The 115,343-nt window shown below is 51.5% G+C and carries 105 protein-coding genes and 6 tRNA genes (2 of these 111 cut by a window edge); 49 read left to right on the top strand and 62 right to left on the bottom strand.

Annotated elements, in window-relative coordinates:
- The 7 genes from rnc to rpoE form a co-directional block, all read right to left on the bottom strand.
- Positions 1-542: the 5' portion of a ribonuclease III gene (rnc, locus tag KU854_RS07860; RefSeq protein WP_218357886.1), read on the bottom strand. Its footprint begins 133 nt before the window's first position; only the first 542 of its 675 coding nucleotides appear in the window; the start codon lies at positions 540-542; its stop codon lies beyond the left edge, outside the window.
- An 11-nt stretch (positions 543-553) separates the two neighbouring features.
- Entirely contained in the window at positions 554-1,453 is a 900-nt protein-coding gene (gene lepB / locus KU854_RS07865; protein ID WP_054779884.1) for a signal peptidase I, read from the bottom strand.
- Between the two features lie 59 nt (positions 1,454-1,512).
- Entirely contained in the window at positions 1,513-3,309 is a 1,797-nt protein-coding gene (lepA, locus tag KU854_RS07870) for a translation elongation factor 4 (protein WP_218357888.1), read from the bottom strand.
- A gap of 75 nt (positions 3,310-3,384) precedes the next feature.
- Positions 3,385-3,879 carry a SoxR reducing system RseC family protein gene (locus KU854_RS07875; protein WP_218357890.1) on the bottom strand — a complete coding sequence of 165 codons (495 nt, stop codon included), beginning with the start codon at positions 3,877-3,879 and terminating at the stop codon, positions 3,385-3,387.
- Entirely contained in the window at positions 3,876-4,847 is a 972-nt protein-coding gene (rseB, locus tag KU854_RS07880) for a sigma-E factor regulatory protein RseB (RefSeq protein ID WP_218357892.1), read from the bottom strand. The genes KU854_RS07875 and rseB overlap by 4 nt, the downstream gene beginning before the upstream one ends.
- Complete coding sequence (locus KU854_RS07885) at positions 4,847-5,473, bottom strand: RseA family anti-sigma factor (protein WP_218357894.1); 627 nt, start codon at positions 5,471-5,473, stop codon at positions 4,847-4,849. The genes rseB and KU854_RS07885 overlap by 1 nt, the downstream gene beginning before the upstream one ends.
- A 30-nt stretch (positions 5,474-5,503) precedes the next feature.
- A complete protein-coding gene (gene rpoE / locus KU854_RS07890; protein ID WP_218357896.1) occupies positions 5,504-6,082 on the bottom strand; it encodes an RNA polymerase sigma factor RpoE in 579 nt (192 codons plus the stop codon).
- A 434-nt stretch (positions 6,083-6,516) separates the two neighbouring features.
- Between rpoE and nadB the strand changes: the two genes are divergently transcribed.
- On the top strand, positions 6,517-8,133 hold the full coding sequence (gene nadB / locus KU854_RS07895) for an L-aspartate oxidase (RefSeq protein ID WP_218357897.1): 1,617 nt from the start codon (positions 6,517-6,519) through the stop codon (positions 8,131-8,133).
- A 69-nt stretch (positions 8,134-8,202) separates the two neighbouring features.
- Here the strand turns inward: nadB and KU854_RS07900 are convergent, their stop codons facing one another.
- The 3 genes from KU854_RS07900 to KU854_RS07910 form a co-directional block, all read right to left on the bottom strand.
- Positions 8,203-10,011 carry a methyl-accepting chemotaxis protein gene (locus tag KU854_RS07900; RefSeq protein WP_218357899.1) on the bottom strand — a complete coding sequence of 603 codons (1,809 nt, stop codon included), beginning with the start codon at positions 10,009-10,011 and terminating at the stop codon, positions 8,203-8,205.
- Positions 10,012-10,189: 178 nt separating this feature from the next.
- The gene (locus tag KU854_RS25145; protein WP_218357900.1) at positions 10,190-10,600 is read right to left on the bottom strand and encodes a protein YgfX; all 411 of its coding nucleotides are present in this window, start codon (positions 10,598-10,600) and stop codon (positions 10,190-10,192) included.
- Complete coding sequence (locus tag KU854_RS07910) at positions 10,569-10,829, bottom strand: FAD assembly factor SdhE (RefSeq protein WP_218357902.1); 261 nt, start codon at positions 10,827-10,829, stop codon at positions 10,569-10,571. The genes KU854_RS25145 and KU854_RS07910 overlap by 32 nt, the downstream gene beginning before the upstream one ends.
- A 183-nt stretch (positions 10,830-11,012) precedes the next feature.
- On the opposite strand from KU854_RS07910, the gene ygfZ reads away from it, so the two are divergent.
- The 4 genes from ygfZ (at position 11,013) to KU854_RS07930 (ending at position 13,805) form a co-directional block, all read left to right on the top strand.
- The gene (ygfZ, locus tag KU854_RS07915; protein ID WP_218357904.1) at positions 11,013-11,993 is read left to right on the top strand and encodes a tRNA-modifying protein YgfZ; all 981 of its coding nucleotides are present in this window, start codon (positions 11,013-11,015) and stop codon (positions 11,991-11,993) included.
- Positions 11,986-12,474 carry an aminoacyl-tRNA deacylase gene (locus tag KU854_RS07920; RefSeq protein WP_218357906.1) on the top strand — a complete coding sequence of 163 codons (489 nt, stop codon included), beginning with the start codon at positions 11,986-11,988 and terminating at the stop codon, positions 12,472-12,474. Before ygfZ ends, KU854_RS07920 begins: the two co-directional genes overlap by 8 nt.
- Complete coding sequence (locus tag KU854_RS07925; protein WP_218357908.1) at positions 12,471-13,406, top strand: LysR family transcriptional regulator; 936 nt, start codon at positions 12,471-12,473, stop codon at positions 13,404-13,406. The genes KU854_RS07920 and KU854_RS07925 overlap by 4 nt, the downstream gene beginning before the upstream one ends.
- A gap of 195 nt (positions 13,407-13,601) precedes the next feature.
- Positions 13,602-13,805, top strand: a complete 204-nt coding sequence (locus KU854_RS07930) for a DUF1107 family protein (RefSeq protein WP_054779879.1) — start codon at positions 13,602-13,604, stop codon at positions 13,803-13,805.
- Between the two features lie 76 nt (positions 13,806-13,881).
- On the opposite strand, the gene KU854_RS07935 is transcribed toward KU854_RS07930, so the two are convergent.
- The 7 genes from KU854_RS07935 to tkt form a co-directional block, all read right to left on the bottom strand.
- The gene (locus tag KU854_RS07935) at positions 13,882-14,148 is read right to left on the bottom strand and encodes a glycine cleavage system protein H (RefSeq protein WP_218357909.1); all 267 of its coding nucleotides are present in this window, start codon (positions 14,146-14,148) and stop codon (positions 13,882-13,884) included.
- A gap of 256 nt (positions 14,149-14,404) precedes the next feature.
- A complete protein-coding gene (gene mscS / locus KU854_RS07940; RefSeq protein WP_218357910.1) occupies positions 14,405-15,238 on the bottom strand; it encodes a small-conductance mechanosensitive channel MscS in 834 nt (277 codons plus the stop codon).
- Between the two features lie 243 nt (positions 15,239-15,481).
- A complete protein-coding gene (gene mscS / locus KU854_RS07945) occupies positions 15,482-16,387 on the bottom strand; it encodes a small-conductance mechanosensitive channel MscS (protein WP_218357911.1) in 906 nt (301 codons plus the stop codon).
- 171 nt (positions 16,388-16,558) lie between these two features.
- Positions 16,559-17,635 carry a class II fructose-bisphosphate aldolase gene (gene fbaA / locus KU854_RS07950; protein WP_054779875.1) on the bottom strand — a complete coding sequence of 359 codons (1,077 nt, stop codon included), beginning with the start codon at positions 17,633-17,635 and terminating at the stop codon, positions 16,559-16,561.
- Between the two features lie 225 nt (positions 17,636-17,860).
- A complete protein-coding gene (locus KU854_RS07955; protein WP_054779874.1) occupies positions 17,861-19,024 on the bottom strand; it encodes a phosphoglycerate kinase in 1,164 nt (387 codons plus the stop codon).
- A gap of 70 nt (positions 19,025-19,094) precedes the next feature.
- A complete protein-coding gene (gene epd / locus KU854_RS07960; RefSeq protein WP_218357912.1) occupies positions 19,095-20,123 on the bottom strand; it encodes an erythrose-4-phosphate dehydrogenase in 1,029 nt (342 codons plus the stop codon).
- 177 nt (positions 20,124-20,300) lie between these two features.
- Complete coding sequence (tkt, locus tag KU854_RS07965) at positions 20,301-22,298, bottom strand: transketolase (RefSeq protein ID WP_218357913.1); 1,998 nt, start codon at positions 22,296-22,298, stop codon at positions 20,301-20,303.
- Between the two features lie 353 nt (positions 22,299-22,651).
- Here tkt and metK point away from each other — a divergent pair, with 353 nt between their 5' ends.
- From metK to ruvX, 10 genes are all read left to right on the top strand, one after another.
- Positions 22,652-23,806 carry a methionine adenosyltransferase gene (metK, locus tag KU854_RS07970; protein ID WP_218357914.1) on the top strand — a complete coding sequence of 385 codons (1,155 nt, stop codon included), beginning with the start codon at positions 22,652-22,654 and terminating at the stop codon, positions 23,804-23,806.
- A gap of 294 nt (positions 23,807-24,100) precedes the next feature.
- A complete protein-coding gene (locus KU854_RS07975; protein ID WP_218357915.1) occupies positions 24,101-26,062 on the top strand; it encodes an oxidoreductase in 1,962 nt (653 codons plus the stop codon).
- 11 nt (positions 26,063-26,073) lie between these two features.
- The gene (locus KU854_RS07980; RefSeq protein WP_218357916.1) at positions 26,074-26,871 is read left to right on the top strand and encodes a metal-dependent hydrolase; all 798 of its coding nucleotides are present in this window, start codon (positions 26,074-26,076) and stop codon (positions 26,869-26,871) included.
- Positions 26,837-27,709 (top strand): SDR family NAD(P)-dependent oxidoreductase, encoded by an 873-nt coding sequence (locus KU854_RS07985; RefSeq protein ID WP_218357917.1) that lies wholly within the window; start codon positions 26,837-26,839, stop codon positions 27,707-27,709. Before KU854_RS07980 ends, KU854_RS07985 begins: the two co-directional genes overlap by 35 nt.
- Positions 27,710-27,746: 37 nt before the next feature.
- Entirely contained in the window at positions 27,747-28,190 is a 444-nt protein-coding gene (locus KU854_RS07990; protein WP_418885847.1) for a SprT family zinc-dependent metalloprotease, read from the top strand.
- A 148-nt stretch (positions 28,191-28,338) separates the two neighbouring features.
- Positions 28,339-29,031, top strand: coding sequence for a deoxyribonuclease I (gene endA, locus KU854_RS07995; RefSeq protein WP_418885848.1), 693 nt, complete (start codon positions 28,339-28,341; stop codon positions 29,029-29,031).
- Between the two features lie 84 nt (positions 29,032-29,115).
- The gene (gene rsmE / locus KU854_RS08000; protein WP_054780568.1) at positions 29,116-29,847 is read left to right on the top strand and encodes a 16S rRNA (uracil(1498)-N(3))-methyltransferase; all 732 of its coding nucleotides are present in this window, start codon (positions 29,116-29,118) and stop codon (positions 29,845-29,847) included.
- A gap of 13 nt (positions 29,848-29,860) precedes the next feature.
- Positions 29,861-30,808, top strand: coding sequence for a glutathione synthase (gene gshB, locus KU854_RS08005; RefSeq protein WP_218357922.1), 948 nt, complete (start codon positions 29,861-29,863; stop codon positions 30,806-30,808).
- 95 nt (positions 30,809-30,903) lie between these two features.
- Entirely contained in the window at positions 30,904-31,470 is a 567-nt protein-coding gene (locus KU854_RS08010; protein ID WP_218357923.1) for a YqgE/AlgH family protein, read from the top strand.
- Between the two features lie 9 nt (positions 31,471-31,479).
- A complete protein-coding gene (ruvX, locus tag KU854_RS08015; protein WP_218357924.1) occupies positions 31,480-31,911 on the top strand; it encodes a Holliday junction resolvase RuvX in 432 nt (143 codons plus the stop codon).
- Between the two features lie 18 nt (positions 31,912-31,929).
- Here ruvX and KU854_RS08020 read toward each other — a convergent pair whose 3' ends face one another.
- The 3 genes from KU854_RS08020 to KU854_RS08030 all read right to left on the bottom strand — a co-directional run bounded on the left by KU854_RS08020 (position 31,930) and on the right by KU854_RS08030 (position 34,903).
- Positions 31,930-32,685 carry an EAL domain-containing protein gene (locus KU854_RS08020; RefSeq protein WP_255555473.1) on the bottom strand — a complete coding sequence of 252 codons (756 nt, stop codon included), beginning with the start codon at positions 32,683-32,685 and terminating at the stop codon, positions 31,930-31,932.
- Between the two features lie 65 nt (positions 32,686-32,750).
- On the bottom strand, positions 32,751-33,863 hold the full coding sequence (locus tag KU854_RS08025; RefSeq protein ID WP_218358143.1) for a PilT/PilU family type 4a pilus ATPase: 1,113 nt from the start codon (positions 33,861-33,863) through the stop codon (positions 32,751-32,753).
- A 2-nt stretch (positions 33,864-33,865) separates the two neighbouring features.
- Positions 33,866-34,903, bottom strand: coding sequence for a type IV pilus twitching motility protein PilT (locus KU854_RS08030; protein WP_054780567.1), 1,038 nt, complete (start codon positions 34,901-34,903; stop codon positions 33,866-33,868).
- Positions 34,904-34,929: 26 nt separating this feature from the next.
- On the opposite strand from KU854_RS08030, the gene KU854_RS08035 reads away from it, so the two are divergent.
- From KU854_RS08035 to KU854_RS08070, 8 genes are all read left to right on the top strand, one after another.
- Entirely contained in the window at positions 34,930-35,634 is a 705-nt protein-coding gene (locus KU854_RS08035; RefSeq protein ID WP_054780566.1) for a YggS family pyridoxal phosphate-dependent enzyme, read from the top strand.
- Between the two features lie 54 nt (positions 35,635-35,688).
- The gene (gene proC, locus KU854_RS08040; RefSeq protein WP_218357925.1) at positions 35,689-36,507 is read left to right on the top strand and encodes a pyrroline-5-carboxylate reductase; all 819 of its coding nucleotides are present in this window, start codon (positions 35,689-35,691) and stop codon (positions 36,505-36,507) included.
- 9 nt (positions 36,508-36,516) lie between these two features.
- Entirely contained in the window at positions 36,517-37,083 is a 567-nt protein-coding gene (locus KU854_RS08045) for a YggT family protein (RefSeq protein WP_218357926.1), read from the top strand.
- Positions 37,084-37,087: 4 nt separating this feature from the next.
- On the top strand, positions 37,088-37,393 hold the full coding sequence (gene yggU, locus KU854_RS08050; protein ID WP_218357928.1) for a DUF167 family protein YggU: 306 nt from the start codon (positions 37,088-37,090) through the stop codon (positions 37,391-37,393).
- 56 nt (positions 37,394-37,449) lie between these two features.
- Positions 37,450-37,884: a DUF4426 domain-containing protein gene (locus tag KU854_RS08055; RefSeq protein ID WP_218357929.1), complete on the top strand. Its 435-nt coding sequence runs from the start codon at positions 37,450-37,452 to the stop codon at positions 37,882-37,884.
- Between the two features lie 90 nt (positions 37,885-37,974).
- Positions 37,975-38,571 carry an XTP/dITP diphosphatase gene (locus KU854_RS08060; RefSeq protein WP_054780564.1) on the top strand — a complete coding sequence of 199 codons (597 nt, stop codon included), beginning with the start codon at positions 37,975-37,977 and terminating at the stop codon, positions 38,569-38,571.
- 6 nt (positions 38,572-38,577) lie between these two features.
- Positions 38,578-39,729, top strand: coding sequence for a radical SAM family heme chaperone HemW (gene hemW, locus KU854_RS08065; protein ID WP_218357930.1), 1,152 nt, complete (start codon positions 38,578-38,580; stop codon positions 39,727-39,729).
- A 53-nt stretch (positions 39,730-39,782) separates the two neighbouring features.
- Positions 39,783-41,741 (top strand): DUF3857 domain-containing protein, encoded by a 1,959-nt coding sequence (locus KU854_RS08070; RefSeq protein ID WP_218357931.1) that lies wholly within the window; start codon positions 39,783-39,785, stop codon positions 41,739-41,741.
- A gap of 72 nt (positions 41,742-41,813) precedes the next feature.
- Here the strand turns inward: KU854_RS08070 and KU854_RS08075 are convergent, their stop codons facing one another.
- The 3 genes from KU854_RS08075 to trmB all read right to left on the bottom strand — a co-directional run bounded on the left by KU854_RS08075 (position 41,814) and on the right by trmB (position 44,355).
- Positions 41,814-42,581, bottom strand: coding sequence for a DUF2884 family protein (locus KU854_RS08075; protein WP_218357932.1), 768 nt, complete (start codon positions 42,579-42,581; stop codon positions 41,814-41,816).
- A gap of 62 nt (positions 42,582-42,643) precedes the next feature.
- Positions 42,644-43,564: a glutaminase B gene (gene glsB, locus KU854_RS08080; protein ID WP_218357933.1), complete on the bottom strand. Its 921-nt coding sequence runs from the start codon at positions 43,562-43,564 to the stop codon at positions 42,644-42,646.
- Between the two features lie 74 nt (positions 43,565-43,638).
- A complete protein-coding gene (gene trmB / locus KU854_RS08085) occupies positions 43,639-44,355 on the bottom strand; it encodes a tRNA (guanosine(46)-N7)-methyltransferase TrmB (protein ID WP_054780561.1) in 717 nt (238 codons plus the stop codon).
- Positions 44,356-44,535: 180 nt separating this feature from the next.
- Between trmB and mutY the strand changes: the two genes are divergently transcribed.
- From mutY to KU854_RS08120, 7 genes are all read left to right on the top strand, one after another.
- Entirely contained in the window at positions 44,536-45,618 is a 1,083-nt protein-coding gene (gene mutY / locus KU854_RS08090) for an A/G-specific adenine glycosylase (RefSeq protein ID WP_218357935.1), read from the top strand.
- Positions 45,619-45,628: 10 nt separating this feature from the next.
- Positions 45,629-45,901 (top strand): oxidative damage protection protein, encoded by a 273-nt coding sequence (locus KU854_RS08095; RefSeq protein WP_054780560.1) that lies wholly within the window; start codon positions 45,629-45,631, stop codon positions 45,899-45,901.
- A 156-nt stretch (positions 45,902-46,057) separates the two neighbouring features.
- On the top strand, positions 46,058-47,134 hold the full coding sequence (mltC, locus tag KU854_RS08100) for a membrane-bound lytic murein transglycosylase MltC (RefSeq protein ID WP_255555474.1): 1,077 nt from the start codon (positions 46,058-46,060) through the stop codon (positions 47,132-47,134).
- 137 nt (positions 47,135-47,271) lie between these two features.
- A tRNA-Phe gene (locus tag KU854_RS08105) sits at positions 47,272-47,347 on the top strand.
- 71 nt (positions 47,348-47,418) lie between these two features.
- Positions 47,419-47,494 (top strand) — tRNA-Thr (locus KU854_RS08110).
- A gap of 34 nt (positions 47,495-47,528) precedes the next feature.
- Positions 47,529-47,604, top strand: a tRNA-Phe gene (locus KU854_RS08115).
- A 133-nt stretch (positions 47,605-47,737) separates the two neighbouring features.
- Positions 47,738-47,813, top strand: a tRNA-Asn gene (locus KU854_RS08120).
- Positions 47,814-48,203: 390 nt separating this feature from the next.
- Here the strand turns inward: KU854_RS08120 and KU854_RS08125 are convergent.
- From KU854_RS08125 to KU854_RS08180, 12 genes are read right to left on the bottom strand one after another with little or no spacing between them, the layout of a single operon-like run.
- On the bottom strand, positions 48,204-49,895 hold the full coding sequence (locus KU854_RS08125) for an ATP-binding SpoIIE family protein phosphatase (RefSeq protein WP_218357937.1): 1,692 nt from the start codon (positions 49,893-49,895) through the stop codon (positions 48,204-48,206).
- Between the two features lie 19 nt (positions 49,896-49,914).
- The gene (locus KU854_RS08130) at positions 49,915-50,214 is read right to left on the bottom strand and encodes an STAS domain-containing protein (RefSeq protein ID WP_218357938.1); all 300 of its coding nucleotides are present in this window, start codon (positions 50,212-50,214) and stop codon (positions 49,915-49,917) included.
- Between the two features lie 8 nt (positions 50,215-50,222).
- A complete protein-coding gene (locus tag KU854_RS08135) occupies positions 50,223-51,389 on the bottom strand; it encodes a methyl-accepting chemotaxis protein (protein ID WP_218357939.1) in 1,167 nt (388 codons plus the stop codon).
- Complete coding sequence (locus tag KU854_RS08140) at positions 51,382-52,425, bottom strand: protein-glutamate methylesterase/protein-glutamine glutaminase (protein ID WP_218357940.1); 1,044 nt, start codon at positions 52,423-52,425, stop codon at positions 51,382-51,384. Before KU854_RS08140 ends, KU854_RS08135 begins: the two co-directional genes overlap by 8 nt.
- On the bottom strand, positions 52,425-53,066 hold the full coding sequence (locus KU854_RS08145) for a chemotaxis protein CheD (protein ID WP_054779443.1): 642 nt from the start codon (positions 53,064-53,066) through the stop codon (positions 52,425-52,427). Before KU854_RS08145 ends, KU854_RS08140 begins: the two co-directional genes overlap by 1 nt.
- A 44-nt stretch (positions 53,067-53,110) precedes the next feature.
- Positions 53,111-53,962 carry a CheR family methyltransferase gene (locus KU854_RS08150; protein WP_218357942.1) on the bottom strand — a complete coding sequence of 284 codons (852 nt, stop codon included), beginning with the start codon at positions 53,960-53,962 and terminating at the stop codon, positions 53,111-53,113.
- A gap of 2 nt (positions 53,963-53,964) precedes the next feature.
- Entirely contained in the window at positions 53,965-56,358 is a 2,394-nt protein-coding gene (gene aer2 / locus KU854_RS08155; protein ID WP_218357944.1) for an aerotaxis transducer Aer2, read from the bottom strand.
- Positions 56,359-56,363: 5 nt separating this feature from the next.
- On the bottom strand, positions 56,364-56,837 hold the full coding sequence (locus KU854_RS08160; RefSeq protein WP_218357945.1) for a chemotaxis protein CheW: 474 nt from the start codon (positions 56,835-56,837) through the stop codon (positions 56,364-56,366).
- A 9-nt stretch (positions 56,838-56,846) separates the two neighbouring features.
- Complete coding sequence (locus KU854_RS08165) at positions 56,847-57,353, bottom strand: chemotaxis protein CheW (RefSeq protein WP_054779436.1); 507 nt, start codon at positions 57,351-57,353, stop codon at positions 56,847-56,849.
- A 9-nt stretch (positions 57,354-57,362) separates the two neighbouring features.
- Positions 57,363-59,447 (bottom strand): chemotaxis protein CheA, encoded by a 2,085-nt coding sequence (locus KU854_RS08170; RefSeq protein WP_218357946.1) that lies wholly within the window; start codon positions 59,445-59,447, stop codon positions 57,363-57,365.
- Positions 59,448-59,468: 21 nt separating this feature from the next.
- Positions 59,469-59,828, bottom strand: a complete 360-nt coding sequence (locus KU854_RS08175; RefSeq protein ID WP_054779435.1) for a response regulator — start codon at positions 59,826-59,828, stop codon at positions 59,469-59,471.
- 31 nt (positions 59,829-59,859) lie between these two features.
- A complete protein-coding gene (locus tag KU854_RS08180) occupies positions 59,860-60,234 on the bottom strand; it encodes an STAS domain-containing protein (RefSeq protein WP_336245234.1) in 375 nt (124 codons plus the stop codon).
- A 259-nt stretch (positions 60,235-60,493) separates the two neighbouring features.
- Here KU854_RS08180 and KU854_RS08185 point away from each other — a divergent pair.
- Both KU854_RS08185 and KU854_RS08190 read left to right on the top strand, forming a co-directional pair.
- Positions 60,494-60,569: transfer RNA gene (locus tag KU854_RS08185), tRNA-Phe, on the top strand.
- 46 nt (positions 60,570-60,615) lie between these two features.
- Positions 60,616-60,691, top strand: a tRNA-Thr gene (locus tag KU854_RS08190).
- Positions 60,692-60,834: 143 nt separating this feature from the next.
- Here KU854_RS08190 and KU854_RS08195 read toward each other — a convergent pair.
- The 6 genes from KU854_RS08195 to KU854_RS08220 form a co-directional block, all read right to left on the bottom strand.
- Positions 60,835-61,785 (bottom strand): sugar-binding transcriptional regulator, encoded by a 951-nt coding sequence (locus KU854_RS08195; RefSeq protein WP_218357948.1) that lies wholly within the window; start codon positions 61,783-61,785, stop codon positions 60,835-60,837.
- Between the two features lie 32 nt (positions 61,786-61,817).
- Positions 61,818-62,615, bottom strand: coding sequence for an SDR family NAD(P)-dependent oxidoreductase (locus tag KU854_RS08200; protein WP_218357949.1), 798 nt, complete (start codon positions 62,613-62,615; stop codon positions 61,818-61,820).
- A 59-nt stretch (positions 62,616-62,674) separates the two neighbouring features.
- The gene (locus KU854_RS08205; RefSeq protein ID WP_218357950.1) at positions 62,675-64,180 is read right to left on the bottom strand and encodes a sugar ABC transporter ATP-binding protein; all 1,506 of its coding nucleotides are present in this window, start codon (positions 64,178-64,180) and stop codon (positions 62,675-62,677) included.
- A 21-nt stretch (positions 64,181-64,201) separates the two neighbouring features.
- Positions 64,202-65,134 (bottom strand): sugar ABC transporter substrate-binding protein, encoded by a 933-nt coding sequence (locus tag KU854_RS08210; RefSeq protein WP_218357952.1) that lies wholly within the window; start codon positions 65,132-65,134, stop codon positions 64,202-64,204.
- 58 nt (positions 65,135-65,192) lie between these two features.
- Positions 65,193-66,179, bottom strand: a complete 987-nt coding sequence (locus KU854_RS08215; protein ID WP_218357953.1) for an ABC transporter permease — start codon at positions 66,177-66,179, stop codon at positions 65,193-65,195.
- Between the two features lie 89 nt (positions 66,180-66,268).
- On the bottom strand, positions 66,269-67,087 hold the full coding sequence (locus tag KU854_RS08220) for a GolD/DthD family dehydrogenase (RefSeq protein WP_218357954.1): 819 nt from the start codon (positions 67,085-67,087) through the stop codon (positions 66,269-66,271).
- A 287-nt stretch (positions 67,088-67,374) separates the two neighbouring features.
- Here KU854_RS08220 and KU854_RS08225 point away from each other — a divergent pair, with 287 nt between their 5' ends.
- From KU854_RS08225 to KU854_RS08235, 3 genes are read left to right on the top strand one after another with little or no spacing between them, the layout of a single operon-like run.
- Complete coding sequence (locus KU854_RS08225; RefSeq protein WP_218357955.1) at positions 67,375-68,205, top strand: transketolase; 831 nt, start codon at positions 67,375-67,377, stop codon at positions 68,203-68,205.
- 3 nt (positions 68,206-68,208) lie between these two features.
- Entirely contained in the window at positions 68,209-69,153 is a 945-nt protein-coding gene (locus KU854_RS08230; RefSeq protein ID WP_218357957.1) for a transketolase family protein, read from the top strand.
- A 23-nt stretch (positions 69,154-69,176) separates the two neighbouring features.
- On the top strand, positions 69,177-70,652 hold the full coding sequence (locus tag KU854_RS08235; protein WP_218357958.1) for an FGGY family carbohydrate kinase: 1,476 nt from the start codon (positions 69,177-69,179) through the stop codon (positions 70,650-70,652).
- A gap of 226 nt (positions 70,653-70,878) precedes the next feature.
- Here the strand turns inward: KU854_RS08235 and mrcB are convergent, their stop codons facing one another.
- Together mrcB and hrpB are read right to left on the bottom strand one after the other, a co-directional pair.
- Positions 70,879-73,215 (bottom strand): penicillin-binding protein 1B, encoded by a 2,337-nt coding sequence (gene mrcB, locus KU854_RS08240; RefSeq protein ID WP_218357959.1) that lies wholly within the window; start codon positions 73,213-73,215, stop codon positions 70,879-70,881.
- An 11-nt stretch (positions 73,216-73,226) separates the two neighbouring features.
- On the bottom strand, positions 73,227-75,683 hold the full coding sequence (gene hrpB / locus KU854_RS08245; protein ID WP_218357960.1) for an ATP-dependent helicase HrpB: 2,457 nt from the start codon (positions 75,681-75,683) through the stop codon (positions 73,227-73,229).
- Positions 75,684-75,762: 79 nt separating this feature from the next.
- Here hrpB and thpR point away from each other — a divergent pair, with 79 nt between their 5' ends.
- The 8 genes from thpR to panC all read left to right on the top strand — a co-directional run bounded on the left by thpR (position 75,763) and on the right by panC (position 82,251).
- Positions 75,763-76,299, top strand: coding sequence for an RNA 2',3'-cyclic phosphodiesterase (gene thpR / locus KU854_RS08250; protein WP_218357962.1), 537 nt, complete (start codon positions 75,763-75,765; stop codon positions 76,297-76,299).
- Positions 76,300-76,317: 18 nt separating this feature from the next.
- Positions 76,318-77,028, top strand: coding sequence for a DNA/RNA nuclease SfsA (gene sfsA / locus KU854_RS08255; RefSeq protein WP_218357964.1), 711 nt, complete (start codon positions 76,318-76,320; stop codon positions 77,026-77,028).
- 131 nt (positions 77,029-77,159) lie between these two features.
- Positions 77,160-77,609, top strand: coding sequence for an RNA polymerase-binding protein DksA (gene dksA / locus KU854_RS08260; RefSeq protein ID WP_218357966.1), 450 nt, complete (start codon positions 77,160-77,162; stop codon positions 77,607-77,609).
- Between the two features lie 82 nt (positions 77,610-77,691).
- Positions 77,692-78,564, top strand: coding sequence for a tRNA glutamyl-Q(34) synthetase GluQRS (gluQRS, locus tag KU854_RS08265; protein ID WP_218357968.1), 873 nt, complete (start codon positions 77,692-77,694; stop codon positions 78,562-78,564).
- 68 nt (positions 78,565-78,632) lie between these two features.
- Entirely contained in the window at positions 78,633-80,030 is a 1,398-nt protein-coding gene (gene pcnB, locus KU854_RS08270) for a polynucleotide adenylyltransferase PcnB (RefSeq protein ID WP_218358144.1), read from the top strand.
- On the top strand, positions 80,027-80,509 hold the full coding sequence (gene folK / locus KU854_RS08275) for a 2-amino-4-hydroxy-6-hydroxymethyldihydropteridine diphosphokinase (RefSeq protein ID WP_218357969.1): 483 nt from the start codon (positions 80,027-80,029) through the stop codon (positions 80,507-80,509). The genes pcnB and folK overlap by 4 nt, the downstream gene beginning before the upstream one ends.
- A gap of 52 nt (positions 80,510-80,561) precedes the next feature.
- A complete protein-coding gene (panB, locus tag KU854_RS08280) occupies positions 80,562-81,356 on the top strand; it encodes a 3-methyl-2-oxobutanoate hydroxymethyltransferase (protein WP_218357970.1) in 795 nt (264 codons plus the stop codon).
- Between the two features lie 13 nt (positions 81,357-81,369).
- Entirely contained in the window at positions 81,370-82,251 is an 882-nt protein-coding gene (gene panC / locus KU854_RS08285; protein WP_218357972.1) for a pantoate--beta-alanine ligase, read from the top strand.
- 60 nt (positions 82,252-82,311) lie between these two features.
- Here the strand turns inward: panC and KU854_RS08290 are convergent, their stop codons facing one another.
- Genes KU854_RS08290 through KU854_RS08300 form a run of 3 tightly spaced genes read right to left on the bottom strand, consistent with a single transcriptional unit; the run spans position 82,312 to position 85,672 of the window.
- Complete coding sequence (locus tag KU854_RS08290; protein ID WP_218357973.1) at positions 82,312-83,082, bottom strand: ABC transporter permease; 771 nt, start codon at positions 83,080-83,082, stop codon at positions 82,312-82,314.
- Positions 83,079-84,002, bottom strand: coding sequence for an ABC transporter ATP-binding protein (locus tag KU854_RS08295; RefSeq protein ID WP_218357974.1), 924 nt, complete (start codon positions 84,000-84,002; stop codon positions 83,079-83,081). The genes KU854_RS08290 and KU854_RS08295 overlap by 4 nt, the downstream gene beginning before the upstream one ends.
- Before the next feature lie 17 nt (positions 84,003-84,019).
- Positions 84,020-85,672, bottom strand: coding sequence for a SulP family inorganic anion transporter (locus KU854_RS08300; RefSeq protein WP_218357975.1), 1,653 nt, complete (start codon positions 85,670-85,672; stop codon positions 84,020-84,022).
- 205 nt (positions 85,673-85,877) lie between these two features.
- On the opposite strand from KU854_RS08300, the gene can reads away from it, so the two are divergent.
- Positions 85,878-86,525, top strand: a complete 648-nt coding sequence (gene can / locus KU854_RS08305) for a carbonate dehydratase (protein ID WP_054779428.1) — start codon at positions 85,878-85,880, stop codon at positions 86,523-86,525.
- Positions 86,526-86,588: 63 nt separating this feature from the next.
- Here can and hpt read toward each other — a convergent pair whose 3' ends face one another.
- Positions 86,589-87,122 carry a hypoxanthine phosphoribosyltransferase gene (hpt, locus tag KU854_RS08310; RefSeq protein WP_218357976.1) on the bottom strand — a complete coding sequence of 178 codons (534 nt, stop codon included), beginning with the start codon at positions 87,120-87,122 and terminating at the stop codon, positions 86,589-86,591.
- A 242-nt stretch (positions 87,123-87,364) separates the two neighbouring features.
- On the opposite strand from hpt, the gene KU854_RS08315 reads away from it, so the two are divergent.
- Positions 87,365-87,970, top strand: coding sequence for a TetR/AcrR family transcriptional regulator (locus tag KU854_RS08315; protein ID WP_218357977.1), 606 nt, complete (start codon positions 87,365-87,367; stop codon positions 87,968-87,970).
- Between the two features lie 59 nt (positions 87,971-88,029).
- Here KU854_RS08315 and KU854_RS08320 read toward each other — a convergent pair whose 3' ends face one another.
- The 6 genes from KU854_RS08320 to KU854_RS08345 form a co-directional block, all read right to left on the bottom strand.
- Complete coding sequence (locus tag KU854_RS08320) at positions 88,030-89,058, bottom strand: ABC transporter ATP-binding protein (protein WP_218357978.1); 1,029 nt, start codon at positions 89,056-89,058, stop codon at positions 88,030-88,032.
- Entirely contained in the window at positions 89,055-90,686 is a 1,632-nt protein-coding gene (locus KU854_RS08325) for an ABC transporter permease (RefSeq protein WP_218357980.1), read from the bottom strand. Before KU854_RS08325 ends, KU854_RS08320 begins: the two co-directional genes overlap by 4 nt.
- A gap of 75 nt (positions 90,687-90,761) precedes the next feature.
- The gene (locus KU854_RS08330) at positions 90,762-91,778 is read right to left on the bottom strand and encodes a Fe(3+) ABC transporter substrate-binding protein (RefSeq protein ID WP_218357982.1); all 1,017 of its coding nucleotides are present in this window, start codon (positions 91,776-91,778) and stop codon (positions 90,762-90,764) included.
- 160 nt (positions 91,779-91,938) lie between these two features.
- Positions 91,939-93,168, bottom strand: coding sequence for an ammonium transporter (locus KU854_RS08335; RefSeq protein WP_218357984.1), 1,230 nt, complete (start codon positions 93,166-93,168; stop codon positions 91,939-91,941).
- A 20-nt stretch (positions 93,169-93,188) separates the two neighbouring features.
- Positions 93,189-93,527, bottom strand: a complete 339-nt coding sequence (glnK, locus tag KU854_RS08340) for a P-II family nitrogen regulator (protein WP_054779425.1) — start codon at positions 93,525-93,527, stop codon at positions 93,189-93,191.
- Positions 93,528-93,805: 278 nt separating this feature from the next.
- Positions 93,806-94,183 (bottom strand): YacL family protein, encoded by a 378-nt coding sequence (locus KU854_RS08345; protein WP_054779424.1) that lies wholly within the window; start codon positions 94,181-94,183, stop codon positions 93,806-93,808.
- Between the two features lie 93 nt (positions 94,184-94,276).
- Between KU854_RS08345 and KU854_RS08350 the strand changes: the two genes are divergently transcribed.
- The 3 genes from KU854_RS08350 (at position 94,277) to KU854_RS08360 (ending at position 97,975) form a co-directional block, all read left to right on the top strand.
- Positions 94,277-95,428: a sugar diacid recognition domain-containing protein gene (locus tag KU854_RS08350; RefSeq protein WP_218357986.1), complete on the top strand. Its 1,152-nt coding sequence runs from the start codon at positions 94,277-94,279 to the stop codon at positions 95,426-95,428.
- Between the two features lie 124 nt (positions 95,429-95,552).
- Complete coding sequence (locus KU854_RS08355) at positions 95,553-96,818, top strand: GntP family permease (protein WP_218357988.1); 1,266 nt, start codon at positions 95,553-95,555, stop codon at positions 96,816-96,818.
- A gap of 11 nt (positions 96,819-96,829) precedes the next feature.
- Positions 96,830-97,975 carry a glycerate kinase gene (locus tag KU854_RS08360; RefSeq protein ID WP_218357990.1) on the top strand — a complete coding sequence of 382 codons (1,146 nt, stop codon included), beginning with the start codon at positions 96,830-96,832 and terminating at the stop codon, positions 97,973-97,975.
- Between the two features lie 114 nt (positions 97,976-98,089).
- Here KU854_RS08360 and acnB read toward each other — a convergent pair whose 3' ends face one another.
- Together acnB and KU854_RS08370 are read right to left on the bottom strand one after the other, a co-directional pair.
- The gene (gene acnB, locus KU854_RS08365) at positions 98,090-100,687 is read right to left on the bottom strand and encodes a bifunctional aconitate hydratase 2/2-methylisocitrate dehydratase (protein ID WP_218357992.1); all 2,598 of its coding nucleotides are present in this window, start codon (positions 100,685-100,687) and stop codon (positions 98,090-98,092) included.
- A gap of 229 nt (positions 100,688-100,916) precedes the next feature.
- Entirely contained in the window at positions 100,917-103,187 is a 2,271-nt protein-coding gene (locus KU854_RS08370; protein ID WP_218357994.1) for a patatin-like phospholipase family protein, read from the bottom strand.
- Positions 103,188-103,267: 80 nt separating this feature from the next.
- Between KU854_RS08370 and KU854_RS08375 the strand changes: the two genes are divergently transcribed.
- The gene (locus KU854_RS08375; RefSeq protein ID WP_218357996.1) at positions 103,268-105,181 is read left to right on the top strand and encodes a methyl-accepting chemotaxis protein; all 1,914 of its coding nucleotides are present in this window, start codon (positions 103,268-103,270) and stop codon (positions 105,179-105,181) included.
- Between the two features lie 63 nt (positions 105,182-105,244).
- On the opposite strand, the gene KU854_RS08380 is transcribed toward KU854_RS08375, so the two are convergent.
- The 7 genes from KU854_RS08380 to KU854_RS08410 form a co-directional block, all read right to left on the bottom strand.
- A complete protein-coding gene (locus KU854_RS08380) occupies positions 105,245-106,888 on the bottom strand; it encodes a methyl-accepting chemotaxis protein (RefSeq protein ID WP_218357998.1) in 1,644 nt (547 codons plus the stop codon).
- A 362-nt stretch (positions 106,889-107,250) separates the two neighbouring features.
- Positions 107,251-108,681, bottom strand: coding sequence for a dihydrolipoyl dehydrogenase (gene lpdA, locus KU854_RS08385; RefSeq protein WP_218357999.1), 1,431 nt, complete (start codon positions 108,679-108,681; stop codon positions 107,251-107,253).
- A gap of 207 nt (positions 108,682-108,888) precedes the next feature.
- Positions 108,889-110,808 carry a pyruvate dehydrogenase complex dihydrolipoyllysine-residue acetyltransferase gene (aceF, locus tag KU854_RS08390; protein ID WP_218358000.1) on the bottom strand — a complete coding sequence of 640 codons (1,920 nt, stop codon included), beginning with the start codon at positions 110,806-110,808 and terminating at the stop codon, positions 108,889-108,891.
- A 13-nt stretch (positions 110,809-110,821) separates the two neighbouring features.
- Complete coding sequence (gene aceE, locus KU854_RS08395) at positions 110,822-113,488, bottom strand: pyruvate dehydrogenase (acetyl-transferring), homodimeric type (protein ID WP_218358001.1); 2,667 nt, start codon at positions 113,486-113,488, stop codon at positions 110,822-110,824.
- Positions 113,489-113,584: 96 nt separating this feature from the next.
- On the bottom strand, positions 113,585-114,358 hold the full coding sequence (pdhR, locus tag KU854_RS08400) for a pyruvate dehydrogenase complex transcriptional repressor PdhR (protein ID WP_054779421.1): 774 nt from the start codon (positions 114,356-114,358) through the stop codon (positions 113,585-113,587).
- Between the two features lie 310 nt (positions 114,359-114,668).
- Positions 114,669-115,214 (bottom strand): 1,6-anhydro-N-acetylmuramyl-L-alanine amidase AmpD, encoded by a 546-nt coding sequence (gene ampD / locus KU854_RS08405; RefSeq protein WP_336245235.1) that lies wholly within the window; start codon positions 115,212-115,214, stop codon positions 114,669-114,671.
- 86 nt (positions 115,215-115,300) lie between these two features.
- On the bottom strand, positions 115,301-115,343 hold the 3' end of the coding sequence (locus KU854_RS08410; protein ID WP_218358002.1) for a GGDEF domain-containing protein. Its footprint extends 1,262 nt past the window's final position; only the last 43 of its 1,305 coding nucleotides appear in the window; its start codon lies beyond the right edge, outside the window — the gene reads right to left on this strand; the stop codon is at positions 115,301-115,303.

Below are 115,343 nucleotides of genomic sequence, written 5' to 3' on the forward strand. Positions count from 1 at the left end.
TCACCCTGTACCTTAGTTACATTATAGGCAGGCAGCGGCTTACGGCGTCCTTGCAGGAATTCCTGCAACCGTGTCTTTGGATCTTTTTGGTTGGCACCCGGCTGGATAGTTTCCAGACGCTCTTTGTACCAGCCCAAGATGATTCCACGGACCGTTTCCAGATCGCTGTCGAGGTAGATAGCGCCGATGATCGCCTCTACGGCGTCAGCCAGGATCGAATCACGGCGGAAACCGCCACTTTTCAGCTCACCCGGCCCCAGTTGCAGTACGTCGCCCAGTTCGAACTCGCGGCCCAGTTCGGCCAGCGTGTTACCACGAACCAGCGTTGCACGCATGCGGCTCATATCCCCTTCATCAACGCTCGGGAAACGATGGTAGAGGTCGTCAGCAACAACGAAACTCAAAATAGAATCGCCCAGAAACTCCAAACGCTCATTGTGGTTTCCACTGGCGCTTCGGTGTGTCAGGGCGAGACTGAGAAACGCCGTATCGCTAAATTGATAGCCGATACGACGTTGTAGTTTATTTATAGGTGTTGTCATGTCGTTCCAAGTTAATCAATGCCGCCGATGCGGTTGAACCGCACGCCGACAGGTACCCAAGACGGCAGGAAGCTGTCGCCTTGTTCATCAAATTCAAAACTGATCCAGATACCGACTGCTTTACCTACCAGATTGGCTTCTGGGACAAAGCCCCAGAAGCGGCTGTCTTTACTGTTGTCACGGTTGTCACCCATCACAAAGTACTGGCCTTCCGGCACCACCCACTCACCCAGACCTGGGGTTGGGTAGTACTGGCTGGTCTGATTCGGCAGATAAGGGTTCACCAGGATCTGGTGTGGGTGCTGACCCAACTCTTCCTGCGCCTGAATCAATTCCACGCCGCGCTGATAGAAATCGCTCTTATGAACGTCATCCACCGGCACCAGCTCACAGGTTTCTTCGCCTTTTTTCTGGATGCACAGACGCTTGTCTTCGCTGTAGCGAACCGTGTCACCCGGCAGGCCAATCACACGCTTGATAAAGTCGACGCTCGGTTGTGGTGGGTATTTAAACACCACCACATCACCGCGCTCAGGTTCACCGGTTTCCACCAATTGAGTGCGGAAAACCGGATCCTTCAACCCGTAGGCAAACTTCTCTACCAGGATAAAGTCGCCCACCAGCAGGGTCGGCATCATGGAACCAGACGGGATCTGGAATGGCTCGTAAATAAACGAGCGCAGCACCAGCACAAGGCCAATCACAGGGAACACAGACGCTGAAGTTTCTACCCAGCTTGGCTGCGGGGCGACTTGCGCCACCTGCTCAGCACTCAGCTCGCCGCTGTCCAAATTGAGCACTTCTGCCGCCTTTTGCTGGCGACGCGGCGCCCACTTGAACTTATCCAGTGCCCAGATAATCCCGGTAAACAGGGTGACGAGCACCAGAATCAGCGAGAAAGTATTAGCCATTGTGTTCCCCTAAACCTCTATCCCTTTTTATTACTTAACCTAGCGTCAACACGCGTAGATTATTTATCTTTACCTACGTGCAGAATCGCCAGGAACGCTTCCTGAGGCAGTTCGACGTTACCGATCTGCTTCATACGTTTCTTACCTTCTTTCTGTTTCTGCAGCAGTTTCTTCTTACGGCTCACGTCACCACCGTAACATTTCGCCGTTACGTTCTTACGCAACTGCTTCACGGTTGAGCGCGCAATAATATGTGTGCCGATAGCTGCCTGAATAGCGATGTCGAATTGCTGACGAGGAATAAACTCTTTCATCTTCTCAACCAGATCACGGCCACGTGATTGCGCCTGATCTTTGTGGGTGATGATAGCCAGTGCATCCACGTTGTCACCGTTCAGCAGAACGTCTACACGCACCATGTTCGACGCTTCGTAGCGCTGGAAGTTGTAATCCAGTGATGCATAACCGCGTGACGTTGACTTCAGGCGGTCGAAGAAGTCCAGAACCACTTCTGCCATAGGAATGTCGTAAGTCAGCGCAACCTGATTGCCGTGGTAAACCATGTCTACCTGCATACCGCGTTTTTCTACACACAGGGTGATCACGTTACCCAGGTACTCTGCCGGTACCAGGATATTACAGCGTGCAATCGGCTCACCCATGATGTCGATGTCGTTAACGGCCGGCAGTTTCGCTGGGCTGTCCACGTACAGGGTGTCACCGTTAGTTTTCTTCACTTCGTACACTACGGTTGGTGCCGTGGTGATCAGGTCCAGATCGTATTCACGCTCCAGACGCTCCTGGATGATCTCCATGTGCAGCATGCCAAGGAAACCACAACGGAAGCCAAAGCCCAGTGCCGCAGAGTTCTCTGGTTCATAGAACAGAGACGCATCGTTCAAGCTCAGTTTGCCCAACGCATCACGGAAGTTTTCGTAGTCGTCAGACGATACAGGGAACAGACCCGCGTATACCTGAGGCTTCACTTTCTTAAAGCCTGGCAGTGGTTTCTCTGCGCCATGTTTTGCCAGCGTCAGGGTATCGCCCACTGGCGCGCCCAGGATGTCTTTAATACCACAAACAACCCAGCCCACCTCGCCGGTACGCAGACCTTGGGTGTCGGTTTGTTTTGGCGTGAAGATACCGATGCGGTCAACGCCCCACACCTGACCGGTGCTCATTACCTTGATCTTGTCGCCCTTCTTCAGTTCACCGTTTTTAATGCGAACCAGAGAAACAACGCCCAGGTAGTTATCGAACCAGGAGTCAATGATCAGCGCTTGAAGCGGCGCTTCTGGATCGCCTTCCGGTGCCGGGATGTTCTTAACGATATCTTCCAGAACCAAGTCTACGCCCACACCGGTTTTCGCCGAACAGCGGGTTGCTTCAGTCGCATCAATACCGACGATGTCTTCAATTTCTTCTGCAACGCGATCCGGATCTGCCGCTGGCAGGTCGATCTTGTTCAGAATTGGCACCACTTCCAGGTCCATTTCAATCGCGGTGTAGCAGTTTGCCAGTGTTTGCGCTTCTACGCCCTGACCTGCATCCACCACCAGCAAAGCACCCTCACACGCTGCCAGAGAACGTGATACTTCGTACGAGAAGTCAACGTGTCCCGGGGTGTCGATGAAGTTCAGTTGATAGGTTTCCCCATCGTTCGCTTTGTAATTCAGCGTCACACTCTGTGCTTTGATGGTGATACCACGTTCGCGTTCCAGATCCATGGAGTCCAGAACCTGCGCTGCCATTTCACGGTCAGTAAGGCCGCCACACACCTGGATCAGGCGGTCTGACAGGGTCGACTTACCGTGGTCAATGTGGGCAATAATCGAAAAGTTACGAATGTGCTTCATAAATGGTGTGACTAACTCGTTAGTGAAAATTAGAGATCGTACGATCAAGTGGCGGGATTCTACCGAAATTAATGGCTAGTCGCTATCCTCAGTTGCGGCATTTATCACCGCAATATCGCTGGCCGGCGCGCCAAGTATGCGAAGAAGTTTAGGGGCAATGCCTGCATCCTGCTCCATTTTTTGCGAGATCCGTCGTGCTACAAGGCCGCCAACCACCCCGGCCAGCAGCGCGGTTAATATAATAACACCCTCACCGGCTGACATCAGGGATGCCAAAAACTGTCCCAGCAGCGCGCCACCCATGGCAAACAGCAGTGGCAAGATATAAACCACCACTGCAGATTTCACGATAGTGCGCTCTTCCAGACCTATTTCTATCAAGGTGCCGGCGGCAACGTTTTTGTTCGTCGGGACACGAATGTCGAGCACTTTACCGGGAAGGGCATTGCTGACTACGCCGGTACCACAGTGGCTTTTGGAGGCACAGTTGCCACAACTGGTTTTCTGCTGGCAGCGAACGGTCAGAAACCCCTTTCCACTGCCAGTCACTTCAGCCAATGCAGTGATCATGGCGCAGCATCACCGGTTTTAACCGGTGCGGTAATACGCACGGATTCAGCCACTTTCTTCGCGGTATCAGGTGGAATATCACCTACCACTGTGATTTCTGCATTGCCGGAAACATGGCTGTGCAGCGTCCGGCGCCCTTTACGCACTAGCTGTTCACGAACTGAAAGGTCATCAGCTTGTGACAGATACACAGAGAAACTGAACAAGCCATCGCTGAACATCTGGCTTTCGACTGGGCGCTCAGTGATCATCAGGCGGTGGCGGTTGCTATAAATGGGTGTGAAGCCTTCCGGCATGGACGTTACTTTCCAGCCAAGGCCGGAGTCTTCTTGTTTCGGCAACTGCACCACGGGCGGCAATTCAACCGTCGCCAGCTGACGCATCAATTCTTCTACCTGTGGCGACTCCACCAGCGACAGTGCGCGGTATTGCTCAATCGGATCGCCATCGCGGTCTAACAGATCGGCACGGACCAGCAGCTTGGTTTTCTGATCAATCCACAGTACATAGGCGTATCGTGCACCGTCTTTGGGTGACACACGCACCACTTCACAAGGCAACCCGGCTTCGCGGGCACGTCCGAGTGAAACAAAGTCGTACATGGTGGCAAGGTGGTCAATATCTGCCTGCATGATAGTTGGCAGCGGCGCAACCATCTGGGTGCTTTGGATAGTGAAAGGATCGATACCTGGCTCGAAGTAGCTCACCTCATCCCCGCGGCGAATGGCTTCACGCAGCGGACCACTGAGGTAGGCAAAATGGCCAAAGGACTCGCCATCCACCGTTGCATGACGATAACGCAACGGCTCAATGCTGTTTTTGCGGACCAGAATGTAGGAAAGCTCGTAGTTCAGTTGTTCGGTTGCCTGGTCCATCTGATGCAGCAATGCCTCGGCGGGATTTTCCTCCACCGAGGCATTGGCAAGCAGACTGACCAGTGACAAAGCACCGATCAGAAGATGTTTCATCAATCTTTTACGCTCGTTTCTGCAGGTAACTCATTGTTGTGATTCATTTCATCAGCATTAAGTCGTAACTGCAACTCGTAGTCCTGGAACATCGCGTTCACGCGACGGCGTTGCTCCATCAACTCAGCTTCATTCGGGGTGTTTGTTTTCAGCGATTCACGGCTGAGGCTTACCGGCTCTGCTGAGCCCGACAGCGGAATAGTCTGTAGCACTGGAGGCTGGGAAGCTGCCAATGCAGGATCGCTCTGCTCGCCACCATTGTATTGCTGGACACCAACGATCACTGCCAGTGAAACCGCAGCCGCCATACCAACCTGTGTCAATTGTTGCAACCAGACTGGCATGCTCCTTCTCGCCGTTTGTGGCGTAGGCTGAGCCTCCTGCATAGGTACCACGTTTGGCGCAGGCGTCACGCTGTGCGCCGGTTCATTCTCCAGCGCGGCTGCGACACTTGCCGCAATATCCCAGCTTGGATTTTGGGGCGCATCGCCTCGCATTACATCACGGGTGACAGCAAAGCTCTTCCATGCTTGCTGTGCGGACAGATCACTCTCCAGCTCATCAAGTAGCCGTGGATCTATCTCATCACCATCAAATAATGCAGAAAGGTTTTCTTTTTCAGCCATTTATTTCACCGTTATAAACAGGTAACACTGTTAAGGGTTCATCAAAGGACGAACACGCTTGTCTACCGCTTCCCTGGCACGAAAGATACGCGAACGCACCGTTCCAACCGGGCAGTCCATCACTTCTGCGATCTCTTCATAACTCAAGCCATCGATCTCACGCAGGGTGATTGCCGTTTTCAAATCATCAGGCAATGCCTCGATAGTGTTGAAAACGACCTCTTTCAACTGTTCTGACAACATTAGGTTCTCAGGGTTCGATATTTCTTTCAGCGCACCGCCATTTTCGTAATTTTCCGCTTCTTCTGCGTCAATATCACTGGAAGGCGGGCGGCGTCCCTGTGCAACCAGATAGTTCTTCGCCGTATTCACGGCAATGCGGTACAACCAGGTGTAAAACGCACTCTCGCCACGAAAACCGGGCAAAGCACGGTACGCTTTGATAAACGCTTCCTGGGCCACATCCGGCACGTCACCACTGTTGCTGACGTAGCGGGAAATCAGGTTGCAAACCTTATTTTGATACTTCACTACCAGCAGGTTAAAAGCCTGCTTGTCGCCATTTTGTACGCGTTCTATTAAGGCTTGATCAGTTAACTGCTCGCTCATTCGAGCGCCTTCTCCTTATTATTGATACCTTCCTGCTGAGTCTGCCCTGCCATATTCTGTGCAAGGTCAGCGTCTTGTCAGCAGTCGGTATTTCTTTTCGCTCGTCGCCACTGTTGTTGCCGGGCTTGCCACACGATTGCAAGCACTGATTGAGTGAGCAAAGTGTATGAGTAGATTGTGAAAAGAAAGTTCCCCTAACGGTACGGAATCGTCAATAGTTCCGATCCCGCTCGCAAAGTCTAACAGAATGCATGACCACACCCCATCAAGCAATCACTGCGTTGCGTCGCAACCTGGTGGTACTGATTGCTATCAGCAACGTTCTCCGACCTGCCACATTAGTGTAAACTCACTGACATCAATCGAACTCGTTGTTTCAGATGACAGGGAAACCGTTACCGGGCCGTCATGTGAGAGAAAGGAATACGCAACCAATGAGCAATCATCAAGAACACGTGTGTGATGTACTGGTGATCGGCAGCGGCGCTGCTGGCCTGTCACTGGCGTTGCATCTTGCCCCGACCCAGAAAGTCATGGTGCTGAGCAAAGGACCGAGCAGCGAAGGGGCAACCTACTACGCACAGGGTGGTATCGCCGCCGTTTTCGACGAAAGTGACTCTATTGAGTCCCACGTGGAAGACACCCTGATCGCCGGTGACGGCATTTGTGATGAAGACGTCGTGAGCTTTATCGCAGAAAACGCCAAAGAGTGTGTGCAGTGGCTGATTGACGGCGGCGTCCCGTTTGACCGCGAAGAAGACAGCGGTGATGCCGAACCGAAATTCCACCTGACCCGCGAAGGTGGCCATAGCCATCGCCGAATCCTACATGCTGCCGATGCAACTGGCGCCGCTGTGCAGACATCGCTTCAGGATAACGTGATGCAGCATCCGAACATCACGGTGCTGGAACGCCACAACGCCCTTGACCTTATCACACGTAAGAAAATTGGCATTTCTGGCGCTAACCGGGTATTGGGCGCCTATATCTGGAACCGCAACCTTGAGGCCGTGGAAACCGTGCGCGCCAAATTTGTGGTACTGGCCACTGGTGGTGCATCGAAAGTTTACCAGTACACCTCCAACCCGGATGTTTCCTCCGGAGACGGCATCGCCATGGCGTGGCGTGCAGGTTGCCGTGTTGCCAACCTCGAGTTCAACCAGTTCCACCCGACCTGTCTGTTCCATCCTGAAGCACGAAACTTTCTGCTAACCGAAGCCCTGCGCGGTGAAGGCGCTTTCCTGCGCCGTCCGGACGGCAGCCGCTTTATGCCGGACTTTGACGAGCGGGCAGAGCTTGCCCCACGTGATGTGGTCGCCCGCGCGATCGACTATGAAATGAAGCGCCTTGGCGCCGATTGCATGTACATCGACATCAGCCACAAAGATCCGGAATTCGTCACCAAGCATTTCCCGACCATTTATGAAAAACTGCTGGAATTCGGTTTCGACCTGACCAAGCAGCCTGTGCCTATCGTGCCTGCCGCCCATTACACCTGTGGTGGCGTAATGGTCGACAAGAACGGGCAAACGGATCTGGAAGGGCTGTATGCCATTGGTGAAGTGAGTTACACCGGTCTTCACGGCGCAAACCGCATGGCATCAAACTCCCTGTTGGAGTGCGTGGTGTATGCCTGGGCAGCCGCCATGCATATTGGAGAGAAAGCCTCACTGGCAGAAGTACCGCCAAGCCTTCCCCACTGGGATGAGAGCCAGGTGAGTCATTCTGATGAAGAGGTAGTTATTCAGCACAACTGGCACGAGTTGCGCCTATTTATGTGGGACTATGTCGGTATTGTACGCTCGACCAAACGCCTTGAGCGCGCCCTGCGCCGCATCGAATTGCTCAAGCAGGAAACCCACGAGTATTACAGCAATTTCCGCGTGTCTAACAACCTGCTGGAACTGCGTAACCTGTTGCAAGTCGCCGAACTCATGGTGCGCTGCGCCATGGCGCGCAAAGAAAGCCGGGGCCTGCACTATACACTCGACTACCCGGAAAAAGCACAGGACAGCGGCCCGACCATTCTGGTTCCCGACTTCCCTTGTTAAACCCTACATTTGGGAAAAACCTACCGGTACAAAAAAGCCCTCTTGCGAGGGCTTTTTGCTGCCTGGCGATCAGGCGCGGAAATCGGCAATCGCCACTTCCAGTTCCCGGCTCTGCTCAGTCACCCGAGCAGCCGCCTTGGCGTTCTCGCTGGTCGATGCGGTATTCACCGCTGTGATCTGCTGAATCGAATGCACATTCTGGCTCACTTCACGCGCCATCATGCTCTGCTCTTCAACCGCCGCCGCGATCTGGTTGCTCATGTCCATGATTTGCTGCATATCGATCATGATGTTATCGAGCTCGGACGCTGCTTCACCCACGTAATTCACCGACTGCTCGCTGTCGTGCTGGCAAAGGTTAATACGCTCTACTGCGTTGTTGGTCTGGGACTGCAGCGAGGCAATCATGGAGGCAATTTCATCGGTCGACTTATGGGTGCGGGTTGCCAGTGAACGGACCTCATCGGCGACAACCGCAAAACCTCGACCCTGCTCCCCGGCACGCGCCGCTTCAATCGCTGCGTTCAGTGCCAGTAGGTTGGTCTGCTCAGAAATGTCTTTAATCACATCCACCACAGAGCCGATTTGCTGTGACAGCGACACCAGACTGTGAATGTCAGAAACCGCACTGCCCAGGCCGTCAGACAGCGCAACGATTGCCTCGCGGGTTTCCTGCACGGTGTGGTTACCTTTCTGCGCACGGCTCAAGCTCTGGCCCGCATTCGCTGCCGCGGTTTCCGTGTTCACCGCAATCTCGCGGATAGTCAGTTCCATCTGGCTGACGGAGTTGGCAGCCAGCTCGGCTTCTTCGTGCTGTCGGTTCAGCGCGGACTCCGCGTCTTTACTGCGCATCTGTACATCAGACGCCGTGGAGTTCAAAGCAGTGATTGATGTCTTCACGCCAGCAATCAATGTTTGGCAATGCTCCAACACCGCATTGAAATCCTGCGCCACCAAGGTCAGCTCATCATTTCCTTCTGCGTCAGCCCGCAGGGTCAGGTCACGCTCATTGGCGACCTGGGCCATGGTTGCCGTCAAGGTGCTGAGTCGGCGTTGGATAAAGCGGTTAATCCAGATGCTCGCCACGATGAGCAAGCAGGAAATCACCATAAGGATCACCACTGCACCCACGACAAGATTGCGCTCTGCACGCTCCAATTCAGTGGCCAGTTGCGCGCGCATTTCATCAAAGTCAGCTTCCACCTGGTGGGTCTGGGCGCGGATTTGTCCCAGCAAGCCCGACTGGTGATCCAGCCCTACTTCACGGCTAAGGCGCATGTAGCGTTCAACCAGTGACTTTTGTCGATCCAGCTCAGCCAAATTGGTCTGCGCCCTTACCTCACCCCAGGCTCTGTTAAATTCAACAAGACGGGTTTCACTGGTGTCCACCATCAACAGGCGGCTCAAGGTGACCAGATGGGCGACTTCTTTGTCCAACGGGTTGTTATCCAGCAGCTGTTGATTGGCAGCGCTTAACTCACCACGGATACCTGAGTGGCGATCCAACCCCAGGGTTTCGTAGCCATTTGCCAATCTGTTAAAACCGTCGCGGTATTCCATCATGGCGCGGGACACTGCACTTACCTGAGGCAACTCGATGTCCAGGCGTTTTGCGTCATGATTCAGTATTTTCAAATCCGATTCGAATGCTGCGACGTTTTTACCAAAGCTGGTGACATATTTATCACTGAGACGGGCCAGAAAATCTTTTTCATTGCGGCGCAGGTTCAGCAACCGTACTTCCAGCTCAGCAATCAAAGCCTGTTTGGTTTTCAAATCAACCAAACGATCTGATGCTTGCCAGCTGATGGATGCAAAAAGAATAAGAGAGACGGCCGAAAAGGCAGTCAGGGCGTAGAGTTTGGTTCTGATCTTCAATTTGTAGGTCCCATTAAACAGCGCGGGTTCGGGCAAGGCCAAAGTACAGCGGATAACGTATTTAATCATTATCGGCCGGATGAATCATTTATTTAGATCAGTTATCCACTAAATTAAATTACTTACATAGAAAATAAATTTATTAAAACTAAAAATAGCAGATATATATATTTTTAATTCATCGTTCAATAGCGAGACAAACACGGCTGAAGTGACGGAATGCCCTGTCCGGAACCGCATCACAAACCAGAGGAAGCCTTCTCACACCGGACGGTGCTTTGAGTTCAAGGATGATGAGGTAACGGCTGAAAAACAGGACTCTGGACACCTTATAAGGCACCCCATCAATCCGGCATTCCCCATTTATATGGATAAAGAACTCACCACAGAATTGCGTGAGTATTGAAAAGCGCTGTTGCCACTCACGGCAAAGAAGGCAAATCAGGAAAAAACGAAACTCTAGGGGGAGATGGGTGGCGACAAACAGCATTACTGCGACAGCCGCATACAGGAGGGTTAAAACAGCGCCCAGTAAACGTGAGCGCTGAAGGAAAGAATTAGCGGAGTTTGCTGCGGTTGTGCGCGACAATTTTATCCGTCATTGCCGCCAGTGCAGGATTTTCACTGCGGCCATGCCCCATCATCCAGGTAAACAGATCCGGATCATCACACTCAAGCAGCGCGACGAAGTCATGTTTTTCCTGCTCCGACAGTGAATCGAAGCACTCTTCAAAAAACGGCATGATAATTACGTCCAGTTCCAGCATACCGCGACGGCACGCCCATCTGATCCGCGCTTTGTCTTCTGCGCCCAGCATGTTTACCTCTAAATTACGCCATAAATAACTGGCACAAATAGTATCAGTGGGGTGAAAGCCTTGCTATCGCTCACCGGTTGAATCTTGCAACCCTGTGATCTGACCCCATATCAACAGCATATTGCTGACTTTGTGCCGCCTTCACATTACCATAAGAACCCTGATTTCTAAGCGAGAGACACCATGACAAACTGGTACCAAACACACGATTTTAATCGCCTTTCTTTGTCTTCGGACAGCACGCTGCCAGCCCTGTCCGTGATCGCACTGGATAACCTTGCGCTGGTGACAGCTGTCGGTCAGGACACGGTGCCATACCTGCAAGGCCAACTCACCTGCGATCTGGTATCGCTTGAGAAAACCCGCTCAACCCTGGCAGCCCATTGTGATGCCAAAGGTAAAGTGTGGTCCGCTATCCGCCTGTTTCACCATAATGATGGCGTTGCCTATGTACAGCCTGCTTCCGTGGCGGAAAAACAACTGACCGAGATAAAAAAATACGCGGTGTTCTCCAAAATCACCTTTACCCAGTCAGAGCAGGTTTTACTGGGTGTTGCCGGTGAGAAAGCCGACAACGCCGTGCAGTCTCGCTACATCGGTGATGGCGATGTCCGTGCGACACAAACTGGCACCGCCGTGCGTATTGAAGCCAACCGCTGGTTGCTGGCAATGGATGCGACAGAGGCTGACGCCCTTATTGCAGATCTTGGCGAGCGTGCGACCCTTTGCGATAACAGTGTCTGGCAGATGCTTGAACTTCGCGCTGCCATCCCGGCGGTTGAGCTGGTGAACACCAACGAATTTATCCCACAGGCCCTGAACCTGCAGGCGCTTGATGGTATCAGCTTTAAAAAAGGCTGCTATACCGGCCAGGAAACCGTGGCTCGCGCCAAATACCGTGGCATCAACAAACGTGCGACCTATCTGCTGCAAGGTGAAGCGGAACAGGCACCAAAAGCAGGCGATGTGTTTGACCGCAGCGTCGGTGATAACTGGCGCATGGGCGGCACAGTGCTGAGTGGCTACCGTTTTGATGACGGCCAGGCGCTGGCGCTGGTGGTACTGCCAAACAACCTGGAAGAAGATAGCCAGTTCCGTCTGGCCGATACCGAAGCGCTTTGGCACAAAGTTGACCTGCCATACAGTCTGGAAGACGATGCCTGAGTTAAACACCCCGATCATTGCGATGCTCCGTGACGCGGGCATCGCCTACCGTATACTGCCGCACCAAAATGCCGTCACGACGGTCATCGAGGCGGCAGCAGAGCGTGGTGTAGAGCCAGACCAACTGGTCAAATCCATGTTGCTGCGCGACATGGGCGGTCAACTGGCGCTGGCGTGTGTACCGGGCACTGAATCGGTCGACCCAAAAAAGGTACGCGCAGCACTGGGCTGTCGTCGGATGACCTGTGTCGACAGTCAGCATGTACAGAGCATTACCGGGTACTCACCCGGCATGGTAACGCCACTGTCAGTCATGGGAATGGTCCCCATCCTGTTTGACCCCAGCCTTGGTGATTTTGACTTTATCAACATCAGCAGCGGTTCACCGATGGCGGGCGTTGAGCTTCGCTATCAGGATTTGGTGGCTTTCTGCCAGCCGAGCGTGGTGGATATTCGGCGCGATGGGGAGTCAAAGGCGTGAAGCCAGTTAACTGGCGCGGCGTAGATCTTAACCTTTTGGTGGCCTTTGACGCCCTGATGGAAACCCGCAGCGTCACCCGCGCGGCAGAAAAGCTCTCTATTGGCCAGTCGGCCATGAGCCACAACCTGTCGCGCCTCCGTACCCTTCTTGACGATCCCTTGTTTCACCGCCAGGGCAATGAAATGCAGCCTACTGCACGCGCCTTTGAACTGGATCCCGTGATAGGCCAGTTACTGGACACTATTGCCATGGAGGTGCTGACGCCGGTTACCTTCGACCCGCAACAGTATGACGGCCCGGTGCGTATTGGTTTGACCGATTATGCCGAGCTGGTTTTCGCCCCTGTGCTGTTTGACGTATTTCGCGAGCAGGCACCGCAGTGCCAGTTAAGCTGCCGTCCGGTCGACAGGATCAACTACCGTGAAGCACTGAAAAACGATCATGTCGATGTCGTGTTGGGCGCGGTGGAGACCGAAGACCCGCTGTTTCTGATGGAAGATCTCTACACTGAACGTCACGTCTGCCTGTTTGACCCCGCCTCCACTGGACTGAAAGCACCCCTGACACTCGACGATTACACGCACACCCCTCATGCATTGGTCACCGTGGACGGTCAGCTGAGCAGCCCGGTGGATGCCACGCTTAAAGCGCTGGACTGCGACCGTCAGGTGGTGATGGGTTCGCAACGTTTTCTCACCGTCCGTCACCTTTTATCCGGCCGCAACCTACTGTGTACCGTTGCGGAACTGATGGCCAAACTGGATATGTTTAATGACCATCTCGCCATCAGCCCTACCCCGATAACGGTGAGCAATTTCGTTATCCGCCAGATCTGGCACAAGAAAAATGCCACCAGTGCAAAAAACCTTTGGATCCGACAGACCATTGACCGGACTGTGCGCCAGCAAGTGCAAGATTTACGTGCCAGATAATGGCCATAACTGCCTTATTTTCTGGATTGTGACAAACGCCAAAGTCATGCCCTTGCATCGCAGAAAATTCGGTTAAGTGTCTTGCATGTCACACTGCAGTCATACCTGCATCGCTATAATCGCGCCCGCCAAAACCGGAACAGGTTTCCGGTTTACGGAGTTGGCTAGATAACAAAATTAAAAAAGGAATTGCGAATGCGGATGTTTAATCGTTATGTCCCGACACTCATTGCGAAGCACGTTTACCGACTCTTCAGTGGACGCCTTCACATTGACGGCAAGGGGGATTTCGAATTTCATCAGGGAATGGTGCAGGCGCAATCAGATGCAGATATCGAACATTACCGCACGGTCAAAGAGATTAACTCCGAGATCCGCAAGCTTAAAGATATGCACTGATGATTCGGGGTCGGTTGACCCTAATACTTCGCTTGGCAAAAAACACCGCGTAGACCGCGGTGTTTTTTTATGCCGATTACTCTTCTTCTTCGTCGAGCGTGTCCTGATAAGCTTCCGCATCCAGCAGCTCATCCAGCTCATCTGCATCCTTGATACGGATCTGGAACAGCCAGCCATCACCGGCGTCAACTGTGTCACCCACCTCCGGCAGGTCAACAAACACCATGTCGCCCAGCATAGCCTGAGCGTGGTCAGAAATACCGACGGTATACACATTGTCACCTTCAGGCCTCACCCATTCATGGGAGGTGGTGAATTTCAGCTCAGATGGGATATTGCTCATAAATCAGGTTCCTTCTCAATACATGCAGCCGACGCACAAAGAACATTTAGGGGTGCGCATTACATCCGTAAGGCAAATTAGGAAAGCCTTTGCGACTTCGCAAGTAAAATCACCCCACAAGAAGCAATTGTTTTAACTCGATCATGCCTTTCCGTTAAGCCCAATATTTCAGCGAATTTATGGCCGGTTTTTTTCCATACAAACAAAAACGCCAACGACACTTTCAGCATCGTTGGCGCTTGGATAAGACGGGGAGTTAACCGTCTACTTTGTTCAGATGCACATCCATTTGTGGGAATGGGATCTCGATGCCTTCGCTGTCCAGCGCCTCTTTAATGGCCTGCAACAAGTCAAAGTAAACCGCCCAGTAATCCGCGGTACGCACCCACGGGCGAACCACCAGATTGACTGACGAATCCGCCAACGCTACCACACCAATGGTTGGTGCCGGAGTAGTGAGCAGACGCGTTTCTTTTTCCAAAACACCTGCCAGCACTTCTTTGGTCTTTTTCAGATCGGCTTTGTAGGAAACACCGATAACAAAATCAATACGACGGGTATCGTGACGGGAGTAGTTGGTGATTGGGCTTGAGATGATCGCACCGTTTGGTACGACAACCATTTTATTGTCCGGCGTTTTCAGGACGGTAGAGAAGATCTGGATGGAGTCCACAGATCCTGCTACACCCGCCACCTCTACATAGTCACCCGATTTAAACGGACGGAAGGCAACAATCAGCACGCCGGCTGCGAAGTTAGAAAGCGAACCTTGCAACGCAAGGCCAACTGCCAAACCGGCCGCACCAATAACCGCCACTACAGAAGCGGTTTGTACGCCAAGGCGTCCCAACGCTGCAATGAGCACGATAACGAACAAAAGATAGCGAACAAAAGTATGAATAAAATCAACAACGGCGTTGTCGAGTTGCTTCTTGCGCAGCACTTTCGCTACGCCATTGGCGATAGCTTTGACCACCCAGTTACCGATGATCAGAATAAGAAGCGCGGAGATGACATTAACTGCGTATTGAAGCAGCAAATCCTGGTTTCCATTAAACCAGTTCAAGGCTTCATTGGTTGCATTTTCCATTTGCGATGTCCTTGGAGTTGAGACTTAGAATTAATCTTCCTGAGATTTGACAGCTTACATCTCTTTGGTTGGGCTTATCCACTCAGAGAAAAATCAGAGCAGAGTTTACAGTTTAAGCGGCAAAAAAAAGTGTCTCAAATATAAAACGCAAATACTCTTCTCACTTTCAGTAGGTCGCGCGCAGACATAAAAAAACCCTGCCTTTCGACAGGGTTTCACGCTTAACCTTGAGAAGTCTGGCGTTTACGCTACCTGCTTGTTCTCTTCAGCAACCACTGCTTTGGCAACAGCACTATGGTAGTGAACATCCATTTGTGGGAATGGGATCTCAATTCCTTCCTGATCCAGTCCTTCTTTGATCGCTTGCATCAGGTCGAAATAGGCTGGCCAGTAGTCTTCAGTTTTCACCCAAGGACGAACCACAAAGTTGACCGATGAGTCTGCCAGCGCAAGTACACCTACTGTCGGCTCTGGATCTGGCAGCACGCGCGCATCGGCTTTTACGATGCGGGTCAGTACTTCTTTCGTCTTTTGCAGATCAGACTTGTAAGACACGCCAATCACAAAGTCGATACGACGGGTGTCGTGACGTGAGAAGTTGGTGATTGGGCTTGAAATAACCGTGCCGTTTGGTACGACAACCATCTTGTTGTCTGTGGTTTTCAGGACGGTTGAGAAGATCTGGATAGATTCAACCAGACCTGCCACGCCTGCCACTTCAACATAGTCACCAGATTTGAACGGACGGAAGGTCACGATCAGCACGCCCGCGGCAAAGTTAGACAGTGAGCCTTGCAGTGCCAGACCAATCGCCAGACCCGCCGCACCAATCACCGCAACGATAGATGCCGTTTCAACGCCCACACGACCCAGTGCTGCAATCAGCACAATGGCAAACATCACATAGCGAACCATGTTCTCGATAAAATCGACCACGGTCTGATCCAGGTTGCGCTTTTTCAGCACAACCGCCACAGATCCCGCCACTTTCTTCACCAGCCAATTACCCACCAGCAAGATCACAAGGGCAGTCACGATGTTGACTGAATATTGAATCATCAGTTCCTGGTTGGAGGACAGCCAGGTCATTGCTTTACTGGCAGTGCTTTCAACCGCTGCTACAGCCTCGACAGCATTTTGTTCGATCATCTACTTCTCTCTTTCAAAAACACCGAACCACCTCAAGAGACTCAATCACCCACAGGCAATTTTTCTTGAAGTGGCTCAGACATGAAATGGCCAAATCGCGCCATAAAAAAACCCGCTAAATTTAGCGGGTTTCGTCACGTTTTTTAACTGATTTTTCAGCAGAAGCTGAAATTACAGTACGTCGATCGCGTTAAGATCTTTGAACGCTTGCTCAAGACGCGCAACCATAGACTCTTGACCAGCACGCAGCCATACGCGTGGATCGTAGTATTTCTTGTTAGGCGCTGCTTCACCGGTAGGGTTACCGATTTGGCCTTGCAGGAAGTCGTGGTTCTTCGCTTCGTACTGACGGATACCATCCCAAGTCGCCCACTGAGTGTCAGTGTCGATGTTCATCTTGATTACGCCGTAAGAGATAGACTCTTTGATTTCTGCTTCGCTTGAACCAGAACCGCCGTGGAATACGAAGTTCAGTGCGTTAGACGCGATACCGAATTTCTCAGCACAGTATGCTTGAGAGTCACGCAGAATGGTTGGAGTCAGTACAACGTTACCTGCTTGGTAAACACCGTGTACGTTACCGAAAGATGCTGCGATAGTGAAACGGTGGCTGATTGGGCTCAGTTTCTCGTAAGCGTATGCAACGTCTTCTGGAGAAGTGTACAGCTCAGAAGAGTCCATGTCAGAATTGTCAACGCCGTCTTCTTCACCGCCAGTACAGCCCAGTTCGAATTCCAGAGTCATGCCCATCTTTTCCATGCGCGCCAGGTACTTCGCACAGATTTCGATGTTTTCTTCCAGAGACTCTTCAGACAGGTCGATCATGTGAGAAGAGAACAGTGGCTTACCAGTTTGCGCGAAGTACTCTTCACCCGCGTCCAGCAGACCGTCGATCCATGGCAGCAGTTTCATTGCAGCGTGGTCAGTGTGCAGGATTACTGGCACACCGTAAGCTTCAGCGATAGCGTGAACGTATTTCGCACCCGCGATTGCGCCTTTGATTTGTGCTTCCTGACCTTCCAGTTTCAGACCTTTACCAGCGAAGAAAGCTGCACCGCCGTTAGAGAACTGAACCACTACTGGAGCTTTAACTTTAGCAGCAGCTTCCAGAACAGCGTTGATAGAGTCAGTGTTTACCACGTTTACCGCTGGCAGAGCGAAGTTGTGCTCTTTAGCAATTTCAAACACTTTCTGAACGTCGTCACCAGAGATAACGCCAGGTTTTACGAAATCAAAAACTTTAGACATAACAATAGTCCTATTTACTCTGTTGTCTTGAGTGAAATCCTATTCAAGCTGGCTGCATAACCGGCCAACTCAAAGCAATTCGGCAAACGTTTGCGAACAGTGCTGCGCATTGTACCCAAACGTGAAACCAAACACATTATTTTTGTATCTGGTTTTTTCGGCTCACTCCTAGATTTTCTCAGGCAGTGGCCATAAAAAACGGGGGCAAAAACCCCCGTCTAACAATTACGCTTTTGCGCGAGTTTCCAGCATTTCTACTGCAGGCAGTACTTTACCTTCAACGAACTCAAGGAATGCGCCGCCACCGGTAGAGATGTAAGAAACGTCAGCTTTGATACCGAACTTGTCGATAGCTGCCAGCGTGTCACCACCACCTGCAACAGAGAAGCCTTCAGAAGCTGCAATCGCTTCAGAGATACCTTTAGTACCTGCTTCGAAGTTCTTGAATTCGAATACGCCAACTGGGCCGTTCCACAGGATGGTTTTCGCACCCTTCAGGATTTCTGCCAGCGCAGCAGTAGAGTCAGGACCCAGGTCGAAGATCATGTCGTCGTCCTGAACTTCAGAAACGTGTTTGATTTCCGCTTCTGCGTTTTCGTCGAATGCTTTTGCACATGCAACGTCAGTCGCTACTGGAATCGCACACTCTTCCATCAGTTTCTTCGCAGTATCAACCAGGTCAGCTTCGTACAGAGACTTACCAACGTTGTGGCCTGCAGCCGCGATGAAGGTGTTTGCGATACCACCGCCAACAACCAGTTGGTCAGCGATTTTTGACAGAGACTCAAGAACAGTCAGTTTGGTAGAAACTTTAGAACCACCAACGATTGCAACCATTGGGCGCGCTGGATTGTCCATTGCTTTGCCCAGTGCTTCCAGTTCGTTCGCCAGCAGAGGACCTGCACATGCGATTGGTGCAAACACACCCACACCGTAGGTAGATGCTTGTGCGCGGTGCGCAGTACCGAATGCGTCCATAACAAACACGTCACACAGTGCAGCGTATTTCTTAGACAGCTCGTCTTCGTTTTTCTTTTCGCCTTTGTTGAAACGAACGTTTTCCAGAACAACCAGCTCACCTGCGTTCAGCTCCAGGCCGTCCAGGTAGTCTTTTGCCAGTTTAACGTCACAATCCAGTGCGTCGTTCAGGTAGTTCACAACAGGCTGCAGAGAGAATTCTTCAGCGTACTCGCCTTCTGTCGGACGACCCAGGTGAGAAGTAACCATCACTTTCGCGCCAGCTTCCAGGCAGTGTTTGATGGTTGGCAGAGACGCCAGAATACGCGCGTCAGAAGTCACTTTACCGTCTTTTACTGGTACGTTCAGATCGGCACGGATAAATACGCGTTTGCCAGCCAGATCCAGATCGGTCATTTTGATTACAGACATTTTCGTCCTCTCTCTAAGTTGCAAAAATCAAAAAATTTGCTTTGGCTTTAATTACTTCAAAGCCCGTGACTCAAGCCTTCGAGTCACCAGAAACAGTTGCCATGGCCAACGCTGTATCCAGCATGCGGTTGGCAAATCCCCACTCGTTGTCACACCACACCAGCATCTTCACCAGATTGTGGTTACTGACCCGGGTCTGTGAGCCATCGACAATGGCACTGTGGGGATCATGGTTAAAGTCAATCGAGACAAGCGGTGCCTCGGTATAGTCGACAATGCCGCTCAATGTACACCGAGCTGCCTCCTCGAGTGATTGATTTACGTCATTAACTTTCACTTTTGTGTTAACTGTGACACTCAAATCCATTGCAGTGACGTTAATTGTTGGAACTCTAACCGAAATCGCCTCAAATTTGTCAGAAAATTTCGGAAAGATTCTTCCAATTCCCAAATGTAATTTGGTGTCAACAGGAATAATTGACTGACTCGCTGCGCGAGTGCGTCTCAAATCTGAGTGATAGGCGTCAATCACCTGCTGGTCATTCATGGAAGAGTGAATGGTTGTGATGGTACCCGACTCAATCCCGAACTGTTCATCCAGCACCTTAATCACAGGTACGATGCAGTTGGTGGTACAGGAACCATTGGACACAATGCGGTCGGAAGGTTTGAGGGTCTCTTCGTTCACACCAAAGATAATGGTGTTATCGAGGTCATTACTGCCAGGGTGGGAAAAGAGTACTTTTTTGGCACCGGCATCAAGATGCGCCTGACCGTGTTCACGGCTGCCAAACACACCCGTGCAATCCAGTACGATATCAACGTCCAAATCGCGCCACGGCAACAGGTTGATATCACTAAGATGAAGGATGCGGATCTTGTCGTCGCCAACAAACAGGTTTTCCTGGCTGTTGGTGACTTTCTTGAAAAAGCGCCCGTGGCTGGAATCGTATTGCAGCAGATGCGCCATGGCATCAGGTTCTGCTAACTCATTGACCGCAACCACTTCTATCTGGTCACGCTTGTCACTTTCATACAGCGCACGGAGCACACTGCGGCCGATGCGGCCAAATCCGTTGATTGCGACGCGTAGTGCCATATCCCTGCCGTCAAACCTTGAACGTTATGAAGAAATGCGGCGGACAGTCTATCTCAAGCACGTGAATTTCGCACGTGGAATGTGACCCCGCTCCCGCACGAATTTGTGAACGAGACAAATGCCGTACCAAAAAGAAAACCCGCCGGATGGCGGGTTTTGTATTTGAAGCTGTTTGGCTTATGCCAGCAGTTCTTTCGCTGTTTCAACCACGTTTTCAGTGGTGAAGCCGAACATCTTGAACAGCTGGTCAGCAGGCGCTGATTCACCAAAGGTGGTCATGCCGATGATGCGGCCATCAAAGCCAACATACTTGTACCAGAAGTCTGCAATGCCCGCTTCGATAGCGATACGTGCTGTCACGTCTGATGGCAGAACCGCTTCACGGTACGCGGCATCTTGCTTGTCGAAGGTGTCAGTCGATGGGATAGACACCACGCGAACCGCTTTACCTTCTGCAGTCAGTTGTGCTGCTGCTTCTACCGCCAGTTCAACTTCTGAACCGGTGGCGATCAGGATAAGCTCTGGCTTGCCTGCGCAATCTTTCAGGATGTAACCACCCTTGGCGATGTCAGCCACTTGCTCAGCGGTACGATCTTGTTGTGCCAGGTTCTGACGCGAGAAAATCAGCGACGTTGGGCCGTCTTTGCGCTCAATCGCCAGTTTCCAAGCAACTGCAGATTCAACCTGGTCACATGGACGCCATGTGCTCATGTTTGGTGTCAGACGCAATGACGCGATTTGCTCAACCGGCTGGTGCGTCGGGCCGTCTTCACCCAGACCGATAGAGTCGTGAGTGTAAACCTGAATGTTCTGCACTTTCATCAGTGCTGCCATACGCATCGCGTTACGTGCATATTCCATGAACATCAGGAAGGTCGCACCGTATGGGACGAAACCACCGTGCAGGGCGATACCGTTGATGATCGCGGTCATACCGAACTCGCGCACACCGTAGTGGATGTAGTTGCCAGATGCATCTTCACCGGTCAGGGCTTTTGAGCCAGACCACATGGTCAGGTTTGAAGGTGCCAGGTCAGCTGAGCCACCCATGAATTCAGGCAGCATCTTACCGAACGCTTCCAGCGCGTTTTGTGATGCTTTACGTGACGCAATGTTCGCTGGGTTGGCTTGCAGATCAGCGATGATTTGGTTCGCTTTCTCTTCCCACTCAGCTGGCAGCTCGCCGTTTACGCGACGTTTGAATTCTGCAGCCAGCTCAGGGTGTGCAGCTTCGTACGCAGCCAGTTTCTCGTTCCACGCGGCTTCTTTTTCAGCACCCGCAGCCTTGGCATCCCATGCGCTGTAAACGTCAGCAGGGATTTCAAATGCAGGGTGTTCCCAACCCAGGAATTCACGCGCTGCTTTGATTTCGTCTGCGCCCAGTGGTGCGCCGTGACAGTCGTGTGAGCCCGCTTTGTTTGGTGAGCCGAAACCGATGATGGTTTTGGTACAAATCAGGGTAGGACGGCCTGTTTCTGCTTTCGCCGCTTCAATCGCTGCGTTGATTGCTTCCGCGTCGTGACCGTCTACTGCCGGGATAACATGCCAGCCGTAAGATTCGAAACGCTTCGGCGTGTCGTCGGTGAACCAGCCTTCAACGTGACCGTCGATAGAGATGCCGTTGTCATCCCAGAATGCGATCAGTTTGCCCAGACCCAGGGTACCTGCCAATGAACATGCTTCGTGGGAGATACCTTCCATCAGACAGCCATCGCCCAGGAACACGTAAGTGTTGTGGTCAACGATATCGTGGCCGTCGCGGTTGAACTGTGCAGCCAGTGCTTTTTCCGCAATCGCCATACCCACTGCGTTGGTGATGCCCTGACCCAGAGGACCGGTCGTGGTCTCTACGCCTGGTGCATAGCCGTACTCAGGGTGACCCGGGGTTTTAGAATGCAGCTGACGGAAGTTTTTCAGATCGTCGATAGACAGATCGTAACCGGTCAGGTGCAGCAGGGAGTAAATCAGCATAGAGCCGTGACCGTTAGACAGCACGAAGCGGTCGCGGTCTGCCCACGCAGGGTTCTGCGGGTTGTGGTTCATATGGTCGCGCCACAGCACTTCGGCGATGTCCGCCATGCCCATTGGGGCACCTGGGTGACCAGAGTTAGCTTGTTGTACACCGTCCATGCTGAGTGCACGGATCGCGTTGGCTAAAACCTTGCGAGAAGACATGTCTGCTCCTGAGATCGATAGACGTTTTGAGTTATAGGCAATCCGGCACAATACTATTAATGAGACAGCCAGATTGCTGAATGAGGCGGGCGGGTATTGTCGCAAGACTCCGGCGGCTCTGCAAACGTTTTACTTGGCTGATTTTAAGGGGATCTGTCCATTTTTCCCCCTAACGTGCTGCATCTGTTTGTAAAGCTTGAAAGCCAGACGCAAACGTTTCCGGAGAAAGTCGGACAAACTGTACGGTTGATTTATGCAATTCCCCACGTAGAATAGACGTCCAGATGGAAAAGCATCTACACATTTAAACGTACATACGTATCAACCCAATTACACAATGCTAGGGATAAGACATGGCAAAGCACCTGTTTACTTCTGAATCAGTATCAGAAGGTCATCCAGATAAAATTGCAGATCAAATTTCAGACGCAGTTCTTGACGCCATTCTGAAGCAAGATCCAAAAGCACGCGTAGCGTGTGAAACTTACGTAAAAACCGGCATGGTAATGGTAGGTGGTGAAATCACTACCTCCGCGTGGGTTGATATTGAAGAGCTGACACGCCAAACCGTTCGTGAAATCGGCTATGTGCACTCAGACATGGGTTTCGACGCTGACTCTTGTGCGGTTCTGAACACCATCGGTAAGCAATCGCCAGACATCAACCAAGGCGTTGATAAAGCTGATCCTAAAGAGCAGGGCGCTGGCGACCAGGGCATCATGTTCGGTTACGCATGTAACGAAACCGAAGTGCTGATGCCTGCACCAATCACTTACGCACACCGTCTGATGCAGCGTCAGGCTGAAGTTCGTAAGAACGGCACCCTTCCTTGGCTACGTCCGGATGCAAAATCTCAGGTGACCTTCCAGTACGATCAAGGCAAGATTGTGGGCATTGATGCGGTAGTACTGTCTACCCAGCATTGCGACACCATCTCTACGTCTGATCTGCGTGAAGCGGTAATGGAAGAAATCATCAAGCCTGTTCTGCCTTCAGAGTGGCTGAACAAGGATACCAACTACTTCATCAACCCAACCGGCCGTTTTGTGATCGGCGGCCCAATGGGTGACTGTGGTCTGACTGGCCGTAAGATTATCGTAGATACCTACGGCGGCGCAGCGCGTCACGGTGGTGGTGCATTCTCTGGTAAAGATCCATCGAAAGTTGACCGCTCTGCGGCATACGCAGCTCGTTACGTGGCAAAGAACATTGTTGCTGCGGGCTTGGCAGACCGCTGTGAGATCCAACTGTCTTACGCTATCGGCGTCGCAGATCCAACGTCTATCATGGTAGAAACCTTCGGTACCGAGAAAGTGTCTCACGACATCATTATCGAAGCGGTTCGCCAGCACTTTGACCTGCGCCCATACGGTCTGCAAGAAATGCTGAACCTGCTGCAACCTATCTACCAGAAGACCGCAGCATACGGTCACTTCGGTCGCGAAGAATTCCCTTGGGAAAAAACCGACAAAGTGGCGGCACTGCGCGATTTCGCTAACATCAAATAAGCGAACGGATAGAATGCGTTTTAAACAAAGGAGCCTTAAGGCTCCTTTGTTGATCTTGCTTCCAATCCTTGCCCTCTTATTTTCGTTTACTCCAATCTCATCGAAGTTTGACTCCACACTTCTTCTTAAATAACAGCGCTATACCCTCCCCCTGCAGTGCATCCAATAACTAATACACAAGCCCTATTCTAATTGGCGATAACATAGTCCCTAGTTGTCCAGCTTTCTGTATGAGTCAGGCAGTAGGAGCTCAGCCACAGATAAGCGCATCGTCAAAGATTAAGGAAGGATCCTATGACGGAGCTGCTTGAACGCCCCTTGTCATTGCCATGCGGTTTAATACTGAAAAACCGACTGATTAAAACAGCCACTGCCGAAGGTTTATCCGACACTGATGGTCGCCCAACTGCGCCGCTGCTGCGCCTTTACCGTCAATGGTCGACGAGTGGTACTGCTGCAATAATAACCGGCAATATCCATGTTGACAGAAACCACCGTGAACAGTGGCGATCACTGGTGATTGAGAGCCATTCTCAGACCGGTCGTTTCCAGCGTCTGACTCACACCGTACAACAGCATGGCTGTGCTCTATTTGCCCAACTCAACCATGGTGGCCCGCAAACCCCCAACGATATCCATCATCATCCCTTTGCGCCAAGTGAGTATGCGCCGCCCTGGTATTTTCTTGACTACAACCCCTCACAAGCCATGAATGAGAACGACATTGAGGATGTTATTGACCGATTCGTCTCAGCTGCTTGCTTTTGTGAGGCCTCGGGGTTTTCCGGCGTACAGATACATGCAGCACATGGTTATTTACTGAGTGCCTTTCTTTCTCCTGCAACGAACCTGCGCAACGATCAATGGGGGGGCAGCGCGCAAAACCGAGCAAGACTACTTATACGCATCTTGCGCAACATCAAAGCCCTGACAAGCTCGACCTTTGCTGTAGGCATCAAACTCAACTGCCGGGATTTCATCAAAGGGGGAACCTCCCCAAAAGTTTGCGCCCAAACCGTTTCTCTGCTCTGTGAAGCCGGCGCAGACTTTATTGAAATCAGTGGTGGCAGCTACCTCAACATGGCCATGTCGGGTCAAAATAATCGTTCTCAGGGCGCATACTTTTCCCAATACCTGCCACTCATCCGACAACATTGCTCCGTACCCTTGATGCTCACTGGCGGCATTCGCGATATGGATACCATCAATCAGCTTCTGTCCCAACAAGGAGCAGATCTGATTGGCATGGCAAGGCCTTTCTGCCTGCTGGATAGCCCATTGGAGGCACTCAAATCCGGCTTGGTGCTTCCTGGACACCCTCCTTTCTCCACAAGGACGCTGGGGTATACATGTCGGAAACTCATACCTTCACTCAATACGCTGGATCATTACCGCGAACAAGGATGGTTTGCCGACACCCTGCGCTGCCTTGGAGATAGGCAACCCCACTTGTCACCACTGTCCCCCAATCAGGCACTGGCAGCGTTTTACCACCGTGAAGACCAGCACAGACGCAAAGCGCCACAAAAAAAACTCAATGCCTATTGGGGCGGGAGAATTGTTGAGTCCATTGCTAACACCGCACTGGTGATCCCTGTCAGCGCTTTTGAACAATTCTTTTGCGATGTCCTCAGACAATGCCAGGCCACACAGCAAAACTCCCAGCTAGAAGATGAATTTGAGGTCGCACTCACTCACTTGATTGAAGAAGAAGCTGCTCATTCTGCGAAACACAACGACATGAACCAAAGGCTGGATGAGATGGGCTATCCCGTCAGACAGTTGGAGCGTCAGATAGAAAAGCACCTGAATGCACTGCGGAAAAAGCCGCTGGATTATCAAGCCGCCTATGTCGCCGCCGCGGAAGCGCAAATTGCAGAAGTCAGTAAACGCATCCTTAGTAATCACAAGCTCTATCAGGATATGTATCCACCTTGGCGACAATTTCTGGTTGACCATGCAAGTGATGAGATAGCACATCAATGGGTCAGCGAAGCATTGATCGAAAAAATGCAGGTATCGCGGTGGACGCAGCTGAAAGCCACCCTCGACTTCAACCTCTACTCACTGTTAAAGCTTCGCTATGGTGTCTGGACGCTTTGCAGGAGCCGACATTTTTCCTTAGTAAAAAGCCTGCATATCGCCTTCAGTGTTGAATGGCTGCTGTGGAGCGGGAAGCAACCCTTAGGTATGGCCTGGCTCAAAGGTGCTGCGGGCGCATTGGCACTGACACCAAAAGTCAAATCTCAGTCTTAGGAGGGAATCATATGAATTCAGAAGAAGCCTTAGCATTGCCCGACGACAGATATTGGGCTGGCGGCCATGGTCGCTATAACACCTACATTTTGACTGCCCTGTTAGCAACTGTGCCTGCATTCGAGCGTTTCTTATGCCGAACCATGGAAACCTACCTCGAGTCAGACAAAGTGACCGAGAGTGGCCGACGGTTTGCGAATCAACTTCGCGTCGAAGAGGTGGAGCATATTGAAGAACATGACAGGGTATTCAATGCACTGACAGCATTGGGTTACCCGGTGGAAGACATCGCCAAAGACACACAGGCATGGCTTGATGAAGCCCTCGCCTCTCCGCTCAATACACGCATGGCTTATGTCGCCCTTGGCGAATACAACATTTCCAATGCCTGTCGGGGCATTTTACGTGGTCACCCAATGTACGAAGGCGGTCATCGACCCTGGCTTGATTATCAGCTTCAACATGCCAAAGAAGAAGTGTCCCACTACTCTCTCTCACTGGCGATTTGCCAACAGCTTAAAATCCCGAAATGGACCTTCTTCCGCGCTTATGTGAAATATTCCCGCAAAGGCACCTGGGCGTTTATTTCTGCTATCAAACACATTCATCGTAATGAAGGCTGTCCATTAAGCGACAGAGTCAAATTCTGGTTCTATTGGTACCGTACCCAGTACTTTGCTAAAAATCCGGTGTTTCTTGAAGTGACAGCAAAGTCGATCCTGATCTTCAAAGAAGTCTACAAAAATCCTGAAATGCAAAACTGGGCGGAACAACATGTCGAAAGCGCCAAAGGCAAATATGGACTCTAGCGGTTCTGTCATCCTTATCAGTGGCGGTGCCTCAGGAATTGGGCTTGCCGTGGCAGGATATTTTCTTTCACAAGGATGGATTGTGGTGACGCTGGACCGCAACATGCGTGAAACCAGTGACAGCGGACGGGATATTCATTTTCAGGGAGATATCAGAAGTCCAGAGTTTCTGACTCAATCCCTATTTGAAATAGCCCGCCAGTCGCTCAACATCAACATTGTCTTTGCCAATGTCGGCACGTCAGCCGCCGGCGCTTTTGAGGACATTCCGTGGCAGAAACATCAGGAAATTCTTGATACTAACCTCCGTTCGACATTGGCGCTGACGCACCTTGTCCTTCCTCTTTTATCCGTAGACAGCCAGCCATTGATCATCTACACCACCTCGGTTGCAGTCCTGCACGGTGTGCCGCAGATGGCGAGTTACAGCGCGACAAAGGCGGCTATTCACGCCTTTGCAGAGGCCTTACAGGTAGAGCAGGCACCTAATGGCATCCGGGTCACGACACTGCTGCTTGGTAAGTTCGATACGCCAGCGAAAAATAAAATTCGCCTCTGGCAAGCCAACGGTACCGTGCGGAAATGGGGCGGTTTCCGCCTCCCCGGAAAGGCTGAGCAACAAGCCTATAACCAGGAACAATCTGCGGAGATCGTCGGTCCTGCATTAATGCGGTATTATCTTTCGGGACGACAGGGAATGATATGCCTGCCCCCATCCCTTTCGTTCTACTATCGAACCAGTCGTTTGATACCTCAGGTGATGAAAAACTTCTATCACCGGTACTTTCGCCTGAACAAAACCCAACAGGAAAACACCAAAACGCTAAACCATGAATGAACTGGAATACCAAGTCACCAAAGCAGTTGCACAATGTATGACCCGTGCAGGTAACTATTTCCAATGCACCTTCCCTCACCCTCAAGTGCTGTTCAATCAAAGGGGAAAGTCGGCGGGTACTGCCCGCTTGCAAACCTGGCAACTGCGATTCAATCCGGTGTTGTTGAGCGAAAACCCGCAAGCCTTTTTGAATGAAGTGGTTCCCCATGAAGTGAGCCACCTTGTGGTTTACGAGCGCTTTGGCCGTGTTAGGCCACACGGAAAAGAGTGGCAGGCCGTGATGTCGCAGGTGTTTGGAGTGACCCCCAAAACTACCCACAGCTTTGATGTCAGCTCTGTTCAGGGAAAAACCTTCACCTATCAGTGTGGCTGCGATGAGATCCCGCTTTCCGTCAGGCGCCACAACAAGGTACAGCGCGAACAGGTGAAATACGTCTGCCGTCGCTGCAAGCAACCTCTGGTTTACCGGCCGACACCCTGATTTCAGCCCAAAACTCTCAAATCTGCATCGATTACTGATAACCGATTAAATTAGCACCGCTTTATAGAGAAACCACTCGCACTTTTCTGCAATAATTAGCTCACATAATTCCAATAACGAGCGCTAACATTCCATGAAAATTCGCTTGATGCTGCTGTCAGCCTTGCTGCTGCCTTTTCTGGCCTCCGCGGCTGAGCATCCCCAGTCCTTCAGTAAAGCCAAACGCGTCGCCCAGAAAATCTACCGCGATGCCCCAACCTCTTTTTATTGCGGCTGCGACATTACCTGGCAGGGCAAGAAAGGCATTCCCGACCTGGAAGCCTGCGGCTACAACGTCAGGAAACAGAAAAATCGCGCCAGTCGCATCGAGTGGGAACATGTGGTTCCGGCATGGCAATTTGGCCACCAGCGCCAGTGCTGGCAGGATGGCGGACGCAAAAACTGCACGCGTAAAGATGTCGCCTTCAAGCTGATGGAAGCGGATCTGCACAATCTGGTTCCTGCCATTGGTGAGGTAAACGGTGACCGCTCTAACTTCCGTTTTTCCCAGTGGAACGGACCGGATGGTGCCTACTACGGACGCTGTGAAGCCAAAGTGAACTTCAAGCAGCGCGTGTTCGAACCGCCTGCGCAAAGCCGCGGCGCCATTGCCCGTACCTACAAGTACATGCACGAGCGTTACGATTTGCGTCTAGCATCGGCGCAGAAAAAGCTGATGGATGCCTGGGACAAAACCTATCCGGTCACGGCATGGGAATGCGAGCGAGACCGCCGTATTGCCCGCGAGCAAGGTAACCACAACCCCTTTGTGCAAGCTTCCTGCGATATCGCCGGTCTGTAATACCATCTATCCCGTCTAGGACTACAGCCAATGGACAGCAGCGTGATACACTGCTGCCCATTGTTATCCAGTCATGAAAGCACCATGCGTATTCCAAGAATTTTTCATCCTGAACTGCTGCCAGACAACGGCCGCGTTGCCCTGAGCGAAGAAGCCGCCAACCATGTTGGCCGTGTACTGCGTATGCAAACCGGTCAGGAAGTGCTGCTGTTTGACGGCAGCGGTGCTGAGTTTCCGGCAGTGATCGCCGAGTCTGGCAAGAAGTCTGTCACTGTGGATATTGCTGAGCGCGTAGAGCGCAGCATCGAATCCCCACTGGATTTGCATTTGGGTCAGGTGATCAGCCGTGGCGACAAGATGGAGTTCACTATCCAGAAATCGGTCGAACTGGGGGTCAATGTCATCACTCCGCTGATTTCTGAGCGTTGTGGCGTGAAACTCAACGCAGAGCGTTTCGACAAGAAACTGCAGCAGTGGCAGAAAATTGCGATTGCCGCCTGTGAGCAGTGTGGCCGTAATATCGTGCCGGAAATCCGCCCTGTAATGTCACTGGACGCCTGGATGCAGGAAGAATTCGACGGGCTGAAGCTGAACCTTCACCCGCGTGCAAAATACTCAATCAACACCCTGCCGACCCCGGTTAACCGCGTGCGTCTGCTGATTGGCCCGGAAGGCGGCCTGTCATCGGAAGAAATCGCCCGCAGCCGTGAGATCGGTTTTGAGGAAACACTTTTAGGGCCGCGTGTACTGCGCACTGAAACCGCAGCACTGACGGCAATCACTGCTCTGCAGGTCCGTTTTGGCGATCTGGGTTAATAAGGACAATTCAATGATCAAACTGGGCGTAGTGATGGATCCTATCGAGTCCATCAATATCAAAAAAGACTCTTCCTTTGCCATGATGCTGGAAGCACAAAAACGTGGCTGGGAAATTCACTACATGCAGATGAACGACCTGTCACTCGAGCAGGGCAAAGCGCTGGCACGTACCCAAATCGTGAAACTGGAACAAAACCCGGAGAAGTGGTTTGAGGTAGTGAGCGAGCAGGAAATTGCACTGGCTGATCTCGATGCCGTCCTGATGCGTAAAGATCCTCCGTTTGATACTGAATACATTTACGCGACCTACATTCTGGAACGCGCAGAGGTAGAAGGCTGCCTTATCGTCAACAAACCGCAAAGCCTACGTGACTGTAACGAAAAGCTGTTCACCGCTTGGTTCCCGGAGTGGACGCCTACCACCTTGGTGACTCGCCGCGCTGAGCAAATTAAAGCGTTCCAGGAAAAGCATGGCGATGTGATCCTCAAGCCTCTGGATGGCATGGGCGGCTCGTCTATTTTCCGCGTTAAGAAAGGCGACCCAAACCTGTCGGTGATCATCGAAACCCTGACCAACCTTGGCACCAACTACTGCATGGCACAGACCTTTGTGCCGGATATCAGCAACGGTGACAAACGCATTCTGGTGGTCGATGGCGAACCGATGCCTTACTGTCTGGCGCGTATCCCTGCTAAAGGGGAAACCCGCGGTAACCTAGCCGCAGGCGGTCGCGGCGAAGCGCGTCCATTGTCTGAAACCGACTGGGAGATTGCCCGCGCGGTAGCGCCAACGCTGAAAGAGAAAGGGCTGATTTTTGTTGGTCTTGACGTTATCGGCGACAAATTGACTGAAATAAATGTCACCAGCCCGACTTGTATTCGCGAGATTGAGGCCGCATTTGATATCAATATCAGCGGAAAACTGATGGATGCGATTGAAGCACGCCTGAATCAATAACCGCCAAAAATCCGGACGAAACCTGTCGTCCGGATCTGACTTTCTCCGGCTTACTGCTCATACTGAAAGTAAGCACATAGCAAATGAAGGACACGATGAATTTAAAAAATCATTTCCTGGTGGCAATGCCCGGCATGGTGGATGATCGCTTTAAACACAGCGTCGTCTATATGTGCGAACACAACGAAGATGGCGCAATGGGGTTGATGATCAACCAGCCCATCAATATCTCCGTTGAAAAGATGTTGGAGCAAATTGAGCTAGATCGCGAGCAGGTTGTCATCACCCACCCAGTCAGCCTGTCTCAGCCTGTGCTGTTTGGCGGTCCAGTTTCTGAAGACCGCGGCTTTGTGCTTCACAAACACAAGAAGCTGTTCGGCTCCAGTATCCAGCTGTCTGACGACCTTACCGTGACCACTTCCAAAGATATCCTCAGCATTCTCGGTACCAATGAAGAGCCCGAGCAGTTTCTGGTTGCGCTTGGCTATGCCGGATGGGATGCGGGACAACTTGAACAGGAACTGGCTGACAACAGCTGGCTGACCATAGAAGCAGATCCGGCGGTTATCTTTGATACCCCGATCAACGAGCGCTGGGAAAAAGCCCTCAAACAGATTGGCATTGACGCCATCAACCTGTCGTCCGATATCGGGCACGCATAAGAGTTTTTCATGAGTAACATCCAATCTGTGCTGGGTTTTGACTACGGCACCAAAAGTATTGGTGTGGCCATTGGCCAGGCCATTACTGGCACTGCACGCCCACTCAAAGCCCTGAAAGCCAAAGACGGCATCCCAAGCTGGGACGCAATTGAAGCCATATTGAAAGAGTGGAGACCGGATCTGGTCGTGGTCGGCCTGCCACTGGATCTCCACGGTGGAGAGCTGGAAGCCATCACCCCACGCGCCCGTAAATTTGCCAACCGTCTCAAGGGGCGTTTTGGTGTGAATGTGGAACTGCACGACGAGCGCCTCACGACGGCAGAAGCCCGTTCATCCCTGTTTGAATACGGCGGCTACAAAGCGCTGGGCAAAGGGGAAATCGACAGCCAGTCGGCGGTGATTATTGTCGAAAGCTGGTTCGAGAACCAATACGGCGAGTAATTCGTTCAGACCTCAGTATTAAAACACACTGAGGTCTACAACTGGCAATTTCTCCAATTCGGGTTTGGCAAACAGATACCCTTGAAAGATATCAATCCCCATCGCCCTGAGACAATCAAGCTCAGCACGGGTTTCTATCCCTTCTGCTACCACAATGCATCCCAACTCTCTCAGCATACGCACTGAGTTACTGACAATGATTTGATGCTTCCTACTCGCATTGATGTTGCGGATGAGTCCCATATCCAGTTTGACAATATTGGGCTCGAGGTCTGCCAGAATATTCAATCCAGAAAAGCCCGCGCCAAAGTCATCTAGAGCAACTGTGAATCCCTGCGACTTATAGTATTCAAGGATGTTGTTCAGGTGCTCATGGTCATGCACCTGTTCAACCTCAGTGACTTCAAACATGATTTTGTCGATGGGAAAACCTACCCGCTTGGCTTCCTCAAGCGTGGTACGGATACACCGCTTGGGTTGATACACAGCATTGGGAAGAAAGTTGATGCTCAGCTTTTTTGTCATCCCTAGCTTAGCAGCCAGTGAAATCGCTTTGACACGGCTGGTTTGATCAAACAGATACCGGTTTCCTTCATGTACCTGCTTTATCACCGAATAGGCTGATTCTCCGTTTATACCGCGCGCCAAAGCCTCATAGGCAAACACGTCTTTGTTTTTTAAATCAACAATAGGCTGGAATGCCATCGTGAAGTCGAAACCCAGGGATTTCGTGTTCTGGCATTGTTGGCAAGGTGCGGTGGTTTTATCTTCCATGCTCGCTGAATCAAAAATGAAGACAGTGTCTACTTAGCGTAGTCACTGTCTTAAGTTTCAGCGAGTTAAGATTCGATGGTGACGTTTTCCAGTGACAAAGCTCCGGAAGTCTGCTCTGCCATTTTCATCATCAGCTTGAGATCGTTGCGGGAATCTGCATGGTGAAGTGCCTCGTCCTGAGACACTTTGCCTGCCCGGTACAGTTCGAACAAGGACTGGTCAAAGGTACACATCCCCGCATTCCTGCCCTTGCGGATACTTTCTTTCAGCTCATGCAATTCTCCGCGGCGGATAAGATCCGACACATGGGAAGTGTTTAACAGTAGCTCATACGCACCGTGACGGCCGACGCCACTGACATCCGGCACGAGTTGCTGCGCCAGGATGCCACGCAGATTAAGTGACAAATCAAACAGGAACTGTTCGCGACGCTCTTTCGGCACCAGGTGGAGAATACGCTCCAGCGCCTGGTTGGCGTTGTTAGCGTGAAGGGTAGCAATACAGAGATGGCCGGTTTCCGCAAACTGCATGGCGTACTCCATGGTTTCACGGGTACGGATCTCTCCGATCATGATCATATCCGGCGCCTGACGCAAAGAGTTCTTCAGCGCCGTTTCATAGCTTTCCGTATCAATCCCAATCTCACGCTGGGTGACAATACACTTGTCATGTGGGTGGATAAATTCAATCGGATCTTCCACGGTCAGGATATGGCCACTACGGTGCGAATTACGGTAACCGACCATCGCCGCCATGGAAGTAGATTTACCCGATCCCGTCGCACCAACAATCAGTACCAGACCGCGTTTGGCAATCGATAGGTCCTGGATCACATCCGGCAGCCTTAGTGAATGGAGATCCGGGATCTGGGTTTCAATCCGTCGCAGTACCATCCCCGGCAGATCCCGCTGCCAGAAAGCACTGACACGGAAACGACCATTGTCGGTCACCAGCGCAAAGTTGGCTTCACGCTCAATGTCGAACTTTTGCCGCGCTTCTGCGTCCATTGCCTGCGCAACAAGCGCGTTCGCGCCCTCGATGGTCAGGGTATCGCCCACGGGTTTCAGGCTGCCATCGACGCGTAACATGCACGGCGCCCCTACCGTGATATAACAGTCAGATGCACGTTGGCTCAGCATCTGGTCAAGAAGTTCAAAAAGGGTGTGCTGTCCTTGCATCATCAGAATCCCATACCGCCGTTGTCGAGTGCTTTTGCCGCTTCTGTACTGTCGATAATGCCCTGCATCATCAAGTTGCGCAGAGATTGCTCCATGGTCACCATACCCATGCTGGAGCCGGTCTGAATCATGGAATACATCTGGGCGATTTTGTCTTCGCGGATAAGGTTGCGGATAGCCGGGGTGGCAATCATCACCTCATGCGCTGCCACGCGCCCGCCGGTGACCTGCTTGACAAGCTTTTGCGAGACAACCACTCGCAGCGATTCTGACAACATAGAACGCACCATAGGCTTATCAGCGCCCGGGAATACATCAATGATACGGTCAATCGTTTTTGCTGCGCTGGAGGTGTGCAGGGTGCCAAACACAAGATGGCCGGTTTCTGCCGCTGTCAGAGCAAGGCTGATGGTTTCCTTGTCACGCAACTCCCCCACCAGAATAACATCCGGGTCTTCACGTAAAGCTGAGCGCAGGGCATTGTTGAACGAATGGGTATCACGGTGCACTTCACGCTGGTTGACCAGACAACATTTCTGCTCGTGAACAAACTCAATCGGGTCTTCAATGGTCAGTATGTGGCGGTGCTGCTCGGTATTGATTTTGTCAATCATCGCCGCGAGCGTGGTGGATTTACCTGAACCTGTCGGGCCAGTCACCAGCACCAGGCCTTTCTGGTATTGGGTGAACTGTTCAAATGCCTTCGGTGCCTGAATTGCTTCAAGCGTCGGAATTTTGGTAGGAATGCTTCTAAATACGGCCGCACAGCCGCGGGACTGGTGAAAGGCATTGACACGGAAGCGGCCAACCGATGCCAGTTCAAAGGAAAAGTCCACTTCAAGGTTTTGCTCAAACTCGCGCTGCTGGGCATCGTTCATAATATCAAAGACAAGACGGTGCACCGCATTGTGATCGAGCGGTGGCAAGCTAAGCTTTCGGACATCACCATCTACACGTACCATCGGCGGAACACCCGCGGAAAGATGTAGATCTGAAGCATTATGCTTTACACTAAAGTCCAGTAATTCAGTAATATCCATTAACCCGTTTCCTCGCAGAATCAAACATGTGTAGTATCAGACAAAACCTAGAGCAGGTCACCAGCCAAATAGACAGTGCCGCACAAAAATGCGGGAGAGACGCCTCTGGCGTGCAATTGTTGGCGGTGAGCAAAACCAAACCGATTGAAGCCATCGCAGAAGCGGTCGCCGCAGGGCAAACCCGTTTTGGCGAAAACTATGTGCAGGAAGGCGTTGAGAAAATCACCCACTTCCGCGCACACCACCCTGAACTGGAATGGCACTTCATCGGCCCAATCCAATCCAATAAAACCCGTCCGGTTGCCGAGCACTTTGACTGGGTGCACTCTGTCGATCGCAGTAAAATCGCCAAACGCCTCAGCGAACAACGGCCAGATTCATTGCCGCCACTTCAGGTGCTTATCCAGGTCAACACCAGTGGTGAAGAGAGCAAATCCGGCACCGGGTTTGACGATGTCAAAACGCTGGCAGCAGAAATTGATGCCATGCCAAACCTGACTCTTCGTGGCTTGATGTGCATTCCCCAGCCAGAAGACGATCACCAGAAGCAACTGGCTGCATTTGCTCCGCTGTCGGCCCTGTTCAAGGAAATGCAGGCAACTCGGCCGGCATTTGACACCCTATCGATGGGCATGAGCGGTGACATGGATGCTGCCATTGCTTCCGGCAGCACCATGGTACGCATTGGCACCGCGATTTTCGGTGCACGCGATTACAGCAAACGCACCTGACCCAACATTTATTGCTGGCAGCATTTGGCGGCCAAAGCACAGGAAAACAATGTGATGGAACAACGCACTATTGCCTTTATCGGCGCAGGAAATATGGCTCATGCAATCATTGCTGGGCTGGTGAAAGCAGGCTACCCCGCTCCAAAAATCACTGCCGTCAACCGCACCCCGGAAAAAAGCGCGGCGCTGCGCGACGCTTTCGGCATCCAGGCCAATGAAGATGTTATCAACAGCGCCAAACAGGCGGACGTCGTGGTACTGGGCGTAAAACCTCAAGGCATGGCAGAGCTACTTGCATCCATGCAGGAAATTGACTGGTCAGGCAAACTGGTCATTTCTATCGCTGCGGGTATTTCGGTTGCTCGCCTGAGTGAAATGGCAGGCGCACCGCTCAATCTGGTGCGTGTGATGCCAAACACACCGTCGCTGGTTGGTGAAGGCATGAGCGGCCTTTTTGCGCCAGACTCAGTATCAGAAGCAGACCGCCAGTTTGCCGGCGACCTGCTCGGTGCGGTCGGTAAAGTGTGCTGGGTCAGTGAAGAATCCGGTATCAACAGCATCATCGCTGCGGCTGGTAGCGCCCCTGCCTATTTCTTCCTGTTTATGGAAGCGATGCAAAAAGAAGCAGAGCGTCAGGGCTTTGATAAACAAACCGCGCGAGAAGTTGTCCAGCAGGCTGCGCTCGGCGCAGCTAAAATGGTGGTTGCCAACCCGGACATTGAACTGGCAACCTTAAAGGAACAGGTAACATCCAAAGGCGGTACAACTGCCGAAGCAATGAACGTATTCAATAACAACCAGCTCTCAGAGACAGTGGCTGAAGCCATGCAAGCGGCGGTGCGCCGTGCTGAAGAGATGGAATCGCTATTTTAGGGCTAATCTATGAACGCAATGAATTTTCTCGTTTCAACACTGTTCGACCTCTACATCATGGTGGTGTTGCTCCGGGTTTGGCTGCAATGGGCACGCGCTGACTTTTACAATCCGTTCAGCCAGTTTGTGGTCAAAGCGACACAACCGGTTGTGGGCCCACTGCGCCGCGTGATCCCGTCTATCGGCAGTCTGGACATGGCAACCGTACTGTTTGCCTACGTGCTGTGTGTAGCGAAATTTGTCGTGCTGCAACTGGTGGGTTCCGGTCAGTTCGCCCTTGATGGTGGCTCTTTCATTATCGGCCTGCTGGCAATGCTGAAAGCAGCCGGTGGCCTGCTCTTCTGGGTACTTATCCTACGCGCTATCCTGAGCTGGGTAAGCCAGGGCCGCAGCCCTATTGAATATGTGATGATCCAGCTGACTGAACCGCTGGTGGCACCTATCCGTCGCATCCTGCCATCTATGGGTGGTCTGGATCTGAGCGTACTGGTGCTGTTTATCCTGCTGCAATTCCTGAACTATGTGATTGGCGATATGCTGAGCCCTTACTTCGGAAACCTGTGGTTCGTGCTTTAACAACATGAGTACACAACGGCCGGCGTGGCGGGAAAAGGAAGACCTTATTTTAAGGCTCTACATCCAGCCGAAAGCCAGTAGGGATCAGTGGATGGGGCAACATGGCGAGGAGATCAAGCTCGCCATCACCGCCCCACCGATGGATGGCAAAGCAAATGCCCATCTCACCAAATTTCTGTCCAAGCAGTTCAAAGTGGCCAAAGGCCAGATTGAGATTGAAAAAGGGGAACTGGGCAGGCACAAACAAGTTCGCATCCAGCGTCCGGTGTTAACGCCTGAGATCCTCATTCCCCTTATCCCCGACAGCTAATACCGAAACGTGCGCGACCTCAGCGCACGTTTTTCTACCGATAAGGATTTTCGGTCATGAAACGCATTCTCCTGTTCATTGTCAGTGCGCTGATGATTGCCTCCCCAACCGCTTTTGCCGGTCAGTACAAAACCATCGGCACGCTCGACGTACACTATTCAGCCGTCAACTCCACCTTCATTCCACCTCAGGTTGCCAAGGCTTACGACATCAAGCGAAGCGGTATCAATGCGCTGATCAACATTGCCGTACTGGATAACCGCCAGGCAGGTAAACCAGCCGTCACCGCCACCCTCACCGGTGAAGCGAGAAACCTGCTGGGGGTGAAAAAACCGCTGACTTTCCGGGAAGTACGCGAAGGAGATGCCATTTACTATCTGGCTGAGCTTCGCTTTGCCAATGAGGAAAACTACACCTTTTCCATAGATATCAATGCGGCCGGAAACCGCAGTGGCAAACTCACCTTCAACCAGACGTTTTATGCCGATTGAGCCTGCGTGAACACACGCTCGCATTCCGGTATGATGGCGCCCAGCAAAGGCGCCATTTTTATTGGCAGCCAACCCATTCAGGAGAGAACGATGAGCAAAGTGGTTCTGGCGACAGGCAACGCCGGCAAAGTAAAAGAGATGGCAGACTTGCTGCAGGATTTCGGTCTGGAAGTGTTCGCACAGAGCGAATTCTCAGTACAGGACGCCGATGAAACCGGCACCACCTTCATTGAAAACGCCATCATCAAAGCACGCCACGCGGCCAAAGAAACCGGCCTGCCAGCGATTGCAGACGATTCCGGCCTGGAAGTGGATTACCTCAATGGCGCGCCGGGTGTTTACAGTGCGCGTTATGCCGGTGAAGGCAAAGGCGACCAGGCCAACCTGGAAAAACTGCTGGAATGCATGGCAGATGCACCGGATGACAAACGCACCGCGCGCTTTCACTGTGTGCTGGTGTACATGCGCCACGCTAACGACCCAACGCCTCTGGTGTGCCACGGCGTATTTGAGGGCAAGATTGCCCGCGAAGCGTCAGGCTCGCATGGCTTTGGTTACGACCCTGTGTTCTATGTGGAAGAGCATGGCTGTACCCTGGCCAACATTGAACCGGCAGTGAAAAAGCAAATCTCCCACCGTGGTCAGGCGCTGAAAAAGCTGTTCGCAGCAATGGGCAGCGAGAAGTAATCAGCCATGGCGACAAACATTCCACTCAGCCTTTATGTTCACATTCCCTGGTGTGTACAAAAGTGCCCGTATTGTGATTTCAACTCTCACACGCTGAAAGGCGACGTGCCGGAGCACGATTACATCGATGCACTTTTGGATGACCTTAAGCAGGATTTACACCGCTTCGAAGGCGTCAGTGGCCGGGCGTTGCATTCGATTTTTATCGGTGGCGGCACACCTAGCCTGATGTCCCCGCAGGAAATTTCACGCCTGCTGCAGGGCATCCAAGCGCAAATCCCGTTTGCGGAGAATATCGAAGTCACCATGGAAGCCAACCCGGGTACCGTGGAAGCTGATAAGTTTGTCGCCTACCGCAAAGCCGGTGTAAACCGCATCTCCATTGGTGTGCAAAGCTTCGATAACCAGAAACTGCAACGCCTTGGCCGTATCCATGGTGCAGCTGAAGCCAAACGCGCCGCTGCTCTTGCGCACGAAGCCGGTCTTGCCAGCTTTAACCTCGATTTGATGCACGGCCTGCCGGATCAATCGCTGGACGGTGCGCTGGATGACCTGCGCCAGGCGATTGAACTGAACCCGCCGCACCTGTCCTGGTACCAGCTCACTATCGAGCCCAACACCCAGTATTACTCCAAGCCGCCGACACTGCCGGATGACGATGACCTTTGGGACATCTTCGAGCAAGGCCATCAGCTTCTGACAGAGGCAGGATATGTGCAGTACGAAACCTCGGGCTACAGCAAGCCGGGTTACCAGTGCCGACATAACCTTAACTACTGGCGATTTGGGGATTATTTGGGTATCGGCTGTGGCGCCCATGGGAAAATTACGTTAGATAACAGTACCGTACAACGCACAGTAAAAGTGAAACATCCACGCGGATATCTCGATCCTGAGAAAGAATACCTCAGTGAATTGCATATAGTGGAAAGTGATGAACTGCCATTTGAGTTTTTCATGAACCGCTTCCGACTGGTTGAACCGTGCCCGAAAGCAGACTTCCCTGCCCGCACCGGACTGCCACTCGAAACTGTCGATGCGCCGCTTCAAAACGCACTGTCTGCCGGGCTCCTGAGTGAAACAGAGACCCACTGGCAGGTGACAGAAAAAGGGCGACTGTTCCTGAACGATCTGCTCGCAGGCTTCATCAACGAGTAGGCAGCTTTTACGACGCTGCCTTTTGTTCTCGAAAGCAAAGGACAGCGTTGTAGATGAAGAAGTATCTGTTTGCCCTGTGTGTTCTGCTCCCCGTTGCGCCGCCTACCCTGGCGCAAGCACAGAACGCAATCTATGCACCACTCCCTGGCTGGGTGGTGCCCATTTCCGAGATCCCCCAGGCTTCGCCTGACAGCCATTACTACGATCAGCAGTTTTTGATAGTCGACAGGCAGGTTAACCTCGTCACCCCTACGCCAGTCGAATACAAACGCTACACCAGCAAAGTGACCGCCATTGAAGGGGTTGAATCCGCTTCTCAAATATCCATCGACTTTGACCCAAGCTACCAGTCTGTCAATGTTCACCGGCTGGAACTGGTGCGGGACGGCAAGGTCATGGATCGCAAAGCCACAGCACAGATTGACAGGTTCAAGCGCGAAGTTGATTTGGACTCGCTGCTCTACAATGGCGATGAAACCCTGCATATCGTGCTGGATGACGTCAAAATCGGCGACATTATCGATTTCAGCTACACCATCAGCGGCTATAACCCTGTGTTTGGCGACCACCGCGAGTGGTACATCAAAACCGGCTGGGCGAGCACGGTCGCCTTGGTCAATGCCCGTATTCTTGCCCCCACCGACAGCACCATTTCAGTCACCAATCTGGACGGCAAAGGTCTGGGGGATTTTCGTCAGACCCGCGACAACGGCGTGACCACCTTTACCTATTCAGAACGCGACGGGCTGTATGATTTCGATGAACCCGAACAACCACGCTGGTTTAACCCCTACCCTTACCTGCATGTATCCAGCTTCCGTGACTGGAAAGACGTGGTCGACTGGGCGCTGCCGCTGTATCAGGTCAATCCGGACGATGATGAGGTGAAAGCGCTGGCATCGGACATCCGCCAGACCTATCCGGAGGACATCCAAAAGCAGGCCATTGCAGCCATCCACTTCGTACAGAACAATATCCGCTACCTTGGCATTGAGAACGGCATTGGTTCGCACCAGCCCCGCCCTCCGGCGCAAATCGTCTCCCAAGGGTATGGCGACTGCAAAGACAAAGCCCTGCTGCTCTCCTCACTACTGGGCGCACTCGGCATAGAGGCGTACCCGGCGCTGGTAGATACCTCGTGGCGCGAACACCTGCCTTCACAGCCAGCAGCACCTTACAGCTTTAACCACGTCATCGTAGCAATGGATTACGAAGGAAGCCGCTGGTGGATAGATGCCACACGCACCCACCAAGGAAACAGACTGGACACCATCGCCCAGTCCGAACTCGGTTACGCACTGGTGATCCAGCCCGAGAGCACCAACCTCACCGCGATGACGCCACCAAAAGTGCCGGTCACCCAGGATATTGAGCAGCGTTACGTGATCAATCACGCCAACGCGCAGAGTTACCTGACGGTCAAAACCGTTTACCGCGGGCTGGAAGCCGAGCGCTGGCGCCGTTACCTCGAATCCAAGCCGCTGAAAGAACTCAGCGAAGAGTACGCAAACTATTACGCGGGCTTTTTCGGTGGCCTCGATTTTCTCCGTCCACTGACGGTCGATGATGACATGGAAAGCAATGAAGTAACGCTCAACGAAGCGTATGTGATTGGGGATTTGTGGTCGAAAGAGGATGATACCTACAAGTTCGTGATCTCTGGTGACATCGTGGATGACTATCTGATCAAGCCGGATCTTATCCGCCGCAAAACCCCTTTCCGCCTTGGCCGTGAAGGAGCAATCCGCCAGAACATCAAACTGAGCCTGCCGGAAAGCTGGGATATCGAACAGTCTGACAATAAAGTCAGTAACCCTTTCTTTGAGTTTTCCAGCTCACTGAAAACCGTTGATGGCCCCGGAGACGTGTTGTTCAACAAGACCTATGTCGAGGCTGATTACTACTACCGTGCCAAAACCAACCATGTTGAAGCCAAAGATCTTCGTGACTATATGCGCCAGATAGATAACGCCTGGGAGAGCGTGGACTACGAGTTTACCTACCGCCCCTAATTCCGGTGCCGGCAACAAAAAACGCGCGGAGTCAGAACCGTGCGTTTTAGTTTTCTGAGCTTCCCGGAACAGTCAGTACTTGGTCACTGTTACCGTTTTCCAGCCCGACAGCGCTGGGATCAGGCTGGAAATTTCAGCCTCCTGCTCCTGCCACTGGCTCAGGCGGGTACACACATCCTGACGCAATCCCTGGGTGCGGTTTTGCTGAACGCGCACTTCGTCTGAAATACGGTTTTGCAGGGTTGCCATCTTTCTGGAAATAAACTGCATCTTGTTGGATTCCCCGGCACTCAGGGTCGCAATGTCCATCAAACCGCGGCTCGAAACCGTGGCAATCAATTGCGGGACACTGGCTTCGATTTCCTGCACCGCCATTTCCAGCGCCTTGTGTTTCAGGTATGGCGAACGGTCTGGTGAATACAGGGATGCCATTACCTGGCGCTGCAAATGCTGGTGAAAATCGCCCAGCTCACCACGCAGCGCGCTGCTGTCACCCAGCTCTGCGGCAATCACGCCGTCCAGCGCCATCCAGGAGTTGTGCAACTCTTCAGAAAGGGAACGTCCGATAAAAGGTAGGTCGTTGCGTACTGTCTTACTGTAGGCGGTCAGCGACGCTTTCTGCGCGTCATTCAATTTCACCCTGTGCACATCAACATAGAGGTTACCGTTTGGCTCAATGCGGAAACGGTTGTTGTTTTTCTCGATGATCACGCTGTCAGCGCTGATCTCAATATCACCGTGCAGTTCAGGTCGACAGCTGTCTGCTGCTGCGAAAAATGGCAGCCACAGCGTCAGGATTGCCGATGCCTTCAGCATCTTAGTCAGATTCGCTATTCCCATATTACTTCTCCACATCACAGGCGCAAACCGGCTGATAGCCTCGCGAAAAGCCAGGATACGCACTAAAAAATTGAACGCCCGATGCGCTCGGCCAGCAGTTCTAGTGCTGCTGTACCCGCCAGTGAGTTGCCGGAAGGATCAAGTTCCGGAGACCAGACAGCGATAGACATCTCGCCTGGTACAATCGCCACAATCCCGCCACCTACACCGGATTTACCCGGCATGCCAACACGGTAGGCAAACTCACCCGCACCATCGTACAAACCGCAGGTCGCCAACAGGGCATTGATCTGCTTACTTTGAGTCTGGCTGACAATTGTTTTTTCTGCGCCTAAAGGAAGTCCCTTATTTGCCAGATAGTTAAATGTCTTAGCGAGATCGACACAGCTCATACGCAGCGCACAATAGTGGAAATAGTTCGCCAGCACTGGCATCACATCGTTGTCGAAATTGCCAAATGCCCGCATCAGGTAGGCGATGGCTGCGTTGCGATCGCTGTGCTCCATTTCCGAAGCAGCCACCACTTTGTCATAGCAAAGGTGGTTGTTGCCGGAAAGCAGGCGCACAAATTCCAGCATGCGCTGGCGCGGCGCCGAAAGACGGCTGTGGAGCATGTCGCACACCACCAGCGCACCGGCATTGATAAACGGGTTACGCGGGATCCCTTGCTCCATCTCCAGCTGGATCATGGAATTGAACGCCTGGCCGGAAGGCTCTTTACCCACGCGCTGCCAGATTTCCTCTGGCTGATAATTTTGCAGAGCCAGCGTCAGGCTCAGCACTTTGGAAATAGACTGAATGGAAAACGGCTCTTCGGCATCACCGGCGGTAATGATTTCGCCATCGTTGTAACACACCGCAATGCCAAGCTTATCGGCAGACACTTCTTTCAAAGCAGGAATATAGTCGGCCACTTTTCCCTGCCCAATCAAAAGACGCACCTCTTCCAAGATGGCACTGAGCAATTCAGGGGTTGGTTTCATTACGATCTCCAATAGTCAAAAAAGCCAACACGAGGTTGGCTTTCAGTGTTTCAGCAGCGTTTTCTTACAGCCTGTTAGCTGATACGTGCGTACTTCATATCCCAGACACCGTGGCCAAGACGGTGACCGCGCGCTTCAAACTTGGTCAGTGGACGCTCTTCAGGGCGTGGGATGTAAGGGCCATCAACCGCGGTATTTTTGTAACCCGGCGCCACATCCATCACTTCAACCATGTGTTCAGCATAGTTTTCCCAGTCAGTCGCCATGTGGAAAATACCACCAATTTTCAGCTTGCTGCGTAGCATTTCTGCAAATTCAGCCTGCACGATACGGCGCTTGTGGTGACGCTTCTTGTGCCATGGGTCAGGGAAGAAGAGTTGCACTGTGTCCAGGCTCTGCTCTGGCAGCATGAATTCGAACACTTCAACGGCGTCATGACACATCACACGCAGGTTGGTAATACCCGCATCACGTGCAGCCATCAGACATGCACCCACACCTGGGCTGTGCACTTCGATACCAATGAAGTTTTTCTCTGGTGCATTCTTGGCCATTTCAACCAAAGATGCGCCCATACCAAACCCGATTTCCAGCACAACAGGGTTGTCGTTACCGAACACTTCTACCCAGTTCAGCTTTTCCTGTTGGAAGTCGATACCCATGGTCGGCCAGCAATCGTTCATTGCCTGCTCCTGCCCCTTGGTTAGACGTCCTTCACGACGGACAAAGCTTCTGATTTTACGAAGAACTTTACCGTCTTCGGTCAGCTCGGGTTTGTTGACTTCTGCCATGGTTTTTTGCCTGCAACTCAATAATGAAGAAAAGTTAAGCGGATCGCGCATTATCCAAAGATTGCGCCATGGTGCAAGCCCTGCGCACAGGGTGCACAAATCTTTCCGCAAATCGTGGTCTTTTTTGACTGCCCCACGTAGTAGACTGTGCGCCAATAACTATAACCAAGAGCAAGTAAAGTGAGTCAGCGTTTTTCCGATGCCATCCTGGGCTGGTATGACAAATACGGCAGAAAAACCCTGCCGTGGCAGCAAGAGAAAACGCCATACAAAGTGTGGCTTTCCGAGATCATGTTACAGCAAACCCAGGTTGCAACCGTGATCCCCTATTTCGAACGTTTTATGGCGCGCTTCCCCACCGTCGTGGACTTGGCAAATGCCGAACTGGATGAAGTGCTGCACCTTTGGACCGGTCTTGGCTACTACGCCCGTGCCCGCAACCTGCACAAAGCCGCCAAGAAAATTGCCACTGATTACAATGGCGAATTCCCTACCAACATTGACGATGTGATGGCGCTGCCGGGCGTTGGCCGCTCTACGGCAGGCGCCGTGTTGTCGCTTTCTTTAGGTCAGCACCATCCTATTCTGGACGGCAACGTAAAACGCACCCTGTCTCGCCATTTTGCCGTTGAAGGCTGGCCGGGTAAGAAGCCGGTTGAGAACCGTTTATGGGAACTGGCTGAATCGAATACGCCAACAGACGGTGTGCAGCGCTACAACCAGGCCATGATGGACATGGGCGCCATGATCTGTACCCGAAGCAAACCCAAGTGCGATATCTGCCCCGTCAACTATAGCTGTGAAGCCAACGCCCTGAGCCGCCAGGCAGATTTTCCCGGCAAAAAGCCAAAGAAAACCCTGCCCGAAAAAGAAACCTGCTTCGTTCTGTTTCAGTATGAGGATCAAGTCTGGCTGGAACAGCGCCCACCCGCAGGTTTGTGGGGTGGCCTCTGGTGTCTGCCGGAAACCACAGAGAAAGCAGCAGACCAGTTTGTTTCGGGCAAGCTCGCATCCGGCAGCTTTGAACAGCCTGAACACTTAACCGCATTTCGCCACACATTCAGCCACTTTCATCTGGATATTGTTCCAGTTCGCGTCCAGTTACACAGTAAACCTAACAACATGGGAAACAACGGGATCATGGAAGGCAACGGCGGGCTTTGGTATAACTTAACCCAACCAGCGAAAGTCGGGCTGGCTGCGCCAGTGCAGAAGTTGCTGGAGAGCCTGACCAGAGAATTGCAGACTTCGAACAAAAATTAGGAGCTTAATGATGAGCCGTACCGTTTTTTGCCAGCGCCTGAACAAAGAAGCAGATGGCCTGGATTTTCAGCTTTACCCGGGCGAACTGGGCAAACGCATTTTCGATAACATCTCCAAAGAAGCTTGGGCACAGTGGCAAAGCAAACAAACCATGCTGATCAACGAGAAAAAGCTCAACATGATGGATCCAGAGCACCGCAAACTGCTTGAAGAAGAAATGGTGAAATACCTGTTTGAAGGTCACGATACCGTGATCGAAGGCTACACCCCACCTTCAGAGTAAGGTGTTCAGCACACAAAGTGCACATATCACTTTGTAAATTAAGGCATCCTGATTACGCTGATCGGGATGCTTTTTTGTTTCTATGGAATTCAAGTTTTGCACCGCGTACTTACCCTTTTAATTCTGACGCTCATGATCACAGGTTGCAGCCGAGAAATGGTTGAATCAACACTGGGGGTCAGTTACGAAACCACCAACCGTTTTGCCAAAAACCTTGCCCCACTCCCAGGCCAGTTCGAAAAAGACATCGCTGCGCTGGATAACCTCATCAACAGCTTTACCGGCGATATTGAAAACCGCTGGGGCAAAAATGAAGTCTATGTCTCGGGCAAGCAGGATTACGTAAAGTACACCGACAACTACCTGAGCCGCGCGCGGGTAGATTTTGCCAATGGCCTGATCACCATTGAAACGGTATCAACGGAAGATCCGAAACAGCATTTGAAACAGGCGATCGTCACTACCTTGCTGACGCCTAACGATCCCGCTTCTGTCGATCTTTACTCGGCGGCAGAGGTTCCGCTTTCCGGCGAACCGTTTTTGCAAGGTCAGGTGCTCGATCAGGATGGAAAAGAAATTGCCTGGGAATGGCGCGCCACCCGCTTTGCCGATTACCTGGTTGAGAACAAGATAAAAACCAAAGCGCTCAAGTTCCAGAAGGTGTTCTATGTGGAGATCCCCATGGTGCAGGATCACTCCAGTAAACGCCGCTACCAGTACGCCAACCTTATCCGCGACGCCTCCAAGCGCTATGGCATATCAGAAGAGCTGATCTACGCCATCATTAAAACCGAAAGCAGCTTCAACCCGTATGCGGTGAGTTGGGCCAATGCCTATGGCCTGATGCAGGTGGTACCGAAAACTGCCGGGCGTGACGTATTCAAACTGGTGAAAAACCGTAGCGGTGAACCCACCCCGGAATACCTGTTTGACCCGGCAAGGAACATTGATGCCGGTACGGCATATTTCTATATCCTGAAAACCCGATACCTGAAAGACGTGCGCGATCCGCTGTCAAAACACTACAGCATGATCTCTGCGTACAACGGCGGGACAGGCAATGTGCTTAAAACTTTCCATCGTTCCGACCGCAAAAGGGCGATGAACGACCTTAACCGCTTAAATCCCAACCAGGTTTACTGGGCATTAACCAATAAACATCCCTCTTCGGAGTCGCGTCGCTATCTTCAGAAGGTGACAAAATTCCAAAAAGAGTTTCGTTCAATGCGTTAATTCCTGCGTTCACAGCCTGCAAATCGTATGCTTTTGGCGCAAATTGGCGCAAATACAGCCAAACAGTGCATTGTGACGTTTTTTTTTAAAAAAAGGTGTTGACGGTAAGGCTCAAAATCCGTTTAATGCACCTCGTTGCCTCGATAGCTCAGTCGGTAGAGCAGGGGATTGAAAATCCCCGTGTCGGTGGTTCGATTCCGCCTCGAGGCACCATATTTCAGTAATCGATGATTCGGTTACAGGAAATGTGGCTCAATAAGAAGCAACGTTTCCACGGTTTGTGTGCCGGCTTAGCTCAGTTGGTAGAGCAACTGACTTGTAATCAGTAGGTCACCAGTTCGACTCCGGTAGCCGGCACCACTTTTTTGATGTATAGTCTCGCACTTACATCCCTGCCTCGATAGCTCAGTCGGTAGAGCAGGGGATTGAAAATCCCCGTGTCGGTGGTTCGATTCCGCCTCGAGGCACCATTTTAAGATGGTGATTGATTCTGGTTTCTGCTTCGCAGAAATGTGTCGGTCCCTAGCCGGGCGCGGTCAATTCCGCCCTAGGCAACAATTTAAAAATGGTGATTGATAAGCTCGCTTATCAGTAACAAACAATTCCCCCTTAGTTCAGTCGGTAGAACGGCGGACTGTTAATCCGTATGTCGCAAGTTCAAGTCTTGCAGGGGGAGCCACTTTAAAGAATCCTAGTCTTCGGACTGGGATTTTTTTTGCCTGAAATTCAGCGAATCGAAATACCTTCATCTTCCACAAAAGAAAGCCTTAGCTAGGCGCCCCCGACGAAAGACGAGGCTTTTTTTGTCTGTTATTCAGCGCTTCGCGCTGATGTCGCAACCCTAGGCGGGCCCAACTAGGCGTCCCCGTCAAGTCATGCAGGGGGAGCCACTTTAAAGAATCCTAGTCTTCGGACTGGGATTTTTTTTGCCTGAAATTCAGCGAATCGAAATACCTTCATCTTCCCTAAAAAGAAAGCCTTAGCTAGGCGCCCCCGAAAAGTCCCACAGGACGAGGAAAAAAAGTCCGGCAGATCATGGCCGGACTTGGAATTGTGGTGCTTGGCTTTGCTAGGCGTTGTACTCCATCCCTGCTGCCAATTTGTATGTACCTCGGGCAGAGCGGCCTTCATCCAGATACTCAAACGAATCACAAAGCTCAGAGACCAGCGCTATCCCCCGCCCACACCGGGCGACAGAATCTTCCAGCGAGCTGTCTGCATCTTCGTAATAAAAACCCTCACCGTTATGGGTAATGTAGAAAGCCAGCTCCCGCTTTGAGGGGTTGAAAGAAATGCCGACCTCGAGATACGCAAAATCATTCAAGGCTTCTAACCTGGCCTGACGCTCGATGTAGTAATCGAGGAAACCGTCATCATCAGTTTTGAGTGTAGACTCCAGCCCCAACAGACCGTGCTCAAGGGCGTTATTGATAAGTTCTGACAACACAGTACACATCAGATCTAGATCGAGGTTACTGCCGAGCGTCCCTTTTAGCATGCGCCGTACTTCACCGATCAGGTTGACCTTACGAAGCTCATTGGCACCGAAATAAACGGTCAACTGAGCCGGAGAGCGGCGCTCGTAATATTCGGGATTCCCGGGTTGCAGCTCTACCCCGCTTTCTATCGGTGCAGTCATCTCCAGCATCGACATATCGTCACCAACCCCCACACCGCCGGTAAATGCACTAATGCGATCCTGCGTGGTTTGAATGATGCTACCAAGTGGTTCCGTGAATATCGCCTCCAGTCCTTCTTCACCCAACTCTGCACCATTGACATCGCGTGCTTCTGTCACACCATCAGTAAAGAAAAACAGCTTGTCTCCGTCTTCAAGGCGCAAGGCGACAACATCAGCCTCAAAGTCCTCACTATCCATCGCACCTAACGCCATATGCACAGAAGGAAGACGCTGCTTCACTTCGCCATTTTTATCCAGCAGGTACCCATCAGGCATCCCCCCACCCCACCAGTTTACATCCAAGCCATTGGCTGAGACTTCAAACAGGTTGGCAGCAACCAACATTCCAGGGGGAAGGAATTTTTTGAGGGTACTGTTCATTTCTTTCACGATATCGCCCAGAGCAAAACCGTTTTTCGTCATCGCAAAAAATGCTTTCGTCGCTGGTATTGAAGAAATGGCGGCGGGAAGCCCATGCCCTGTCGCATCAGCTAACATTGCGTATATCCCGCCTTGGGGTCTGGGCGTGACTAGCACGACGTCACCATTAAAATTTGTGTAAGAGCTGGTATAAAAATCAACACCATGAGCACCCTGATAGCACGCTTGCATCAAGTTCCTGAATATCGTTTCCGCCATGGTGTGTTCATACAGGGTGTGAGCATGGAAATGCTTGAGAGTGTCGCGTTGAACAGCAACTTCGTTGTAAAGACGGATATTGCGGCTATGGGCACGGACTTTGGCAACAATGGTAGTGCGGCTGATAGGCTTGGTGAGAAAGTCGTCACCAAGGGTCATACAGCGGTTGAACGCATCATTGTCGGTAATACCAGTGAGAAAAATGATGGGCAGATAATGGCTTTTATAGCGCTGGCGCACTTTCCGCGCAGCTTCGAAACCATCCATTTCAGGCATGAGCACATCCATGATGATCAGATTCGGCAAGTCTTCCATCGCCGCCAACATATCCAGCGCCATCTTGCCGTTGTCTGCAATCAGGATCTCTTCAAACTCATCCTTGAGCACATGTTCAAGGAAGCACTGTAGCGAGACTTCGTCTTCAACTATGAGTACTTTCACTCGCTAACCTCCTGGCACATCACTCAATGATGAATTTTTTCTCAAAACGCGCAATGATCAATACACGCTTTATCTGGGGCATGGTGTTGATCAGGCGGATATCTCCTTCCTTCTTGTTCAAAAACGTCAGCATGTTGAGCAGCATTCCCAAGCCGGCACTGTCTATGTATTCGGTGCCGCGAAAATCCACGATGATTTCCTTGCCCTGCAAGTCCTGATAAGCGTCACGGAACTCCTGCACAACGCTAAAATCAAACTGACCATTTACGTGGATAACGACAGTATTGCCGTCATTTTTTTCTTCTCGACTGATAGCCATATCGTCTCCTAGAACAGTTCGATGTCGCCTTCATCGGCTGACATTTGCTTAGCGGGGGCTCGCTCAGAAGAGCCAGCCAATTCCTCAATTTCGTCCACAGCCTTATGCAAGGCTACCCAATCAATATTTCCGGATTCTATGGTTTTTGTGATCAACGCATTCAGATCTTCCAGAATGTGCAAATTACTCAAAACATGCTGGCCTTGCTGCGAAACGATGTCCGCAAATTGCAGCCCCTGAATACTCTTACTTACCTCCGCGCGCACCGCATCACCCTGCTCGGTCACCTTACCTATCTCAAGGGTAACTTCCTGGTTCACACGTTGAACGCCTTGCAGCAGCCCTTCGATACGGGTTTTGGATTCGATAGAAGTGGTCATATCCAGCGTCGCGATTTCACCGACAATAGCACTGGTTTGTTTCACCGTATCCTGCGCCAAGTTGATATCCCGGTGGATCTGACTGTTCAAGCTCGAAGCCTTGTTCGCCAGGTCACGTACTTCAGATGCAACCACACCAAAACCACGTCCCATTTCGCCCGCCCTTGCCGCTTCAATCGCGGCATTCAGTGCCAGCAAGTTGGTTTGGTCAGACATGGCCTGTACCTGGTCGAGCAGGTTGAATACCGCTCCAAGTTTCTCTGACATATCGTGGATGCAGTGGATCGCTGTGATGGACTTCTCTGACACAGTAACCAGCAATTCGATGTACTGATCGATAGCCTGTCCGGTTTCAGGCAGCACTTTGGTCAGGCTATATTCGCTTTCTTCGTTGTTTAGCAGATCGCCGACCATATGCTTTGCCAACGTTGACTGCTGGGCGACAGCGCGCTCCATACCAAAAAAGCTGTTGTTGAGGTTTTGGACAGAGTTATTGATAACGTCTTGTTGGCGTTCCAACTGCTCACGGATAGGAATAAGCTCAATATTGAGGATATTGTGGATTTTGTGCAGGATAGCCGTGCTTTCCACAGACACAGAATCGTCATCCTGTGGTGGTAAAGACTCAACAGGCTTAGCATTTGTGTTGCTGCTGTTCCGCCACAATAGAAGCACAGCAATAGCCACACCAGCCGAAGCCAAGATATTCAACGCAGACTGTTCAAAGACCAGAGGTAAACAGCCTGCGATAACCCCCACCAATGCTATGATGATTCTCGCATTCTTTTTAGCCATAGACTTTGCCTACCAGATAGGTTGCGATTTTCTCCAACGGCAATACCTGCTGTGCCGCTTCTAATTCCACCGCCACTCTCGGCATCCCCCACACCACGGAGGTATTTTCATCCTGCGCAACTGTGGTTGCGCCAGCCTGACGCATTTCCAGCATTCCCTGTGCGCCATCCCGCCCCATACCGGTCAGCAAAATGGCCATGGCTTTTTCCCCCGCAGCCTGAGCCACGGAAGAAAACATCACATCTACCGAAGGCTTGTGGCGCTGAACAGGCTCACTATCACAACGGGTGCAGTAGTACCGGCCTCCGCGTTTTTCTATCTTCATATGGAAGTCCCCCGGCGCGACGTAAACCCGGCCATTGATAAGGGGAGCCTGGTCGGTAGAAAGTTCTTCGACATGCAGCTTGGAAACACGGTGGAGGCGTTCAGCAAAAGATTTACTGAACACCGCTTTGATATGCTGGGTGATAACGATTGGTGGCATCAGCTCAGGCAACGCTTCCAACACATTCCGAATGGCTTCTGTTCCCCCGGTAGACGCTCCAATCGCAATGATGTCATAAGGCGAGTTGAGCTGACGCCCAGTCACGCTGATCTCTTTCGGTGAACGGTGTACCGCACCTGCGATATTCGCCGTTGCGGCCATTTTGACTTTTTCAACCACCAGCTGGCGGTAGTTGCTCATTTCGGATGCCACGTTCTCCGTGGGTTTGGGGAAGTAATCCACCGCCCCGATATCCAGTGCAGCCAGTGTTGCTTCTGCACCATGCTGGGTAAGGGTTGAGATCATCACCACCGGCATAGGATGTAGGCGCATCAGGTTCTTAAGAAACTGCACACCGTCCATTTTGGGCATTTCAATATCAAGCGTGATCACATCCGGTTTGAGTTTTTTGATCTTCTCTCTGGCCTCGTAGGGGTCGACCGCCACGCCCACAACTTCCAGTTGCGGGTCAGAATCAATAATCTCACTGAGCAATGCTCTAAATACGGCAGAGTCATCAACAATCAGTACTTTGTGTACTTTTTTTCCCATCAGAAAAGCTCCGCACTCTCGCCATCATCACGTTTCGCCTCATTAACAAGGCGACGCTTGTAATTGCGTTCTTCGACTTCTACTTCACCTCGGTAACCACGCAGTTTTTTCACCCATGCCTTGCCTGTCATTGGGTCGAACACGACTTTCCGTGGAAACTCACTGCCAAGATCCTCCCCGACCAGCGTCAGCCCTTCGTCTTTCACATAATTGCGGATGAACTGAATATTTTTCTCGCCAATATTGGCGTGTTTGCCCATCACCATTCCACCGCCGAATAATTTGACCCGCAGCCGACTCTTAATAGCGCCTTGCTGGATCATGGTATTGATCAACAGCTCCATCGCATAGTTGCCATAACGGGCCGCATTAGATCGCCACTGGGTCGGATCCCAGCCTGCAATGTCATCGGCATCACCGAATGGCAACATAAAGTGGTTCATTCCGCCGAGCTCAATGAAGGGATCCCACACGCACGCTGAGATGCAGGATCCCAGCCCTGTGGAAATCAGCTCACGCTCCGAAGTCACATAAACCTCGCCGGGCTGAATTTTAACCATCATCATCTGCTTACCGGGGTGAAAAAAACGTCTGGCACCCGCCCCTATAGGGCAGCCGGTAAGCTCCAGAATCTTATGCATACAAAGGCTCTGTTCGCTCTTTAATCCGGAGTGAATACACGCTATCAGGGCTTAAGGAACATGGTTTGACCGAGGTTCTCAAACCGGTTCCCCATTTGCCCGATACTCTCTGAATGACCGATAAAGAGAATGCCGCCGCTGCCCAGCTTCTCCCAGAAACGGTAGATAAGCTGTTGCTGCATATCTTTCTCGAAATAGATCATTACATTGCGGCAAAAAATGGCATCAAGTGGCCCTTTGTGTGGCCAATGTGCTGTCAGGTTCAGTTGCTTGAAGGTGATAGCCTGTCTGACACTTGGCTTCACTTTCAGCAGTTCCTGTTTTTGCCCCTTCCCGCGAATAAAGCCGTAGCGGAGGATGTTTTCCGGTATCACCTTGGTCGCTTCAATGCCATAGGTACCGTTCTGTGCCACCTCCAACACCTGCGTATCAAGATCCGTTGCAAGGATTTTGCAGTCATAACCGCTGCTCAAAAGGCCACACGAGGCCAACGTGGAAGCGATGGTGTAAGGCTCTTCGCCTGTCGAACAGCCCGCTGACCAGATTCTTATCCGCTTTTTGTTTTGGCGCTGCCATTGAGGCACCATGGTTTGGGCCAGATAATCGAAGTGGTGCTTTTCACGGAAAAACTGAGTCTTGTTTGTCGTCAGTGCATTGATGAAAGCAACACGCTCATCAATGTCGCTTTCCACCCGCGCAAAGTAGTCCGGGAAGTTATCAATTCCCGTGCGACGCAACCGCCTTGCCAACCGGCCATACACCATGGAGTTTTTGCGCTCAGAGAGAGATATACCCGTCTCCCTGAGCATAAAGTCCTGAATGTATTTGAAGTCCTGCGCGGAAAAATCGAATTCGCGCTGCTCTTCGATTTGGCCAAGTGCCTTAATGGCATCCACCGTTAGAACTCCTCCCAGTCATCTTCATCAGCCGCAGAAATTGCCGGTCCATTTGAGAGTTTCTTCATTGGAGGTGGCGCTTTAGGCGCGGGAGGCGGCGTCGCCGCTTTGGCCGCTGGCGCGCTGCCTTGGAAGCTCTTTAAAGGTTCATTGCGGCTATAACCTGTCTTGCTGCTGTCGACCTGGAAGAAGCTGATAAGATTCATCAGTTCGCTGCCTTCATCACGCAGCGACTGACTCGCCGCAGAGGCTTCTTCTACCAATGCCGCATTCTGTTGCGTCATTTCATCCATCTTGACCACGGCTTTCGATATTTCATCGATACCGGTCGCCTGCTCCTGACTCGCTGAATCAATCTTGCCAATCAAGGTGGTGACTTCCGCGACGGCTTCAACAATCTCGCCGAGCATTGAGCCGGATTCGTCAACCAGACGTGAACCTTCTGCCACTTTCTCAACGCTGTCTTTGATGAGATCTTTGATTTCCTTCGCTGCGCCTGCACTGCGTTGGGCAAGGTTTCGTACCTCACCGGCTACAACCGCAAAACCACGTCCCTGCTCACCAGCGCGCGCAGCCTCGACCGCAGCGTTCAATGCCAACAGGTTGGTCTGGAAGGCTATCTCATCAATCACGCTGATGATGTCGGAGATACGTTTACTCGCTTTGTTAATCTCGCCCATGGCATCGACGGTTTGTTTCACCACATCGCCGCCTTTCTGGGCTTTCGAGCTGGCGTCCTGCGACAGACGGTTGGCAGATTTTGCGCTGTCTGCATTCTGTTTCACTGTGGAGGTCATCTCCTCCATGCTGGCTGCCGTTTGCTCCAGACTCGCTGCCTGCTCTTCGGTGCGTTCACTCAGATCGCTGTTACCTTCCGCTATCTCACCGGATGCAGACGCAACCCTTGCTGAAGATGCAGTGATCTTCTCAACCATGTCGCGCAGGTTGGTAATCGAGGTGTTCACCGCAGTCGCCAGTTCAGCAAAACTGCCCTGGTAGTTTTCAGGCATATCAACCTTGAGGTTACCGGATGCCACTTTAGACATCACATCCTGGCAGGTGGAAAGTGGCTCGACGATGCTGTCCAGCAGACCGTTGATGCCCTCACCGAGGTTAGCCATAAACCCAGAGTATTTGTTGGTGTCGATACGTGTGTTGAGACGGCCTTCTGCCGCATCATTGATAAGCCCTTGAACGTCGCGCTGACCGGCCATTTGCTCAGTGATGTCTTCCCACTGCAGCGCAGGACCAATGTAGTTTTTGGCAGCGTCATACATAGCAATACATGTCAGGGAGAATTCAAGATCCCCCACTTTAATGTGTGCGGTATACGGCAGGCGATCGGGGTTACTGATAATGGCGCGTTGATGAGCTGGGTTTTTATGGAAAATATCGATATTTTTGCCTACCAGATTGTCCGCCTGGAAACCTGGGAATAGCTGGCGCAACTCGTCTTCACGCTTTTGCAGCAGCTTTTTAAGTGCAGGGTTGTAATAGGTAATGTGACCATCTTTGTCCGCCATCATGATGTTGGTGGTCATGCCTTCCACGGCCGACACCAGACGACCGACCTCAAGCTCACGCTCGCGCAGGTGGGTAACATCACGCCATTCCAGACTGTTACCAATGTAGTGCCCTTTGGCGTCCATGATGGCCGCAACATTAAGCTCGATTTTGATGTCAGCGACCTGAATATCTGTCTTGTAGGGCAGGTTGTTCGGATCGGCCAACAGCTTACGCTGGTGCGCAGGGTTTTTGTGGAACTCATCGATACAGCGCCCCATCAACCACTCACTCGTCGCTTTGAAGCCCGACCAGATGGAGCGGAACTTGTCCTGGTGTTTTTCAAACAGCTTCAGAGTCTGGTCGTTGATGTAGGTGATCTGGAAGTCGCGGTCAATCAGCACCATGGCAGTCAGGGACTGGTCAATGGCCGCCTGTAGACGTGCCCGCTCATTGTTTGTCTTCAACGTTTCGGTGACATCCTCCCACTCAAGGGTATTGCCGATGTATTCGCCTTTGTCATTGTGTACCGCGCCGACTACCAAACGCAGTGAAATAGCATCTATCTCGATGATGGTTTCGTAAGGCAGGTTTGACGGGTTAGACAACATCTTCCGCTGGTGTGCAGGGTCTTTGTGGAACATGTCGATACAGGTGCCCACAATCCAACTTTTCTCAGCGCGAAAATTCGGCCACTTGGTTCGGAACAACGCTTCATGCTGCTGAAGCAGTTCAACCGTTTTGTTGTTGGCGTAGAAAACCTTGAAGTCTCGATCCACCATCATCAGCGCGGTTTGCGCTGTGTCCAGTGCAGACACAATGTGTGATTTCAGGCCCTGCGCATCGTTATTGCTTTCAGTTTCAACCGCTGTTTCTTTTTTCCACCACGACATAATTGTCAACCCTCGTTCAACAGGTCTGGCTGCGCTACTTCTTGCAACTCGTCAAAATCAAACAGATTTTCCAGATGAATCAACACCACATGTTTACCGTCAATGGAGGCGATCCCCTCAATAAAACGCTCATCCACTTTTACGTAACCCGGTGCCGACTTAATTTGCTTTGCCGACAGCTGATAGACTTCAGCAACGGCATCGACAATGATTCCCAAAGATTGTCCCGAACCATTTTTGACTATCACCACCACGGTGGTTTTACCCAAAACGGAGGGAGACATGTTGAACCTCTGGCGAAGATCAACAATGGGAATGTACTCTCCACGAAGCTCCAACACACCGAGCAAGTAACTCGCACTGTTGGGCAGTTTCCTGACATCCGACCAACCCCTGACTTCCTTTACATCCAGGATGTTGAGGCCGTACTCCTCATCCTCGATAAGAAAACTCAGGTACTCCATCACTTCGTCGTGCATTCCCCCTCCTCAATGGAGCAAACCGTCTATATCGAGCAACGCATCCACATCCAAAAGGCTCATCACTTGGGAATCTACATTCAGCAACCCACTGACAAATGGCATGACAATAGAGTCGCCAATAGGTGGGATCAGGGTGTTGTCCCCCATATCGATAACGTCAGATACCGCATCCACCACAATTCCCATCATCCGGTTGCCCCCTGCTTCGCCTGACTTAAGGATCAGGACCACAGTGGTTGGCAGGTATTCCACGGTACCGATATGAAACCGCACCCGTAAATCCATGATGGGAACAATCATGCCACGCAGGTTGATCACGCCGAGCACAAAGTCCGGTGAGCGCGGGATCACCGTTGGTTTCTCCCAAACGCGGATCTCTTCTACTGCCTTGATATCAACACCATAAAGTTCATGCGCCAGATCGAAACTGAGAAAATCCGATCCTTTCAGGCGGTCTTCACTGTCGAAGCCATCGTCTTCAAGGTTGGCGGTTGCCAAAGCTTGCTGTGCCATTGCCCTCTCCTACGCCGCTATATGGTTAGTGTTATCGCCAACGCGACTCAGGAAGCCGGTCATCAGCCCCTGAATATCCAGGATCAGAGAGACGGAACCATCACCAAGGATGGTGGCACCTGAAATACCATTCACCCGGGTATAGTTGGATTCCAGACTCTTGATCACCACCTGTTGCTGACCCAGCATCTCATCGAGCAGCAATCCAATGCGGTTACCTCCAGCCTCAACCAGACAAAGCAACTGCTTGTCGAGGACGCCGGATTCACCGAGCCTGAATTCTTCTTTCAGGCGCAGGATGGGGATGTTCTCATCACGCAGGCGGTATAGCTCGACACCACCGGTCGCGACCTTGACCCTGTCGGACTCGATCTGGATGGATTCGATGATTGAAATCAGTGGCACCACAAACACCTGATCCGCCAGTTTCACCAGCTGTCCGTCCAAAATAGCCAGGGTCAGTGGCAGACTGATACGGAAGACGCTGCCGACATCCGGCTCTGAATCCACTTCAATGTGGCCACCCAAGTCTTCGATGTTGCGCTTAACGACATCCATGCCGACGCCGCGTCCAGACACGTCGGAAACCGTTTCTGCGGTGGAAAAGCCCGGCGCAAAGATCAGGTTGTACACTTGGTGATCGGTGAGATCATCGAGGGAAATATCGGCGTGGAGCAGCCCTTTTTCGATGGCCTTTTTCCACACTTTTTCTTTGTTCAGGCCAGCACCATCATCACGGACCTCAATGACGATTGAGCCCCCCTGATGGTAGGCATTGAGGTTGACCCTACCGGTTTCATTCTTGCCTTTACCCTTTCGCACATCCGGTGATTCCAGGCCATGGTCAACGGCGTTTCGGACCAGGTGTACCAATGGGTCTGTAATCCGTTCGAGAACGGTTTTATCCAATTCGGTTTGCTCCCCTTCAATGATCAGCTCTACAGTCTTTCCTAGCTGGTTGGAGAGATCGCGGATAAGACGGGGGAAACGGTTAAACGCAAAGCTGATAGGGAGCATGCGGATATTCAGTACGCTCTCCTGCAGTTCTTTGGTGTTTTGCAACAATTGATCAAGACCCGCCTGCAGGCGTTCAAGTTTGTTTTCTGAGAAGTTCTGGCTCAGTTCAGTCAGCATGGACTGGGTGATCACCAGCTCCCCAACCAGGTTGATCAGGTTATCGACTTTATCGATTTCAACCCGGATCGAAGACACCGCGTCGCTTTTCGGCGCTGCCTGTTTGGCTGCAGATTTCCCGGTAGCCGGTTTTGCAGCCTGAGGTTTTGCCTCAGCAACCACTTCCTGCACGGCAGCTTGTGGCTCTACGACCACCTCTTCAGGCGCAGCCTGCGCGGACGAGGCATCGCGGCCGATGACAAGGTCACATTCATCTTCTACCCATTCGAATATCTCTTCGATCTGGGCTTTTTCGACATGGCTGTCTACCGAAATTTTCCAGCTCAGGAAACACATTTCCGGTTCAAGATCGGCCAGTGTCGGTAGCTTGTCCTGGATACATTCAATTTCGCAGTGAGCGCCAAGGTCAAACAGCTCGCGCAAGATACGCACCGGATCATTGCCCGAGAAAAACATCTCTTTGTGGGGCGTGAACAGGATTTGCCACTCGCCTTCATTGTTGGCATCACCTTCACTGATTTCTGATTCAGCGCCTGTAGCTGCCGCGTCAGGGCTAGCGCCAGACGCACCGCCGTTGAGCAGTTCATTCAGTTGCTCAGTCAGGGCATCGCGCAGTGCATGGTCAAAATCGGTGTCGGTCTCATAGGCCACCAGCATGCTGTTGATACAATCGCCGCCTTTGAGCAGCAGGTCGATGGTAGATGCATCCAGTCGACGTTTTCCTTCCCTGGCTTCGTCGAGAAGTGTCTCCATGACATGCGTGAACTGGCTGATTTCATTTAGATTGAATGTCGCACCACCGCCTTTAATGGAATGCGCAGCCCGGAATATCGTGTTGATGATATCCAAATCCACGTCGCCGTTGGGATCAAGGGCGAGTAACTCACGCTCCAGAATTTCGAGGTTTTCACGACACTCCTCGTAGAAAATCCTGCGCAGTTGATCCATGTCCAAAGCCATAACGATCTCCTCGGTCGAACACTAGATAACGCGTTGCAGGGTTTTCAATAAAGTGTCTGGGTTAAACGGCTTAACAATCCAACCGGTAGCACCGGCTGATTTGCCCATACTTTTCTTCTCAGCTGATGTTTCGGTAGTCAGCATCAGAATGGGCGTGAATTTGTATTGAGGCACCGCCCGTAACTGGCGAACGAATTCAAGTCCATCCATGTTGGGCATGTTAACGTCGGAAATAATGACGTCGTATTGACCCGCCTTTGCCTTATTCAGCGCTTCCGCGCCGTCATTGGCTGTTTCAACCTGATAACCGGCTTCCTTGAGCGTGTGGCTCACCATTTGACGGATTGAAACAGAATCGTCCGCAGCTAGTATTTTTCGCATACTGTCACCCTGATTGAACTACAAAAAAAACCTATTCAGCAAAGTCGCTTAAGCCCAAAGGCTCAACCAATCCCAGTGTTTTTGCCGCCCCTACCAACTCCCCAGAAGCCTGCTCCCATTTCCACTCTTTCGACTGGCTCTGGCAGAAGTTCTTGGCGGATAGCAGAAGTTGCAAACCCGGCGCATCGACACGTGATACTTCCCCACCGTCTATCAGCACACTGTCCGCCTTCTCGACTTCGGACTGCAGACGCTCTTTGAGGTCCAACACTTTAGTGATGTCCAGTTGTTCTCCTAGTGAGAAACCCATCGCAGAATTCCTTGACGTAGCTATTGACTTGCGTCGAAAAGTTTTACGTACAGTTAAGTGTAGCAATAATGCGAAAAATGGAAGTTTTTTAGTCAATTGGATTTAATGTGAGACAAGAAAGCTGGCTTACACATACAGTGTTCAGGGGAATTCACCGAGGTGCTTTATGGCAAAGCTCAACCAGACACCATGATCTAGGGGTATGGAAATCAGGTCAACCAAAGGGGAATGCCGCTCAAAGAGAAACCACAATGGTCTAATTGGAAGCAAATCAGCCAAAAAAACAGCAGTCGAACTATTTAGGCACGAATTTATTTTGACAACCCAGCCCTGCTGCTATTTAATGGAGCCCGTTGCCTCGATAGCTCAGTCGGTAGAGCAGGGGATTGAAAATCCCCGTGTCGGTGGTTCGATTCCGCCTCGAGGCACCATTTTTAGAAGTGGTGTTCACAGCAACATCAGTTCAACGGTTTGTGTGCCGGCTTAGCTCAGTTGGTAGAGCAACTGACTTGTAATCAGTAGGTCACCAGTTCGACTCCGGTAGCCGGCACCATCTAAAAACGAAAAAGCCTCGTCATTGACGAGGCTTTTTTGTATCTGGAATTCCATCCCAATCACGCTCCTTTTTATAACAAGCGAAAGTCACCCATATTTTCAGGTGACCGCGCTGAGTAGCATAACGATCAATAAGGACGTTTATGCTTTTACAAGAGCAGACGCTGTTTGAAAGTCTGTAATCAAGACGTCGCAGTACCCTCCCATCATTGCACCATGGATAGCCTGCACTTTTTCCAGACCACATGCTAAACCAATAACTTGAGGAACTTCTTTAAGCTGCTCCAAGTCAATGGCAATAACTGGGTCATCTTCTTTGGTGAGTACAGGATTACCGTGTTTGTCAATGTAGTGAAGACAAATATCACCAACAGCACCTAAGTCAATCAACTCTTGCAGCATCTGATGTTGGAAATAATTTCCACTGTTTCTCAAGTATTCCGAAGGCTCAATTTGCCCAATCCCGACAATTGCAATATCAATCTTTGCAAAAGTATCAAAGACATCTTTCACTTCAGGATCGGTAAGTATGCGCTTTTTAGCCTCAGCAGACCGCTCAATGCTCTGTGCAGGAAGCATGTGTGCCCGCGCGCCCAAAAGATTCGCAAGACGTTGGGTTAAAAACGTAGCCTGAAACGCGCCATTGTTTCCTACACCACCAAGCAATTGCACGACTTCTTTCGCTTTGGAGCGGGCAAAATGCATATTGTCCACCATGGCTGATATCGTCGAACTCCAAGAGGAAATACCCAAAATGTCATTCTTTCGCAACACGGTTTCCAAGTAGTGCGCCGCCGCGCTGCCAACATGAGATTTCACATAATCAATTGGAATATCAGGTGCCGTGTCGACCACTATCACTTGTTTCAATCGGTACTTATTCTGAAGGGAATACTCAAGATCCAAATGCATGCCGGGAGGCTGATGGATGCTGATTTTAACCAACCCTTCTTTTTGCGCTCTGGCAATGGCACGGGAGACGTACGGCTGAGACACTCGGAGTTGCTTAGCGATTTCCTGCTGCTTCAAGCTCTCTTTAAAGTAAAGGTGCGCAATCTTTAATACAGATCTAAGTTCATCTATTTCAGCCATGTCTGTCGCATTCTTCCCTTATTAATCCAAGATCAATTCATAGCCATACCACCGCAAACGTTAAGTGACTGGCCAGTTACATACCCACTGTCGTCATGTGCAAAGAAAGCAATAGCGTTGGCGATGTCTTTGGGAGAACCCGCATACTTCAAAGGAATATTATCAACCCATTCATCCATCAGTTCTCCCTTGCCGTAGCTCTTTTGAGTCGTCGACAGCATCTCTCCCCACACCCGGTCGTTATAGTCCCACATGTCGCTGGCAATAATACCTGGGCAAACTGCATTAACAGTGATACCAGTTGAAGCTAGCTCTAACGCAAGCGACTGGGTCACACCAATGACGCCCATCTTACTTGCTGCGTAATGAGGCGTGTATATAAAACCTTTTCGGCCTTGCAGTGAAGAAGTGTTGATTATACGGCCACGGCCTTGCTTCGTCATATATTTTGCGGCTTCGCGATTACACAACCAAACTCCGGTAGTGTTTACATCCAATACCTTTCTGAAATCACTTACCGGCATTTTATCGTAGGTATCAATTGTGATAATTCCTGCGTTCAACACAGCAATGTCAATGGAACCCAATGCTTGCTGTGCAAATGCGAACAGATCTTGAACCTGTGATTCGTCAGTGACATCGCACTGGAATGGGGTGATTGAGACTGTTTCAAACCTTTCCTGTAATTCTCTCGCAGTCGAGAAAATCAGGTCTGCATTTGAAGAGATAACCATATTTACGCCACGCTCAGCAAAATACTCGGCAATTCCTTTGCCGATTCCACGGCAAGCGCCGGTGATCACCATCTGTTTCCCTGTGAAACCTGTCATAAACCGCTCCTTCGTTTAATCATTTATTTGGCTGCAAAATTCAGAGTCGATATGTGGGGTTAACGGGTTGCAAGCTCCATTATCGAAACCTGACTTATCTCTCCGTCTTCAAGTATTCCTTGCTGTTCGCCATGAGCGAGGACAAGAACACGGTTTGATAGACCGATGACCTCATCTAGATCAGAACTCACGACAATGACTGCCATGCCGTCTCTGGCAAGATCAGCAATAACTTCATAAATCGCCGCACGTGCCCCGACGTCAATGCCACGTGTCGGTTCATCAAGGATAATGACTTTGGGGTGGCGCGAGATCCATTTTGCAATAATCACTTTTTGCTGGTTGCCACCTGATAGGTCTGACAGCTTTTGCTGTGGCGTCCCTTTGATCCCCATCTGTTGAATGGCTTCTCGTGCAAATTGGTTAACGACACCGGGCATCACCCAGTTGTCCGGAGCGATTCGGTCAAAATTGCCCACGGAGAGGTTATCTGCGATGGTATCATTTAACAGAAGACCCTCGTGTTTTCTGTCTTCTGGAACAAGGACTATGCCTTGTTGAATCGCATCTGCAGGGCTTTGAAAATCGACTGGTTCACCGTCCAGAAAAATCGTGCCACCTGATATCGGATCTGCGCCAGAAATTGCTCTTACAAGTTCAGTCCGCCCTGCTCCGACAATGCCCGCAACCCCAAGAATTTCACCTTGTTGAACGGAAAAGCTTATATTGCTGAAATCACCGGATGGGGAAGAGAGGTTTTCTACGCTTAAAACAGTGTGCGACTTTGCAACACTGCAATCGGGGAATACCCGGTCCACACTTCTTCCTACCATGTCGGACACCAGGGTATTGACAGGCACATCGGACGATTCGTGTGTAGCGACGTGCTTTCCATCTCGCAAAACAAAAATACGGTCAGCGATTTGAGCTATCTCATCAAGTCGGTGGCTGATGTAAATAAAAGCTACCCCCTCACTTTTCAGGCTATTTATCTGCTGAAACAAACGCTCTGTTTCTTCCCCCCCTAACGCCGCCGTTGGTTCATCAAGGATAAGAAACTGTGCATTGAGGGTGAGTGCTTTCGCAATTTCCACCTGTTGCTGAGCTGCAACCTTAAGTTCTTTCACCAAAGTATCTGGAGAGATATTCAACCCCAAGCGTTCCAACTGCTCACTGGCCAATAGGGACATTTTCTCTCTGTCAATTACACCATTGAGTACGGGGATCCGCCCGATAAACATATTCTCAGCGACGGAAAGTTCCGGTAACAACCGTATTTCCTGGTGTATCAATCCTATGCCCGCATTCAATGCTTCCTTTGGTGACCTAGGGGAATAGGGTTTTCCTTTCCAGGTCATTTCCCCTTTAGAGGGTTGGTTAATGCCGGCGATGATTGATGAAAGAGTCGATTTTCCGGCACCATTTTCTCCTAATAGAGCAACGACTTCACCCGGCTGCACAGACAGAGTGACATCTGAAAGTACCTCTACCGAACCATATGACTTACTGATACCGCGAATAGAGAGCCCGCGATGCGGGCTCGAGTTGTATTGGCCGAATGCCATAACTAGAATACCTCGCCCAGATTACGGATGTACTTCGATAAACTGGTCTACGTTATCTTTGACCGTCAAAGTTGCGCCTTGCAACTGAGTTTTGGGTACATAGTAGCCTTCAACAAGGTCTAGGGCAGAACGCACAGCCAAACGGCCCATAAACTGTGTTTGCTGGGTCATTGTTGCATCCAGTACACCATTTTTTACAGCTTCCAGACCAGCAGCATCTCCATCAAAGCCCACGACAATAATGTTGTCGGAAAGGTTTGACACTTTCGCCGCCTGAGCTGCCCCAAGTGCTAGAGCGTCTGCCCGGCCGAAAAGTACAGTGATGTTGGGATCGCGCTGCAACATATCTTGAGTGATAGAGAAACCTTCATCTTGCATCCAGCCTTTACTGGCTTGCTGTGCTACGACATTTAACTCAGGGTAACCATCAATGGCTTGGAGAAATCCTTTATTGCGATCGATTTCTGGCGTAGTACCAATTTGGCCTTGGATAACACCAATGCGTCCTTTCCCGCCAGTCATCTCGGCAACATATTCGCCCAATACGCGCGCAGCTTCCACACTATTGGTTGCAATAAATGTGTCGCCCGGAGCACCCTCTGGGTTTCGGTCTACTGTGATGATGGGAATGCCTGCTTTACGCGCTGCTTTAACAGGAACTGTTGCGGCAGTTGCACCCGCTGGGATGTAAATAATGGCGTCAACTTCCCTTGTAATCAGATCCTGAATTTGACTTACCTGAGTAGCAGAGTCACCTCGGGCATCAACCACGACAACTGAAGCGCCGACGCGTTTACCTTCTGCTTCTACAGACTGTTTAATCTGGTTAAAGAAGTCAGCTTGTAAATTTGCAACTGCCAATCCAATGGTATATTCCGCCCAAGCTGGCATTGAAAATATACTTGCAGCGGTAATGTATGAAATTAACAGACCTTTGCTTATCTTTTTAAACATGTCATGCTCCTTGTTTGACATTAGACTGTGTCATCGATTTATCTTGATGATGTGTAAATCACTTTTGTTTTTTCCCAAGCGTGTCGAATGCAACGGCAATTGCAATGACCACACCTATAACAACTTGTTGGAAAAAAGGTGAAACTCCCATTAAATTAAGCCCATTCCGGAGAACACCAATAATAAGAACACCAATTACAGTACCAAGAATTGCTCCCTTACCTCCCTGTAAACTGGCACCACCAATAACGACAGCAGCAATGGTATCCAATTCATAGGCGATACCTGCACTGGGTTGAGATGAATCAAGCCTTGCAGCAAGTGTCATTGCAGCAATGCCAGAAAGTAAGCCAGAAACAACGTAAACAATAATTGTTTGGCGGCTAACATTAATACCGGAGAGTCTTGCAACTTCTGCATTCCCTCCAATTGCATACAGGTTTCTTCCGTTAGCGCGATATTTGAGATATATCGCTGCGATAATAGTCATAACGATAAAGATACCCATTGTGATGGTTAAGACACCAAAAAAACGCTCAGTGGAAAAATTGGTGAACCACTCTGGAAACCCTACGACCTGCCTACCATCAGTAAGAATATTAGCTACTCCCCTCGCAATCGACATCATTGCTAACGTTGCGATAAAAGCGGGAAGGCGTGCTTTTGAAATAAGCAAACCGGAGATTAAACCACAAAAACCGCCACACAAAATACCCAGTAAAATTGACACTTCAAGAGGTAGCCCCATATGGCGCTCTAACCACCCCATTACCATCATGGAAAGTGCCAACACAGAGCCAACGGATAGGTCAATCCCCCCTATAATGATGACAGCTGTCATGCCTAAAGCTAGAATTCCGAGCACAGTAATTTGGTCAAGAATATTAAGGGCATTTCTCAAGGAGAAAAAATATTCGGAAGCAAAGGAGAAACCAATAATAAGTAAAACCAGACCGACAAAAGGACCAAATGCACTATTTGACACCATTTTCTCACGAAAACCACTCGTAATCTGTTTAGCACTCTGCTCTTGAGATTGTTCCAAAATATCCTCCAGCCTTCCGTTTCTGATTACATAAGTACATATACTGTTTTAATCTGTTTGATTAGTAGTTATTCGTTTATTTACTCAACTTAGTAAATCGTATATCCACCATCAATCATAATGTCTGCACCATTTATCATGTCGCTGCCATTGGTTATTAAGAAAATAACAGCAGCGGCAATCTCATCAGTATATGCAAATCTGCCCATCGGAATCTTGGCTTTCATTTCCTCCCCCTTTTCTCCTTGCCATGCTTTTTCGCCCATGGGAGTTAGCACAACGGTTGGAGAGATGGTGTTCACGTTGATACCGTGGGGTGCCCATTCCAAAGCCATGACTTTTGTCATTCCCAGCAACCCTGCCTTGGCTGAGGTGTACGCCACGTGCCCCTCAATAGCGATCGATGCAGCCTGAGAAGCGATATTGACGATTTTCCCTGCCCGCTTGCTTTCGATAAGCCATTTTGCAAAAGCAGAGCAAACTAAAAATGGAGCAGTCAGGTTAACGGCAACCTGCTTTTGCCACTGTTCATAACTAACCTCAATAGCAGGTTCAAGATGTACATATCCAGCGCTATTCACAAGAGCATCAATACTGGTGAAACGCTTAAGGATCTGTTCAAAAGTCTCTTCCACATTCTGTGGAATAGTGACGTCACAACAAAAGCACGCTACGCGATCAAAAAATTCACCGCCCGGCTGTGCATTAAGTTGCTCTAACGCGGTTTGCATTTTTTCTTGTTCAAATGGCGGGTAAACCAAAGCAAGCTCGCCGCCTTTCTGCAACACCATTTCATTGGTTGCCATGGCTATTCCACCAAAGCCTCCAACAACGGCTACTACCTTTCCACTCAAAGACTGTTGAGGGTCTACACCGTATCTCAAACTAACGTCGTACTTCGTTGCCATAGTTCGCCACCTCATAAATTAGGAATAAATATCTTTTGCTGAATATAAATATACACTGGACGAGACCAAGTGTTACATGAATGTTTAAAAAATGTGATGGCGATCGCCATGGATGCAACCTATTGATTTTAAAGAGATTAAATGGAAATCAGCCGTAAATGGAACTCGTTTGCTACCTTAATTCATTGATATTGTTAGAATAAAAATTCACACATGAATATTTTGTGAGCAAGGCGTTAGGGTGATATAAAATAAATATTCCAGTGCGAATATTTATAGGTGAATTTATGAATCCATATCAACTGACCCCAGAGTCCATCAGCCAAAAAGCGCGTGCCGTTAGACGCCGTATTATTCATTTGAACTCAGAAAGCCCAGCTGGAGGCCATACCGGGGCTGATCTCTCACAAGTAGAGATACTGTGCACCCTTTATTTTCGAGAAATGAACGTGAGTCCAGACCGGATAGACGACCCAGAAAGAGACATCTATATCCAAAGTAAAGGCCATGCTGTGGGTTGTTACTATTGTGTACTTGCTGAAGCGGGTTACATCCCAGAGGAATGGTTAAAAACCTATCAGCATTCAGACAGTAAGTTACCAGGTCATCCTGTCAGACAAAAAACCCCTGCTATCGAGCTGAATACTGGGGCTCTCGGTCATGGCTTACCCGTAGGTGTTGGATTGGCACTAGCCGCAAAAATGTCGGGCAGCAATAGACGTGTTTTTGTCGTTTGTGGGGACGGTGAATTGGCAGAGGGCAGCATCTATGAAGCAGCACTTTGTGCAGCCAAATATAAATTGGATAACCTGACTGTCATTATCGACCACAACAAACTTCAATTGGCAGGCCCAACCAAAGACATCATGCCCCTGGATCCACTGGTAGATAAGTGGGAGGCATTTAATTGGGCGGTAAGCGAATGCAATGGCAACGAACCACGTTCTTTAATTGCAGCTCTGGAGGCTATTGATGGTGCCGGTGGCAAGCCTAGCGTGATCATTGCTCATACCAAAAAAGGAGCAGGTATCAGTTTCATTGAAGACCAGCCTGCATGGCATCACCGCGTCCCGAAAGGAGATGAAATCGAGCGCGCACTGGCTGAACTAGGAGATTAATACATGGAACATACACATCTAGCTAACGTTATGGTTTCTACTTTCAACAATTTGGTGGATCAAGGCGTGGACTTGGTTGCCGTCGTTTCTGACTCCACATCCACAGCCAAAATTGGTCCGTTTATGGACAAACACCCTGAGCGAGTTATCAACGTTGGCATTGCAGAGCAGTCACTGGTCAGCACTGCGGCGGGCCTTGCGTTGGGGGGAAAGGTGGTAGCGACATGTAATGCTGCGCCATTTCTGATTTCGCGCGCAAATGAACAGATCAAAATTGACGTTTGCTATAACGATGCGAATGTCACGATGTTTGGCCTGAATGCCGGTGCAAGTTACGGACCGCTAGCAAGCACACATCACTCTATCGACGATATTTCTGTTATCCGGGGCTTTGGCAGGGTTGAGATATTTGCGCCAGCAGATGCAATAGAATGTCAGCAGATTGTGGAGTATGCCCTCAAAAAACAGGGGCCTGTTTATATCAGGTTGGATGGCAAGCCACTACCTGTACTGCATGATGCGTCGTACCGCTTTGTGCCGGGAAACATCGATACACTAAGCGAAGGTGAACAAATTACCCTGGTCGGACTGGGCTCAACTGTTCATGAGGTTGTGGATGCAGCTCATCAACTTAATAATGAGAGAATCAAAGCTCAGGTACTGAGCTTACCGTCAATTCGACCGCTTAACAAAAAGCAGCTGGCTGACGCGATAAGTAAAACGCCTTACGTTATCAGTGTTGAAGAACATAACGTCAATGGCGGAGCTGGCGCTATCGTTGCTGAAGTGATTGCAGAGTATGGTATTTCTGCAAGGCTGATTCGACTCGGTATCCCCGACGGTGAATATGCCATTGCAGGAAACCGGGCTGACACACGTGCGCGACACGGGATTGATGCTAAATCGGTGGTGTCTATGGCGAAACAGTTACTGAAAAGTCAACAATAAGGATCCGGAAACCCGAGGTTACTATGGAAGAGTATATTCTCAGCATTGATGCAGGTACGACCAATATTAAAGCTGCATTGGTCAATCGACAGGGGCAATTTTCCGGTAGCGCAAGTCAGGCTCTTAGTATGCATCACCCATTACCTGGGTGGTCAGAGCAAGACCCAAATCAAATTCTCAGGGCACTTAAGCAAACCGTTCAAGAGTGTATCCATGGAGTTGGCCGAACTACTCTCAAGGGAGTTTCAATCAGTAATCAGCGGGAATCGATATTGGTTTGGGACAAGTCGAGTGGCAAAGCTATCGTTCCCCTTATTTCTTGGCAATGCAATCGCTCCAAAGATGTCTGCACACACTTGATAAAAAACGGACATCAAGAAATGGTTTACGCGAAAACCGGCCTAGTCATCGACACGCTTTTTCCTGCTGCAAAACTGAGCATGACGTTGGATACTTTACCAAACGCAACAGAAATGCTTTCATCCGGAAAATGGTTGGTTGGTACTGTTGACGCCTGGTTATTATGGCACTTGAGTGACGGAGAAATTTTCGCCACCGATGTCAGTAATGCTTCCCGGACGCAACTGTACAATATCCACGAGCAGCGTTGGGACAAAGATCTGCTTGATCTTTTTCGTATCCCTGAAGCGTGCTTACCAGAAGTGAGGCCTTCTTCATCCTCTTTCGGTTGTGTAAAAGCATTCACCAATGAAATAGACGGATTGCCCATCATTAGTATGATCGGTGATTCCCATGCTGCGTTGTATGGACACACAAATTTTTCTGAGGGTGTTAAAGCGACGTACGGCACCGGCTCCTCCCTTATGGCTCCAGTATCATCACCTATCGTTTCGCAAGAAAGAAGCCTAACAACAACCGTTGCCTGGCAAGATGATGAAGGCATGACGTTTGCGCTGGAAGGGAATATTTTGCATACAGGAGCTGCAGTTGGATGGATGAGCTCTCTATTCAATGGGATCAAGTCAGAAGACCTCACCCGCATTCCCGCCTTACTTTATGACAATGGAGGCGTCTACTTCGTACCAGCATTGTCAGGACTGGGAGCGCCTCATTGGAATTCGAATGTGAAAGGAATCATTTGTGGGTTAACAGATTCCATCACCACTGAACATCTCGTCCGCGCAGCGCTTGAATCCATAGCATTCCAGGTCAAAGATGTATTCGACGCTATGGAACAAGCGACAGGCAGAAAACTCAATCGGTTGTTTGTTGATGGTGGACCCACTGCAAACCCATGGCTAATGCAGTTTCAGGCTGATGTGTTAAACCGCCCCATTGTTAGGAGTAAAGTCCCAGAGGTATCTGCCTTAGGTGCTGCCTACTTAGGGGGCAAAACGCTTGGCTGGTGGAACACCCATGACGAAATATCAACATTGGAACGTGCCACCGAAATATTTGAACCTAACCCCAGTGCCATACATTTAGAGGCCATTGAGGGGTGGAAAAGTGCCATAGCAAAATGTCTAACCAACACATGAGGATGTTACAGTCTAGCGCGTTACCTCTAGCTTAATGTAACAAGAACACAATAGCCTTGTGTTTGTTTCCAAAGCAACTTATGGGGCTAGCCTTGTATTGGCGTAGCGCGAATGAAAATAGAACATCAAGCATAACAGCGTACAGTGTGAAGACACATAACGCCCGACACATTTGCCGGGCGTTATATGTTTAGAAGACACCAACCATTGGATTTGGTTAGAGTAATTATTGAAATATCGACTTTAGCCAGCCAACCGGGTCGGGCTTTTCACAACGTTCTTGCCAATACCCTTTCGGATCCCACATCGGCAACTTGGTATCGCTAAAGCAGTCTGTCACAAACTGCCCTTCCCGCACCTGATAAGGCACGCTGGTGATTTGTGGCGGCCAGCTCAACACCAAAGGCTCTGGCTGTCTGGCCTTGATGTAATCAGCATAGACCCGCAGCGCGCCCGAGGAGCCGGTCAGCTTGGTCGATTTGTTGTCGTCCCGTCCCAGCCACACCGTCACCACTTCACGGCCATCTATCCCCACGTACCAGCTGTCGCGGTTGTTGTCTGTCGTACCAGTTTTTCCAGCAAGACCAGCCCAACCCAATGCGCCATTCAGTGAACGTGCCGTACCGGCTCTTACCACATCTTTCATCGCATACAGGGTCAGCCAGCTCGCCTGCTGGGAGACAGCCTGGCTGGACTTCGGCCAGTTGCGGTACAACACCTGCCCTTCACCGGTTACCACTGCCCGAAGCGCCGTCAGCTCAGCTTTGCGGCCTACGCTGCCAATGGTCTGGTACATCTGGGTCACTTCCATCGGTGTCAGGGTAAACGCCCCCAAAAGCAAGGAAGGTACGCGGGTGATCTGGCTTGGACTGACCCCAAGCTCTTCAAAGGTATCAATCACGTTGTCCAGGCCAAGTGCTAAGCCCAGGTTCACCGTCGGCACATTGTAGGAATTTGCCAGCGCCACCATCAGTGGCACTTGACCGCGGAACTTGCGGTCATAGTTACGCGGTTTCCACTCGCTGCCCTGATCGCCTTTCAGCACGATTGGCTTGTCTTCAATCGGGGTGGCAAGGTTGTATTTATCCGGCTCAGAGAGCGCTGTCAGATACACAGGCGGTTTGGACAATGAACCTATCTGGCGGCTGCCGTTCATCGCACGGTTAAACCCGGCAAAGCCTGGACGGGCACCACCAACCATAGCGCGGATTTCCCCGCTCTGGCGGTCAACAATCACCACTGCCGCTTCCAGCTCGTCACCGGCCACTTTCTTCAGCGCTTTAACCTGATTGACCACACTTTTGTCGATCAGCGACTGTGACAGCGGATCCAGGGTACTGAATACCCGTAATCCGCCGTCCGGGTTGAAGTCACTGCCGACCTTTTCCCGGATCTCTTGCGCTAACTGCTCGAAATAGGCTGGCTGGCGGCTGCTCAGACTCGGCGATTTCTGGATACCCAGTTTACGCCCGGCGGCTGTCGCGTACTGGTCACCGGTAATGAAGCCGTTTTCCATCATCATGCGCAGGATGAGGTCACGACGCTCCATCGCCCGCTCCGGGTAGCGCCAAGGGTTGTAATAGGAAGGCCCTTTCACCACACCCACCAGCAGCGCAAGCTGATCAATCGTCAGCTCTTCAATCGGGCGGCCAAAATAAAGACGCGCGCCCAAAGGGAAGCCATAAACTGCCTGACCACCTGCCTGCCCCAGATACACTTCATTCAGATAAGCTTCGAGAATGCGGTCTTTGCTATAACGGTAATCGAGCAAAATCGCCATGTAGGCTTCCTGCGCTTTACGCCACAGGGTGCGCTCACGGGTCAGGAACAGGTTTTTAGCCAGTTGCTGAGTCAGGGTTGAGCCCCCCTGTACCGTACGTCCCGCTTTTAGGTTAACAACAAGCGCGCGGGCTATCGCTAAAGGCGAGACCCCTTCATGGTGATAAAAATCGCGATCTTCCGTGGTGATCAGGGCATCGACCAGGAACTCAGGGAAGCGCTCGCGCGGCAGGAAGATGCGCTGCTCTTCATTCTTGGACTCCATCATGCCAAGCAGCTTGGGCTCAATACGCAGGTATCCGAGTTGCTTTCCACTGTCGAGTTGCTTGAGGCTCTGCACCCCTTCGCTGTCGAAGGTGATCATCACATGCTGGGCGGTTTCCGGGCCATCTTCGAACTCAAATGGCCGGCGGATAATTTCCACCCGGGTTTTCGAGGCTGAATACTCACCAGGACGGCTTGGGTCGCGAACCCGCTTGTAATTGAGTAAATCCAGTTCGCGTTTGAGTGTATCAATGCTTACTGCCTCTCCCGGTGCGAGATGGAGAATACGGCCATACACGACCGCAGGCAGTTGCCAGATCTGGCCGTCAAAGCGCTCCTGGATTTTTCCGTCGAGGTAGATACCCCAAATTGCCAGGGAAGCAACAACCACCAGGGTAAATTTGAGGCCCAGCATAAACAGCTTTCGTCCCCATCCCGATTTGGCGGCAGCGGGGGCTTTTTTTGTACTCGTCCGTTTGCGAGGCGCGCGTTTTGGCGTCTTTTTCGTTTCTTTAGTCATGAAGTCGTTTTTCAGGCTTCCGGTTTAAAATGGCGTTTGGTCAGCCGGGTTGGCTGATGGGTGGCCGGATCGTCCGGCCAAACGTGTTTAGGGTATCGACCCTTCATTTCTTTTTGCACTTCCCTGTACGCCCCCTGCCAGAACCCCGCGAGATCCTGAGTGATCTGCAACGGCCGCTGTGCCGGGCTGAGAAGTTCAACCACTAATGTCACTTTACCATCAGCAATGGTTGGGGATGTCGCCTGTCCATACATTTCCTGCATGCGTACGGCCAGTGCCGGTTTTTGCGAAGGCTGGTAGCGGATAGTAATGCGTGAACCCGTCGGCACTTCGTAGCTTTCCGGTAGTAAACGGTTCAGCTCTTTGGTGGTATCCCAGCCAAACCAGGCTTCCAGTGCGCTGAAATAATCGATTTTTTTCAGATCCTGCATGCTGCGAAGGCCATTCATAAACGGCGCCAGCCATTCATCCATCGCCGCCAGCAAGCTCTCATCATCCAGTGATGGCAGCTCAAGTGCCAGTTCCCATTCGATGGCGCAGCGCGCACGGTTTAACAGGCTCTGTGCCTTGTCCGACATCGGCAATGCATTGATGCCTTTACGCTTGATGGCTTGCAGCAATGCGCGGGTCAGCATTTCATCACTCAGCTTGGCGACTGGCTTGCGCGACACCACAATCTCACCACAGCAAAGGTGGGCTTCAGCCACCAACGCCCCTTTTTTCTCATCCCAGTCTACCCACTCACGTTCAGAAAACAGTGAAGGCAACTGGGTTTGCAAGGATGCAAAATCACTCTGGCAAGCCGTGAATATCCGGCTATCCCCTTGTGACACGCTCATCAAATCCACGGCCACCAGTGCCTCTTCCCCGGATAGCGGGTGATCGGCATCAATTTGGGCACCGTGCCCATTGCTCAGTAGATAGCGGCCATTGTTACCCCGGGATTTTGCGATGCGATCCGGCCAGGCACAGGCGGCAAGTATGGGCAGCCACTGTGAGGAGAGATCTTTCCCTAGGGAAATGCCCATACGCGAAGCGAGCTGCTCAGCCCGTTGGCGCACCGTAGTCTTTTTCATCGCCATGGATACCTGCAGGCGCAAATCCGGCTCCGTTTTTCCTCGCGGAGGCTCTTCAGCCCAGCCCGCAAGCCAACAGGCGGTGGAAGCAGCTTCCTGGCCAAATTCCTTCGCGGCCACCAACATGGCACCAAGCCGCGCATCCGTACCAAGCGCCGTTACCTGTTTGCCCTTCGCAGTAAGGGCAGTTTGTTCATCCAGGATACCAAACTGTCTTAGCAGGATAACAGCCTGCTGCCAGTGCTGCGTCGGTGGCAGGTCAAGCCATTGCAAATCCTCTGGCGCACAGCCCCACTGCACCACTTCCAGCACCAGTTGCATCAGGTCACTGGTAACGATTTCCGGATCCGGTACCGCACGCATGCGCTGGAAGGTCTCTTCACTGTATAGGCGCAGGCAAACCCCTTCGGACAAACGTCCTGCCCGTCCCATGCGCTGAATCGCCGACGAGCGGGCAATCTGCACCGTTTCCAGCTTGGTGATGCCGGTTTTGCGGTTAAAACGGGCGACCCGCTCCAGTCCAGAATCCAACACCAGACGAATACCTTCAATGGTCAGACTGGTCTCCGCAATGTTGGTCGCCAGCACCACTTTGCGTTTACCTTCCGGCGCCGGTGCAATTGCCGCCTGCTGCTCATGCGCGCTCATTTGCCCATAAAGGGGACAGACCATCACACCGTCTGAAACCTTGCCCTCCAGCGCTTCTGCCACCCGGGTGATTTCCCCGGCGCCCGGCAAAAACACCAATGCAGAGCCTTCTTCTTCCTGCATCAACTTGGCAACCGCCGACGCCAGTGCATTTTCATATCCGAACTGGCGTGCAACAGGCAGGTACCGCGCTTCTACGGGAAAACTGCGCCCTTCGGATGTCAGCACCTTCGCGTCAGGCAGTAAGGTGGTGAGCGCCGCATCATCAAGCGTCGCTGACATCACCAGCAAGGTAAGATCGTCACGCAAGGCGCCTTGTACATCGAGCGACAGCGCCAACGCCAAATCGGCGTGCAGGCTGCGTTCGTGGAATTCATCGAAGATCACCAGACTGACGCCATCAAGCTCAGGATCGGTCTGGATCATCCGGGTCAACACCCCTTCGGTGACAATCTCCAGTCGGGTTTTGTCACTGACACGGGTTTCGCCGCGTACCCGCAGACCGACGGTTTCACCCACCTTCTCTCCCAATTGCGACGCCAGAAAACGGGCAATGTTGCGTGCAGCCAGGCGGCGGGGCTCCAGCAGGATGATCTGTCCTTCAAAAACATGGCGTGCCAGCAACGCCTGCGGCAGACGGGTTGATTTACCTGCGCCCGGCGGCGCTTTCAGGATCACCTGGGGTGATTGGGTCAATGCAGAAATAACATCATCCAGGATGCTGTCGATAGGGAGCTGTGACAATGGAAAGGCCTTTGTGTCAGAATTACCCGCACAGTATACCTGCTGGAAATGGCTCAACAACGCTGGAGGGATGGGGAAAGTGAGTAAGGAGACGCGCCGCCTGTTTTTCGCACTGGATTTAAGTGACGCGCACAATGCCGCCAGCCGTGACGCCATTGTTGGGTTGAAACGCCAGCTCGCACCGCAGGGGCGTCCGGTACCGGATGATAACCTGCATATTACCCTCGCCTTTCTGGGCGAAGTTGACAGCAAAGCCTACCGCAGGCTGTGTGAAACGGCCGATACCCTCACCTGCCCGCCACTTTCCCTGATCACCACCCAAACCGGCTATTTCCCTGCGCAATCTATCCTCTGGCTGGGCATCGCTGAAAATACCGCCCTTCGCCTGCTGGCCGAGAAATTGCAGTCGGCAGCTGCAGAGATTTTAAACCGCCCCGCAGAGCACAAATTTGTGCCACATATTTCCTTACTTCGGCGAGCAAAGCCAACTGAAGCACCACTGACGCTCCAACAGCCTCTTCATTTTCAGCGCGTTGGGATTTACGCCTCTGTGCCCTTAGAAGAAGGTCATGGCGTGCGTTACCAATGCCTGAATCACTGGACACTGACTGATTAATCCCCCTAAAGGACACCCATGAAATTTTCCCCCGCCTTGCAACCGGCAACACTGATTCGCCGCTACAAACGTTTTCTGGCCGATGTGACCTTACCGGACTCGGAGGAGGTCACTCTCCACTGTGCCAACACAGGCGCAATGACGGGGTGTGCTACCCCGGGAGACACGGTGTGGTATTCCACCTCGGACAACCCCAAGCGCAAATACGCGCGCAGTTGGGAGTTGACCGAGACAAAAGCAGGGCACTGCATCTGCGTAAATACTGCCCGTGCCAACCACTTGGTGGTTGAAGCAATAAATGAGGGAGTGGTCAAAGAACTGCGAGGTTACGAAACCCTGCGAACTGAAGTGCCCTATGGTGAAGAAAAGAGCCGCATCGATATTTTGCTTCAATCACCGGGTGAACCTGACTGCTATATCGAAGTAAAAAGTGTCACCTTGCTGGGTGATGATGGGCAGGGATTTTTCCCGGATGCTGTCACAACTCGGGGACAAAAACACTTGCGGGAACTCGCCGCTATCGCCCAGCAGGGAAAGCGGGCGGTATTGTTCTTCGCGGTACTGCATTCGGGAATTGAGAGAGTTTCAGCGGCAAAACATATAGATGCGGTCTATAATCAGTTACTTAAGGAAGCTCAGCAATTGGGGGTGGAGATTTTGTGTTACCAAGCGGCACTTTCTCCGGTCTCTATGAGCATAAAGAACCATATCCCGTTCTCCCAGATTTGAGAAAAAATGTAGACATCTTCACACTGGGATGACAAGAGGCGAAATCAAAGATTGCCTCGATATAGGGTTTCTGATATAGATACCGCCCTCTTTTGACCAAGCAGGTCAGGGTGTATTTAGGAGAACGCTTAATGCCAGAAAGCAAAGTAAAAAAATCGCTGGGCATCCTGGCTACCGCCGGGTTAGAACCTTACCAAGAAAAGGCTGGCGAGGAGTACATGAATGATCAGCAAATGGATCATTTCCGTAAAATCCTCCAAGCGTGGCGTAACCAGCTGAGAGAAGAAGTTGACCGTACTGTATTGCACATGCAGGACGAAGCAGCAAACTTCCCAGACCCTGTAGACCGTGCTGCGCAAGAAGAAGAATTCAGCCTGGAACTGCGCAACCGCGACCGTGAGCGCAAGCTGATCAAGAAAATCGAAAAGACGCTGCAGCGTCTGGAAGATGATGATTTCGGTTTCTGTGACTCATGTGGTGTAGAGATCGGCGTTCGCCGTTTAGAAGCCCGCCCTACCGCGGATCTATGCATCGATTGCAAAACCTTGGCAGAAATCAAAGAGAAACAAATGGCTGGCTAAGCCTTTGGTACTCAACCAAGTTTTATGGCAAAAAGGGAGCTGGTGCTCCCTTTTTCCTTTTTCAGAGTAAATGACACCTAGCATGCACTACATTGGCCGTTTTGCCCCCTCGCCCTCTGGCCCACTCCACTTTGGTTCGCTGGTGGCCGCGCTGGGCAGTTACCTGCAAGCCAAAGCCAATCAAGGCACCTGGCTGCTACGTATTGAAGACATCGACCCTCCCCGGGAAGTTGCCGGTGCTTCGGACGCAATCTTGCGCACTCTGGATGCTTACGGCTTGCACTGGGATGGTGAGGTGCTTTACCAACACACCCGCCATGAGGCCTATCAGGCACAAATTGATGCCTGGCTAAAAGCAGGCGAAGCCTACTATTGCCAGTGTACCCGCCGCCAAATCCAGGATGCGGGGGGTATCTACCGAGGACTGTGTCGCCAGCGCAGTGTCGGGGCTGAAGGTGCCGCAGTGCGTGTCTGTATTGATAACCCGGTTACGGCATTTACAGATATCAAACACGGTGAGCTGGCACTCGACAGCGCCATGGCTGCGGAAGACTTCATCATCAAACGTCGTGATGGTCTCTACGCCTATAACCTGGCCGTTGTGCTGGACGATATTTATCAGGGTGTTACCGAAGTGGTGCGTGGTGCAGACTTGATTGAGCCAACAGGCCGACAGGTTTCCCTTTATCAAAAACTGGGCGCAGCGCCGGTCAGTTATTTACACTTGCCGCTTGCACTCAACGCGGACGGTAATAAGCTTTCTAAACAAAACCACGCGCCCGCTATCGACAACGCCAATCCCGGCCCGGCTATGGAAGCGGCATTGTCATTTTTAGGCCATCCGGTTGCGGCAGAATTGCAGGGGGCACCGGTAGAAAAATTGCTCCGTTGGGGCATAGAAAACTGGCAGATAAGCAAACTGCCCAATGAGACGGAAGTGATTACAGCTTTCTAAAATGCAAAGCCGTGATATATGATATGCCGTCGTTTTTTTGGCCCGACCTGTCAGATACGAGGTGAGTTATCTTTAATCGAGTTACCAGCTTTTGCCGTAAGGTATTGAATCGCGATAATAAAACGCGCGAAATCAGTGACCTGAAGCTAGAAGTTATTCCTCGCCAAGAGCACGGTATATCAAGAAAAGATATCAGCGAAAATGCGCTGAAGGTGCTCTATCGCCTGAATAAGGCTGGCTATGATGCCTACTTGGTAGGCGGTGGTGTGCGCGATTTAATGCTGAATAAGCAGCCGAAAGATTTCGACATCGCGACCAGCGCAACGCCGGAAGAAGTGCGTAAACTCTTCCGCAACTGTCGTCTGGTTGGCCGTCGATTCCGCTTGGCGCACATCCTGTTTGGTCGCGACATCATTGAAGTTGCGACATTCCGTGGCCACCATGCTGGTGAGAAAGGGGAAAAGTTTGCCAGTCAGTCTAATGACGGCATGCTGCTGCGTGACAACGTGTACGGCACCATCGATGAAGATGCTGAACGTCGCGATTTCACGGTCAACGCCCTTTACTACAACATAGCCGACTTCTCCGTGCGTGATTACGCCGGTGGCGTGGAAGATCTGAATAACCGCGTGATCCGCCTGATTGGCGATCCGGAAACCCGTTACCGTGAAGACCCGGTACGTATGCTTCGCGCTGTGCGCTTTGCCGCCAAGCTCGACATGCAAATCAACGAAGCAACCGCAGCGCCTATTCCGGCACTGGCGCATTTGCTGCGTGATATCCCGGCTGCGCGCCTGTTTGAGGAAAGCCTCAAACTGCTGCAATCAGGCAACGGTTTTGCGACATACCACATGCTGCGCGACTACCAACTGTTTGCACCGCTGTTCCCTATCCTCGATGAACATTTCACCGAAGAAAGAAACAGTAAGTGTGAGCAGATGATTGAGCAGGTGCTGAAATCGACCGACCACCGCGTCGAGCACGATCAACGCATCAACCCGGCATTTATGTTTGCTGCGATGCTGTGGTACCCGCTGGAAACCCGCGCTGAAGAAATCGCGTTCGAAAGTGGCCTGAGCTACTACGATGCCTTTATGGTAGCGGCGAACGACATTCTGGATGAGCAAGTGAAGAGCATTGCTATCCCACGTCGCTTCACCGCCATGATCCGTGATATCTGGCAATTGCAACTGCGCATGAGCCGCCGTTCGGGTAACCGTGCGTACAAACTGCTGGAACAACCAAAATTCCGTGCTGCATTCGACTTCCTCGAAATGCGTGGCGAAATTGAAGGTGGCCAGTTGAAGGAGCTTGCGGCCTGGTGGGATGATTTCCAGAAAGCGCAGCGCGACGAGCGTCATGAAATGATGCAGGCACTGAACAAAGCCAGCACGGCGAAGAAAACCCGCCGTCGCCGTAAGAGCAAGCCACGTCGCCGCAAACCGGGTTCTAACTCAGAATCATGAACCGCGTCTACATAGCTATTGGCAGTAATCTGGGCGATCCTATCCGTAAGGCGCAAGATGCGATTGCGGCGCTTAAGTTACTGCCAAACAGCCGGTTTGTTGCCACCTCATCCCTTTACACCAGTAAACCGATGGGGCCGTCAGACCAGCCAGATTATGTAAATGCGGTAGCCAGCATTGACACCGAGCTCGAACCGTTGGATCTTCTGGATCATACACAGCGTATAGAGCTGGAGTTTGGCCGCGAGCGCAAAAAGGAGCGCTGGGGCCCAAGAACGCTGGATTTGGATATTCTCCTCTATGGGGATCTCCAGCTTGATAGTGAACGGTTAACCGTTCCACACTACGGGATGAAAGTACGGGAATTCGTGCTTTACCCTCTCGCCGAAATAGCCCCTGACTTGCAACTGCCTGACGGCACTGCTGTCGCGGAGCTGGTCGCCGCCACCGACAGGAACGGCCTGACCATCATCGCGTAAGCACCAATGCCTCGGCACCTAAAAGGAAAGTGAGCAGGGTTTGGGAGACAAAATGAAAAAAATTACGATTAATACCTTGATGGCATGGAAGCAGGAAGGACGTAAATTTGCCTCGGCAACTGCTTATGATGCCAGTTTTGCCCAATTGTTCGAATCGCAGGAAATGCCCGTGTTGCTGGTTGGTGACTCCCTTGGCATGGTACTGCAAGGAAAAAGTGACACCCTTTCTGTCACGGTTGAAGACATTGCCTATCACACGCGCAGCGTGCGTGCCGGCAGCCCACATTGCCTGTTGATGGCGGACATGCCTTTCATGTCTTACGCCACGCCGGAAGACGCCTGTAAGAATGCCGCCGTGCTGATGCAAGCCGGTGCCAACATGGTGAAGCTGGAAGGCGGTGCCTGGCTGGCAGAAACCGTCACCAAGCTGACACAACGCGCGGTACCTGTGTGTGCCCACCTCGGCTTAACCCCACAATCGATCAACATTTTTGGCGGCTTTAAAATCCAGGGCCGCGATGAGCAAAAAGCCGAACAAATGGTACAGGACGCCCTGGCACTTGAGGCCGCTGGCGCACAGGTTATTCTGCTGGAATGTGTACCCAAAGCGTTGGCAGCGCGCATTACCGACGCGGTTCGCGTGCCGGTTATCGGCATCGGTGCAGGCAATGCGACCGACGGCCAGATCCTGGTAATGCACGATATGTTTGGTATCTCTGCCAACTACATTCCGCGCTTTTCCAAAAACTACCTGAAAGAGACGGGAGACATGCGTTTGGCAGTTGCCCGTTATATCGAAGAAGTGGCAAGCGGCGAGTTCCCTGGCCCTGAGCAGACGTTTAACTAAGGAATGCTGAATAATGCAAGTGATCGCTGAGATTGCCCCACTACGTGAACAAATTCTGCAATGGCGCCGTGAAGGTCAACGCATCGCGTTTGTCCCTACCATGGGTCACCTGCACGACGGTCATCTAACGCTGGTGCGCCGCGCCCGTGAAAATGCCGATGTAGTGGTTGTAAGCATCTTCGTTAACCCGATGCAGTTTGATAAGGCCGACGATTTGGCCGCGTACCCACGTACGCTGGACGAAGATCTGTCCAAGCTTAATGGCGAAGGCGTGGAAGTGGTTTTCACCCCGAGTGCTGACGTCATGTATCCGAACGGCATGGATCAACACAGCTATGTTGATGTGCCAGGCTTGTCCGGTGTGATGGAAGGCGCTTCCCGCCCGGGTCATTTCCGTGGCGTGGCGACTGTGGTGAGCAAGCTGTTCAACATGGTACAGCCTGACGTTGCCTGTTTCGGCGAAAAAGACTTCCAACAGCTGGCCGTGATCAACAAGATGGTGGCTGACCTTTGCCTGCCGATCGAAATCATCCCGGTCGCTACGGTACGTGAAATGGACGGCCTTGCCATGAGCAGCCGCAATACACGACTGACTGTGGATGAACGCCAACGCGCGCCGGTGCTGGCTAAAACCCTGCGCTGGATCAGCAGCCAGATGCGCGGCGGACGCTCGGACTACAGTGAGCTGGTACTGGACGGCAATGACCAGTTGCGCGCAGCAGGCCTGGAGCCGGACGAAATCTTTATCCGCGATGCCCACACGCTTCAGCCTATCAACGAGCACACCACCAAAGCCGTGGTACTGGCGTCAGCCTTCCTCGGTCAGGTCAGGCTGATTGACAACCTGACTATCGACCTCGCCCCACAGGTGAGTGACGACAGCGAAGAGTCATGAGCTGCCACAAAAAAACCGCCGTACAACGGCGGTTTTTTATTACCTGCAAATCAGTGGTGTTCAGCTGCGAAGCCCGATACCGCGGCTGATGAGATACCAAGCCAAGGTATAAAGACCGGCAATAAACGCCAGCAGGACAGCAAATGAGGTAACGATATTCACGTCCGACACACCCAGAAAGCCGTACCGGAACGCATTGACCATGTAGACGATCGGGTTGAGCTTCGATACCCCCTGCCAGAACTCAGGCAGCAATGACAGCGAATAGAATACCCCGCCCAGATAGGTCAGCGGCGTCAGGATAAAGGTCGGAATAATGCTGATATCGTCAAAGCTGCGCGCATAGACCGCGTTGATCAGCCCTCCCAGGGAGAACAGAATCGACGTCAGTACCACAGTCGCAACGATCACGCCAAGGTGCGCAATGTGCAGATCGACAAAAAACAGCGACACGACCGAAACGAGGAAACCCACCGCCAAACCGCGGCACACCCCGCCACCGACATAGCCGGCAATGATGATGTAGTTGGGCACCGGCGCCACCATCAGCTCTTCAATGTTGCGCTGCAGCTTGGCACTGAAAAATGAGGATGCCACATTGGAATAGGAGTTGGTGATCACCGACATCATGATAAGTCCGGGCACGATGTAGGCCATGTAACTGAAGCCACCCATCTCGCCGATACGACTGCCAATCAAGTTGCCGAAAATGATGAAATAGAGTGTCATGGTGATCGCAGGCGGCACCAGGGTTTGCACCCAGATACGGCTGAAGCGCGTCACTTCCTTGATGATCAGGCTCTTAAACGCCACCCAGTAGAGTTTATTCATGCTTTCGCCTCCGCAGTTTCCCGCACCAGGGTGACAAATAGCTCCTCAAGGCGGTTAGCCTTGTTACGCATCGACAGCACTTTAATGCCCTGCGCTGTCAGCTGTTCAAATACCGTGTTCAGGCCAGTTGCCTGGGAGACCTCTACTTCCAGCGTATGGTCATCCACCTGCGTCCAGTTGACACCTTCAAGGCTTTTCACCTGGCTGTCAGGGGACAAATCGAGAATAAAGGTTTCCACATCCAGCTTTTTGAGCAGCGCTTTCATCGAGGTGTCTTCAATCAGCTCTCCACGGCTGATGATGCCGATATTACGGCACAGCATTTCCGCCTCTTCCAGGTAGTGGGTAGTCAGGATAATGGTGATGCCCTGGCGGTTAATCTCTTTGAGGAAAGTCCACATCGAGCGGCGCAGCTCGATATCCACACCCGCGGTCGGTTCATCGAGGATCAGCAGTTTTGGTTCGTGCATCAAGGCACGGGCAATCATCAGGCGGCGTTTCATCCCGCCGGAAAGGTTCCTTGCTTGCTCGTTACGCTTTTCCCATAAGTCCAGTTGGGTCAGATATTTCTGAGCACGGCGCTTGGCTTCCTCGCGCTCAACCCCATAGTAGCCAGCCTGGTTCACCACAATCTGTTCAACCTTTTCAAACTGGTTGAAGTTGAACTCCTGCGGCACCAGCCCCAGTTGTCTTTTGGCGTCGACAAGTTGGGTGTCTATGTCGTAACCGAAGATCTTCACCTTTCCCGAGGTTTTGTTCACCAGTGAACTCAAGATCCCGATAGTGGTGGACTTTCCGGCACCGTTGGGGCCGAGAAGGGCATAAAAGTCGCCCTCCTCCACCGATAACGATACCCCTTTCAGCGCTTTGACATCTGTGCCATAAACTTTGACCAGATTGTCTATTTCAATTGCTTTCATAAGGGTTGTTTTCTTTTTTATGGCATGACTTCAGTAAGCCGCTTCGCGGCACTCAGCGCATCATAACGGGAATCAAACGTGTGCGTATCAGCAACCCAGTCGCCAACATGTAGGCGTTTTAGCTGTTCAGTGGTCTGCTCATGCGGACTGAGCAGGAACACGGTACAGTTGGCTTCACGGGCGTCAGCAATGGCGTTTTCCAGCGCCAAGCCGACGGTCATATCGATAAGCGGCACATCGCTCAAATCCAGGATCATGACACGGTAATCGCCAATCCGGGTATGCTGCCGGGAGATGGCTTTAGATACGCTAAAGATCATTGGGCCAGAAAGATAGAAAAACAACACCTTTCCATCAGAACTATCTAATAAATCCCTTTCTTCATCCGTCAGTGGCACATCATCGTCATCGGCATCACTGATGGCTTTCACCTGCTTGGCCTGTTCACGGCTCAAACGCTCAATCACCACAATGTTGGAAATAAACACGCCAAGCCCGACCGCGACAATCAGGTCTACAAAGACGGTCAGTACCATCACACCGTACATGATAAACATTTGCTGTAGGCTGACTTTGTGGGCGCGCTGGATGAAACTCCAGTCAAGGATGTTGATACCCACATACAGCGCGATACCGGCCAGCACCGCCATCGGAATGGGTTCTGTAAGAAATCCAGCCACCAACACCACAGCCGCCAGAATCAGGGCGCGGACAATCCCCGCCAGCGGTGAGCGTGCCCCAACCTGAACATTCACCACCGTGCCCATGGTTGCACCGGCACCGGGCAATGCGCCAAACAGGCCAGAAATCATATTGGCGATCCCCTGACCGCGCAGCTCTTTGTCGGAGTTATGCTCTTCCCGGGTGAGGGAGTCGGCAATAACCGCCGTCAACAGAGTATCAATACAACCCAGCGTACCCAGCACCAGCGCATCAATCACCATGGTGGTGAATTGCTCCGGCGTAAAGGTAGGGAAAATGAAGCTGGGCAAACCTGTCGGGATTTCCCCGATACGGCGGATACTGTCGGCGTCAAAAAGCAGCAGCGAAAGCAAGGTAACGCCCACCAGTGCCACCAACTGCGCCGGTACAAACTTGCGATACTTTTTCGGGAAGTAGAATAGGATGCCGAGGGTCAAAAGCCCCAGAAACAGTTCTTTGACGCTGAGGTTCAACACGGTATCCGGCAGTGCCTTCAACGTGCCAATCACCCCGCCCGGCGGAGCTTCATGCCCCAGCAGCGGGCTGATTTGCAGCAGGATAAGTATCACACCAATACCGGACATAAAGCCGGATATCACGCTGTAAGGCATCAGAGTGACGTATTTCCCCAGCTTGAGCGTGCCCAGTAAAACTTGGAATGCGCCTGCCATCATCACAACAGTAAACGCCATGGCCGCGCCGGTTTCCGGATAACTCGCCATCATCGAGGTGAGCACCGCCGTCATGATCACCGTCATCGGGCCGGTCGGTTCTGAAATCAGAGTGGTAGAGCCGCCAAACAAGGCGGCAAACAGGCCAACTAAAATGGCACCCCAAAGACCCGCTTCTGCCCCGGCGCCGGATGCGACACCGAAAGCCAGTGCAAGCGGCAGGGAAATAATCGCCGTCGTCACCCCACCGAAAACGTCACCTTTCAGGCTCCAGTGTTTGAATCGGTCAAATGTCACATCTTTCTCCCTTTAAATACATCCAGTTATCTTCAGGTCGTTGAAAATCGTCGCCAGTATACCCCCCGCGACTGTCCCTGAAACCTCAGTTATACCAAGATGTCCGGTGGTAGGAGGAGTTAATATATTGAGTAGAAAGCGTTAAATTGTATCTAAACATGAACTTTTGTGGTGTATAGTGACGCGGGCTTTTTAGGGAGGCGCCATGGCACAAATAAAGCAACTTCTTGCCAATAACCAAAAGTGGTCCAAAACCATCAAGGAAGACAATCCGGCCTTCTTCGCCGAGCTTGCCAAATCACAGCATCCTGAGTATCTCTGGATTGGCTGTGCTGACAGCCGGGTGCCGGCAGAGCGCCTGACCGGATTGGTATCCGGCGAGCTATTCGTTCACCGCAATGTCGCCAATCAGGTTATCCATACCGACCTCAACTGCCTTTCTGTGGTGCAATATGCGGTCGACGTGCTCAAGGTTAAACACATCATTATCTGCGGTCATTACGGCTGTGGCGGTGTCCACGCTGCCATTGAAAACCCGGAGCTTGGGCTTATCAACAACTGGCTGCTGCACATCCGCGATCTTTACCGCAAGCACAAACGCTACCTGAGTTCTCTAAGCATTGAAGATCAGGGCAACCGCCTGTGTGAGATTAATGTTGCTGAGCAGGTCTACAACCTGGGTAGCACCACCATCATGCGCGCAGCCTGGGCTCGCGGACAAGATGTGAAAATACACGGCTGGTTCTATGACCTTTCTGATGGCGTGTTGAAGGATTTGAAAATGACATCCAACAGCACTGAGGAGCTGGAGGCAGGCTACGAAGCCGCAATGGCAGAACTGGTACCGGAATAACCACTCACAATTAGAAACAGCTAGATACAAAAAAGCGACCCGGAGGTCGCTTTTTTATCGGCATCAGTCTTCCAGTGGAACCACTTTACCGATGAATGGCAGATGACGGTACTTCTGCGCGTAGTCGATACCTACACCAACCACGAACTCGTCCGGGATCTTAAAGCCATACCAGTCAACGTTCACGTCAACTTCCCGACGTTCAGGTTTATCGAGCAGGGTACAGATGCGAATAGACTTAGGTTCACGGATAGACAGAATTTCGCACACTTTGCTCAGGGTGTTGCCGGTGTCGATAATATCTTCCACCAACAACACATCTTTGCCTTTGATGTCGTCATCCAGATCTTTCAGGATACGCACATCACGGCTGCTTTCCATGGCGTTGCCATAGCTTGATGCAGTCATAAAATCGACCGAATGCGGCAGGGTAATTGCGCGCGCCAAATCCGCCATAAATACGAAAGAACCACGCAGCAGGCCAACCATGACCAGATCCTGTGAGTCTTTATAGTGTTCAGAGATTTCAGCACCCAGCGCCTTAACACGCGCTTGAACGTCCTGTTCTGAAATCATCACTTCAACGGTATGTTTCATTCTATACCTCGACGGAAAACCGCCTGACAACCTGTGTAAAAGAGGTTGGCTATTCTACCATCGAGCCTGTTTCAATCCTACTCTCGATACACGTCAAAAATCCGACACTCAAACCAGGGATGGGTTTGTTCTGCAACTAGTTACTGTTATACACTTTCCAAGCGGTTGTTTAATATCGTATTACATCAATATAAAGATCACAGATTACTGCGATCAGAAATCAATAGTTGGCAGGAACCAGGATGACGACATCAAGCGGACGTACAAGGACCCGGCTTTCGCCTGAGCAGAGAAAGGAACAACTTCTCGGCTATGCTCTGGAGGTTTTCTCCAAGCGTGGAATTGGACGTGCAGGACACGCAGACATCGCCGATATGGCGCAAGTCTCAGTGGCTACAGTATTTAACTACTTCTCGACGCGGGAAGAGTTGGTTGAAGCTGTTTTAAAAGAGGCGCAGTTGGAATTCCATAAACTGATTGCCCGTCACCTTCACCTCGGAAAGAAAAACGTTCGTCACTCACTTTCCTTTATCACGTCAGCGCTGATTGACGCCGCATTAGAAGATAAAGAGTGGCTGAAAGTATGGTACGAGTGGAGTACATCAATCCGTGAAGACATCTGGCCGGAATTTGTTGAAGGCAAAAATGTCGTTCTCGATCAGTACACAGAATTATTTGAACATGGCATCAAAGAGGGAGTGTTGCCAGAGCGTCGTTCAGCGATTGAACTGGCCCGTCTTTTCGATGGAATCTGCTACATCCTTTATCTTCAAACTCACCAGCAACCGGATAAAGATGCACTTGTTCGCCAGGCCGATGGCTATATTGATATGGTCTGTGGCCATTGATCCCGAGCACAAAAAAACCGGCTTCTGAATAGCCGGTTTTTTTAGTCTTAAAATTTGCGTCACGACGCTGAAAACAGCACAGGCTCGTGAGCGCGGATATCCAGCCGCACCCTGTCCCCCAATTCCAACAACTGGTTGGAATACACCATCAGACGCTGTCCACTCACCTCTACCAAGTAGCGGCAACTGTCACCCATAAATTGCACATCACTCACTACCGCTTCTCCGTTTTCATCCGGCGCGATAGAAAGGTTTTGCGGGCGGATAAGCCATTCAAGCTCATTGCTTTGATGCGTTTGTGTCAGTGGCCACTCACCTAGCGGCGTCTGCAGTTTGTTTCCTGCAGCCACACTGACCGGCACATAGGAGCCATGGCCAAGGAAGTCCGCCACAAAGCGGCTGCTCGGTGCGTAGTAGAGTTCAGTAGCACTGCCATATTGCTCAATCACACCTTTGTTCATTACCGCCAGCTTGTCGGCAAACGCAAAGGCTTCCTCACGGCTGTGGGTAACAAAGATTGCTGTCACGCCCTGCTCTTTGAACAGCTTGCGGATTTCTTTGATCAGGCTGTGGCGCACCTGGGTATCGATGTTGGAAAAAGGTTCATCAAGCAACAGCAGATCAGGTTTGCTCGCCAGCGCACGGGCAATTGCCACGCGCTGTTGCTGACCGCCGGAAAGCTGGTGCGGATAACGTTTTTCAAGGCCATCCAGTTTCACCAAAACCAACATTTCCTGCACACGGTTTTTCACCGCCGCCTTGTCCCAGCCCTGCAGGCCAAAGGAGACATTTTCTGCCACGGTCAGGTGAGGGAAAAGCGCGTAATCCTGAAAAATCATGCCGATATTGCGCTGCTCAGGCGGCACGTTAATACCCGCACCGACAATCTGCCGGCAGTTGATGGTCATCTCACCGCTGTCGAGAGGCAACAGACCCGCGATGGATTTCAGTAAGGTGGTTTTACCGCAGCCACTCGCGCCGAGCAAACAGACGATTTCGCCTTTTTCGACGCGGAACGTGAGGTCATTCAACACGGCCTGTCCATTGTAACGGCAAATCAGATTGCTTACGGTCAGTGCACAACTCATGAGTGGCTTTGCTCCAAAGAACGGTTAATCAAAATCAGCGGTACAAGCCCGACAGCCACCAACAATACCGCCGGCAGCGCTGCATATTCAAGGTGTTCATCCGAGGCGTAGTTAAAAACGAAGGTGGCCAGGGTTTCGAAGTTAAACGGACGCAGCAACAGCGCGGCATTCAGCTCTTTCATCGATTCGATAAAGACCAGCAGCATAGCAATCAGGCAGCCTCGGCGGATTAGCGGCAACTGCACACGCTGGATCATGCTGCGTACGTTGCACCCCATAGTGCGGGCGGCCATATCCAATGATGGCGACACTTTGGCCAGGCTGGATTCCACACTGCCAATTGCCACCGCACTGAAGCGCACCACAAATGCCGTTAACATAGCGAACATTGAGCCAGAGAAGAGAAGCCCTGGTCTGCCCCACCCCATCTCTTTGGCAAGGTCATTGATCAGGTGATCAGCACTGGTCAGGAAAATCAGCACACCGATAGCCAGCACTGTTCCCGGAACCGCATAGCCAAGAGACGCCATGCGGATAGGCACGTTGCCGGCTGCCTTCCCAGACAGACGTTTGTAGAAGTTCACCAACAGCGCCACCACCAGAGCCACCAGTGCCGCAACCAGTGACACGTAAATGCTGTTCACACTGTACTGGGCAAAATCTTCAATTGAACTGCTGGCATGGTAGTCCCACGCATAAATCAGCAACTGTCCAAGCGGCGCCACAAACGCGATGATAAACAGCCCCCAGCACCAGATGGTGCCAACAACCCTGGCCTTACCTTTCAGCGGTGATTTGACGATGGTGTCTGGCGTAACGTTCTGGCTGAACAACTTCTGCTTGCGGCGGCTGTAACGTTCACTGCTGATCAGCAGGAAAATCACCACCAGCATAATGGCAGAGATTTTTGCTGCGGCATTCAGGTTAGAGTAACCCAGCCAAGTGTCATACACCGCCGTGGTCAGGGTACTCACGGCAAAGTAGCTCACGGTACCGAAATCCCCCAGCGCTTCCATCGCAACCAACGAAGCACCGACAGCAATGGCGGGTCTTGCCAGAGGCAGCGAAACGCGGAAAAAGCTTTGGGTCGGGGTGCATCCTAGCAGGCGTGCTGACTGGGTCAGGGTCAGGCTTTGCTCCATAAAGGCAGCGCGCGCCAGAAGGTAAATGTAGGGATAAAGTACCAATGCCAGCACGAAGCAGGCGCCAGGGAGGGTTCGTAAATCTGGAAACCAGTACTGTGCTGCCGACGTCCAGCCCGTAAAGTCTCGCAGCAACATCTGGATGGGACCGGCAAAGTCAAACCAGTCGGTATAGATATAACCGACAATATAGCCCGGCATCGCCAGTGGTAGCACCAATGCCCATTGCAACCAATTCCCTCCTGGAAGGGAGTAGTTTGCCAACAGCCAAGCAGATGGGATCCCCATCAGCAACGCCAGCGACACGGTGCCGAGCACCAACAGCGCCGTATTCAGCGCATAGGTACTCATCACGGTCGCCATCAAATGGGCGAAGACGTCATCGGACGCGCCAAGCGCGGTATAAAAGATCGCCAGAATCGGCAAAACCAGCAGCAGGGAAACACCCCAGCTGCTGGTTTTCAATAATCGGTTTTGTTCTAACATTGCCTACAACATCATGGCGCCAGATAACGGCGAAAGGGGGAAATCATTCCCCCTTGTCTATGCAGCTTTTGATGATCAAAGATCGAATTTCACTTCGTCCAGCAGCTTCATCGCTTTTTCATGATTCTCTGCCACTTTTTCCAGTGACAGGTCATCTGCGCGGTATTCACCCCATGAAGCAACCAGTTCAGAGCTTGCTACACCAGGTTTCACTGGATCTTCGTAGTTCAATTCCGCATACATCTTCTGCGCCGCTTCCGACGTCAAAAACTCCATCAGTTTTTGTGCATTTTCTTTGTTCGGTGCGTATTTTGCCATTGCCATACCACTCACGTTTACGTGGGTGCCGTTGGCATTTTGACCCGGATAGTTCAGATAAACGCTCTCTGCCCAAGGAACTTGCTGCTCATCTGCCAGCATTTTACCCAGGTAGTAGCTGTTACCCAGAGACACATCACACAGGCCTTCCGAAATCGCTTTTACCTGCGCACGGTCGTTACCTTGCGGCTTACGCGCCAGGTTTGCTTTCACGCCTTCCAGCCAAGCTTTCGCTTCGGCTTCACCGTGATTGGCAATAATGGCCGAAATCAAAGACACATTGTATGGGTGTTTACCCGAGCGCGTACAGATTTTTCCTTTGAATTCAGGTTTCGCCAGATCCATATAGTCAAAATCGTTGCCCAGTTTACCTACGCGGTCACGGGAAGAGTACACACCACGTGAACGTAATGTCAGTGCAAACCAGCGATCGTCATTGTCACGGAACTGAGCCGGCACATTGGCTTCAATCACTTCACTGTCCAGTGCTTGAACCAGATCTTTGTTGTCCAGCTCTTTCAGGCGCGCGATATCAACGGTCAGCAACACGTCTGCCGGGCTGTATTCACCCTCCTGCATCAGTTTCTCCGCTAACCCTTCCTTGGCAAACTTCACGTTCACCTTGATACCAGTTTCCTTGGTAAATGCATCCAGCATTGGTTCGATCAAAAATGGCTGACGATAGGAGTAAACATTCACCTCATCAGCTGCAAATGCCGATGTCGACCCCAAAACACCTAATACCAGTGCAGATGCTGAAAGCATTTTTTTCATTTTGCCTGTCCCTAAAATGTAAATTCAAATGAGAACGTTTATCAATAGCATTAGTATACACATCCAATGGAATCACGCAATACGTTGTCTGTACGATAAATAGCAAAAAGCCCTGCGTCGTTTTGACGCAGGGCTTGGAATGTTTCAGCTTTCGTTTTGGTTATTTCACGCTAACGAACTCTGGGTAAGCATCCACGCCACAGTCGTGGAAATCCATTCCTTCCAGCTCTTCATCTTCGCTAACACGGATACCCATGGTGGCTTTCAGTACCGACCAAACCGCAAGGCTTGCACCGAATACCCAGGCAAAGATAACCAGCGCACCGAACAGCTGACCTGCGAATGAAGCATCTGCGTTGCTGAATGGCACAACCATCAGGCCAAACAAGCCACAGGTACCGTGTACGGAAATTGCGCCTACAGGGTCATCGATTTTCAGCTTATCAAGACCAACGATGCTGAACACAACCAGCGCACCAGCCAGGCCACCAATGGTCAATGCAGCAACCGGAGAAGGTGACAGCGGATCTGCAGTGATTGCAACCAGACCGGCCAAGGCACCGTTCAGAACCATGGTGAGATCTGCCTTGCCCCACGCTGCTTTACACACTGCCAGCGCCACGATGGCACCCGCGGCCGCCGCTGCGTTGGTGTTCAGGAAGATTTCGCCCACAGCGGTCGCGTTTTCAAAATCAGAGATCATCAGCTGCGAGCCGCCGTTGAAACCGAACCAGCCAAACCAGAGGATAAGCGTACCCAAGGTTGCGAGTGGCAGGTTGGAACCCGGGATTGGGTAAATTTGGCCGTTCTTGCCGTACTTGCCCTTACGTGCACCCAGCATCAGAACACCCGCCAGCGCTGCAGACGCACCTGCCATGTGTACGATACCTGAGCCTGCAAAGTCGCTGAAGCCTGCTTCAGACAGGAAGCCGCCGCCCCAGGTCCAGTAACCTTCAATTGGGTAGATAAAGGCAGTCAGTACCACAGAAAATGCCAGGAATGCCCAAAGCTTCATGCGCTCAGCAACCGCACCAGAAACCACAGACATTGCTGTAGCGACGAAGACGACCTGGAAGAAAAAGTCTGATGCAAGAGAGTGATCCGCGTCTTCAGCCTGGGTACCAATAAGGAAACCAAACGACGGCAACCAGCCACCTTCTGAGTTGTCCACGTACATGATGTTGTAGCCCACCAGCAGGTAAGTGGTACAGGCAATGGCGTAGAGGCACACGTTTTTAGTCAGGATTTCAGTGGTGTTTTTCGAACGTACTAGACCCGCTTCCAACATGGCAAAGCCTGCGGCCATCCACATGACCAGCGCACCGGACATCAAAAAGAAAAAGGTATCGAGCGCGTAACGCAGCTCCATTACAGTTGTAGTCAATTCCATCTTTCTTACTCCCTTTAACCTTAAATCGCTTCTGAGTCCATCTCGCCGGTACGGATACGCACGGCGTGCTGGAGGTCATAAACAAAGATCTTTCCGTCACCAATCTTGCCGGTCTGCGCCGCCTTGCTGATGGCTTCAACAATTTCGTCGACGTTTTCACTGTGGGCAGCAATTTCAATTTTTACTTTCGGCAGAAAATCCACCTGATACTCTGCGCCGCGATACAGTTCGGTGTGACCTTTCTGGCGACCAAAGCCCTTCACCTCTGAGACTGTCATGCCGTCCACACCGACTTCCGCCAATGCTTCACGCACGTCATCGAGCTTGAACGGCTTGATAATTGCGTTAATCAGTTTCATACCTTCTCCTTGAACCTTGTTTAAGTTGTTCTGGACAAGTAACAATCAATTCGTATGCCAATTTTTATTTGTGTTATTTATCAGTTGTTTAAATAAATATCAGTGTGCGGGTTGTTTTTTATGCACCATATTAGTGCACAACATTCACCGAGATCTGGCATGGAGGAAGGGAGTAACGAAAAACGCACCAAGTTGTTGCGTCAACTTCGGTGCGCCGGGGAAGTACTTAGGGTTAGAAGTGCCGACAACGGCAACTTTAAATAATTAAAATCAGAGAGTTACCTACCATAGCGACGAATAAAATCCTGCCAGGCTTCAAGCACCAAAAGGAGATCTTCCGGGCCGCACAGTGACACGCTTTCTTCTTCATAGGTATGCAGATCGACGTCCGGCATCTCTTCATCGTCGCCTTCCAGCAACACATTGGCCTGGATCAGCGCTTCATCCTGAGTCAGTTGCAGGTGAAAGACTTTTCCAGCGCGTGTCCATTCACCGCCCTGTGCCATGACGAGATTGAGGTTTTCCACTACCTCATCAATCGCGGCATGGTCAGTACCTAATTCGTCCACCAGCCAACGTCCCAGCGCCTCATGTCCCATGGACAACTCTGCATGAAAGCTGTCATCTAAAGTATTGCGTCGAAATTCATAGTCCACGTGCTATCCTCGGTATCACTTTGTTTGCCCTGCCAAGTTTCCACGGCGGGCTGGTTGGAAAAAGTCTGCTCATTGTCAGGATCTCGAGGCCTAATGCAACTCAACAGCATGATCGCGCGTCAAATCGTCGAACGGACGATGAAAATCATTGGGTATTCCGTCAACGTTATGGATGAGCAAGGGCTAATTATAGGCTCGGGCGATCCTAGCCGCCTGCATCAAAAGCATGAAGGCGCATTATTGACACTCTCAAAGAGCCGCGTCGTTGAAATTGATGAAGCTGCTTCCAACTTGCTGATGGGGGTTCGCCCCGGGGTAAACCTGCCGGTAGTATTTAACGGCAAAGCTATCGGTGTAGTCGGCATTTCCGGCAACCCAGAGGATGTACGCCGCTATGGCGAGCTTGTGAAAATGACGGCAGAACTTATTGTCGAACAAGCCGCCCTGATCTCCCAGATGCAGTGGGACAAACGCCACCGCGAAGAACTGTTGCTGCAGCTTATCCGTGAGTCCGAACTGAACGACAGACAACTGATCTCTATCGCCCAGCGCTTGGATCTCGACCTTGAACAGCCCCGTGTGGCGGCCATCATCAAATTGCATCCCAATAAGGCTGAAAACCTGTCGCTGGAACATCTCCAGTCCATGGTTCACCTGCTTGAATACCCTGAGCGTGACAACCTGGTCGGCATTACTTCAGTATCCCGCAACGAGATTGTGGTGCTGAAACCTATCACGGTGGAAAACGGCGATTGGTCGCGGAAATCCGAACAGAAAAAAGTGAAGTTATTGCTCAAACGTGTCGCAGAACAGCGCGCCTTCCGGGTTCAGATTGCTTATGGCGGCTACTTCCCCTCCCTGAAAGGTCTGGCGCAGTCTTACCAGACTGCCAGCGCGACCCTGTCAGCCAGCCGCGCTGATGAAACCGTCATGTATTACGAAGACCATGCCCTCGCCGTGCTGCTCAGCGCCATGCCTGAAAATGACTGGCGCACCCGACAACTGCATGCGGCCATTAACTTTTTGATTGAAAGCGACACCCGTGGCACTTTGATTCGGACACTGTCGGTATTTTTCGAACAGAATTGTGATTTAGTTCAAACGTGCGAAAACCTGCATATCCACCGCAATACCCTGCGCTACCGCCTGCAACGCATTTCCGACATAACAGAATTAGATATCAATAAGTTAGAGGAGAGAACCTTACTCTATTTGTCTTTCCTTACCTGGCGCCAAAAACAGTAACATTGTGCAAATGCACAAACAAACCCATCCCTACCTGCCTCAAATTTAGTCAAGCGTCTAAAGCAAGTTGCCGGTCAGCGTCGTACAGTGCCGGCAGTTTTTCGTTTCAGCCGAGAAGTATGAGATGACCGAAGTTTCTACCTTGGGCGCCCTCGCTGCCCTGATTGTTTCCATTACCCTGATTTTAAGAAAGGTTCCGCCTGCATACGGCATGATTGTCGGTGCACTGGTGGGTGGTATCGTTGGTGGCGTGTCACTGACTGACACTGTGTCGCTGATGATTGGCGGCGCACAGGGTATTGTGACTGCAGTGCTGCGTATTCTCGCTGCCGGTGTACTGGCAGGCGTGCTGATTGAGTCCGGTGCAGCGACCACCATCGCTGAAACGATTGTGAAAAAAGTCGGCGAAACCCGCGCGCTGCTGGCACTGGCGGTGGCAACCATGATCCTCACAGCCGTTGGCGTGTTCGTCGATGTGGCGGTGATCACCGTGGCACCGATTGCGCTGGCCATCGCCCGCCGTGCGGATCTTTCTAAAATGGCCATCCTTCTGGCCATGGTTGGCGGCGGTAAAGCGGGTAACGTCATGTCCCCGAACCCGAATGCCATTGCGGCGGCTGACGCCTTCAACGTTCCCCTGACGTCAGTAATGGCAGCCGGTGTTATCCCTGGCCTGTTCGGTATGCTGGCAGCCTACTTTATTGCTAAGAAACTCGTGAACCGTGGCAGTAAAGTGGCCGCGTCTGAAGTAGTCGAAGTCGATATGAGCCGCCTGCCTTCCTTTGGTGCAGCGATTGTTGCGCCTATGGTTGCTATCTCTTTACTGGCTCTTCGTCCGATTGCAGGCATCAACATCGACCCACTGATCGCCCTGCCTTTGGGTGGCCTGTTGGGCGCGCTGGCAATGCGCCGCTTCCGCGATTCCAACCATTTCGCAGTGTCTGGTCTAAACCGCATGGCACCGGTAGCTGTGATGCTGCTGGGTACGGGCACACTGGCGGGCATTATTGCCAACTCCGGCCTTAAAAATGGCCTGATTGATCTGCTGACCAGCTCTGGCCTGCCTTCTTACCTGCTGGCTCCGTTCTCTGGCGCCCTGATGTCTCTGGCAACGGCGTCCACGACGGCGGGTACAGCAGTGGCGAGCAGTGTGTTTGCCAATACTATTCTTGAACTGGGTGTGCCGGCGCTGGCAGGCGCAGCCATGATCCACGCCGGTGCGACTGTGTTTGACCACATGCCACACGGCAGCTTCTTCCACGCCACTGGCGGCGCGGTTCACATGGATATGAAAGAGCGCCTGAAGCTTATTCCTTACGAATCAGCAGTCGGTTTTGTGATTGCGCTGGTTTCTACCCTTATCTTTGGTGTGTTTGGTCTGTTTGTTTGAGGACATTGCTGATGAAAATTGTTATTGCCCCTGATTCTTATAAAGAAAGCCTGTCAGCAATGGACGTTGCTGTTGCCATTGAAAACGGTTTTCGCCGTGTGATGCCAGATGCTGATATCGTTAAACTGCCAATGGCAGACGGCGGTGAAGGCACGGTTCAGTCTCTGGTTGATGCCACAGGCGGACAGATCATTACCGTGAACGTGACCGGCCCGCTTGGAAACGAAGTGGAAGGCTTCTTCGGCCTGATGGGTGACGGTAAAACAGCAGTCATTGAAATGGCGGCCGCATCCGGCCTGCATTTGGTGCCACCTTCACAGCGCAACCCGATGGTGACCACCAGTTTCGGTACCGGTGAACTGATCAAAGCAGCCTTGGAGCACGGAGCCACCCACCTGATTATCGGTATCGGCGGCAGCGCAACCAACGATGGTGGCGCAGGCATGGCACAGGCGCTGGGCGTCAAACTGCTGGATAAAGACGGCAATGCCATTGGCTTGGGCGGCGGCGCACTGGAACACATCCATACTATCGATTGCAGTGGTATCGACAGCCGTCTGGCTGAGGTAAAACTGGAAGTGGCCTGTGACGTGGACAACCCGCTTTGTGGCGAGAAAGGCGCATCCGCGATTTTTGGCCCACAAAAAGGCGCAACGCCAAGCATGGTGATGAAGCTGGATGCCAACCTCTCCCACTACGCTGATGTGATGAACACTGAACTTGGCCGCGATGTGAAAAACAGCGCAGGCGCAGGTGCTGCGGGCGGTATGGGCGCGGCATTGATGGGTATTTTCAATGCTGACCTGCGTCCGGGCATCAACATCGTGATGGATGCGGTTAACCTTTCTGAGCACCTGAAAGATGCGGATCTGGTGATCACCGGCGAAGGCCGCATGGACAGCCAGACCGTCCACGGCAAAACCCCGATGGGTGTGGCGCGTTGTGCCAAGCAGTTCAACCTGCCGGTGATCGGTATCGCTGGCTGTGTATCCAATGACGTTGATGTAGTGCATGAGCATGGCATTGATGCCGTATTCAGCGTGGTACCTCGTTCGGTATCACTGGAAGAGGCGCTGCGTGAAGGTGCGGTAAACGTGGAAAACACGGCAGCGAATGTGGCGAGATTACTGACGCTCAACCTGAGTTCTAAGTTCTAGATCCTGAGTACTGAGTACTGGGTACTGGGTACTGGGTACTGGGTCATCAGTATCGCCAAAATGAAGAAAGCCTCCATCGCTGGAGGCTTTTTGCTATTCAATATCCGAGATAACTTACACTGCAGTCTGAATGATCACTTCATCCGCTTTTTTGGTGTACTGCGGCATACGGTGGAAGTTCAGGTAGCGGTAGGTATCTGCCGCTGTCGCATCAATTTGCTTCGCGTATTCCAGATACTCTTCAACCGTCGGGATGCGGCCAAGAATAGCGCCCACTGATGCCAACTCTGCCGAAGACAGGTAAACATTCGCACCGGTACCCAAACGGTTCGGGAAGTTACGGGTAGAGGTAGAAATCACGGTTGCTTTGTCTGCAACACGCGCCTGGTTACCCATACACAGTGAACATCCCGGGGTTTCGATACGCACACCCGCGCGGCCGAAGATACCGTAGTAACCTTCTTCAGTCAGTTGGTCGCGGTCCATCTTGGTTGGCGGAGCCACCCACAGACGGGTTTGCAGCGTACCGCCGAATTTATCCAGCAGTTTACCTGCCGCACGGAAGTGACCGATGTTGGTCATACAAGAGCCGATGAAAACTTCATCCACTTTGTCGCCAGCGACATCAGACAGCAGGCGCGCATCATCAGGATCGTTCGGTGCACACAGAATTGGCTCTTCGATTTCAGCCAGATCGATTTCGATCACTTCTGCGTATTCTGCATCTTTGTCAGCTTCCATCAGCTCTGGGTTTGCAAGCCACGCTTCCATTGCACTGATGCGGCGCTCAATGGTACGGCGATCGCCATAGCCTTCACTGATCATCCACTTCAGCATCACGATGTTGGACTCAAGGTACTCTGCCACTGACTCTTGAGACAGCTTCACAGTACAACCCGCAGCAGAGCGCTCTGCCGATGCATCAGACAGTTCGAATGCCTGCTCAACCGTCAGGTGATCAACGCCTTCGATTTCGAGGATACGGCCTGAGAATGCGTTGATCTTACCGGCTTTCTCAACGGTCAGCAGACCTTGCTTGATCGCGTAGTAAGGGATTGCATGCACCAGATCACGCAAAGTGATACCTGGCTGCATTTCACCTTTGAAGCGAACCAGAATCGACTCTGGCATATCCAGTGGCATTACACCAGTCGCCGCAGCAAACGCAACCAGACCGGAACCAGCCGGGAACGAAATCCCCAGAGGGAAACGGGTATGCGAGTCGCCACCGGTACCCACAGTATCTGGCAACAGCATGCGGTTCAGCCATGAGTGGATAACGCCGTCACCCGGACGCAGGGAAACACCGCCGCGGTTCATGATGAAATCAGGCAGGGTGTGATGGGTGTTCACATCAACCGGTTTAGGGTAAGCCGAGGTGTGACAGAAAGACTGCATGGTCAGATCGGCAGAGAAGCCGAGACAAGCCAGGTCTTTCAGTTCATCACGGGTCATAGGGCCAGTGGTATCCTGTGAACCTACGGTGGTCATCTTAGGCTCGCAGTAAGTGCCTGGGCGGATACCTTCCACGCCACACGCTTTACCCACCATTTTCTGGCCAAGGGTGAAACCTTTACCAGTATCAGCCACTGGCTGCGGACGGCGGAACACATCTGATGGCTCCAGACCCAACGCTTCGCGTGCGCGGTCTGTCAGACCACGGCCGATGATCAATGGAATACGGCCACCTGCACGGACTTCATCGTAAAGCACATCAGTTTTCAGTTTGAAGGTCGACAGCACTTCGTCTGAACCGTGGCTGCGTACTTCACCTTTGAATGGGTAAATGTCAATCACATCGCCCATGTTGAGCTTGGAAACATCCAGCTCGATAGGCAGTGCGCCTGCATCTTCCATGGTGTTGAAGAAGATTGGGGCAATTTTGCCACCCAGACAGAAACCGCCTGCGCGCTTGTTTGGTACGTGTGGGATATCGTCACCCATAAACCAAAGCACAGAGTTGGTTGCAGATTTACGGGAAGAACCGGTACCGACAACGTCACCCACATAAACCAGCTGGTGGCCTTGCTCTTTCAGTGCTTCGATTTGTTTAATTGGACCAACCACGCCCGCTTGGTCAGGGTTAATGCCGTCACGTTCATTTTTCAGCATTGCCAGGGCGTGCAGTGGAATGTCTGGGCGTGACCAGGCATCCGGAGCCGGAGACAGGTCATCGGTGTTGGTTTCACCGGTCACTTTGAAAACAGTCAGGGTGACTTTCTCTGGCACGTTAGGCTTGGACAGGAACCATTCTGCGTCTGCCCAGGATTGCATGACTTGCTTGGCAAAAGCGTTGCCTGCTTTGGCTTTCTCTTCCACATCATAGAAAGCATCAAACATCAGCAGGGTATGTGACAGCGCTTTTGCAGCGATAGATGCCAGTGCTGCGTCGTCCAGCAGCGTAACTAACGGCTCGATGTTGTAACCGCCTTGCATGGTACCCAGCAGTTCTACGGCGCGTTCTTTGGAAACCAGAGGTGAGCTTGCTTCACCTTTTGCGACAGCCGCCAAAAAGCCAGCTTTTACATAAGCTGCTTCATCCACACCCGGTGGAATGCGGTTTTCAAGGAGATCAACCAGTGTGTCTTCTTCACCTGCCGGTGGGTTCTTGAGCAATTCGATAAGGCTGGCGGTTTGCTCCGCATCGAGTGGTTTAGGGACAATGCCCTGAGCAGCACGTTCTTCGACGTGTTTACGGTAGGCTTCAAGCACGACGTTTTCCTCATATTTCGGTCCGGCCGTCGCGGCCAGACATCCTTGGAATTAAGCTCGGCTTGCAGGTACTCAGTGAAATGTAGGGGGTAGCTATCTTTCTCTTTGAAGCCCTGCATGTCGAAGCTGGCATGTTATCACTTTTTAACCAAATTTTAAATTCCAGCCACGGAATGAAACATTTGATTTATCAGCAAGAAAAGCGCGGGCGCTTCTCTCCATCAGTCCTTTAGAACTGGGACCCGACTATAAAATAGAACGAATCGAGATCATTTTCTGTACGACCATAGGCGACTATGACCGGCCCCAGCGGAGAATCAACACCAGCAAATATACTGCCTGCGGTATAAAACGGCACCTCTTTTAACGAAAAATCTGGGTTGTTCCACACTCCACCGTACTCAATGGAAGTACCTAAATAAACAGGAGATTTAAACAGTCCGAAGTCGTTATCCAGCAGGCGATAGCGGTAAACCAATGCGCCGTAGGCAATGTTATTGGCCCAGAGGGAATCACGCGGGATCCCTGACAGGTTCAGAAAGCCACCCAGTTCATGAGGTTCAATGGCCACATTGCCGACCCGTGCATTGATGGTGCCGTATTTCCCTTTGCCGTAAACCGTGTGTTTGCCCCAGTTTTTGGCATAAATACCTTCCACATTCAGCACACTCGCTTCTGATTCTGCCCTGTCACCATTGGAGAAAAGGGTATCGCTGGCAAAGCCCAGCGAAGCATCAAGATAAGCGCCATAGTTGGGAAAAACGCGGTTATCTAGCGTGTCCAGGGTAAAGGTCACGTATGGCATGCTGCGCTTGTAACGCTGCGAGATGAGCCCGCCCGCCTGCTCTTCCTCACCGTCAATGTAGCGATAGCCAACTTTAAATTCGCCCCATAGCTCAGGTTGCCAGCCAAAGCCTATGTCACCAATCACTTCACTGTAGCGGGTTCCCAGCGTAAAGGTGTCCTCACCCAGCAGTGGCTCTTCGGAGCGGAAATACTGGTCACGCTCACGCACTTCCACACCCCCGAGTATCTCGGTAAAGAACAGTTGGTCGGCACTGAATGGCAGATACAACTCCGCCTGTGCTTTTTTATCGGTACCAAGTTCAAGAATGGTACGCAGCTCAGCGCCATAATCTGATAATCCGGTGGAGTTAATACTGACCCCAGCAGAAAAATTGGTACCGGACTGGAAGTTGTCTTCTAGTGCAAAGCGGAAATCAACGAAGTTTGGCCCCCAGCTTTTCTCCTTCACATTGACCACCAGGGTACGTTCGTCACCCTCGCTTTCGATGTGGTAGCGCACGGTTTCAAACCGGTCCAGCGCATAAAGGTTCTGCACTGCTGTCTCAAGCTTGGTCGAGTCCATCACACCGGTTTCCAGTGCCAGGCGCGCTTTAAGAACAGAATCAGAAAAGCTGGTTTCGTTATCAATAACGATATGGTCGACATTCAGCATTTCCCCAAACAGCATCAGTCGGCGGCGCTGCTGTTTGGCTTCAATGTATTCCTGATACTCACCTGCGCTGAGTGCCAGCTTACTCAGTGTCTGACGATGGGAAAACGCAGCCTGGAAGCCCTTATCGAATGCTTCCGGCATGCGCTCAAACTCGGTGGTTTCCATATTGCCAACCTGGGGCTTGAGCAGCACATCCTGGTTGGTCATATTGGCAATCTGTTCGTCGGTGCTGTTGCGCACCATATAGTTAACCAGCTGGTTCATGACCTGTAGGTACGAACCAAGCTCTGCGGCAGGGCTGTAATCGGTACTGATATCGACCGCAATGACAATGTCTGCCCCCATCGCTTTGGCGACGTCGACCGGCATGTTATTAACCGGCCCACCATCCACCAGATAGCGGCCATCGAGCTCAACCGGTGGCAGTGCGCCTGGCACTGCCATACTCGCCAGCATGGCTTCCGTTAACTGGCCACTGTCGATGACAACCGGTTGCAGCCGTTCAATATCGGTTGCGACTGCGCGGTATGGGATCACCATGTCATTGAAAGATTTCAGCGCAGGAAGGTTGCCGGTGGAATCACGCAAAATACGGATCATGTTCTGACCCTGTACAATGCCCTGGGGGGTTTTCAGGCTTTTGAAATCAAAGCCGAGGTTAGTGGAGAGATTGTAGCGATCTTCATGATCTTTATCGCGGATACGGCGGTCGCCGCGGTAAACCCTGTCCTGATAGCCTTCTTTCCAATTGATGGAGCCCATCAGACCATCAATTTCATCCGCGCTCATACCAATGCTGTACAACCCGCCGACATAAGCCCCCATACTGGTACCGGCAATGTAGTCGACAGGAATACGCATTTCTTCCAGCGCCTTGAGCACGCCAACGTGCGCCGCCCCTTTCGCACCGCCACCGCCCAGCACCAAGCCAATAGTTGGTCTTTGAGCGCTTTCATCTCCAAACGCTAAAGATGCAGACAGCGTGGCCGACAACAGTACCGCTGCAGTAACCAACCTGCCCTTTAGAAGCCTAATTAACATTTTTTTGCTGCCTTGCAGTTTTAATGTTCCATGAACGCTAATAACGACGCCGAAGGATAATCGGCACCACGGAGAAAAGCATGTATTTCACGCGGTTAACTATAAAACAGAAACTCATATTTGCGATGATCTCAACGGTCATTACTTCCACGACCCTCGTCAGTTTCCTCAGTCTCACCAAAGCCCATGATATGGTGGAAGCCCGCCTGCTGGAAAACGAACTGCCTCTTCTTCTGAACAATATCCGTGAAGAAGTGGAACAAAGCGTCAACCAACTCGATGCCGCGGCCGAACAACTGGCAAGCATGCCCATGTTGGCAAGTGCAGTTGAGGCAAATGGCGATCCAAGAACAAAGTCAGATATCGTTGAAACACTTCGAACACTGAAACAACAATACCTATTAACCGATGCTTCTGTCGCTAACCGTCACAACGGTGACTACTGGAACCAAGACGGATTCCTGCGTCAACTCAAACCCGAAGACAGCTCTTGGTTCTTTAAACTGGTCAACAGCGGCAAAGCCCGTACCAACAGCGTCTACCGTGAAGACAACGGAGATTTGAAGCTGTTTGTAAACTATCAACAAGTTAATGGCACACTGCTGGCAGGTCTGTCCCGGTCGATGGACAACATGGTGAATTTCATGAACCAGTTCAAAGTTGAACAAAGTGGCTTTGTGTTTATGGTATCCCGTGACGGACACGTTCAACTGCACCGCAATCCACGCCACATGGGCAGCAGTAACATCGCGCAAATGTATCAGGGGAATGTTCGTGAACTGTTAATTAAGCGTGACTTTAACCTGGTTTCCAGTACCACCGGTGAGCGAGCTGTCCTGTTGGCTTCCAGCTACATTCCATCATTGGACTGGTTTGTGGTCGCCGAAGTACCAACTGCAGAGGTCTATAACGAACTAACCGGTACCGCCCAGCAAATCATTTTGTTGTCTGTTCTGGTATGTGCCCTGATTGCGGTGGCAGCGGTTTTCCTAGCGTCAACCATCACCCGTCCTATTTCTGATCTTGCCAAAGTCTTCCGAGACATTGGTGAAGGAGAAGGCGATCTCCGTCAGCGCCTCGAAGTCAAAGGGAACGATGAGATTGGCCAACTGGCTCAGGGGTTCAACGGCTTTGTCAGCAAAATTCACCAAGTGGTCGGTGATGTGGCTGCCACCAGCCAGTCACTGAACAATTCGGCTTCTGTCGTCGCCGAGCAAGCCCAGATGACCCAAACTCAAAGCCAAAGTCAGCGTGACCGTACAATGCTTGTGGTCACCGCTATCAATGAGATGGGCGCTACCGTGAACGAGATTGCGGCCAATGCCGCCCATGCAGCCGATTCTGCCAACAATGCAGCCAATGAAACGGCGACCGGGCAAAATGTGGTGATGTCCGCGCAGGAAAGCATCCAACAGCTGGCGGCTGACATGGACAACATGGCAGAGGTGATCCGAAAACTCGCAGGCAATACCCAGCAGATCGGCAGTATTCTGGATGTGATTCGTGGCGTGTCAGAGCAAACCAACCTCTTGGCACTGAATGCAGCAATCGAAGCGGCACGTGCCGGTGAACAGGGTCGTGGTTTTGCGGTAGTTGCCGATGAAGTGAGAAGCCTTGCCAGCCGCACGGCAGAGTCCACCAATGAAATCCAGACCATGATTGATGACCTTCAGAAAGAAGCCCAGTTTGCGGTCGAAGCAATGGAAAACAGTCAGCACCTGACGTCGCAAGGTGCAGATGCTTCCCAGAATGCCGCATCTGCCCTAATGCAAATTAACGAGCAGATCGTGCTGATTTCAGACATCAATACTCAGGTTGCCACCGCAACAGAAGAGCAGTCGACGGTCGTGGCAGATATCAACCGCAATATTGAAGACATCAACGTCACCACCCAGCAAACGGCGGATACGGCCGATAACATGGCACGTGCCAGTGATGAACTGCGCGAGCTTTCGCACCGTCTGGATGATTTGGTGAGACGCTTTAAACTGTAATCCCTCACCTGAAAGCAAAAGCGACGCAATTTTTGCGTCGCTTTTCTCTCAAGTTAGTGCCTGTCAGACCCGGAAAGTGCCGACCACTGCATCAAGCTGACGACTTTTCTGCGCCAGTTCATGACAGATACCCTCAACTTGCTCCAAATTGTCATGCACGCGTTTACCGTATTCCACGATGCCATGCACATTGCGGTTCACGTCTTCTGACACAGTTCTTTGCTGTAAGGACGCTGTTGCGACCTGGCTGTTCTGGTCATTGATGGTCAGGATCATGCCGGAGACCGTATCCAGATATTCTGACGTCTGCTGGATCTGGTTGACCGTTTCATGGCTGGCCTCGCCACTTTCATTCATCGCCTGAACCGCGTTTTGCGTCCCGCTTTCTAAACGCTCGATCATCTCGCGAATTTCTTCCGTGCTCTGCTGGGTTTTGTTAGCCAATACACGCACTTCATCTGCAACAACAGCAAAGCCACGTCCCTGCTCTCCTGCCCTTGCAGCTTCAATCGCCGCATTCAGTGCCAACAGGTTGGTCTGCTCTGCAATCCCGCGGATCACATCGACGATGGACGCAATGCTGTCGACATCGTTGTCCAACGTACCAATCATCTCCTGCGACTGCTCAATCTGGCTGCGCAAGGAGGCCATGGCGTTTACGGTAGCTGCCAGGCTTTCCTGCGCGGCTGTCACTTCCTGCGTTGCAGTGTGGGTTGCATCAGCTGCGTCTGCGGCGTTCTGGCTAATCTGCGTGCTGCTCGCACTCATCTCCTGCACTGCGGCGGCAATCATGTCACTTTCACGTTGCTGGCTTTCTGTTTCAGTCACGCTGTTACGGATAGCACTTTCAATCTGTTCCGTTTGGGAGCGCAGCAAGTTCGAGGCCTCGATGACTTCTTTCATACTGTCCTGGATTTTTGCTACAAAATGGTTGAAAGCATCGCCCAGCTGGCCAATTTCATCCTGAGATTGCACAGAGAGTCTTTGCGTCAGATCGCCATCACCAGATGCGATATTTTTCAATGCTTCCAGCATTTCATTGACCGGTTTCATCAACATACGTGAAAGGATTATTCCTCCCAGCAACGCCAGAATGAGGGCGACTATCGTCCCACCAAGGATCAGGCGTTCAGCATTGGCCGTTGACTCAACGATTTCGCTAGAGACTCTTTTAGTTGCCGCCTCAATGGCTTTTTCAAGCACTTTGATATCTTTACGGATGTCAGAAAAATCACGGGATAACGCCGGGTGTTTTTCTTCATACAAGGCATTGGCATTGGATGGCACCTTAATGATGGCTTCCAGCTCGCTCAACCAACGCTCGGTTTTCAGAGTTATCCGGTTAAGATCCGCCTGTAGCGATACGTCAACAATGCCCGTATCAATCAGTGATTGAAACGACTGTATGCGTTTTACCGCTTTAGGGGCATTGTCATAGAACTCAAACTGCTGTGCTTCAACAGTCTGGGGATTGACTCCCCTTGCCAACAAGCCCTCCAGACTGCCCAGAGATTGGTAAAGGTCTCTGTAAGCATCTTCAATGTCGGTGAATGTCGGCTGAAGTTGTTCGTTGAGTTCTTCATTCAGCGCGATTTGTCGCTCAAAAGTTTGATATGAAGCAGCAAGAACGCAGGTAAAAACAGTGCTGACAAACACAAGCGGAATAAATAGCTTGGTTTTAAAAGAAAGCTGGCTAAACGCAAACATGGAAACCTCAAGGTGCAAAAACGATTGATAGATGTTGTTGAAAAAGCAAAGAGGAAGAGAACGAGGCAGTGTTGGCCACAGATCCTCATCAAAATAGGGCGCCAAAGGCTTAAGCTAAATCAGACAAACACATGATCAATGTCTGCAATATTATGTGTTAGTTCAATTTTACAGAATATTATCAAACACTTCTTTGACCCAACCGAAATAAAAATACAACGACCGCTAAAAATGGAAGGCGGGTTCAGAAAAGTACAATTCACCTGATCAAATAGTGAGACACAAAGTCTAAGCCATTGATTGATGGAAACAAAAAAAGCGCCTCCGAAGAGACGCTTTTTGGTGTCAGTGAGTGTCAGAAATTACTTTTTCTTTTTCACTGCTTTCGCGTTTGGCAGGTCAGTCACTGTACCTTCAAACACTTCTGCTGCCAGACCTACAGATTCGTGCAGGGTTGGGTGCGCGTGGATGGTCAATGCGATGTCTTCTGCATCACAGCCCATCTCAATCGCCAGACCGATTTCACCCAGCAGCTCACCGCCGTTGGTGCCGACAATCGCACCACCGATCACACGGTGAGTGTCTTTGTCGAAGATCATCTTGGTCATACCGTCTGAACAGTCAGACGCGATAGCACGGCCAGATGCCGCCCATGGGAAGGTCGCAACTTCGTAGTTGATGCCTTGCGCTTTCGCTTCTTTCTCAGTCAGACCAACCCAAGCCACTTCTGGCTCAGTGTAAGCAATTGATGGGATCACTTTCGGGTCGAAGTAGTGCTTCTTACCTGCGATAACTTCCGCCGCTACGTGACCTTCGTGAACACCTTTGTGTGCCAGCATTGGCTGACCTACGATGTCACCGATCGCGTAAACGTGAGGGATGTTGGTGCGCATTTGCTTATCAACATTGATAAAGCCACGCTCATCCACTTCAACGCCTGCTTTTTCAGCGTCGATCAGTTTACCGTTTGGTACACGACCGATAGCAACCAGCACTGCATCGTAACGCTCAGGACCTGCAGGCGCTTTCTTGCCTTCCATGGTCACGTAGATGCCGTCTTCCTTCGCTTCAACCGCAGTCACTTTGGTTTCCAGCATCAGGTTGAACTTCTTGCTGATACGCTTGGTGAAGACTTTAACGATGTCTTTGTCAGCCGCAGGGATAACCTGGTCAAACATTTCAACAACGTCAATCTGAGAACCCAGCGCGTGGTAAACCGTACCCATTTCAAGGCCGATGATACCGCCACCCATAACCAACATTTTCTTAGGAACTTCGTTCAGTTCCAGTGCGTCGGTTGAGTCCCAGATACGTGGATCTTCGTGCGGGATAAATGGCAGCTCGATTGGACGAGAGCCCGCAGCGATGATCGCGTTGTCAAAGTTGATAGTCGTCGCGCCGTCTGCACCTTCCACCACGATAGTGTTAGGGCCGGTGAACTTACCGTAGCCGTTAACCACGTTAACTTTACGCATCTTAGCCATGCCGCCAAGACCGCCAGTCAGTTGGGTAACAACTTTCTCTTTCCACAGACGGATTTTAGTGATGTCGGTCGTTGGCTCGCCAAATACCACACCGTGTTCTGCCATCGCTTTCGCTTCTTCGATGACTTTCGCTACGTGAAGCAGTGCTTTCGATGGGATACAACCCACGTTCAGACACACACCACCCAGCGTGCTGTATTTTTCTACCAGAACAGTGTCCAGACCCAAGTCCGCACAGCGAAACGCCGCTGAATAGCCTGCAGGACCCGAACCCAGTACAACGACTTGGGCTTTGATTTCTTTACTCATTCTGACCTCGTTGTAGTCTTATATCCCTGACTAAGAGTTTTTTATCATGGACCATTTTGTTTCACTGCGCAGTACATCTGCAGCTTAATGTTTGGTCTGACATTTTACAGCTGTGTTAACAGCCTGAAAAATAAAAACCCATAGCCTGTGAGCTGTACATCAAATCAGCGCCCACCATATGCAGGTGAACGCTGGTCGGGTATAGCCTTACAGTACCAGACGGCGAATGTCTGACAGACACTCGTTCAGGTATGTGATGAAGCGTGCACCGTCTGCACCGTCGATCACGCGGTGATCGTAAGACAGTGACAGAGGCAGTTGCAGGCGAGGAGCGAACTCTTTGCCGTTCCAAACTGGCTTCATTTCAGACTTAGACACACCCAGGATTGCCACTTCCGGCGCGTTTACGATTGGTGTAAACGCAGTACCGCCGATGCCACCCAGGCTAGAGATAGTGAAACAGCCGCCTTGCATGTCAGCTGCAGTCAGCTTACCGCCACGTGCTTTCTTCGATACTTCAGCCAGCTCAGCAGACAGCTCGTAAATGCCTTTCTTGTTCACGTCTTTGAAGACAGGAACAACCAGGCCATTTGGCGTGTCTACCGCGATGCCCACGTTCACGAATTTCTTCAGGATCAGGCTCTCACCGTCTTCAGACAGAGAAGAGTTGAACGTTGGGAAAGCTTCCAGCGCTTTAGCAACAGCTTTCATGATGAACACCAGTGGGGTGATCTTCATGCCAGAGTCACGTTTCGCTTCGATAGCATTTTGTTCTTTACGGAATGCTTCCAGCTCAGTGATGTCAGCGTTATCCCACTGGGTCACGTGCGGGATCATTACCCAGTTACGGTGCAGGTTCGCGCCAGAAATCTTCTTGATGCGAGACAGAGGTTGAACCTCAGTTTCACCGAACTTGCTGAAATCAACTTTCGGCCATGGCAGAAGACCCAGTGCTGCGCCGTCGCCTTTACCTGAAGCTGCCGCTGCTGCGCCAGATTCCAGACGTTTCAGCGCGTCTTTCACGTACGCTTGAACGTCTTCTTTCAAGATGCGGTTCTTACGGCCAGAACCTTTCACTTTTGCCAGGTTCACACCGAATTCGCGAGCGATACGGCGAACAACTGGAGATGCGTGTGCGTACTCGTGGTTTTCCACGAACTCGCCCGCTGCTGCAGGAGCCGCCTGTGCTGCTGGTGCTGCCGCTGGAGCCACTGCCGGAGCAGATGCTGCTGGCGCTGCCGCAGGAGCCGGAGCTGCGCCCGCCACCTCGAATACCATGATCAGAGAGCCGGTAGACACTTTGTCGCCTGCCGCTACTTTGATTTCTTTCAGCACGCCTGCGAATGGTGCAGGAACTTCCATAGAAGCCTTGTCACCTTCAACAGTGATCAGTGACTGCTCTTCTTCGATGCTGTCGCCAACCGCTACCATGATTTCAGTCACTTCGACTTCGTCACCGCCGATATCCGGTACGTGAACTTCTTTCGTTCCGCCCGCTACCGGTGCTGCTGCAGGTGCTTCAACTGGAGCTGCTGCCGCTACTGGTGCTGCGCCTGAACCTGCTGTTTCGAAGACCATGATCAGAGAGCCGGTAGATACTTTGTCGCCTGCTGCTACTTTGATTTCTTTCAGAACACCTGCGAAAGGTGCTGGTACTTCCATTGATGCTTTGTCGCCTTCAACAGTGATCAGAGATTGCTCTTCTTCAATGCTGTCGCCAACCGCTACCATGATTTCAGTGACTTCGACTTCGTCGCCACCGATATCTGGTACAAATACTTCTTTCTGCTCTGTCGCACTAGATTGCGCCGCTGCTGCTGGAGCTGGAGCTGCTGCTGGAGCTGCTTCCGCTGCAGGAGCAGGTGCAGCTTGCGCTGCACCCTCGGCCGGAGCGCCGGCCGCTTCGAAAATCATGATCAGAGAACCGGTAGAAACCTTGTCGCCAGTCGCGATTTTGATTTCTTTTACGATACCAGCCTGTGATGCAGGTACTTCCATCGACGCCTTGTCACCTTCAACGGTGATCAGCGACTGATCTTCTTCAACTTTGTCACCAACGCTAACGAGGATCTCAGTAACTTCAACCTCATCGGCACCGATGTCTGGTACGTTAATTTCGATTGCCATTGATATATGCCTCTTACGCGTACAGTGGGTTCACTTTCTGAGTGTCGATACCGAATTTCTCAATGGCTTCAGCAACCACTGATTTCTCGATGTCGCCACGCTTCGCCAGTTCAGTCAGCGCTGCTACAACAACGTAGCTCGCGTTAACTTCAAAGTGACGACGCAGGTTCTCGCGGCTGTCTGAACGACCGAAGCCATCCGTACCCAGCACGCGGTAAGACTCAGCAGGAATGAACGCGCGAACTTGGTCTGCGTAGTTCTTCATGTAGTCAGTCGCAACGATAGCAGGCTCTGTACCCATAACTTGTGCAATGTATGGTACTTGCGCGTCAGCCATTGGGTTCAGCATGTTGTGACGGTCACACGCCTGGCCATCACGTGCCAGTTCGTTGAATGAGGTCACGCTGAATACGTCAGAAGCGATGCCATATTCCTTGCTCAGGATGTCAGCTGCTGCACGTACTTCGTTCAGGATGGTGCCAGAGCCCATCAGCTGAACTTTCGCTTTATCGCCTGCGTAAGCTTCCAGCTTGTAGATACCTTTACGGATACCTTCTTCAGCGCCTTCTGGCATTGCTGGTTGCTCGTAGTTTTCGTTCATCAGGGTCAGGTAGTAGAACACGTTCTCTTGCTCTGGACCGTACATGCGACGCATACCGTCTTGCATGATCACTGCAACTTCGTAAGCGAAAGTTGGGTCGTAAGAGATACAGTTAGGAACAGTACCTGCCATGATGTGAGAGTGACCGTCTTCGTGCTGCAGACCTTCGCCGTTCAGGGTAGTACGACCTGCAGTTGCACCCAGCAGGAAGCCGCGCGCTTGTTGGTCGCCTGCCATCCACGCCATGTCGCCAACACGTTGGAAGCCGAACATTGAGTAGTAGATGTAGAACGGGATCATCGGCAGGTTGTTAGTGCTGTAAGACGTCGCAGCAGCAACCCATGAAGACATTGCACCCAGCTCGTTGATACCTTCTTGCAGTACCTGACCTGAAGTCGCTTCTTTGTAGTAAGAAACGATGTCGCGGTCTTGCGGGGTGTAGTTTTGGCCGTGTGGGTTGTAAATACCGATTTGACGGAACAGACCTTCCATACCGAAAGTACGTGCTTCGTCCGCAATGATTGGAACGATGTTCTTACCAACGCCTTTGTCTTTCAGCAATACGTTCAGCGCACGTACGAAAGCCATGGTGGTAGAGATTTCACGCTTTTGCTCTTCCAGCAGAGGTTGGAACGCATCCAGCTCTGGCAGAGTCAGTTCTTCGGTGAATCGTGGCAGACGCTTAGGCGTGTAGCCTTTCAGTGCTGCGCGGCGAGCGTGCAGGTACTGGTGCTCAGCAGAACCTTCTTCCAGTTTCAGGTAAGGCAGTGCTTTCACGTCTTCGTCAGACAGCAGGTCTTGCAGACCCAGGCGGTCACGCAGGTGAAGAACATGGGTCATGTCCATTTTCTTAACCTGGTGCGCAATGTTCTTGCCTTCCGCTGCTTCACCCATGCCGTAACCTTTAACGGTTTTCGCCAGGATCACAGTTGGACGGTCTTTGGTTTCTTGTGCGTTCTTAAATGCTGCGTACAGCTTAGAAGGCTGGTGACCACCACGTTTCAGGTCGAAGATTTCTTCGTCAGTCATGTCAGCAACCAGTGCTGCAGTTTCTGGGTATTTACCGAAGAAGTGCTTACGAACGTAGGCGCCGTCTTTCGCTTTGAAAGTCTGGTAGTCGCCGTCAACAGTTTCGTTCATCAGCTGCAGCAGTTTGCCTGAGGTGTCTTTCGCCAGCAGTTTATCCCAGCCGCTACCCCAAACCACTTTAACCACGTTCCAGCCAGCACCTTTGAACAGGCCTTCCAGCTCTTGAATGATCTTGCCGTTACCCATTACTGGGCCATCCAGGCGCTGCAGGTTACAGTTGATCAGGAAGCACAGGTTATCCAGCTTCTCACGTGCTGCGAAAGAGATCGCGCCGCGTGATTCTGGCTCATCCATCTCACCATCACCCAGGAACGCATATACGCGCTGGTTGGTGGTGTCTTTCATGCCACGACCGTTCAGGTACTTCAGGAAGCGTGCTTGGTAAATCGCAGAGATTGGCCCCAGACCCATAGATACGGTTGGGAACTGCCAGAATTCAGGCATCAGTTTAGGGTGCGGGTATGAAGGGATACCTTTACCGTCCACTTCCTGGCGGAAGTTGTCCAGCTGCTCTTCAGTCAGACGACCTTCAACGAAAGCGCGTGAGTAGATACCCGGTGCAATGTGACCTTGGTAGTAAACCAGATCGCCACCGTCTACGTCGTTAGGCGCACGGAAGAAGTGGTTGAAACAAACTTCGTAGAATGCCGCAGAAGATTGGAAAGACGCCATGTGGCCGCCCAGTTCCAGATCTTTTTTCGATGCGCGCAACACGATCATGATCGCGTTCCAACGAATGATAGAACGAATACGACGCTCCAGGTTTACATCACCTGGGTATGCAGGCTCTTTGTCTGCAGGGATGGTATTCACGTAGTTGGTGGTGATGCCGGTTGGCATATCGACACCGTCAAGGCGCGCCTTTTCCATTACTTGCTCAAGCAGGAACTGGGCACGTTCTACACCTTCTTCACGAACGACTGATTCAAGAGCGGACAGCCACTCTTGGGTCTCTAGTGCGTCCACGTCATTTTTCATGACTTCAGACATGGCGATCTATCCTTTCGTTGATTGACTTGTACAAAACTAATGTTGTCGCAGTTGAAAAAACGGCTCCTGACAACTCCGCGAAGCTGTCGGGATCCGCTATTCCAACTCGTCCTTGCGTTGTTGAATCCGGCGCAGTGAGCGTTCTCTTCTGCTTTCCTCACGCCCCAAATCCAACAGGGTTTCCTCTATAAAAGCCAAATGCGCGTGCGATGCCTGACGGGCTTTTTCTGGTTCCCCGGCAGTGATCGCTTGCACGATATTGGCTCTGTGTCTGGTTACTTTTGCCACTACGTCTTCGCGTCGGTTCAGTAACTCAAAGTTTTGTAATATGTTTTGCTCCAGCAATGGTGCCAGGCTGCGCATGATGTGCAGCAATACCACGTTGTGCGACGCTTCAGTCACGGCAATCAGGTATCGCATCACGGCAGCAGCTTCGGCTTTTATGTCACCAAGTTGCTGGGCTTCACGGATGTTATCGTGGCAATGGCACACCCGTTTTAAATCTTCTTCTGTGCCCCGCAGTGCAGCAAAATAGGAGGAGATACCCTCCAGCGCGTGACGGGATTCCAGCAAATCAAGCTGGGTTTCAGGGTGGTCGGCTAACAGGCCAATCAGAGGCTCGGAGAAACGCTGCCACAAGCGTTCACTCACAAAGGTGCCGCCACCTTGTTTTCTGTTCAGGAGTTTTTTGGCTTCTAACCGCTGGATAGCTTCACGAACGGAGGGACGGGAAACATCAAACTGCTTTGCCAGCTCTCGCTCAGGCGGCAGTTTTTGACCCGGAGACAGTGTCCCTTCCAGAATCAGGCTTTCAAGCTCTTTCTCAATAACGTCAGACAGTTTGGGTTGACGAATCCGTTGTATAGCCATTGTTTTTATTACTTATCCGGCGCCGGAGTTCCTGCGCGTGCAATCCCATTCACTGGCCTTGTAAATTGGTAAGACCAATTACCAAACACCCTAAAAGTTATCAGAATGTGGCCTGACTGTCCACCGTAAACTTGATTTAAGTCATAGAAGTTACGCTTAGATTGCGCTGCGATTTTAATCAACGAAATGACATTGGTCTGACCAATATATTGGCTTACGGTAAAATTTCCGTGTGCCGGATCTCGTTAGCGTTGCAACTTGTCATCGAAATTGTCAGAGAGTTTTAACAATGCTTCTCTGACAACCCTAGTCAAAGTTCTGCTTTCAGTCTGTTCCAGCAAAAAGACGAACCGGGATCGGTTTTACGTCCGGGCGCAATATGCTCATGGCCGGTTACGCGGGCGGGGGTAATATTGGGGTATGTCGACATAATGGCATGGGTAACCGCAACCAGTGTCTGGTATTGGGCATCGGTGTACGGCAAGTCATCGGTTCCTTCCAGTTCAATGCCAATAGAAAAGTCATTGCACTGCTCTCGGCCTTCAAAGGAAGACACCCCGGCATGCCATGCCCGCTGGTTGAAAGAGACAAACTGCACCACCTCTCCCGTGCGTTTAACCAGACAGTGGGCCGAGACCTGCATATTACGGATTTCATCAAAAAATGGGTGGGCTTTTGAGGTCAGTTGCCCCTGAAAGAACTGCTCAATGTAAGGACCACCAAACTCACCGGGCGGCAAGCTGATGTTATGAACCACCAGCAGCGAAATATCTGCATCAACAGGTCTTTCATTGAAGTGTGGTGAGGGGCAGTGTCTGGCTTGTTTCAGCCAACCTTGGGCACAAATTTCAAACACGTGGTTACGCTCGGGTCAAATATTCCAGCTACTGCAGCAGATGGTAAACCAGGTTCTCCGGCCCAACAACCTGAAGGCTTATACCATCAGATTTCATGGGAAATATGCACCGTCATGTGCTGCTGGTTT

This window comes from Enterovibrio paralichthyis, assembly GCF_019209835.1.
GTDB lineage: Bacteria > Pseudomonadota > Gammaproteobacteria > Enterobacterales > Vibrionaceae > Enterovibrio > Enterovibrio paralichthyis.

Coding starts and splice junctions, on each gene's coding strand:
- lepB (WP_054779884.1), bottom strand. CDS start 1,453: ATGGCTAATACTTTCTCGCTGATTCTGGTGCTCGTCACCCTGTTTACC.
- lepA (WP_218357888.1), bottom strand. CDS start 3,309: ATGAAGCACATTCGTAACTTTTCGATTATTGCCCACATTGACCACGGT.
- KU854_RS07875 (WP_218357890.1), bottom strand. CDS start 3,879: ATGATCACTGCATTGGCTGAAGTGACTGGCAGTGGAAAGGGGTTTCTG.
- rseB (WP_218357892.1), bottom strand. CDS start 4,847: ATGAAACATCTTCTGATCGGTGCTTTGTCACTGGTCAGTCTGCTTGCC.
- KU854_RS07885 (WP_218357894.1), bottom strand. CDS start 5,473: ATGGCTGAAAAAGAAAACCTTTCTGCATTATTTGATGGTGATGAGATA.
- rpoE (WP_218357896.1), bottom strand. CDS start 6,082: ATGAGCGAGCAGTTAACTGATCAAGCCTTAATAGAACGCGTACAAAAT.
- nadB (WP_218357897.1), top strand. CDS start 6,517: ATGAGCAATCATCAAGAACACGTGTGTGATGTACTGGTGATCGGCAGC.
- KU854_RS07910 (WP_218357902.1), bottom strand. CDS start 10,829: ATGCTGGGCGCAGAAGACAAAGCGCGGATCAGATGGGCGTGCCGTCGC.
- ygfZ (WP_218357904.1), top strand. CDS start 11,013: ATGACAAACTGGTACCAAACACACGATTTTAATCGCCTTTCTTTGTCT.
- KU854_RS07920 (WP_218357906.1), top strand. CDS start 11,986: ATGCCTGAGTTAAACACCCCGATCATTGCGATGCTCCGTGACGCGGGC.
- KU854_RS07930 (WP_054779879.1), top strand. CDS start 13,602: ATGCGGATGTTTAATCGTTATGTCCCGACACTCATTGCGAAGCACGTT.
- KU854_RS07935 (WP_218357909.1), bottom strand. CDS start 14,148: ATGAGCAATATCCCATCTGAGCTGAAATTCACCACCTCCCATGAATGG.
- mscS (WP_218357910.1), bottom strand. CDS start 15,238: ATGGAAAATGCAACCAATGAAGCCTTGAACTGGTTTAATGGAAACCAG.
- mscS (WP_218357911.1), bottom strand. CDS start 16,387: ATGATCGAACAAAATGCTGTCGAGGCTGTAGCAGCGGTTGAAAGCACT.
- fbaA (WP_054779875.1), bottom strand. CDS start 17,635: ATGTCTAAAGTTTTTGATTTCGTAAAACCTGGCGTTATCTCTGGTGAC.
- KU854_RS07955 (WP_054779874.1), bottom strand. CDS start 19,024: ATGTCTGTAATCAAAATGACCGATCTGGATCTGGCTGGCAAACGCGTA.
- epd (WP_218357912.1), bottom strand. CDS start 20,123: ATGGCACTACGCGTCGCAATCAACGGATTTGGCCGCATCGGCCGCAGT.
- tkt (WP_218357913.1), bottom strand. CDS start 22,298: ATGTCTTCTCGCAAGGTTTTAGCCAACGCGATCCGTGCACTCAGCATG.
- metK (WP_218357914.1), top strand. CDS start 22,652: ATGGCAAAGCACCTGTTTACTTCTGAATCAGTATCAGAAGGTCATCCA.
- KU854_RS07975 (WP_218357915.1), top strand. CDS start 24,101: ATGACGGAGCTGCTTGAACGCCCCTTGTCATTGCCATGCGGTTTAATA.
- KU854_RS07980 (WP_218357916.1), top strand. CDS start 26,074: ATGAATTCAGAAGAAGCCTTAGCATTGCCCGACGACAGATATTGGGCT.
- KU854_RS07985 (WP_218357917.1), top strand. CDS start 26,837: ATGTCGAAAGCGCCAAAGGCAAATATGGACTCTAGCGGTTCTGTCATC.
- KU854_RS07990 (WP_418885847.1), top strand. CDS start 27,747: ATGACCCGTGCAGGTAACTATTTCCAATGCACCTTCCCTCACCCTCAA.
- endA (WP_418885848.1), top strand. CDS start 28,339: ATGCTGCTGTCAGCCTTGCTGCTGCCTTTTCTGGCCTCCGCGGCTGAG.
- rsmE (WP_054780568.1), top strand. CDS start 29,116: ATGCGTATTCCAAGAATTTTTCATCCTGAACTGCTGCCAGACAACGGC.
- gshB (WP_218357922.1), top strand. CDS start 29,861: ATGATCAAACTGGGCGTAGTGATGGATCCTATCGAGTCCATCAATATC.
- KU854_RS08010 (WP_218357923.1), top strand. CDS start 30,904: ATGAATTTAAAAAATCATTTCCTGGTGGCAATGCCCGGCATGGTGGAT.
- ruvX (WP_218357924.1), top strand. CDS start 31,480: ATGAGTAACATCCAATCTGTGCTGGGTTTTGACTACGGCACCAAAAGT.
- KU854_RS08020 (WP_255555473.1), bottom strand. CDS start 32,685: ATGGAAGATAAAACCACCGCACCTTGCCAACAATGCCAGAACACGAAA.
- KU854_RS08025 (WP_218358143.1), bottom strand. CDS start 33,863: ATGCAAGGACAGCACACCCTTTTTGAACTTCTTGACCAGATGCTGAGC.
- KU854_RS08030 (WP_054780567.1), bottom strand. CDS start 34,903: ATGGATATTACTGAATTACTGGACTTTAGTGTAAAGCATAATGCTTCA.
- KU854_RS08035 (WP_054780566.1), top strand. CDS start 34,930: ATGTGTAGTATCAGACAAAACCTAGAGCAGGTCACCAGCCAAATAGAC.
- proC (WP_218357925.1), top strand. CDS start 35,689: ATGGAACAACGCACTATTGCCTTTATCGGCGCAGGAAATATGGCTCAT.
- KU854_RS08045 (WP_218357926.1), top strand. CDS start 36,517: ATGAACGCAATGAATTTTCTCGTTTCAACACTGTTCGACCTCTACATC.
- yggU (WP_218357928.1), top strand. CDS start 37,088: ATGAGTACACAACGGCCGGCGTGGCGGGAAAAGGAAGACCTTATTTTA.
- KU854_RS08055 (WP_218357929.1), top strand. CDS start 37,450: ATGAAACGCATTCTCCTGTTCATTGTCAGTGCGCTGATGATTGCCTCC.
- KU854_RS08060 (WP_054780564.1), top strand. CDS start 37,975: ATGAGCAAAGTGGTTCTGGCGACAGGCAACGCCGGCAAAGTAAAAGAG.
- hemW (WP_218357930.1), top strand. CDS start 38,578: ATGGCGACAAACATTCCACTCAGCCTTTATGTTCACATTCCCTGGTGT.
- KU854_RS08070 (WP_218357931.1), top strand. CDS start 39,783: ATGAAGAAGTATCTGTTTGCCCTGTGTGTTCTGCTCCCCGTTGCGCCG.
- KU854_RS08075 (WP_218357932.1), bottom strand. CDS start 42,581: ATGGGAATAGCGAATCTGACTAAGATGCTGAAGGCATCGGCAATCCTG.
- glsB (WP_218357933.1), bottom strand. CDS start 43,564: ATGAAACCAACCCCTGAATTGCTCAGTGCCATCTTGGAAGAGGTGCGT.
- trmB (WP_054780561.1), bottom strand. CDS start 44,355: ATGGCAGAAGTCAACAAACCCGAGCTGACCGAAGACGGTAAAGTTCTT.
- KU854_RS08095 (WP_054780560.1), top strand. CDS start 45,629: ATGAGCCGTACCGTTTTTTGCCAGCGCCTGAACAAAGAAGCAGATGGC.
- mltC (WP_255555474.1), top strand. CDS start 46,058: ATGGTTGAATCAACACTGGGGGTCAGTTACGAAACCACCAACCGTTTT.
- KU854_RS08130 (WP_218357938.1), bottom strand. CDS start 50,214: ATGGCTATCAGTCGAGAAGAAAAAAATGACGGCAATACTGTCGTTATC.
- KU854_RS08135 (WP_218357939.1), bottom strand. CDS start 51,389: ATGGCTAAAAAGAATGCGAGAATCATCATAGCATTGGTGGGGGTTATC.
- KU854_RS08140 (WP_218357940.1), bottom strand. CDS start 52,425: ATGGGAAAAAAAGTACACAAAGTACTGATTGTTGATGACTCTGCCGTA.
- KU854_RS08145 (WP_054779443.1), bottom strand. CDS start 53,066: ATGCATAAGATTCTGGAGCTTACCGGCTGCCCTATAGGGGCGGGTGCC.
- aer2 (WP_218357944.1), bottom strand. CDS start 56,358: ATGTCGTGGTGGAAAAAAGAAACAGCGGTTGAAACTGAAAGCAATAAC.
- KU854_RS08160 (WP_218357945.1), bottom strand. CDS start 56,837: ATGCACGACGAAGTGATGGAGTACCTGAGTTTTCTTATCGAGGATGAG.
- KU854_RS08165 (WP_054779436.1), bottom strand. CDS start 57,353: ATGGCACAGCAAGCTTTGGCAACCGCCAACCTTGAAGACGATGGCTTC.
- KU854_RS08170 (WP_218357946.1), bottom strand. CDS start 59,447: ATGGCTTTGGACATGGATCAACTGCGCAGGATTTTCTACGAGGAGTGT.
- KU854_RS08175 (WP_054779435.1), bottom strand. CDS start 59,828: ATGCGAAAAATACTAGCTGCGGACGATTCTGTTTCAATCCGTCAAATG.
- KU854_RS08195 (WP_218357948.1), bottom strand. CDS start 61,785: ATGGCTGAAATAGATGAACTTAGATCTGTATTAAAGATTGCGCACCTT.
- KU854_RS08200 (WP_218357949.1), bottom strand. CDS start 62,615: ATGACAGGTTTCACAGGGAAACAGATGGTGATCACCGGCGCTTGCCGT.
- KU854_RS08205 (WP_218357950.1), bottom strand. CDS start 64,180: ATGGCATTCGGCCAATACAACTCGAGCCCGCATCGCGGGCTCTCTATT.
- KU854_RS08210 (WP_218357952.1), bottom strand. CDS start 65,134: ATGTTTAAAAAGATAAGCAAAGGTCTGTTAATTTCATACATTACCGCT.
- KU854_RS08220 (WP_218357954.1), bottom strand. CDS start 67,087: ATGGCAACGAAGTACGACGTTAGTTTGAGATACGGTGTAGACCCTCAA.
- KU854_RS08225 (WP_218357955.1), top strand. CDS start 67,375: ATGAATCCATATCAACTGACCCCAGAGTCCATCAGCCAAAAAGCGCGT.
- KU854_RS08230 (WP_218357957.1), top strand. CDS start 68,209: ATGGAACATACACATCTAGCTAACGTTATGGTTTCTACTTTCAACAAT.
- KU854_RS08235 (WP_218357958.1), top strand. CDS start 69,177: ATGGAAGAGTATATTCTCAGCATTGATGCAGGTACGACCAATATTAAA.
- mrcB (WP_218357959.1), bottom strand. CDS start 73,215: ATGACTAAAGAAACGAAAAAGACGCCAAAACGCGCGCCTCGCAAACGG.
- sfsA (WP_218357964.1), top strand. CDS start 76,318: ATGAAATTTTCCCCCGCCTTGCAACCGGCAACACTGATTCGCCGCTAC.
- dksA (WP_218357966.1), top strand. CDS start 77,160: ATGCCAGAAAGCAAAGTAAAAAAATCGCTGGGCATCCTGGCTACCGCC.
- gluQRS (WP_218357968.1), top strand. CDS start 77,692: ATGCACTACATTGGCCGTTTTGCCCCCTCGCCCTCTGGCCCACTCCAC.
- folK (WP_218357969.1), top strand. CDS start 80,027: ATGAACCGCGTCTACATAGCTATTGGCAGTAATCTGGGCGATCCTATC.
- panB (WP_218357970.1), top strand. CDS start 80,562: ATGAAAAAAATTACGATTAATACCTTGATGGCATGGAAGCAGGAAGGA.
- panC (WP_218357972.1), top strand. CDS start 81,370: ATGCAAGTGATCGCTGAGATTGCCCCACTACGTGAACAAATTCTGCAA.
- KU854_RS08290 (WP_218357973.1), bottom strand. CDS start 83,082: ATGAATAAACTCTACTGGGTGGCGTTTAAGAGCCTGATCATCAAGGAA.
- KU854_RS08295 (WP_218357974.1), bottom strand. CDS start 84,002: ATGAAAGCAATTGAAATAGACAATCTGGTCAAAGTTTATGGCACAGAT.
- can (WP_054779428.1), top strand. CDS start 85,878: ATGGCACAAATAAAGCAACTTCTTGCCAATAACCAAAAGTGGTCCAAA.
- hpt (WP_218357976.1), bottom strand. CDS start 87,122: ATGAAACATACCGTTGAAGTGATGATTTCAGAACAGGACGTTCAAGCG.
- KU854_RS08315 (WP_218357977.1), top strand. CDS start 87,365: ATGACGACATCAAGCGGACGTACAAGGACCCGGCTTTCGCCTGAGCAG.
- KU854_RS08320 (WP_218357978.1), bottom strand. CDS start 89,058: ATGAGTTGTGCACTGACCGTAAGCAATCTGATTTGCCGTTACAATGGA.
- KU854_RS08325 (WP_218357980.1), bottom strand. CDS start 90,686: ATGTTAGAACAAAACCGATTATTGAAAACCAGCAGCTGGGGTGTTTCC.
- KU854_RS08330 (WP_218357982.1), bottom strand. CDS start 91,778: ATGAAAAAAATGCTTTCAGCATCTGCACTGGTATTAGGTGTTTTGGGG.
- KU854_RS08335 (WP_218357984.1), bottom strand. CDS start 93,168: ATGGAATTGACTACAACTGTAATGGAGCTGCGTTACGCGCTCGATACC.
- glnK (WP_054779425.1), bottom strand. CDS start 93,527: ATGAAACTGATTAACGCAATTATCAAGCCGTTCAAGCTCGATGACGTG.
- KU854_RS08350 (WP_218357986.1), top strand. CDS start 94,277: ATGCAACTCAACAGCATGATCGCGCGTCAAATCGTCGAACGGACGATG.
- KU854_RS08355 (WP_218357988.1), top strand. CDS start 95,553: ATGACCGAAGTTTCTACCTTGGGCGCCCTCGCTGCCCTGATTGTTTCC.
- KU854_RS08360 (WP_218357990.1), top strand. CDS start 96,830: ATGAAAATTGTTATTGCCCCTGATTCTTATAAAGAAAGCCTGTCAGCA.
- KU854_RS08370 (WP_218357994.1), bottom strand. CDS start 103,187: ATGTTAATTAGGCTTCTAAAGGGCAGGTTGGTTACTGCAGCGGTACTG.
- KU854_RS08375 (WP_218357996.1), top strand. CDS start 103,268: ATGTATTTCACGCGGTTAACTATAAAACAGAAACTCATATTTGCGATG.
- KU854_RS08380 (WP_218357998.1), bottom strand. CDS start 106,888: ATGTTTGCGTTTAGCCAGCTTTCTTTTAAAACCAAGCTATTTATTCCG.
- lpdA (WP_218357999.1), bottom strand. CDS start 108,681: ATGAGTAAAGAAATCAAAGCCCAAGTCGTTGTACTGGGTTCGGGTCCT.
- aceF (WP_218358000.1), bottom strand. CDS start 110,808: ATGGCAATCGAAATTAACGTACCAGACATCGGTGCCGATGAGGTTGAA.
- aceE (WP_218358001.1), bottom strand. CDS start 113,488: ATGTCTGAAGTCATGAAAAATGACGTGGACGCACTAGAGACCCAAGAG.
- pdhR (WP_054779421.1), bottom strand. CDS start 114,358: ATGGCTATACAACGGATTCGTCAACCCAAACTGTCTGACGTTATTGAG.